Raw genomic sequence first — 112489 nt, 5'->3', positions numbered from 1 at the left:
GGTGGGGCGGCCGCGGCAGGCCGTCGAGGGCGTCGACGAACCGCTGGTCGAGCTGGCGCTGCCGAGTGCGGCCGAGGTCTCCGGCCGCCTGGAGGGGCTCGCCGACCTGATCATCAAGGGCAGCTCGGCGCCCGCTCTGGTGACGGCGGCCGTCGTTCACGGGGAGCTGCTCGCGCTGCGGCCGTTCACCTCCCACAACGGCCTGGTCGCGCGTACGGCCGAGCGGATCGTCCTGATCGGCAGCGGTCTGGATCCCAAGGCGATCTGTCCGGCCGAGGTGGGCCATGCCGAGCTGGGCCGGGCTTCCTATCTGGCGGCCCTCGACGGGTACGTCTCCGGCACGCCCGACGGCATGGCGGCGTGGATCGCTCACTGCGGCCGGGCGGTGGAGCTGGGCGCCCGCGAGTCGACGGCCGTGTGCGAGGCGCTGCAGCGCGGGGCGGCGTAACCGCAGAGGGGGCGCACCCGACAGGGGTGCCGAAAAGGGTTGCGGCGGTACGAGGAACTCGTACCGCCGCTGGCATGTTCACCCAGTTACCATGCGTCCTCGATATATGCCCATCAGGTCGGGAACTTCGCCCGTCACCTGGTGCGGCTGGCCCGTAATCGACGGGTCGACGTCGCGTGGGTGCCCGGTGTTCATGCTCGGTCCGTGGGGCCAAAATGCGTCGTAAAGGTGATCCTCGCGGATGTCCTTTGGTCTCGCGGGCCGTTAAGTCCTTTTTACTCCAGACCGGGAGCAAGCGAAAGCCCTGCCTACACTTCTTTACTTTTGATCTCAAACAGTATGTAAACGGACGCCTCGGGCTCGAATGGCGGGCGGTGCAGGTCAGGCCACGCCCGGGCGACGGCGGCTCGCGTACCAGACGAGGCCTGCCGTGGCCGCCGCGGCGCCTATGGCTGCGGCCACCACCAATGCCGGCCGCGGCGGGACCGAGAGCCCCGGAATGCGCTGCTTGAGGCGCACCGGCCGGTGGAAGTCGAGGACCGGCCACCCGCGCGCGAGTGCCTCGCGGCGCAGGGCGCGGTCGGGGTTGACGGCGTGGGGATGGCCGACGGCCTCCAGCATCGGCAGGTCGGTCGCCGAGTCGCTGTAGGCGTAGCAGCGGGTCAGGTCGTACCCCTCGGACGCGGCGAGCTCCCTGACGGCCTCCGCCTTCGTCGGGCCGTAGGCGTAGTACTCCACCTCGCCGGTGAAACAGCCGTCGTCGCCCACGACCATGCGGGTGGCGACCACGCGGTCCGCGCCGAGCAACTCCCCGATCGGCTCGACGACCTCGGCGCCGGAGGTGGAGACGATCACGACGTCGCGGCCCGCGGTGTGGTGCTGCTCGATGAGGGAGGCGGCCTCGTCGTAGATGATCGGGTCGATCAGCTCGTGCAGGGTCTCGGCCACGAGCTCCTTGACCTGCCGCACGTTCCAGCCGCGGCACAGCGCGGAGAGGTACGCGCGCATCCGCTCCATCTGGTCGTGGTCGGCGCCGCCGGCCAGGAACACGAACTGGGCATATGCGGTCCGCAAGACGGCGCGGCGGTTGATCAGTCCGCCCTGGTAGAACGACTTGCTGAAGGTGAGCGTGCTCGACTTCGCAATGACCGTCTTGTCCAGGTCAAAGAAGGCCGCTGTGCGGGGCAAGGAGTGGTTTTCCACGCCCCAGAGCATAGGGGCAGCCCATTCGGCGTAAGGTGGGGCGTGTGGGTTTGCCTGAGAGGCCTCTCGGGTACACCATGGAAGTCACGGATCGTTCGCGACCGTGCTAACCCGGTCCGACTCCTCCCCCCCCGAGTCGGCCGTGGAGACGACCCCCGCTCTCCCCCCCGGCGGGGGTCGTCGCATGTCCGGGTGGGTTTCTCCCTTTTCTGCATTTCTGCATGGCTGTCCTGTGTCGGCAGGGAGACGGATGAGCTTGAGCGGTCATGTCCATGACTAATTACTGTGGGTAGCACCAGTGCTGCGCTGTGGAAAGTCGCACACGCACCGGACAACGGTCACCGGTATGGGTGACGGCGATATTCACAAGCCCTGAGCCGTCCACAGTTATCCATCAAGATCCACACGATTTCCGACTTCACTGCACCGTGATTCCAACGCGTCCCGCTCACGGCGAGTTCGTGGCCGGTTCCCATTGGCGGGCGCGTATGGCCGGTTTCCGTCGGCCGTTCATATGGAGGCCGCTTGCCGGCTCTTCACACGTTCGGGAATCGCGCGGCCCGGAGGCCACGCGCCATGCAGCGAAGGGGATGGAAACCGTGGCCGGAACCGTCACACACGACCCGCCGCCCGCCACCTCGGGACGCCAGGGCCGACCGCTCATCGTCACCGAGGACGCCGAGCTCCTCGACGACCTGCTGCGCCTGTGCGCGGCCGCGGGCGCCACACCGGAGGTGCACCACTCGGTGCCCGAACCGCGCGGCAGCTGGGAGGCGGCCCCGCTCGTCCTGGTCGGCGACGACGCCGCCGGACGGGTGCGCGGCACCACCCGCCGTCGCGGCGTGGTCCTCGTCGGGCGGGACCAGGACGACTCGGGGGTGTGGAAACGAGCCGTAGAAATCGGCGCCGACCACGTCCTGATGCTGCCCGACGGCGAACAGTGGCTGGTCGACCGCATCGCGGATGTGGCCGAGGGCGTCGGCCGACCCGCCCTCACCGTCGGCGTCATCGGCGGGCGCGGCGGCGCGGGAGCCTCCACGCTCGCGTGCGCGCTCGCCGTCACCTCCGCGCGTGAAGGCCTGCGCACCCTGCTCGTCGACGCCGACCCACTGGGCGGCGGCCTCGACGTCCTCCTCGGTGGCGAGAGCGCCGAAGGACTGCGCTGGCCTGCGTTCGCCGCCTCGCGCGGCCGGGTCGGCGGCGGCGCCCTGGAGGAGTCACTGCCTCAACTGCACGCGTTGCGCGTGCTCAGCTGGGACCGCGGCGACTGCGTCGCCGTGCCCCCACAGGCCGTACGCGCGGTGCTCGCCGCCGCCCGCCGCCGGGGCGGCACCGTCGTCGTCGACCTGCCGCGCCGCCTCGACGACGGCGTCGCCGAGGTGCTCGCCCAGCTCGACATCGGCCTGCTCGTCGTCCCCGCCGAGTTGCGGGCCGTCGCCGCCGCCGGGCGGGTGGCGTCCGCCGTCGGCATGGTCCTGAAGGACCTGCGGGTCGCCGTGCGCGGCCCCTACGCACCCGGCCTCGACGACCGCGAGGTGGCGCGGCTGCTCCAACTGCCCCTCGCCGGTGAAGTGCCCCTGGAATCGGCCCTGCTGCGCCCAGGAGAGGGCAAGGCGCCGCCGGGCGCGGCGGCACGCGGGCCGCTGGCCCGGTTCTGCACCCACTTCTGGGAGCGCGCCCTGATCGAGGCGGGTGCCGCATGAACGCCCTCGACGCGACGACCGGAGCGGAACTGCTGGACGGCGTACGCCGCCGACTGGCCGCCAGCGGCGCCGAGCCCACCCCCGCGCGCGTGGCGCAGGCGCTGCGCGAACAGGGCCGGGTCCTCGGCGACGCGGAAGTCCTCGGCGCGGCCGAGCGGCTGCGCTCGGAACTGGTCGGTGCCGGGCCGCTGGAGCCGCTGCTGGCCGACCCGACCGTGAGCGACGTGCTGGTCTCGGCGCCGGACCGGGTCTGGGTGGACCGCGGCGCCGGCCTGGAGCTGACCGGCGTCACCTTCCCCGACCCGGCCGCCGTACGACGCCTCGCGCAGCGCCTCGCCGCCGTGGCCGGGCGGCGCCTGGACGACGCGCGTCCCTGGGCGGACGCCCGGCTGCCCGACGGCACCCGGCTGCACGCGGTGCTGCCCCCGGTCGCCGTCGGCTGCACCTGCCTGTCACTGCGGGTCGTACGGCCGCGCGCCTTCACCCTCGGCGAGCTCGTCGCGGCGGGCACCGTGCCGCCGGGCGGGGACCGGGTGCTGCGCGCCCTGCTGGCGGCCCGGCTGTCCTTCCTGATCAGCGGCGGCACCGGCAGCGGCAAGACGACCCTGCTGAGCGCGCTGCTCGGCCTCGTCGGGCCGGACGAGCGCATCGTCCTCGCCGAGGATTCCGCCGAACTGCGCCCCGACCACCCGCACGTCGTACGCCTGGAGGCCAGACCCGCCAACCAGGAGGGCGCCGGCCTGGTGACCCTCGAGGACCTGGTGCGGCAGGCCCTGCGGATGCGGCCCGACCGGCTCGTCGTCGGCGAGGTGCGCGGGGCGGAGGTCGTGCACCTGCTGGCGGCGCTCAACACCGGCCACGAAGGAGGCTCGGGCACCGTCCACGCCAACGCGGCCGCGGACGTCCCGGCCCGCCTGGAGGCGCTCGGTACGGCGGCCGGGCTCGACCGGGCCGCGCTGCACAGCCAGGTGGCGGCCGCCCTGTCGGTCGTCCTGCACCTGGTACGCGACCGTGCGGGCCGTCGCCGTATCGCCGAGGTGCATGTGCTGGAGCGGGACCCGTCCGGCCTGGTGCGGACCGTGCCGGCCCTGCGCTGGGGCCGGGAGGCGTTCGTGCGCGAGGAGGGCTGGGAGCGGCTGAGGGAGCTGCTCGGGAGCCATGGGGACGGATGTGACGAGGGCCCGGGCGTGACCGGTACCCGGGGAGGTGACGGGGATGGGTGACACGCCGTGGGGTGTGGTGCAGGCGTCATGGGCTGCCGCCGCGGCCTGTCTGGGGATGGCGGCCTGGCTGGTCGGCGGCGACCACTTCAGGGCGCGGCGGGCACGGCTGGTGCTTGCGGGCGGGGGAGCGGTGGCTGCCGGGGGACTGGCGACGGCTGGGGGCGTGGTGACCGCCGGGGGAATGGCGGCTGCCGCGCCGCCTGCCTGGCCCGATCTCGCCCAGGAGCTACGGCGGTTGCGCGCGCGGTGGCGCCCCGAGTGGTGGGCCGCGTTCGCCGGAGCACTGCTGGGCTTGCTGGGCGGCTCGCTGCTACCGGTCGTCGCGGGGGCGGCCGGGGTGCCGCTGCTGCGCCGGACGCGACTGGCCGGAGCCGCGCAGCGCACGCGGGAACGGCAGGGGGACGCCGTCATCGCGCTGTGCGCGGCGCTCGCCTCAGAGGTGCGCGCTGGCCGGCAGCCGAGTCACGCGCTGCTGAGCGCGGCGCGCGAGTCCGGTGGCCTCGGGGACGGCCGGGCCGCCGTCCTGGCGGCGGCCCGCTTCGGCGGGGACGTCCCGGCCGCGCTGGCGACCGCGGCCCGGCAGCCGGGCGCAGACGGGCTGCTGGGGCTCGCCGCCTGCTGGCGGGTGGCCCTGGATCAGGGTGCGGGCCTCGCGGCCGGACTCGACCGGCTCCAGGCGGCCCTGCGGGCCGAGCGCGACCAGCGCGCCGATCTGCGCGCGCAGTTGGCGGGCGCCCGCTCCACCGCGGTGCTGCTCGCCGGCCTGCCGGGCCTCGGCCTGGCCCTCGGCAGCGCGCTCGGCGCCGATCCGCTGCGGGTGCTGCTGCACACCGGCGCCGGCCTTGGCTGCCTGCTCGTCGGCGGGCTGCTCGAGGCGGCGGGCGTGTGGTGGGCGCTGCGGATCGTCCGGGCGGCGGAGCCGGTGTGAGAAGTCCGTGTGAGGAGTCCGCGTGAGGCGCGGGAGACGACCGGAGACCGAGAGGAGTGAGGCGTGGTGAGCGCGGAGGTTGTCCACAGGCTGGGGACGGTGATGGCTCTGGTGCTGGGCCTGGCGTGGGCGGCGCGGTGGCTGGAGCGGGTGCGGCGTGAGCGGCGGGTACGCAAACGGCTGACCGGGTTGCTGGGCCGCGAGGCCGGATCAACGGGCCGCAGGATACGGCTGGGCCGCGCAGGGGGGCGCCTGCTGCCCTCGATGGCCGTGGTGGGCGCGGGATGGGCCGTCGTCGGCGGGATCACCGGCGCCGTCGTCGGCGTGGCCGCCGCTGCCGGGCTGGCGTACTGGCGCCGTCGGCAGTCGGCGGACATTGCCGGCGCAGGACTCACAGCGGTGGAAATACGGGAAGCGGAGCGCCAACTTCCCCTCGCCGCCGATCTGCTGGCCGCCTGCATCACCGCGGGCGCCGGGCCGGTGGACGCGGCCCATGCCGTCGGAGAGGCCCTGGGCGGCCCGCTCGGACAGGCGCTGGCGCGCGGAGCGGCGGAAGTACGGCTCGGCGGCGAACCTGCCGGAGCCTGGCGCAGGTTGGCGGCGCTGCCCGGGGCCGGGGCGCTGGCACGGCTGCTGGAACGGGCCGACGTGAGCGGGTTGCCGGCGGCGGAGCCGGTCGCGCGTATCGCCGCGGACGCCCGCGCCGACTGGACACGCACGGCGACGGAACGGGCCAGACGGGCGGCGGTGATGGTGACCGCGCCGGTAGGGCTGTGCTTCCTGCCCGCGTTCATCGTGATCGGCGTCCTGCCCGTGGTGATCGGACTCGCGGGCGGCGTGCTGGAAGGAGGTGGGTGAGGGCGGAGCGGACTGCTGTGAACGGACGGCGCGGGACTGACTGACGAACGGAAAGAGACCTTACGGGGGTTGAGATGTACAAGGCAGTGAAGGCACGGCTGCGGGTACTGCTGCACAAGGCACGCACGGGGGCGCGGAGGGACGCCGGAATGGTCACCTCCGAGTACGCGGTCGGCGTGGTCGCGGCGGTGGCTTTCGCGACGGTGCTCTACAAACTGGCGACGAGCGAGGCGGTCTCCGCGCAGCTGCAGGCCCTGATGAATCGGGCGCTCGGTGCGGCGGTGTGAACGATGTGGAGAGCGGTGCGGGGCGCGGCGCGGCGACGGCGGGTTCGTGACGGCGGAGACGGCTGTGGCACTGCCGGTGCTGGTCCTCTTCGCCACCGCGCTGGTGTGGGGGCTGCTCCTGGTCGCGGCGCAGGTCCAGTGCGTGGACGCGGCGCGGACCGGAGCGCGAGCGGCTGCCCGTCAGGACCCGGTCGAGGAGGTGATCCGGCTCGCGCGGGACACGGCTCCGCGCGGCGCCCGGGTCACCGTCGGCCGGGAGGGCGACCAGGTCCGGGTGGTCGTCGAGGCGAGGCCCGCCCTGTTGCACGGGCTGTCCTTCGAACTGCGCGAGGAGGCCGTGGCGTTGGCGGAGGAGACGGTGGGGGCGGAGCGGTGAGCCGGCGGGGAACGGTCGGGCGGGGAGCGGTCGGGCGGGGAGGGCTGGGGCGGGGAACGAGACAGGTATGTGGCCGGTACGCGTTCGGCAGGTATGCATCCGGCCGGTACGCATCCGGCCCGGACCGCGGCTCGGCGACCGTGTGGAGCGTCGGTGTGATCGCCGTGCTGTGCGTGGTGTTCGCGGCCGTGCTGGCGCTCGGGCACGCTGTCGTGGTCCGGCACCGCGCGGCCGGCGGCGCGGACCTCGCGGCGCTCGCGGCGGCGGACCACTGGGCCGAGGGCACCACCGCGGCCTGCGCCCGGGCGGCCGGCGTCGCGCGGGCCCAGGGCGTACGGCTGGTGCGGTGCGCGATCGTCGGCGAGACCTCCGACGTGACGGCTGGGTCGGGCCGGGCGCCGTTCGCCGCGGAGGTCAGGGCGAGAGCGGGCCCTGCGGGGCGGACACCGACGGACCCTCTGCCGAGCCCGGAGGAACCCCCTCGCCCGGGTTCTCCACCGGGTGCTCCATCGGGCTCTCCTCCGGCGTCTCGCCCGGCTTCTCTTCCGCCGTCCCGCCCGGCGTCTCCTCCGGCATCGCGCCAGGCTTTTCCTCCGGCGCCCCCCGCAGCAGCACCGTGAGCAGGCGTACGGCGCCCCGTTTGTGCAGCGGGTCGTTGCCGTTGCCGCACTTGGGGGACTGGATGCAGGAAGGGCAGCCGGCCTCGCACTCGCAGGAGGCGATGGCCTCGCGGGTGGCGGCGAGCCAGGCGCGCGCGGTGTGGAAGGCGCGTTCCGCGAAGCCGGCGCCGCCGGGGTGGCCGTCGTAGACGAAGACCGTCGGCAGGAGCGTGTCGGGGTGCAGCGGCACCGAGACACCGCCGATGTCCCAGCGGTCGCAGGTCGCGAAGAGCGGCAGCATGCCGATGGACGCGTGTTCGGCGGCGTGCAGGGAGCCAGCGAGGATCTCCGGGGTGATCCGGGCGGCGTCCAGCTGGTCCTCGGTGACGGTCCACCACACCGCGCGCGTGCGCAGCGTCCGCGGAGGCAGGTCGAGTTTCGTCTCGCCGAGCACTTCGCCGGTGATCAGCCGCCGGCGCAGAAAGGAGACCACTTGGTTGGTGACTTCCACCGAGCCGTAGCACAGGCGGCCCTCGCCCCACGGGATCTCGACGTCCGTCTCCAGGACGGAGATCGCGGTGGTGTCGCGGGCGACGGTCGAATAGGGCGGGCTGGCCTGCTCCACGAGGGCGACGGAGTCCTCCAGGTCGAGGGAGCGCACGAGGTAGGTGCGGCCCTGGTGGAGGTGGACGGCGCCCTCGTGGACGGTGCCGTGCGCGGCCGCGGCGTCGACCGTGCCGAGGAGGCGGCCCGTGCCGGTCTCGACGACCTGGACCGGGCGGCCGCTCGTCCCGCGGATGTCGGTGAGGTCGGCGGCCCGCTCGCGGCGGGTCCAGTGCCAGGCCTTCGTCCGGCGGCGCAGCAGCTTGGCGGCCTCCAGCTGGGGGAGCACGTCCGCGCAGGACGGGCCGAACAGTTTCAGGTCGTCCTCGACCAGTGGCAGTTCGGCTGCGGCGGCACACAGGTGCGGGGCGAGCACGTAGGGGTTGTCGGGGTCGAGGACCGTCGACTCCACCGGTCGGTCGAACAGGGCTTCGGGGTGGTGGACGAGGAAGGTGTCCAGCGGATCGTCGCGGGCGATCAGTACCGCGAGGGCGCCCTGGCCGGAGCGGCCCGCCCGTCCGGCCTGCTGCCACAGGGACGCGCGCGTGCCCGGGTAGCCGGCGATGAGGACGGCGTCCAGGCCGGAGACGTCCACGCCGAGCTCCAGGGCGGTCGTCGCGGCGAGACCGAGCAGTTCGCCGGAGTGCAGGGCGCGCTCCAGGGCGCGGCGTTCCTCGGGCAGGTAACCGCCGCGGTAGGCCGCGACACGCCGGGCGAGCGAGCGATCCACTTCGGCGAGCCGCTCCTGGGTGATCACCGAGATCAGCTCGGCGCCACGCCGGGAGCGGACGAAGGCGACGGTGCGTACGCCCTGCACGGCGAGGTCGGTGAGCAGATCGGCCGTCTCGGCGGTGGCGGTACGCCGAACGGGTGCACCTTTCTCCCCTTGCATCTCGGTGAGCGGGGGCTCCCAGAGGGCGAACACCAGTTCACCGCGCGGGGAGGCGTCGTCGGCCACCTCGACGACCGGCAGCCCCGTCAGACGCTGGGCGGCCACGGCGGGCTCGGCGGCGGTCGCGGAGGCCATCAGGAACACCGGGGAGGACCCGTAGCGGGCGCACAGCCGACGCAGTCGGCGCAGCACCTGGGCGACGTGCGAGCCGAAGACGCCGCGGTAGGTGTGGCACTCGTCGATGACGACGTACCGCAGGGACTTCAGGAAGGAGGCCCAGCGCGGGTGGGAGGGCAGGATCCCGCGGTGCAGCATGTCGGGGTTGGTCAGCACGTAGGTGCCGTACTGGCGGATCCACTCGCGTTCCTCGAACGGAGTGTCGCCGTCGTACACGGCGGGCCTCACGGCATGCCCGAGCGGCTGTGAAAGTTCCTTCACCGACCGGCACTGGTCCGCCGCAAGCGCCTTGGTCGGGGCCAGGTACAGGGCGGTGGCGCCGCGGCCGTTCGGGGCCTCGGAGCCGTCCAGCAGGGCCGAGAGGACCGGGACCAGATAGGCCAGGGACTTGCCGGAGGCGGTGCCCGTGGCGACCACCACCGAGTCGCCGTCCAGGGCGTGCTCGGCGGCCTCGGCCTGGTGGGCCCACGGATGCTCGATCCCGCAGGCCCGCACGGCAGCGATCACTTCCGGGCGGATCCGGTCCGGCCAGACGGCATGGCGGCCCGCGCGCGGGGGCAAGTGCTCCGTATGAGTGATGCGCGACGCCCGGTTCGGGCCCGAGGCGAGCCTGCCCAGGACAGCACCCGGCTCCGGGCGGGACACGGGTTCCGGGGCGGGTCGATCGGAGCGGTGATTCTTGGCCATCGGCACCGAGTGTGTCACTGGCGTGACGGACAATGGAGTCAAGGCGTCGTGCACGCCTGCCGGTAAGTGATTGAATGCCATCGCGGCTGGCGAACCGTCCTTGGGGCTGTAAGCCGATGTGTCCCGAGGGACGACCGCTCGATAGCAAGGTGCTGGAGGATCCGTGGACCTGTCCCTGTCGACCCGTACCGTCGGCGATCGTACGGTCGTCGAGGTCGGTGGCGAAATCGACGTATATACCGCGCCCAAGCTGCGCGAGCAGCTGGTCGAGCTGGTGAACGACGGGAATTTCCACCTCGTCGTCGACATGGAGGGCGTGGACTTCCTCGACTCCACCGGGCTCGGCGTGCTGGTGGGCGGACTCAAGCGGGTGCGCGCCCACGAGGGCTCGCTGCGCTTGGTCTGCAACCAGGAGCGCATTCTGAAGATCTTCCGTATCACCGGTCTGACCAAGGTGTTCCCGATCCACACCTCGGTCGACGAAGCGGTGGCGGCCACCGACTGAGCCCGCCGCCCCGGCATGCCCGGGACGGCCGAGTTGAACACCAGGGGGACCGGGCCCGTGCGGCCCGGCCCCTCGACAGCACGCCCGTAGTTGCGAGGGGGATGCATGGCCACCGTTGAACTCCGCTTCAGTGCGCTGCCCGAGCACGTCAGGACCGCCCGACTGGTGGCGGCAGCGGTGGCGCGCAGGGCCGGAGTGGACGAGGCCGTCCTCGACGAGGTCAGGCTCGCGGTCGGCGAGGCCTGCACGCGTGCTGTCGGACTGCACCGGAGCAGCGGCATCAGTGCCCCCGTGAAAGTGCTGCTGATCGAGGAGGAGAAACAGTTCTCCATCGAGGTCGGCGACGAGGCGCGGCACGCCACCCCAGGCGGGGGAGCGGCCGGTGCCGAGGGCGGTGACGCCGATGCGGAGGTCGAGGAGGACGAGATGGGCCTGGCGGTCATCTCCGGCCTCGTCGACGACGTGGAGGTCACCGCCGGGGAGCACGGCGGGCAGATCCGGATGACGTGGCCGGCCACACCGCCGGCCACGGCGCTCACCTGACCGCCGCGCGATCACCCGCGACCACCGAAGGGCCCCCTCGTGGGGCCCTTCGTCTTGTGCGGATGTCAGTGGGCGCACCTACAGTGGTTCACGCAGCGCATCGCCTCCGACGTGACGCGTAAGGGGCGAAGCATTTCGTGAAGTAATTCACGATCTAGGTGTCACCGGAGAGGTGTCGGTTAAAACCGCCCCGGGAATGCTTTCAGGGCATTACCGTGCGACGGCGAATTCCGTTTCCCGTGCCCTGTTTACATCGGGAGCGGGTACCTACAATCCGTCCACATCGTGAGCTCAGCCCAAGCGTCAAGGAGGACGAATGGCGGAGCTTTCCATCTCACATCGATTGGGCCACCCCTCGACTCTCGCAGCCGCGGTACTGACCGACGACAACCGGATCCTGGTCGTGGTCATCGGCGCCGTCGCCCTGGCCGCACTGGTGGTCGCGGGCGTGCTGCTACGCCAGGTGCTCGCGGCGGGCGAGGGCACCGACAGCATGAAGGAGATCGCGGCCGCCGTCCAGGAAGGCGCTAACGCCTATCTGGCCCGGCAGCTTCGCACGCTCTGCGTATTCGCCGTCGTCGTGTTCTTCCTGCTCATGTTGTTGCCCGCGGACGACTGGAATCAGCGGGCCGGGCGGTCGATCTTCTTCCTGATCGGCGCGGCCTTCTCGGCAGCCACCGGCTATATCGGCATGTGGCTCGCCGTGCGCAGCAATGTGCGGGTCGCCGCGGCGGCCCGGGAGGCGACTCCGGCACCCGGTGAGCCGGAAAAGGATCTCACCGCTGTTTCACACAAAGCGATGAAGATCGCTTTCCGTACGGGTGGCGTCGTCGGCATGTTCACGGTGGGGCTCGGCCTGCTGGGCGCGTCCTGCGTGGTGCTGGTGTACGCGGCGAACGCGCCGAAGGTGCTGGAGGGCTTCGGCCTCGGCGCGGCACTGATCGCGATGTTCATGAGGGTGGGCGGCGGCATCTTCACCAAGGCCGCCGACGTCGGCGCCGACCTGGTCGGCAAGGTCGAGAAGGGCATTCCGGAGGACGATCCGCGCAATGCCGCGACCATTGCCGACAACGTGGGCGACAACGTCGGCGACTGCGCCGGCATGGCCGCCGACCTGTTCGAGTCCTACGCGGTCACCCTGGTGGCCGCGCTGATCCTCGGCAAGGCGGCCTTCGGCGACGCCGGTCTCGCCTTCCCGCTGCTCGTTCCCGCCATCGGGGTGCTCACGGCGATGATCGGCATCTTCGCGGTCGCGCCGCGCCGCGCCGACCGAAGCGGCATGAGCGCGATCAACCGCGGCTTCTTCATCTCCGCGGTGATCTCGCTGGCGCTGGTCGCGGTCGCCGTCTTCGTCTACCTCCCGGGGAAGTACTCCGACCTCGACGGAGTCACCGATCTGGCGATCCGCGGCAAGGACGGCGACCCGCGCGTGCTCGCCCTGGTCGCGGTGGCGATCGGCATCCTGCTGGCCGCCGTCATCCAGCAGCTGACCGGCTACTTCACCGAGACCACCCGCCGCCCGGTCAGGGACATCGGCAAGACGTCCCTCACCGGCCCCGCCACGGTCGTCCTCGCCGGAATTTCCGTCGGGCTCGAATCGGCCGTGTACACCGCCTTGTTGATCGGCCTGGGCGTGTACGGCGCCTTCCTGCTCGGCGGTACGTCGATCATGCTCGCGCTGTTCGCGGTCGCGCTGGCCGGCACCGGCCTGCTCACCACGGTCGGCGTGATCGTGGCGATGGACACCTTCGGGCCGGTCTCCGACAACGCCCAGGGCATCGCCGAGATGTCCGGCGACGTCGAGGGCGCGGGCGCGCAGGTGCTCACCAACCTCGACGCGGTCGGCAACACCACCAAGGCCATCACCAAGGGCATCGCCATCGCCACGGCCGTGCTCGCGGCGTCGGCGCTGTTCGGGTCGTATCGCGACGCGATCACCACGAACGTCCGCGACGTGGGCGAGAAGCTCACCGGTGCGGGCGCTCCGCTGACCCTGTCCATGGACATCTCCCAGCCCAACAACCTCGTCGGCCTCATCGCGGGCGCGGCGGTCGTCTTCCTCTTCTCGGGGCTGGCGATCAACGCGGTGTCGCGGTCGGCGGGTTCGGTGGTGTTCGAGGTGCGCCGGCAGTTCCGTGAGAAGCCCGGGATCATGGACTACACGGAGAAACCGGAGTACGGCAAGGTCGTCGACATCTGCACCAAGGACGCGCTGCGCGAGCTCGCCACGCCCGGGCTGCTCGCCGTCATGGCGCCGATCTTCATCGGGTTCACGCTCGGTGTCGGTGCGCTCGGCGCGTATCTGGCGGGCGCGATCGGCGCGGGCACGCTGATGGCGGTATTCCTCGCCAACTCCGGCGGAGCCTGGGACAACGCCAAGAAGCTCGTCGAGGACGGCCACCACGGCGGCAAGGGCAGCGAGGCGCACGCGGCGACGGTCATCGGCGACACGATCGGCGACCCGTTCAAGGACACCGCGGGTCCCGCCATCAACCCGCTGCTGAAGGTCATGAACCTGGTGTCGCTGCTCATCGCGCCCGCGGTGATCAAGTTCTCCTACGGCGCGGACAAGAGCATCGGGGTGCGGGTGCTGGTCGCGGTGCTCGCGTTCCTGGTGATCCTCGTGGCGGTGTACGTCTCCAAGCGGCGCGGTATCACTGTGGGCGACGAGGACGATGACGCCGAGCCGTCGTCCAAGTCGGCTGATCCGGCGGTGGTTTCGTAGCCCGGCAGCGGTCCTGATCGGCGAGTGATCGAAGGGGGCTTTCCCAAAGAGCGGGCGGACTACGCGTGTTGGCGCGGTGGCCGCCCGCTCTGCTGTGTGCGGCGGGGTGCGTGGATCGGGTTCGTGAGCCTTCTCTCGCTTGGTGCGAATAGCTTCAAAAGGGGTCTAAGCGGGCATCCGGAGTGCGGGTGGCGCCTGGGTGGCGTGTATGTTCCGGGGCCGAGAGCCATGGAAGGGACCAATCCGGTGAACAAGAAGCTCGCGGCCGCACTGTCCGGCGGTGCGGTACTGGTACTGGCCGTGTCCGGATGCAGCAGCAGCGACAACGGCAACGAGAAGCTGGATGCCTGGGCCAAGCAGGTCTGTGACGCCGTTCAGCCGCAGGCGAAGAAGATCGAGGCCGCGAACGCCGCGATCCAGAAGGAGACCTCGGACAACAGCGCCCCCAAGGACGTCCAGGCGACCGACGCGCGGGCCTTCCAGGACATGTCCGACGCGTACAAGGCGATCGGGGCCGCGGTGCAGCGCGCCGGGGCGCCGAACGTGGACGGCGGCGAGAAGAAGCAGCGCGACGCGGTGACGGAGCTGAACGCGCTGTCCGCGAAGTACGCGGCGCTGAAGAAGCAGGTTGACGCGTTGAACACCTCGGACCAGGGCAAGTTCGCCGACGGGCTGAAGGGGATCGCCACCGACCTGGACAAGCTCAGCAAGAGCGGGAGCGATGCGCTCAAGAACCTCGAGGAGGGGGACGTCGGTAAGGCGATGAGCAAGCAGGAGAGCTGCAAGAGCGCGTCTGCGCCGGCGGCGCCTTCGGCTGCGCAGAGCTGACGCCTTCGTCTCTCGATCGGCCGCTGCGGTGTCGCTCGGCTTCGGCTGCGGCTGCGGCTGCGGCTGCGCTGTGGCTGTGGGTACGGCTGCGTCTCGGGATGCTGGTGTGTTCAGGTGCGGCTGCCTCCGCGGGTGCGGTCGCGGCTGCGACGGGCGCGGGGTTGCGGGACACAATGGGGGCGTGAGTAACGCCACCCTCTCTCCCTTGCCCTCCGTCGACCGTGACGTCGCCGGCCGGCTGCGCGATGCGCTGCTCGGTGCCTCCTTCACCGCTGACGGGCTGCTCGAACTGCTCGGTGCGCCCGCCTACGCGGCGCTGGCGCGCAGTGAGACCGTGCCCGCACTGCGGGCGACCCGTGGTGACACGCCGCTGGAGGCGCTCGTACGGCTGTTCCTGCTGCAGCAGCCGGTGCCGCTCGCGCGGGTCGCGGGTGTGCTGCCGGTGGACGCGTGCCTGGAGAGCGGGTGGCTCGTCGCGGTCGGTGGCGACGAGGTCGCCGCCGCCGTGGACGTGCGCCCGTACGGCGGGGCCGATGGGAAGGACTGGTTCATCGTCTCCGACCTGGGGTGCGCGGTCGGGGGCGCCGGCGGCATCGGCAGCCGGAACGAGGAGGTCGTGCTCGGGGTCGGCGGGGCCTCCACGACCTTGGCGGGGATCACCGTCCGTACGCCGGTCGCTGCCGCGCTGGACCTCGGCACCGGGTCGGGCATCCAGGCGCTGCACGCCGCTCAGCACGCCACGCGGGTGACCGCGACCGACCTCAATCCGCGGGCGCTGCACATGGCCGCGCTCACGCTGGCGCTGTCCGGGGCGCCCGAGGCGGATCTGCGCCAGGGGTCGCTGTTCGAGCCGCTGCGGGGGGACGAGACCTTCGATCTGATCGTGTCCAACCCGCCGTTCGTGATCTCGCCCGGTGCCCGGCTGACCTACCGGGACGGCGGGATGGGCGGGGACGATCTGTGCCGCTCGCTCGTTCAGGGGGCAGGGGAACGGCTGAACGCGGGCGGGTTCGCGCAGTTTCTCGCCAACTGGCAGCACGTCGAGGGGGAGGACTGGCAGGACAGGCTCAGGTCATGGGTGGCCCGCGGCTGCGACGCGTGGATCGTGCAGCGCGAGGTGCAGGACGTCACGCAGTACGCCGAGCTGTGGCTGAGGGACGCCGGTGACCACCGTGCGGACCCGGCCGAGTATCAGGCACGGTACGACGCCTGGCTGGAGGAGTTCGAGGCGCGCAAGGTGAAGGCCGTGGGCTTCGGCTGGATCACCCTGCGCCGTACGGACTCCGACGAGCCGTCGATCACCGTCGAGGAGTGGCCGCACCCGGTCGAGCAGCCGCTCGGCGACACCATCCGGGCGCACTTCCGGCGGCTGGACCACTTGCGCGCGCATGACGACGCGGCGCTGCTCGCGGCCACCTACCGGCTGACCGCCGAGGTGGTCCAGGAGCAGGTCGGGCTGCCCGGCGCCGAGGACCCGGAGCATGTCGTGCTGCGGCAGAACCGCGGCATGCGCCGGGCCACCAAGGTCGACACCGTCGGCGCGGGCTTCGCCGGCGTCTGCGACGGCACGCTGAGCGCGGGCCGCATCCTGGACGCGATCGCCCAGCTGATGGGCGAGGACCCGGTGCTGCTGCGCGACCGCACCCCCGCACAGATCCGGCTGCTGGTGGAGCAGGGGTTCCTCGAGCCCGCGGAGTGAGGGCCTGCGGAGGGAGGGCCGGGCCCGCGGAGGGAGGGCCCGCGGAGTGAGGGCCCGCGGAAGGAGGGGCTCGCCCCGATGGGGCGCGCACCCCGCACCCGCCGTTTGAGCGCCCGCAGAGTGAGGGGCTCGCCTGATGAGGTGTCCACCCGGCCCACCGTTCGAGGACAGCCGTCCAGCCGGCGCCGGCCGCATGCGGGCACCCGCCGTATGCGGCCGACGCTGGATGCCGCCGCTCGCCGTATGAGGGCGGACGCCCTCCGAATCAGCGGGCGGGCGGGAAAAAAGTCACGGCGCGAAAAATAGGCGGAAACGTTGTCCCGGCGAGTGGGCCGAGATCGCTTCGGGGTGATCGGCGGCGTGCCGTTCACCCGCGGTTCGCCTGCCCGCCGTCCGCGCGTGTCACCCTCCCGGCACCGGGCACTCGCGGACGGGAGAACAGGGGCACGCCAGCCATGGAGAGCGGACCGGCGATCTTCGCAGGAGCGGTGTTCGCCCTGTTCGGAGGCGCACTGACGGTGTGGACCGCGGTCCGGGTCCGCAACGGCGAGCCGGTCGCCCACGGTGTGAGGCCGGTCGCATCGACGGCCCTCGCGGCGCTCGCGGCGATGGCCGCCCTGGGTGCCGGCCTGTGGTGCTTCACCCAGGTCTGAGGCCGCCCGGCGGGCTCGACCCCGGGTAATTGGAATGTCACGCTCCGGACAGGGCCGAAACGGCGGCCGGGCACTCCGGGCGGCAGGATCGGCGTTTCTCGGGTTACCGTTCGAGTGGCCGTTGCGGGCTTTTCCCGTTTGACACGGGGGCGGGATGTACCGTCACACTCCGCAGCGTCACCAGCGAGCGCGCCGACGGGACCGGCGGTAGAGCCCACGGCGAGCGCGCCCCGAAGTGAAGACCCGACCCCGGGAACAAGGCCTGGGGAGGCCCAGCCTCGACCGGAGAGAAGAGCGAAGTTGTCCCCGACCAGCGAGACCGCACAGGGCGGCCGCCGACTCGTCATCGTCGAGTCGCCTGCCAAGGCGAAGACGATCAAGGGCTATCTCGGCCCCGGCTACGTCGTCGAAGCGAGCGTCGGGCACATCCGCGACCTTCCCAACGGCGCCGCGGAGGTGCCGGAGAAGTACACAGGCGAGGTCCGCCGTCTCGGCGTGGACGTCGAGCACGACTTCCAGCCGATCTATGTCGTCAATGCCGACAAGAAAGCCCAGGTCAAGAAGCTCAAGGACCTGCTGAAGGACTCCGACGAGCTCTACCTCGCCACCGATGAGGACCGGGAGGGCGAGGCGATCGCCTGGCACCTCCAGGAGGTGCTCAAGCCCAAGGTCCCGGTCAAGCGGATGGTCTTCCACGAGATCACCAAGTCCGCGATCCAGGCCGCCGTGGCCAACCCGCGCGAGCTCAACCAGAAGCTGGTCGACGCCCAGGAGACCCGCCGTATCCTCGACCGCCTCTACGGCTACGAGGTCTCCCCGGTGCTGTGGAAGAAGGTCATGCCGCGGCTGTCGGCCGGGCGTGTCCAGTCCGTCGCGACCCGTCTCGTGGTGGAGCGGGAACGCGAGCGCATCGCGTTTCGTTCCGCTGAGTACTGGGACCTGACGGGCACCTTCGCGACCGGCCGCGCGGGGGACTCCTCGGACCCGTCGTCGCTGGTCGCGCGCCTGCAGACCGTCGACGGCCGGCGGGTCGCGCAGGGCCGCGACTTCGACTCCCTGGGACAGATCAAGAGCGCGAACACCCTCCACCTCGACGAGGCGAACGCCCGCGCCCTGGCCGCCGCCCTGGAGAACACGCAGTTCTCCGTGCGGTCCGTCGAGTCCAAGCCGTACCGCCGCTCGCCGTACGCCCCGTTCCGTACGACGACGCTGCAGCAGGAGGCCAGCCGCAAGCTCGGCTTCGGCGCGAAGGCGACGATGCAGATCGCGCAGAAGCTGTACGAGAACGGCTACATCACGTACATGCGTACGGACTCCACGACGCTGAGCGACACCGCGATCGCGGCCGCCCGCGCCCAGGTCACGCAGCTGTACGGGGCCGACTACCTGCCGCCGCAGCCGCGGACCTACGCCGCCAAGGTGAAGAACGCGCAGGAGGCGCACGAGGCGATCCGTCCCTCGGGCGACCGTTTCCGCACGCCGGCGGAGACCGGTCTGACCGGTGACCAGTTCAGGCTGTACGAGCTGATCTGGAAGCGGACCGTCGCCTCCCAGATGAAGGACGCGACGGGTAACTCCGTCACCGTGAAGATCGGCGGCACGGCCACCGACGGGCGGGACGTCGAGTTCAGCGCGTCCGGCAAGACGATCACCTTCCACGGGTTCCTCAAGGCCTACGTCGAGGGCGCCGACGACCCGAACGCCGAGCTGGACGACCGCGAGCGCCGGCTGCCGCAGGTCGGCGAGGGCGACGCGCTGTCCGCCGAGGAGATCACGGTCGACGGGCACGCCACCAAGCCCCCGGCCCGCTACACCGAGGCCTCGCTGGTCAAGGAGCTGGAAGAGCGCGAGATCGGCCGGCCGTCGACGTATGCGTCGATCATCGGCACGATCCTCGACCGCGGCTATGTGTTCAAGAAGGGCACGGCCCTCGTGCCGTCCTTCCTGTCCTTCGCCGTGGTCAACCTGCTGGAGAAGCACTTCGGCCGGCTCGTCGACTACGACTTCACCGCCAAGATGGAGGACGACCTCGACCGCATCGCCCGCGGCGAGGCGCAGGCCGTACCGTGGCTGAAGCGCTTCTACTTCGGTGAGGGCAACGCTGAGGGCGCCGCGGCCGACGCCGGCAACGGCGACGGCGACCACCTCGGCGGCCTCAAGGAACTGGTGACCGACCTGGGCGCGATCGACGCCCGTGAGGTGTCCTCGTTCCCCGTCGGCAACGACATCGTGCTCCGCGTCGGCCGCTACGGGCCGTACATCGAGCGCGGCGAGAAGGACACCGAGCAGCACCAGCGGGCCGACATCCCGGACGACCTGGCGCCGGACGAGCTGACCGTCGAGCTCGCCGAGGAACTGCTCGCCAAGCCGAGCGGCGACTACGAGCTGGGCACCGACCCGGCGACCGGCCACACGATCGTCGCCAAGGACGGCCGCTACGGCCCGTACGTCACGGAGATCCTCCCCGAGGGCACGCCGAAGACGGGCAAGAACGCGGTCAAGCCGCGCACGGCGTCGCTGTTCAAGTCGATGTCGCCGGACACGGTGACCCTCGAGGACGCGCTGCGGCTGATGTCGCTGCCGCGCGTCGTCGGCACCGACGCCGAGGGCCAGGAGATCACCGCGCAGAACGGCCGCTACGGACCGTACCTGAAGAAGGGCACGGACTCGCGGTCGCTGCAGTCCGAGGAGCAGCTCTTCACGATCACGCTCCAAGAGGCGCTGGAGATCTACGCGCAGCCCAAGCAGCGCGGTCGGGCGGCAGCCAAGCCGCCGCTGAAGGAGCTGGGCGACGACCCGGTCAGCGGCAAGCCGGTCGTGGTCAAGGACGGCCGCTTCGGGCCGTACGTCACGGACGGGGAGACCAACGCGACCCTGCGCTCAGGCGACAGCGTCGAGACGATCACCCCCGAGCGCGGCTTCGAGCTGCTCGCCGAGAAGCGCGCGAAGAGCCCCGCGAAGAAGACGGCGAAGAAGGCGCCCGCCAAGAAGACGGCGGCGAAGAAGGCCACCACGGCCAAGAAGACCACGACCGCCAAGAAGACCGCGGCGAAGAAGACGACCACGGCGAAGACCGCGGCCAAGAAGACGACCGCGAAGAAGACCGCGGCGTCCAAGGCGGCGGCCGAGGACTGACGGCCCGTCGGCTGACGTACGGTCCGGCCGCGGCCGGCACCCGGCGCGTCCGGCATTCGCGAAAAGGCACGCCCCGGCACCCATAGCGGTGTCGGGGCGCGCGTCTGTTCGGACGGTCGCCGGTGACTGTCGGTGGCGCCCGATAGTCTGAATGCATGACGCGAGCCGACCAGCCAACGGCCCCCCACCCGGATCCGGACGACGCCCTGGTAGCGGACTCCCGCGAGCGCGCCGTCCGTGCGCTGCTGCGCCATCCGCAGCTCAGGCGGTTGTGGAGCGCGCAGTTGGTGGGGGGTGTCGGAGACGTCCTTGCCCTGCTGGTCCTGGTCCTCCTCGCCCTGCAGGCGGCGATCGGCCAGGGCTCCTTCGGCGGCGGCTACCGAGGCGTGGCGTTCGCAGTGGCGACCGTCTTCGCGGTGCGCATACTGGCCACCCTGCTCTGCGGCGCGATCCTCCTCGGCCCGCTGACCAGCCTGACCTCGCCGGACGGTCCGCTCGACCGCCGCTGGACCATGGTCGGCGCGGACGGCGTGCGCGCGGCGCTGCTCATCGTGGCGCCCCTGTGGATCGACTGGACGCCGAGGAACGCGCTCGCCCTCCTGCTGGTCACCGCTTTCCTCACGTCGGTCGCCGAGCGCCTGTGGGCGGTGTGCCGGGAGAGCGCGGCCCCCGCGCTGCTGCCCGCCCCGCCGCCCGAGGGCGCCACGGTACGGCCGCTCCCCGACCACCTGGACACGCTGCGCCGTCTGTCCCTGCGGACCGGTTTCGTCTCGATCCCGCTCGGTGCGGCAGCCCTGGTCCTCGCCGCGCTGCTGAACAACCTGCTGGGCACCGGCATCGACTGGTTCGACCAGCACACGGCGGCCCTCGCCTCGTACCTGGCGGCCGGCCTGTTCGCCGCCTCCCTGTCCGTGCTGACCCTCCTCGAGCTGCCCGCCACACGCACCCCGCGCGCCCGGTCGCCCCTGGAGGGCCTGCGCCGCCCGAAGACCGGCACCGGCGCCGACAAGGGCCGCACCGGCGCGATCCCGCTGCTGGTGTTCGCCTGCGCGGCCGTCGCTGGGGCGATCTCCGCCGCCGTCGCCGTGTGCGTGCTGCACGCCAAGGACCTGGGCGGTGGCCCGGTCCTGTACGGCCTGCTCGTCGCCGCGCTGACCGGCGGCGTCGTGGTCGGCATCCGTACGGCGCCGAAGGTGCTGGTGTCGCTGTCGCGGCGCCGGCTGCTGTCGCTGTCCATCGCCTTCACCGGCATCGCCCTGCTCGCCGCCGGGCTCGTCCCCGACGTCACCAGCGTCCTGCTGCTCGTCGCCCTGGCCGGTGTTGGCGCGGGCGTGGCCGCCAATACCGGGCACACCCTGCTCGACCAGGAGGCCGAGGACCACCGCCGGTCCCGCATCACCGAGCACCTTCATGCCGTGGTCCGGGTCCTGGTCGCCCTCGCCGCCGTGGTGGCACCCCTGGTCGCCGCCGGGATCGGGCCGCACCGCCTGGAGAACGGCAAGTTCGTCTTCGCGCACGGCGGCGCCGCGTTCACGCTGATGCTCGTCGGCGCGCTGCTGCTGCCGGTGGCCGTGCTGGTCCTCGCCAAGGTCGACGACCGCGCGGGCGTCCCCCTGCGGCACGACCTGCGGGACGCGCTGCTCGGTGACGACCCGGTGCAGTCGCCCGCCGCCGGCGGCTTCTTCATCGCCCTGGAGGGCGGCGACGGGGCCGGCAAGTCCACACAGGCCGAGGCGCTCGCCGAGTGGATCCGGGGCAAGGGCCACGAGGTCGTCGTCACGCGCGAGCCGGGCGCCACGCCGGTCGGCAAGCGGCTGCGCTCGATCCTGCTGGACGTGTCGTCGGCCGGTCTGTCGCACCGCGCGGAGGCGCTGCTGTACGCCGCCGACCGCGCCGAGCACGTCGACACGGTCGTGCGGCCCGCCCTGGAGCGCGGGGCGGTCGTCATCTCCGACCGGTACATCGACTCCTCCGTGGCCTACCAGGGCGCGGGCCGCGACCTTTCCCCGACGGAGATCGCCCGGATCAACCGCTGGGCGACCAACGGCCTCGTACCGCATCTGACCGTGCTGCTGGACGTGGCGCCGGAGACCGCGCGCGAGCGGTTCACGGAGGCGCCGGACCGGCTGGAGTCGGAGCCGGCGGAGTTCCACGCGCGCGTGCGCTCCGGCTTCCTGACGCTGGCCGCGGCCGACCCCGGGCGCTACCTGGTGGTCGACGCCGGTCAGGAGCCCGAGGCGGTCACGACCGTCATCAGGCACCGGCTCGACCAGGTGCTGCCGCTGTCCGACGCCGAGATCAAGGCGCAGGAGGAGGCCCGGCGCAAGGCCGAGGAAGAGGCGCGCCGCAAGGCCGAGGAGGAGGCCGCCCGCAAGGCCGAGGAGGAGCGCCTGGAGCGCGAGCGCCAGGAGGAGCTCGCCCGGCTGCGCGCCGAGGAGGAGGAGCGCAAGCGGCGCGAGCTGGAGGAGGCCCAGCGGCGCGAGGCCGAGCGGCAGGCCGAGGAGGCCCGGCAGCGGGCCGAGGAAGCGCGTCGCCGTGCCGAGGAGGAGCGGGCCCGGCTGCTGGCCGAGGAGAAGGCCCGCGCCGAGGAGGAGGCCCGCCGCAAGGCCGAGGAGGAGCAGCGGCGCAAGCAGGCCGAGGAGGAGGCCCGGCTGCGCGCCGAGGCCGAACGGCAGCGCCTGGAGAAGCAGCGCAAGGCCGAGGAGGCCCTGCTGCGCGCCGAGGAGGCCCGCCGGGCGGCGGAACAGGCCGCGGCGACCGCCCAGGCCGGCCCCAGGCCGACGCCGCCGGCGGTGACGCCGGACGCGGCGACCGTGCCGACGCCGGTGGTCACGCCCACCAACGCGACGGGCGGGCCCCTGGAGGAGACGGCGGTCCTGCGTCCGGTGCGTGAGGAGCGGCCCGACGACTCAGCGGCCCGCGAAGCCGCCGGTGACCGCGCCGGGAAGCCCGCTCAGGCCTCCGACGCCGAGGTGACGGCGGAGCTGCCGCAGCCGCCGCTGCCGCCGGGTGCGGCGGACGAGACGGCGGTGCTGCCGCAGTTCCCGCCGGGTGCGGCCGACGAGACGGCCGTCCTGCCGCCCGTGCGGGACGAGGGCCCTGCGCACCGGGTGCCGCCGGGATACTTCCGCGACGAGCCGGCTGCTCCACGCCCGGACGGCTTCGACGACCGCACGCGTGAGCTCCCGCAACTCGACGCGGACGGTACGCCCACGTCTCGTCCCCGCTCCGACTGGGCCGAGGAGACCCCGCTGGACGACCTGCCGACCCTGGCCGACGAACTGCTGGGCCCGCGCTACGACGACGAGGACCACGGCGAGGACCGCCGCCGGCGTGGCCGGGGCCGGGGGCGCTGAAACCAGCCGTGGGCCGCGCGGGCCCCGGACGGTATCGGTGAACCGGCGCCACGGGGTCCATCGGGGGCCGGTCCCGCCGGGGACGCCGCCCCCGGCGGGACCGGCGTCGGTTGTCAGTGGGGCCCCGCACAATGGATCCCGCAAGTGACGCAGGACGAAAGGGCGGGGTGACCCATGGCCGTGTGGGACGACCTGGTCGGGCAGGAGCGGGTGAGCGAGCAGCTCGCCGCCGCCGCCCGGGACGCCGATGCCCTGGTGACCGCGATCGCGACCGGCCGGCCGGCGCCCCAGGCGTCGAAGATGACGCACGCCTGGCTGTTCACGGGACCGCCCGGCGCCGGGCACATCCAGGCGGCGCGGTCCTTCGCCGCCGCGCTGCAGTGCGTCAGCCCCGACCGCGCGCTGGGCGGCGTCCCCGGCTGCGGCTTCTGCGACGGCTGCCACACCGCGCTCATCGGCACGCACGCCGACGTCACGACCGTCGCCGCCGTCGGCACGCAGATCCTCGCCGAGGACATGCGGGACACGGTCCGCAAGTCGTTCACCTCACCGGCGAACGGCCGCTGGCAGGTCATCCTCGTCGAGGACGCCGAGCGGCTGAACGAGAAGTCGGCCAACGCCGTCCTCAAGGCAGTGGAGGAGCCCGCCCCGCGCACGGTGTGGCTGCTGTGCGCCCCCTCGATCGAGGACGTCCTGCCCACGATCCGCTCCCGCTGCCGCCACCTGAACCTGAGCACGCCGTCGGTCGCCGCCGTCGCCGACATGCTGGTCCGGCGGGAGGGCGTCGAGCCGGACGTCGCGGCCGCCGCCGCCTCCGCCACGCAGGGGCACGTCGACCGGGCACGCCGTCTGGCCACCGACCCGGCCGCGCGGGAGCGCCGGGCCGCCGTGCTGAAGCTGCCGCTGCGCGTCGAGGACGTCGGCAGTGCCCTCAGGGCGGCCCAGGAGCTCGTCGACGCCGCCGCCGAGGACGCCAAGGCGCTCGCCGAGGAGCTCGACGCCAAGGAGACCGAGGAGCTGAAGGCGGCGCTCGGCGCGTCGCAGGGCGGTCGGATGCCGCGCGGCACGGCGGGCGTGATGAAGGACCTGGAGGACAAGCAGAAACGGCGCCGCACCCGGACCCAGCGCGACAGCCTGGACCTCGCCCTGACCGACCTCACCGGCTTCTACCGTGACGTCCTCGCCCTCCAGCTCGGCTCGCGCGTGGCCATCGCCAACGCCGACGCAGAGGACGCCCTTGAGCGCCTCGCCCGCGCGGGCACGCCCGAGTCCACCCTGCGCCGCCTGGAGGCCATCGCCGCGTGCCGAGAGGCCCTCGACCGCAATGTGGCGCCGCTGCTGGCGGTGGAGGCGATGACGATGGCCCTCAGAGCGGGCTGAGTCGATGCCGAGCGGCACGGCGCGGCGACCCGCGCCGGGCTCCGGAGCGCCGTAACTCGTACGGGGCACGTGGAGTACGCAGCGCGCTCGGCCGGTCGCGCAGCGTTACGCTCGCCGAATGCACACAAGGCGCGCCTTCCGCAGGTCCCGCGCCGCCGCCGGCCTTCTGGCCGCTGCGGCGGTGCTCGTCTCCGGCTGCTCCGACGGTGGTTCGACGGCCACCCGCAGTGCGACGGCGGCCCAGGCGGCCCAGGTGGCTCTGGCCCCGCTGCCGCATGCCACGCCGTCGGCTCTGGCCTCGTACTACGGCCAGAAACCCAGCTGGCGCTCCTGCGGTGTCCCCGGCTTCCAGTGCGCCACGCTGAAGGCCCCGCTCGACTACGCCCGGCCGGGCGCCGGGGACGTACGGCTCGCGGTGGCCCGCAAGAAGGCCACCGGGCCGGGCAAGCCGCTCGGGTCGCTGCTGGTCAACCCCGGTGGCCCCGGCGGCTCGGCGGTCGGCTACCTCCAGGAGTACGCCGGCGTCGGCTACCCGGCCGAGGTCCGCGCCCGCTACGACATGGTCGCCGTCGACCCGCGCGGCGTGGCCCGCAGCGAGCCCGTCACCTGCCTCGACGGGCGCCAGATGGACGCGTACACACAGACCGACGTCACCCCCGACGACCAGGAGGAGACCGACGACCTGGTCGATGCCTACAAGAAGTTCGCCGAGGGCTGCGGCGCGCGCTCGGCGAAGCTGCTGCGGCACGTCTCCACGGTGGAGGCGGCGCGGGACATGGACATCGTGCGGGCGGCGCTGGGCGACCGGAAGCTGAACTACGTGGGGGCGTCGTACGGGACGTTCCTGGGGGCGACGTACGCCGGGCTGTTCCCGGACCGGGTGGGGCGGCTGGTGCTGGACGGCGCGATGGACCCCTCCCTGCCCGCGCGCCGGATGAACCTGGACCAGACGGCGGGCTTCGAGACGGCGTTCCAGTCCTTCGCGAAGGACTGCGTGAAGCACGCCGACTGCCCGCTCGGCGGTCCGCGCACCACGCCGCAGCACGTCGGCGACAACCTGAAGGCCTTCTTCCGCAAGCTCGACGCGCATCCCATCCCGGCCGGTGACGCCGACGGCCGCAAGCTCGGCGAGGCGCTCGCCACGACCGGCGTGATCGCGGCGATGTACGACGAGGCGGCCTGGGAGCAACTGCGGGAGGCGCTCACCTCGGCGATGAAGCAGAACGACGGCGCCGGACTGCTGTCCCTCGCCGACAGCTACTACGAGCGCGACTCCGGTGGCCGCTACGCGAACCTGATGTTCGCCAACGCCGCCGTGAACTGCCTGGACCTGCCGCCCGCCTTCGACGGCCCGCAGGAGGTGGCCAAGGCCCTGCCCGCCTTCGAGAAGGCGTCTCCGGTCTTCGGCGCGGGCCTCGCCTGGTCGTCCCTGAACTGCGCGTACTGGCCTGTGAAGGCAACGGGCGAACCGCAGCGCATCGAGGCCAGGGGCGCCGCCCCGATCGTGGTCGTCGGCACCACCCGCGACCCGGCGACCCCCTACCGCTGGGCCCGGTCCCTGGCCGGCCAGCTGTCCTCGGCCCGCCTGCTCACCTACGTCGGCGACGGCCACACCGCCTACGGCCGCGGCAACTCCTGCATCGACTCCGCGATCGACGCCTACCTGCTGCGCGACACCCCGCCGGCCGCCGGAAAACGCTGCTCGTAGCCCGTGTCACCGGCCCCGGGGACCCTGCTCCGGGGCCGGTACGAAGCACCCTCGGAAACTGTGTAGACTTACCGTCGTTGCCGATCGCACCATGGTGCGGGCAGCGCGCCGCTTTAGCTCAGATGGCCAGAGCAACGCACTCGTAATGCGTAGGTCTCGGGTTCGAATCCCGAAAGCGGCTCCACTGAAACCCCGGGTCAGATCTTCGCTGACCTGGGGTTTCGTTGTTCTGTGTGCGGTGTCCCGCTGAGCGTCACCGTCGGGGCGCCCGGGGTGGCGGGGTGATCGCCGGGGGTCGGTGAGAGTGCGGTGAGCGTCCCGCGCGCGGTGGGCGGGGGCGTGATCGTCCTTGTTAGCGTGGACACTTCAGGCCGTGCGGTCGATTGACGGGGGATGGCATGTCACGATGAGGATCGCAAAACTCGGCGGAGGCCTGTGCCTCGCTCTGCTGCTGGCCGGGTGCGGCGGTGCGGCAAGCGGCGCGAAGGGGTCCGACACCGCCGGACCCTCGCCGTCGGCGTCTTCGTCTGCCCAGCCCCCGTCCGCGCCGGTCGCGGAGAAGGGGCCCGAGTGCGAGGGCGGCAAGGGCGTCCCGGGGCTGCATCTGCTGAAGGGCGGCGCGACCCTGCTGCCGGGAGGCGGCACGGTGATCTACTCGGAGGCAGGAGCCGACGGGAAGCACCGCAGCGCCGTGCTCGGCGTCGGCGGGACGAAGCAGACCGTGGCCGTGGGGCAGAAGGTCAGCTTGAAGGGGCGGTCCTTCGCGGTCGCTCAGATCTGTACCTACCGCGTGGTCCTCACGACGGCGGACCACAAGGGCGCGAACAAGGGGGCAGCCATGGACAAGTGGCCGACGACGCACGACGGGCACTGGCGGCTGCGCTGGCACGTGCCCGACAACGGACCGGGCATGGGCGCGGTGGTCACCGACATCGAGGCCGGTCCTGCCCGGGCGTCGATCAGCGTGACCGCGGTCGGCAAGGGGCAGCTCGCCTTCTACGACGATGTGCGCGAGGGCGGCACCGTCGAGATCGCGGGCAGGCTCTGGAAGGTGGAGACCGTCGACGCCGGCCGCATGGACGTCGAGATGAACTCGCCGGACTTCCGGGCGGGACACGTCGACCTGAGGGAACTCGGGGTCGCCTGACCGCCGTCCGGCGGCGGTGTCTTCCGGCCCTGTCCCCCCGGCCCTGTCCGGCGGGCGTTCGGCCGCCGTGAGGAAAACGGCGTAAAGAGGGCGCAAAGTGCATCGGTTGCCGGACAACCCCCGGCTCTGAGGCAACATCTTGGTGAACGACGGCCCGCGCGGCGAGGAGCGCGGTCGACGGCCGGATGGGGTGAGGGGCGTTGGTGGAGCCGAGGATCGCGGTCTCCGTGGTGACCATGGGGAACCGGCCCGCCGAGGTCGACGCCCTGCTGGAGTCCGTGGCCAAGCAGGATCTCGCGCCCGCTCGCGTCGTGATCGTCGGCAACGGCTGCCGGTTGCCGGAGTTCGCCCGCCGGCTGTCGCTGCCCGGCGAAGTCACCGTCGTCGAGACGGAGGAGAACCTCGGCTGCCCCGGCGGCCGCAACGTCGCCCTGGCCCGGCTGCGTGAGTTCGGTGACGTCGATGTCGTCGTCGAGCTCGACGACGACGGACTGCTCGTCGACGCGGACGTGCTGCGCCGCGTGGCGGAGCTGTTCGCCGATGACGCGCGGCTCGGCATCGTCGGGTTCCGAATCGCCGACGAGAACGGGGAGACCCAGCGCCGGCACGTGCCGCGGGCGGGCAACGCCGATCCGCTGCGGGGCGGGTACGTCACCGGGTTCCTGGGCGGCGGGCACGCCTTCCGGATGGCCATGCTGGACCGGATCGGCGACTGGCCCGCGGAGTTCTTCTTCGCGCACGAGGAGACCGACCTGGCCTGGCGGGCCGCCGACGCCGGCTGGAAGATCCTCTACGCGCCCGAGCTGCTGCTCCGGCACCCGAAGACCTCGCCCGCCCGGCACGCCATCTACCACCGCGTCACCGCCCGCAACCGCGTATGGCTCGTACGGCGCCGGCTGCCGCTGCCGCTCATCCCCGTCCACCTCGGGGTGTGGATCGCCGTCACCCTGCTGCGTACGCGGTCGCCAGCCGGACTGCGGGCCTGGTTCGGAGGGTTCGCCGAGGGCCTGCGCGAACCGGCCGGTGAGCGGCGCCCGATGCGCTGGCGCACGGTGTGGTGGCTGACCCGGCTGGGGCGGCCCCCCGTGATCTGAGCCGCCGGCCGAAGAGCCCCGGTGATCGGCGGCGAGGAGGGGCGGAGCGTGGGGACGGGGACCCAGGTCGTTCACCTCTGACGGCCAGGGTCCCCGTGTGTCCCCGGATCCGGCCGCGGCGGCGGCACTCCCCCGAGCAGCGCGTGCACGATGTGCACCACGCGCACCGTCGGGCCGGAATCGAATGTCATGATCACATAAAAACCGGCCGATCGACAGCCGGTGCTTTTCGGCCGGGTGAGCGGCGCCCGCTGCCGGCCGGACGGTCGGCGGTCACTTCGCGTCGGCGTAGCACTCCACCACCGCCGTCGTGAACGGGAACCGCACCGGCGTCTCACCGAACGTCAGCCGGCCCGCCAGATCGGCCGCCTCCCGGATCGCCGTGACGACCGCCGCGGCCTCCTGCTCGGGGCAGTGCACGATCACCTCGTCGTGCTGGAAGAAGACCAGCTCGGCCGCCATGTCCGCGCACCGCTGCCGCAGGCCGGCGAGCAACAGCAGGGCCCAGTCGGCGGCGCTGCCCTGGACCACGAAGTTGCGCGCGAAGCGGCCTCGGGCGCGGGCGTCGGTCGACGCGTACCCCGGCACCCAGGTCCGCTCCCCGGAGTCGTCCTCCGCGGCCGGGATGCCCTCGCCCGCGTCGTCGGCCGCGCCGGCCGCCGGCGGGCAGGTGCGGCCCAGCCAGGTGCGCACCAGGCGGCCCTCCTCGCCGGCCCGGGCGGCCTCGTCCACGTACGCCACCGCCTTCGGGAAGCGGCGGCGCAGGGCGGCCAGATTCTTCAGGCCGTCGCCGGAGGTCTGGCCGTACACCGCGCCGAGCACGGCGAGCTTGGCCTGGGCGCGGTCACCGGCGAAGGCGCGGTCGGACACCTCCTGGTACAGGTCGCTCTCCCGGCCGGCCACCTCCATCAGCCCGGGGTCGCGGGAGATCGCCGCCAGCACCCGCGGCTCCATCTGGTCGGCGTCCGCGACGACGAGCCGCCAGCCGGGGTCGGCGACCACCGCCCGCCGGATCACGCGGGGGATCTGCAGCGCGCCCCCGCCGTTGGTGACCCAGCGTCCGGTGACCGTGCCGCCCGCGAGGAACTCCGGCCGGAACCGGCCTTCGCGCACCCAGTCCTGCAGCCAGGACCAGCCGTGGGCGACCCAGATGCGGTACAGCTTCTTGTACTCCAGCAGGGGCTTCACCGCCGGGTGGTCCACGGACTCGATCTCCCAGCGGCGGGTCGATTTGACCTTGATCCCGGCCTGCGCGAACGCCTTGACCACATCGGCGGGCAGGTCGGGGCGGACCCGGCGCCCGAAGGCCGCGGAGACCTCGTCCGCGAGCTCGGCCAGGCGGCGCGGCTCGCCCCCGCCCGCGTACCGCTCGCCGAGCAGGTCCTGCAGCATCGCGCGGTGCACGTCCGCCCGCCAGGGCAGACCTGCGTGGTTCATCTCGGCGGCCACGAGCATCCCCGCCGACTCTGCGGCCGTCAGCAGCCGCATCCGGTCGGGGTGTTCGGCGCGCGCGTGCCGGCGCTGCTGCTCGGCGTAGACCTCGAGGAGGTCGCACAGCGGCAGGCGGGTGCCCTGTGGTTCGAAGAGCGGGGACTGGGCGCCCGGCTCCGCGGACCGCTGGGGTGGGTCCGGCGGTACGGGGCCGCCGCGCAGACGGGCCAGCGCGGCGGCCGCCGAACGGGGTTCGCCGGAGCGCCCCTCGTGGCCCAGCAGCAGGGTCTCGGCGTCCTCGACGTCGTAGCACCGCTCGACTCGCACCCCCGTGGCGAGCAGACGCGGATAGACCTCGGCGGTGGACCGCCACACCCAGCGCGTGACGTGCGGCCTGCTGTGCACGGCTCGCGCCGGGTCCTCCTCCCGCTGGACGGGACCGGCGGGCAGCCCGTCCGGGCCGAGGGGGGCGACGTCCACGCCACCGTCCTCGGCCGGAGCGAGTGCCCAGCGGTCGGCCATGTCGCGAGTCTTGCAGAGGGGTCTGACAAAGGGCTCTGAGCTGGGCGGACGCCCGGCGCGGAGGCTTCGCGGCGGGAGTGCGGTCAGTCCTGCCGGTCCGTCTGCGCGGAGGAGAGGAACTCCGCGACGTGCCGTTCGGTGGCGGCCTTGCCGAGGCCCAGTCCGCTGAGGACGCCCTCGCCGTTCTCGTGCTCCAGCAGGGCCAGCAGGATGTGTTCGGTGCCGACGTAGTTGTGGCCGAGGCGCAGCGCCTCACGGAACGTCAGCTCCAGGACCTTCTTCGCCGAGGAGCTGTACGGCACCAGGTCGGGCGCGTCCTCCACGGCCGGCGGAAGCGCCGCCCGCGCGGCCTCGCGGACCGCGTCGAGGGTGACGCCCTGGGCGGTGATCGCCTTCGCGGCGAGCCCTTCCGGTTCGGCGAGCAGGCCGAGGACCAGGTGCTCGGGGACGCTCTCGGCGCTGTGTGCCGCCTTGGCCTCGTTGTGGGAGGCCACGACGACGTTGCGGGCGCGCGGGGTGTAGCGGCTGAAGCCCTGGCTGGGGTCGATGTCGGCCGACTCCTTGGGCACGAACCGCTTCTGGGCCGCCTGCCGGGTGACGCCCATGCTCTTGCCGATGTCGGTCCAGGAGGCGCCCGAGCGGCGGGCCTGGTCGACGAAGTGGCCGATCAAGTGGTCGGCCACCTCGTCGAGGTGCTCCGCCGCGATCACCGCGTCCTGGAGTTGTTCGAGGGGTTCTTCGTGGACCTTCTTGATGGCCGCGATGAGGTCGTCGAGGCGTACGGCTGTCGTGAGCGCGGGATTCTTCGACATGTGTCAACCGTAGGTTGACGGATGATGGGCGTCAACCCTTGGTTGACGCATGGCGGTGGGGGGCGGGCGGGGCTCGGGCACGGATGGAAACCGGTCCTCGCGTTGTCAGCGCCCCGTGTCACGATCGTCGGGTGAGCACTGCCGACCGTGCCTTCGAGGCCGCCCTGTACGACACCGGTGTGACCGCCCTGGACACCGGTGCCTCCCTGCTGGCCGCCGACCCGACGGCCGACGCCGACGTCGAGCGGCGCGGGCGGGAGTTCGTCGCGGTGCTCTGGCGGCGTGGCTGGCAGCCCGCCGACCTGGTGCGGATCGTGCGGCGCGAACTGGACGACGTGCACGTGCGGCTGGCCGCCGATCTCGTACGGGCTCAGGCGCCCGACGACCGGCCCCGCAGCGCGCGCTGGCGGGCGCAGATCGAGGAGCTGCCGGGTACGGCGCAGGTGCGCGCGGACCGGTTCACCCACGCCACCGCCGTCCTCGAGCTGTACCAGCTGCTGGTCCGCCTGCCCGCGCTGGATCCCCTGGAGGAACCGCGCCGGCCGCGCGGCTCCGACTCCCGGATGCTGGGCCGGATCCGCGCGCTGCTCGCCAAGGCGGAGGCGACCGGCTACCCGGAGGAGGCCGAAGCGCTCACGGCCAAGGCGCAGGAGCTGATGGCCCGGCACAGCGTCGACGAGGCGCTGCTCGACGCGCAGGCGCCCGCCCCCGACGCGCCCGGTGCCTGCCGGATCGGTGTCGAGCCGCCGTACGAGCAGGCCAAGGCGGTCCTGCTCGACGCGGTCGCCACCGCCAACCACTGCCGCGCGGTGTGGAACGAGGCGCTGAGCTTCTCCACCGTCGTCGGTTTCGAGGCCGATCTGGAGGCCGTCGAGCTGCTCTACACCTCGCTGCTGGTGCAGGCGCAGTCCGCGCTGGCCACGGCGGAGGCCGCGCAGCGCAAGGGCGGGCGCAAGCGGACGAAGAGCTTCCGGCAGTCGTTCCTCGCCGCGTACGCGCATCGGATAGGCGGGCGGCTCGCGGCTGCCGCGGAGACGCAGGTGAGCGACGACCTGCTGCCGGTGCTCGCCTCCCGCGAGGTCGCCGTCGGCGCCGCGGCCGACCGGATGTTCCCCGAGACCGTTTCCACCCGGCTGCGCGGGGTGAGTGACGCGGCGGGCTGGACCGAGGGCTCCCGTGCGGCGGATCGGGCGCGGGTGGGGGAGCGGCCTCGGTTGCCGTGACGCTCCGCGGCGCGGTGTCGTCGCTCTGCGGTGCGGTGCGGTGCGGTGCGGTGTGGCCTTGCGGGCGGCGGGGTGGCGGCGTCGCGAGGCCAGTGGCCGATGGGTCGCCGGCGCCGTGACACCGCGGGGTGGCGCCGGCGTCAGTCGCCCGTCTGCTCGAAGCCGCTCACCGTGGCGTCCGGGGTCCTGCCCTTGAGGGCGACCTCGCCGTACGACCACGGGAAGTCGTGCGTGTCCTGCGTGCCGGGCAGGGCGAACGTCGCCGTCTTCACGGCCAGGCTCTGCGTGCCGGCCGCTGCCGCCGCGCGCGTGTAGGTGATCGTGAAGGACGTCGTCGCGTCCTTGGCCAGCGAGAGCTTCTGGCTCTGCGCCGCCTGGTCCGCGGGGACGTCCGCCTTCGTGTCCCCGGCCTGCAGGACGACCTTCGGGAAGCCCTCGAGGGTGCAGTCGGAACCCGTGTTGGTCAGCGTGACGGTGACGGTGCCGGTGTCTCCGGCGGCCGGCGCGGCACTGACGGGGCCGACCTCGGCGCCCACGCCGTCGAGGCGGCAGGCGGTGCTCTTCGCGGCCTTGGCGTCGCCGCTGCCCGCCTTGGCGTTGCTGTCGGTGCCGCTGTCGCAGGCGGTGAGGAGGAGGGCTGCCGCGAGGGCGGTGACGGTGATCGGCATGGCGCGCATGTGTGGAATCCCCTGAGAACGAGACAGTGCCTCAGGATCATCGCGCATGCGGGGGCTCGGTCCTACGAGCCGAGGCCCGCCGTCGGGAAGCGGGAGGGCATTCCGCCGTTCTCGGAGCGGGTGTACGTCTCCGTGCCGACGTCACCCACCCAGGTGACCTTCAATGTGGTCTTGTCCACGGAATCGATGTGGCCCGTGGTGTGGCCGGTGGCGGTGCCCTTGCAGTTGAGCCGGATCGTGCGGTCTTGGATCGGGCCGCTGCACACGCTGCCGCCGGTGGTGAAGAGGGCGGCCTGCTTGTCGGTGAGGACCAGGACGACTGCCTTGCCGTTGGTGGTGGTCAGCCAGTTGCCCTGCAAGGTGCCGGTGGGCTGCGAGGTGCCTGCACCCGTGCTCGCCGAGGGCTGTGGGGTGCTCGCGGGCGGTGTGTTCTTCCCGTTGTCGTCGCTGGCACCGCCGCCGCTGCACGCGGCGAGGGTCAGGGCGGCGGTGAGGGCTGCGGCCGCGATCGTGAGGCGTCGGCGGCCTGCGGGGGTCGGGGAAGTCACCGGGGCACGCTACCAACGGGTACGGAAGGCTTGCCAGACCTGGGGGCCGACGTTCGGGTGCGGATTGCGTGGTGGTCGCTCAGGCAGCGCCTGCGGTGCGACGCAAAGGGGAGGCCAGACGAGATGCGTAGGAAGAATCCTACGGTTGACGCGTAGGGGAATGCCTACGTATCGTCCTGGGTATGAGCATCACTCACGCCTCCTTCGTCACTCTCCCCGTCGCCGATCAGGACCGGGCCCTGCGGTTCTACCGGGATGTGCTCGGCTTCGAGGTCGTCGCCGATCTGGGGATGCCCGCGGGACGCTGGCTGCAGGTCGCGCCGGTGGGGGCGCAGACCGCTTTCACGTTGGCGGGGCCGGGGATGGGTGATTTCGAGGCCGGGTCGGCGCGGGGGATCATGTTCGTCACGACCGATGTCGACGCCGACTGCGCCCGGCTCGCCGGGGCGGGTGTCGCGGTGCGGGGGCCGGAGGAGCAGCCATGGGGCCGTATGGCCTCCTTCGCCGATCCCGACGGCAACGGTCTGATGCTGCTGACGGAGAAGGAAGGCTTCTGAAGCCGTTATGACCACCGGGACCCGCTCCACCGCGGCCGAGGACCGTGTCTTCGCCGCGCTCGCCAACGCAACGCGCCGTGAGGTGCTGCGGTTGCTGCGCGAGGGCGGGCCGCAGCCCGTGCAGGCCCTCGCCGATCACTTCGACATGCGCCGGCCGAGTCTGTCGGAGCATCTGAAGGTGCTGCGGGACGCCGGACTCGTCGCCGAGCAGCGATCCGGAAGGCAGCGCGTCTACCGGCTGCGGGCGGTGCCGCTCGCCGAGGTGCAGGAGTGGCTCCATCCGTACGAGCGGTTCTGGCGCGAACACCTGAAGGGCCTCGGGGATCTGCTCGACCGCATGCCCGACGATGACCCTTCATGAGCACCGATGACGATCTCACCACTGTCCGCGTCGACCAGTTCTTTCCGCATCCGCCCGCCAAGGTCTGGCGTGCGCTGACCGAGCCGGCGCTGGTCGCGCAGTGGCAGATGCCCGGCTCCGGGGACTTCCGGCTCGCGGTCGGTCACCGGTACCGGATGACCTCCGTACCGCGGCCGAACACCGGGTTCTCCGGTGCCGTCGACGTGGAGGTCCTGGCCTTCGAGGTCGAGCGGATGCTGGCCGTGCGGTGGCAGGACGCCGATCCCGCCAACCCCGCCGACTGGACGATCACCTGGCGGCTGGAACAGGAGGGCCGCGGAACGCGTCTCTTTCTGGTGCACGAGGGCTTCGATCCGGACGACCCGGCGCAGTTGATGGCCCGGCGCATCATGAGTGGGGGCTGGGCCGCGCATGTTCTGCCTGCTCTGGGGCAGGCGCTGGAACGGTTCTCGTAAAGCGCTCGTCAAAAGCTGTAACCGGGGGAACACCCGGCGTGCACGTGCATCTGCTCACGCATCTGCACGTGAACGGGGTTATGATCCGGATCAGTTGACCACTGCATCAATTGCCCTATCAGCCAGTGCACCACCGGGGAGCGACTGTGGACCACGACGTGTACGACGCTGAGAACGCGTCCGGCGTGTACAACGGCATCGCCGCCACGCGCCTGCACGGGGTGTCCTGGCAGAAGAGCCGGCACAGCAACTCCCAGGGGTCGTGCGTGGAGTTCGCGCGGCTGCCCGGCGGGGACGTGGCCGTGCGCAATTCTCGGTTCCCCGACGGGCCCGCGCTCGTCTACACGCGAGCGGAGATCGAGGCCATGCTGCTCGGCGTCAAGGACGGGGAGTTCGACCATCTCGTCGGCAGATGATCACGGATATGCGCATGCTCTGTATGACAGCGCTTGCTTGACGCGCGTAGAAACCCGGCGTCGAAGAACGCCGGGTGGTGTCACGAGGCGGGCAGCCGGAACAGGGCCCAGACGACCTTGCCGCCCAGGGCGCCCGTCAGCGGGTGCCAGCCCCAGCTGTCGCTGAACGACTCGACGAGGAACAGCCCGCGGCCGGACTCCGCGGCGAAGTCGTCGGCCTCGCGCGCCACCGGGCCGTCCTTGCTCGCGTCCCGCACCGCGCACACCAGCCGCTCACTCCAGCGCATCAGGTGCAGTCGCACGGACGGCGGCGGATCGCCGGCCGGCCCGCCGCCGTCCGGGGTGGCGTGCCGCAGCGCGTTGGTGACGAGTTCGGAGACGACCAGGCACACGTCGTCGAAGCGGTCGCCCAGCTCCCACTGGTCCAGCGTGTGGCGGGTGAACCGGCGCGCCTCGCGGACGGCTTCGTAACGGGCGGGCAGGGAACAGGAGGCGGCGTTGGAGACGGCTGCGGGATCCAGCGGCGGAAGGCCCTGCCGTAACGGCTGGAGCATGGTCGATCCATTCGTCCCCATGCGAGGCACTCCCGGGAGTTCGCGGTCGTTGCGATGCAGCGGTGGCGCGGGACCATGGTTTCGGATGCGCAGACCAGATGCAAGGGCAGATGCACGTGCACGTGACCGAAATGGATGCCCACGTGCCGCTTGTTGGCCATTTTTTCTGCCTTCTTCCCCCCAACTTCCGCATGTTCCTTACCCCTTGATGGCCAGAAGTCGCACGAGTGCGGCAGGAGCCATTTCCGTCTGTGTAATCGGACGAGTACTGCTCGAAGTGTTTTAGTGGCAGACTGCGGCCCCGGGAGAGGGTAGGGAGGCAGCGGACATGAGTGCGGGAGAGCCTGGATCAGTGGTGCGGCGCATGCTGCTCGGCTCACAACTCAGGCGGCTGCGCGAGGCACGCGGGATCACGCGCGAGCAGGCGGGGTACTCGATCCGTGCCTCCGAGTCGAAGATCAGCCGGATGGAACTGGGCCGGGTGAGCTTCAAGACGAGGGACGTGGAGGACTTGCTGACGCTCTACGGCATCACGGACGAAGCGGAGCGCACGGCCCTGGTCAACCTGGCCCGCGAGGCCAACGTGGCGGGCTGGTGGCACAGTTACTCCGACGTCCTGCCGAGCTGGTTCCCCACCTACGTCGGCCTCGAGGGCGCCGCGTCCCTGATCCGCACGTACGAGGTGCAGTTCGTGCACGGCCTGCTGCAGACCGAGGCGTACGCGCGTGCCGTGGTGCGGCGCGGGATGAAGGGTGCGAGCGAGGCCGACGTCGAAAAGCGGGTGGAACTGCGGCTGGAGCGGCAGAAGTACCTCGTCGCGGAGAACGCCCCCGAGTTCCACGTCATCCTCGACGAGGCCGCCCTGCGCCGGCCGTACGGCGACCGCGCGGTGATGCGCGAGCAGCTGCAGCACCTGATCGACATGTCCGAGCGGCCCAACATCCGGCTGCAGGTCATGCCGTTCAGCTTCGGCGGGCACTCCGGCGAGTCCGGCGCCTTCACCGTCCTCAGGTTCCCGGAGTCCGACCTGTCGGACGTGGTGTTCATCGAGCAGCTCACCAGCGCGCTGTACCTGGACAAGCCGGAGGACGTCGCCCAGTACGAGCAGGCGCTCAAGGAGTTGCAGCAGGACAGCCCCGGGCCGTCCGAGACCCGTGACCTTTTGCGGGGCCTCCTTCAACTCTCTTGACACACAAGTACGATGACGTGCCATCAGACCGCGAGGTGAGCGAGGCCGACTCGCCTGCCCCGGCAGGCAGGGATTCAGGGGGATCGCATGTCGCCGTACTTCTCCGACCTGGCGCAGCAGTACATCGACGGTGACTGGCGCCCGGGCACCGGCTCCTGGGACATCATCGACTTCAATCCGTACGACAACGACAAGCTGGCCTCGATCACGATCGCCACGGTCGATGAGGTCGACGCGGCCTACCGCGCCGCCGAGCGTGCCCAGAAGCAGTGGGCGGCCACCAACCCCTTCGTCCGGCGGACGGTGTTCGAGAAGGTGCTGCGTCTCGTCGAGGAGCGCGAGGCCGAGATCACCGAGGCGATGATCGCTGAGCTGGGCAGCACCCGGGGCAAGGCGGCCTTCGAGCTGCACCTGGCCAAGGAGTTCCTGCGCGAGGCGGCTCATGTGGCGCTCAGCCCCGAGGGGCGGATCGTTCCGTCACCGGTCGACGGCAAGGAGAACCGCGTCTACCGGGTGCCGGTCGGGGTGGTGGGCGTCATCAGCCCCTTCAACGTGCCCTTCCTGCTGTCGCTGAAGTCGGTCGCCCCGGCGCTGGCGCTGGGCAACGCCGTCGTGCTCAAGCCGCACCAGAACACACCCGTGGTCGGCGGCACCCTGATAGCCAAGCTGTTCGAGGACGCCGGGCTGCCCGCCGGGGTGCTCAACGTCGTCGTCACCGACATAGCGGAGATCGGTGACGCGTTCCTGGAGCACCCGGTGCCGAAGGTCATCTCCTTCACGGGCTCCGACCAGGTCGGCCGGCACGTGGCCACCGTCTGCGCCTCCCGCTTCAAGCGCGTGGTGCTCGAACTGGGCGGCAACAGCGCGCTGGTGGTCCTGGACGACGCCGACGTCGACTACGCCGTCGACGCGGCCGTCTTCAGCCGGTTCGTGCACCAGGGGCAGGTCTGCATGGCCGCCAACCGGCTGCTCGTCGACCGGTCCGTGGCGGAGGAGTTCTCCGCGAAGTTCGCCGAGCGGGTCGCCGGGCTCAAGGCCGGTGACCCGAGCGATCCGGCGACCGTCATCGGGCCGCTGATCGACTCCCGGCAGGCGGAGGACGTCTCCGGGGTGATCGAGCAGGCCCTCGCCGAGGGCGCGACCGCGCTGGTGCGCGGCGCCACGACGGACACGCTGGTCGAGCCTGCCGTGCTGACCGGGGTCCCCGCCGACTCGCCGCTGCTGCGGCAGGAGGTCTTCGGCCCGGTCGCCTTCGTCATCCCCTTCGACGGCGAGGAGGAGGCGGTACGGCTCGTCAACGACACCCCGTACGGGCTGAGCGGCGCCGTCTTCACCGCCGACGTCGAGCGGGGCGTGCGTTTCGCGCGGCAGATCGACACCGGGATGTTCCATGTGAACGACGGCACCGTGCACGACGAGCCGATCGTCCCCTTCGGCGGCGAGAAGCACTCCGGGGTCGGGCGGCTGAACGGCGAGTCGACGCTGGAGGCGTTCACGACGCTGAAGTGGATCTCGGTGCAGCACGGGCGCAGCCGGTTCCCCTTCTGACGCCGGCCCCGTGCGAGTCGTCGGACCCTTGCGGACAGAGGTTGACCGCAAGGGTCCGTAACGTCTTCGGTGTCGGGCAGGGAGCCCGGCGGACGACGGACGAAAGGCGGCCGGTCATGGTCACTCACGTGCGAGCCGAAGCGCTGGGCGACGAGCGGGGGGCGCTGCTGTCCTTCATCGAGGAGCAGCGGGGCGGCATCCGCCGCGCCGTGCTCGGTCTCACCGAGGAACAGGCCGCGAGCCGGCCGAGCGCGAGCGAGCTGTCACTGTCCGGCCTGGTCAAGCATGTCGTCGAGGTTGAGCAGACCTGGGTGGCCCGGGCCAAGGGCGAGCCGCCGGCGGTCAAGCGCGACGAGTCGAACTGGCACGAGTGCTTCCGGCTCACCGAGAACGAGACGCTCGCGCAGCAGCTGGCGCACTGGGAGAAGGTCGCCGCCGAGACGGAGGCATACATCCGCTCGGCGCCCAGCCTGGACGACACCTTCCCGCTGCCGAACGACCCGTGGTTCCCGCCGGACGAGCGCGTGTCGCTGCGCTGGCTGTGCCTGCACCTGATCCGCGAGACGGCCCGCCACGCCGGCCACGCGGACATCATCCGCGAGTCCCTGGACGGCAAGACCGCCTTCGAGCTGGTGGCGCTGGACCAGGCGGGTCAGGGCAGCGCCGGGTAGGGGAAGGGACCGGGTGAGCGGGGTCCGGGGCGGGCCGGGAGAGGTTCGGCCATAACCTGGACCCCATGTCAACCATCCGGCTGCTCGTGCTGGGCGCCGTCCGGCAGCACGGGCGGGCCCACGGGTACCAGGTGCGCGGCGACCTGGAGTACTGGGGCGCGCACGAGTGGTCCCACGCCAAGCCGGGGTCGATCTACCACGCGCTGAAGCAGATGGCGAAGCAGGGACTGCTGCACGCGCACGAGACGGCGCCGTCCACGGCCGGCGGTCCGCCGCGCACGGAGTACGAGATCACCGAGCGGGGCACGCGGGAGTACTTCACGCTGCTGAGGGAGGCGCTCGTCGCCCGGGACCGCGGCGTCGACCTGCTCTCCGCGGCGATCGGATTCATGGTCGACCTGGAGCGCGCGGAGGTGGTGGCGCTGCTGCGCGAGCGCCTGCGGCGGCTGGACGCGTGGCGGGACACCGTCACCGAGCACTACATCCCCGAGGACGGACCACAGCAGTTCGGCCACATCGGCGAGATCATGAACATGTGGGTGCACACGGCGGACGGCGAGGCGGCCTGGACGCGGGGTCTGATCGAACGCATCGAGGCCGGCGCCTACACCTTCGCCGGTGAGGGCGAACCCTTCGTCGGCGTCCTCGCCGAGGGCCAGGAGAACCCGTACGCGACGGGGGAGCGGCACCCGGGGGACGTGCACTAGGGGCAATTTTTCCGGGCGGGGGCTCAGTGGTGGAAGCCGGTCGCCGCGTCCCTGTCCCGGGTCATCGGATGCGACTGGCGGCGCAGTTCGGGCAGCAGACGGGTGAGGTCCTGGACGAACAGCTCGGCGAGGTCCGAGGAGAAGCCGTTGCGGCACACCACCCGCAGCACCGACAGGTCCTCCCGCTTCGGCGGGAAGGAGTACGCCGGCACCAGCCAGCCCCGCTCGCGCAGCCGCCGGGAGACGTCGAAGACGTCGTACGCCGTGACGTCCTCGGCCGTGGTGCACGCGAACACCGGCAGCTGGTCGCCCCGGGTCAGCATCCGGAAGTCGCCGAGCGCCTCCATCCGTTCCGCGAGCGTGCGCGCCACGTCCCGGGAGGCCTGCTGCACCGCCCGGTAGCCGTCCCGGCCCAGCCGCAGGAAGGTGTAGTACTGCGCCACGACCTGCGCGCCGGGCCGGGAGAAGTTCAGCGCGAAGGTCGGCATGTCGCCGCCGAGGTAGTTGACCCGGAACACCAGCTCCTCCGGCAGCGCCGTCGCGTCCCGCCACAGCGCCCAGCCGACCCCCGGGTACACCAGCCCGTACTTGTGCCCGGAGGTGTTGATCGACACCACCCGCGGCAGCCGGAAGTCCCACTCCAGATCCGGGTCGAGGAACGGCGCGACCATCGCGCCGGACGCCCCGTCGACGTGCACCGGGATGTCCAGGCCGGTGCGTTCCTGGAGCGCGTCCAGGGCGGCGCACAGGTCGGCGATCGGCTCGTAGGAGCCGTCGAAGGTGGAGCCGAGGACGCCGACGACGCCGATCGTGTTCTCGTCGCACAGTTCCGCCGCGGCCTGCGGGTCGAGATGGAAGCGCTCGCCCTCCATGGGCACCTGCCGCGCCTCCACCTCCCAGAAGGAGCAGAACTTGTCCCAGCAGACCTGCACGTTGACGCCCATGACGAGGTTGGGCCGCGCCCCGGGGTACCTGTCGCCGTTGCGCCGCATCCAGCGCCGCTTGAGCGCCATCCCGGCCAGCATGCACGCCTCGCTGGAACCGGTCGTGGAGCAGCCCACGGCCGCCGACGCGTCCGGCGCGTTCCACAGGTCGGCCAGCATCGCCACACAGCGCCGTTCCAGCTCGGCGGTGCGCGGATACTCGTCCTTGTCGATCATGTTCTTGTCGCGGCACTCCGCCATCAGCACGCCGGCCTCCGGCTCCATCCAGGTGGTCACGAAGGTGGCCAGGTTCAGCCGGGAGTTGCCGTCCAGCATCAGCTCGTCGTGCACGAGCTGGTACGCCGTGGTCGGCGGCATCGGGGTGTCGGGGAGGCGGTGTGTGGGCGGGGCCTGTGTCATATCGCCGACCGGATTGGCCTGGCCGTAGAACGGGTTGACGGCCAGTGGACGGTCGGCGGGCTGCTGGGCGCCTTGGTGCAGGGGCATGCATCCGACGCTAAGTCCGCTCCGCCGGGCTCGCACGCGGGCTTGCTCCTCACGCGACGTGAGGAGCCGGGGTTGAGTGCGCAAGGGAGAAGGGAGCGGAAGTGAGCTATTCCGTGGGACAGGTCGCCGGCTTCGCCGGGGTCACGGTGCGCACCCTGCACCACTACGACGACATCGGTCTGCTCGTCCCGAGCGAGCGCAGCCACGCGGGCCACCGGCGCTACAGCGACGCCGACCTCGACCGGCTGCAGCAGATCCTGTTCTACCGGGAGCTCGGCTTCCCGCTCGAGGAGGTCGCGGCCCTGCTCGACGACCCGGACGTGGAGCCGCGGAAGCATCTGCGGCGCCAGCACGAACTGCTGACCGCCCGGATCGAGAAGCTGCAGAAGATGGCCGAGGCCGTGGAGCACGCCATGGAGGCACGCACGATGGGAATCCAGCTCACGCCCGAGGAGAAGTTCGAGGTGTTCGGGGACCACGATCCAGACCAGTACGCCGACGAGGTCCAGCGGCGATGGGGCGACACCGAGCAGTACCGGGAGTCGCAGCGCCGGACCGCCTCCTACACCAAGGAGGACTGGAAGCGGATCACCGGGGAGATGGACGCCGTCCACGGCCGGATGGCCGACCTGCTCGGCCAGGGTGTCCCGGCCGACTCCGTGGCGGCGATGGACGTCGCCGAGGAGCACCGCCGCTTCATCTGCTCCAGCTACTACGACTGCTCGCACGAGCTGCACGCGTGTCTGGGCCAGATGTACGTCGACGACCCGCGGTTCACCGCGACGTACGAGAACATCCGCACCGGACTGGCCGTGTACATGCGTGACGCCATCAAGGCGAACACGGCCCGGCACAGCGCCTGACGGCCGTCGCCCGGGACCGGAGGGCCCGTGTCCCGGGCGGGCCTGCTCTCGCGGCCCGGGGTCTACTCCCGGGCCACGACCACCGCCGTGCCGTACGCGCACACCTCCGTGCCCACGTCCGCCGCCTCCGTCACGTCGAAGCGGAACGCCAGCACGGCGTTGGCGCCACGCGCGCGTGCCTGCTCCACCAGCCGTTCCATCGCCTGGTTGCGGGTCTCCACAAGGGTCTTGGTCAGCCCTCGCAGCTCGCCGCCGACCAGCGACTTCAGCCCGGCGCCGATCTGGCTGCCGATGTGCCGGGAGCGCACGGTCAGCCCGAACACCTCACCGATGACCTGCTGCACGCGGTGACCCGGTACGTCGTTCGTGGTGACGACCAGCACATCCGACTGGGGTGTCTGGCCGCCGCCGTAATCGTCGATGCCCATGGTCCACAGCTTCGTACGGGGTGGCGCCGTGTGCATCCTGAGAGAACCCGGGGAACCCGGACCGTTCACCGGGCGTTGATAGCTTTGGGCGCGCGGTACCTGCCGCCGTACTTTCCCCACCCTCTCAGGAGCCCGGAACCGTGACGACGCTTGCCCTCGGCCCGAGCTGGCTCGACCCGAACTATCTCCTCGACACGTTCGGCATCTGGGGCCTGCTCCTGATCGTCTTCGCGGAGTCGGGACTGCTGATCGGCTTCTTCCTGCCGGGTGACTCGCTGCTGTTCACCTGCGGCCTGCTGATCACCTCGCACCAGCTGAACTTCCCTCTGTGGGGAGCGATCGCCCTGATCTGCGCCGCCGCGATCCTCGGCGACCAGGCGGGTTACATGTTCGGCAAGAAGGTCGGGCCGTCCCTGTTCAACCGCCCCGACTCGCGCCTGTTCAAGCAGGAGAACGTCATCAAGGCGCACGAGTTCTTCGAGAAGTACGGCCCGAAGTCCCTGGTGCTGGCCCGTTTCGTGCCCATCGTGCGCACGTTCACGCCGATCATCGCCGGCGTCAGCGGCATGCGGTACCGCTCGTTCCTGCTGTTCAACGTCATCGGCGGCCTCCTGTGGGGCGCGGGCGTGACCCTGCTGGGCTCCTGGCTGGGCAACATCGACTTCGTCAAGAACAACATCGAGGCGATCCTGATCCTGATCGTCCTCGTCTCGGTGGTCCCCATCGCCATCGAGTTCCTGCGCGCCCGCAGCAAGAACAAGAAGGCCCAGCAGCGGCCCGCCCAGGCCCCGTCCCCGGTGCCCCCGGCGATGGACGACGCGACGACCCAGCTGCGCCGCATCGACCCGACGCCGGACTACGAGCACCAGCACCAGCACCAGCACCAGCCCCAGCAGCCGTACGGCGATCAGCACGGCGACCAGTACGGCGACCAGTACTACGGCGAGCAGTACCAGCAGCAGTACCCGGAGCAGTCGTACCCGCAGGAGCCGTACCCGCAGGACTACGGCCGGCAGCAGCCGTACAACGGCCAGTACCCGTACAACCAGGGCTGACGGAGCCGGCCCGAAGGGGCGCGGGGAACTGCGCGATCAAGCCGCACGGACCCGCACCCGCCGGCGTGGAGCACACCCGCCGAGCCGGCAGGAGCCGCGCGTCAAAAGCCGCGCGTGCGCTTGGCGGCGCGGCGCTTGTCGGCGGAGCCGACCCTGAGGAACAGCCGGGAGATCTCCGACCCCAGGTTCACCCCGATCGCGATGGCCATCGCCAGCGCTGCCGCCTTCGTCAGGGACACCAGCCCCTTGTCGACGTTGTTCTGCGCGATCGACAGCAGCCCGAAGTACGTCGCGGAACCCGGCAGCAGCGGCCCGATCGCCGCCGTCGTGTACGGCAGCGCCGACACGAACCGGTAGCGCGACAGCAGCTGCCCGAACAGCCCCACGAGCCCCGCCGCCACGGCCGTGGACGCCACCGGCGAGAAACCCCCGGTGTGCATCGCGCCGTACACGACCCACGCCACGCCCCCGTTGAGGGTCACCGCGAGGACCGTGGACCGCTCCTGCTGGAGCAGCACCGCGAAGGTCGCCGACAGCAGCATCGACGCGGCGATCTGGATCAGCGGCCGTTCCTGGAGCCGCAGCGCCGCGTCGGGGTTGAGGCGGGCGCCCAGCTGCACGCCGACGTAGAGCATCACCAGCACGCCGATGACGATGCCGACGAAGAAGTACAGCACCTCCAGCAGCCGCGCCGAGGCGGTGATGTAGAAGCCGGTCAGGCCGTCCTGTACGCCCGCCACCAGCGCCCGCCCCGGCAGCAGCGCGAACAGCCCACCGGTGATGACCGCGGAGGCGTTCACGTCCGCGTGCGCCAGGGTCAGCGTGATGCCGATCGCGGCCGGCGGCATCGCGGCCACCGTGAACTGGTAGAACTCCGGCAGCCCGCGTCCGGCGCACAGCCACGCCAGCCGGTCGCCGAGCATCGCGCCCACCATGGCCGCAGCGAACACCTGCACACCACCGCCGACCAGCAGGGAGGCCGCGCCCGCGAGCAACCCGCTCGCCAGGGTCAGCACCCAGGTCGGGAAGGGGTGCCGGTTGCGGCGGATCTCCGCCAGGCGCCGGTAGGCCTCCTCCAGGGAGATGTGGGTGTCCGGGTCGCTCAGGTCGTCCACGAGCCGGAACACGGCCGCGAGGCGCGTGTAGTCGGTGCCCCGGCGCCGTACGGTCCGGGACGCGGTGACCGGGTCCTCCACGAGGGAGGGCTGGTAGGAGACCGCCAGCAGGGTGAAGGTGACGTTCGGCTCGCAGCGGTCCAGACCGTAGGAGCGGCACACCGCGAACATCGCCGCCTCCACGTCCTCGGCTCCCTCACCGCCGGCCAGCAGCAGCTCGCCGATACGCAGGGTCAGGTCCAGCACGCGCGGGACGGCCGGGCCGCCCTCCTCCGGCTTGTGCGCCTTCTCCGGGGCCGGCCGCTCGGTCACCGACATGCGCAGCATCGTGCGCATCCGGTCCTGCCACGGCACGTCCTTGGTGAGGCTGACGGCCGGTGTGCCGCCGGGCGGCGTGAAGGCCGGCGGGGCGCTCTTGGCGCTGTAGGTGCGCGGCGGGCTGAACGCCGACCCCTCCGGCTCGGCCCCGGCCGGCTGCGGCGCCTCCAGGCCGTCCGGCAGCGCGAACTCGGAGGTCGTCTCCGACTCCCCGCCCACCTTGGGCACGGCGAGCCCGTCGGGAATGGCGAACTCGGACGTGATCTCGGGGTCGTAGGCGCTCCTCGCCTCGTCCGACTGCGGCTTGCGATCTTCCGCCTCGGTCACTTGCAGCAGCACTCCCTGTACGACACTCCCCAGCCCTCAGTATGCGCACAGACGCCGGACGGGCCGCACGCGTGCGCGTGCGGCCCGTCACCGGTCAGCGGGCTTACGGGGCCTCAGTGGCCGCCGTGCTCGCCGGCGCGCTTGATGGAGCGCTCGATCTCGGCCTCGGCGTCGGTGCGGCCGACCCAGTTGGCGCCTTCGACGCTCTTGCCCGGCTCCAGGTCCTTGTAGACCTCGAAGAAGTGCTGGATCTCCAGGCGGTCGAACTCCGAGACGTGGTGGATGTCGCGCAGGTGCTCCATCCGCGGGTCGGAGGCGGGCACGCACAGCACCTTGTCGTCGCCGCCGGCCTCGTCGCGCATGCGGAACATGCCGATGGCGCGGCACTTCACCAGCACGCCGGGGAAGGTGGGCTCGTCCAGGATGACCAGCGCGTCCAGCGGGTCGCCGTCCTCGCCGAGGGTGCCCTCGATGTAGCCGTAGTCGGCCGGGTAGACCGTCGAGGTGAAGAGGTGCCGGTCCAGGCGGATCCGACCCGTCTCGTGGTCCACTTCGTACTTGTTCCGCGAACCCTTCGGGATCTCGATCGTGACGTCGAACTCCACCGGTGGCTCCTCCATGATCAACACATACTTCGGGTGATTAAGTGTCCCTCACGCCAGTGTGTGATCGCGAAAGGGGCTGGTGGTCGTGCCGGAACTGAGGCCCTGGCGGGCCGCGAGAGGGCACATGGCGCGGATCGCGGACAGCGTACGGCCGCGGCTGCGAAGCGCCGCCACCGTCGCCGGCCGGCTGCGCGGCACGCGTGCCACCCGGCCGCAGCCCGTCAGAACCTGGCAGTACACAGCCGGTGCCGCCACTGTCGGTCTCGCACTGGCCGCCGGCGTCGTCACCGCCGCCGGCCCCTGGGACTCGGGTCAGCGTACGGCCGAACGGGAGTGGGCAGCCGCCCAGGAAGGCACGGGTGGCGCAGATCACGGCCGTACGTCCGATTCATCCGGATCCTCCGGGGTGGCGGGCGGGGTGCCCCGGCCCGCACCGAGCGCGGCAGCGGTCCTCACCGGCCTCGGCGGGGCCGCGACCTCGGTGCGGTCCGCGCCCGGCGGACCGGCCCTGGCCGGCCTCCTCGACCCGCTGATGACGGACCCCGCCCTCGGCGGCCGGCGCGCGGCCGTCGTCGTCGACCTGGCCACCGGCAGGCGTCTGTACGGCGTCGGCGCCGACGACCCGCTCACCCCCGCGTCCACGACGAAGATCGCCACGGCGGTCGCCGCGCTCTCGGCCCTGGGCGCCGACCACCGCCTCGCCACGCGCGCGGTGCTGGAGCCCGACACCCGCGAGCTGATCCTGGTCGGCGGCGGCGACCCGACCCTCACCGCCCGCGCGGACGCCGGGGGCTGGGCGAGCCTGCGCACCCTCGCAGCGTCCACGGCCACCGCCCTGAAGAAGCGCGGCGTGAACGAGGTGACGCTCTCGTACGACACGAGCCTGTACACCGGTCCCGAACTTCACCCCATCGGGGTCAACGAGAACCTCGCCCCCGTCACCGCCCTCATGGTGGACGAGGCCCGCACCGACGACTCTTCGTCCGGGCCGGCACCCCGCACCACCGAACCCGCGGCCGACGCCACCCGCCGCTTCGCCGACCTCCTGAACGCGCAGGGCATCCGCACCAAGTCCCCCGGCCCCTCCAAGGCCACCGCGCGCGCCCTGCCGCTCGCGACGGTCACGTCCCCGCCGCTGGCCGACCTGGTCGAGCGGATGCTCACCAACAGCGACAACGACATCGCCGAGCACCTGGCCCGCCAGACCGCCCTCGCCACGGGCGTCCGCCCCGACTTCACGGGCGGCGGCGAGGCGATCCAGCGGCAGCTCGCCAGGCTCGGTCTGCCGCCGGCGGGGGCCGCCTTCAGGGACGGCAGCGGCCTCGACCGCTCCGACCGCCTCACGGCGCACCTCCTGACGGCCCTCCTCGTCACCGCCGGCGACCCGGCCCGACCCGACCTGCGCCCCGTCCTCACCGGCCTCCCCGTCGCCGGCTTCACCGGCACCCTGACCACCCGCTACGCCGGCGGCGCGGCCGGCATCGTCCGCGCCAAGACCGGCACCCTGACGGGCGTCAACACCCTCGCCGGCACGGTCGTCGACCACCAGGGCCACGTCCTGGCCTTCGCCTTCCTGGCCTCCGGCACGACAGACCCGGAAGCAGCCCAACGCGCCCTGGACCGGGCGGCGACGGCACTGGCGGGCTGAACCACGCCACCGGCCGTGCGGTCGCAGTGCCGGGTGCCCGGCAAACGGCGGGTCCGCTCGCGACGCGACCACCTCGGCACCCCCGGTGACACCCCGGGTGTTGCCCCACCCCACGGCCTGCCCCGAGCGGTGACGCTCACGTACGGTTGACACATGACGAGCATCGGTGGTGCCGCATCTGCTGGGATGATCGACTGGAATCTCGCGGTCGCGACCGCGACCCGGCTCGTACGGCCGGGCCCCGAGGTCAGCCGCGAGGAGGCCCGTGACGTCGTCGCGGAACTGCGCCGTCACGCCAAGACCTCGGAGGAACACGTCCGGGGCTTCACCCGGATGGGGACCGGCGAGATGCACGACACCCCCGTCCTCGTCGTCGACCGCCCCGGCTGGGTGAAGGCCAACGTCGCCGGCTTCCGCGAGATCCTCAAGCCGCTGCTGCAGAAGATGCAGGAGCGCCGCGGCAGCACCCCCGGCGGTCAGGTGCTCGGAGCCGTCGGCGGCAAGGTCACCGGCGTCGAACTGGGCATGCTGCTGTCCTTCCTCGCCTCCCGCGTCCTCGGCCAGTACGAGACCTTCGCCCCCGCCACCCGTGAGCTCCCGGCCGGCGAGCACGGCGGCGGCCGCCTCCTGCTCGTCGCCCCCAACATCGTCCACGTCGAGCGCGAACTCGACGTCCAGCCGCACGACTTCCGCCTCTGGGTGTGCCTGCACGAGGAGACGCACCGCACCCAGTTCAGCGCCGTGCCGTGGCTGCGCGACCATCTGGAGGGCGAGATCCAGTCGTTCCTCGCCGAGACCGACGTCGACCCCATGACCATCCTGGAGCGCGTCCGGGAGGCCGCCCAGTCGCTGGCCGGCGGCCGTCCCGAGGGCGAGGAGGACGACGGCGGCCGCTCCCTCGTGGAGATCGTGCAGACCCCCGCCCAGCGGGAGATCCTCGGCCGCCTCACCGCCGTGATGAGCCTGCTCGAAGGCCACGCCGACTTCGTGATGGACGGCGTCGGCCCGTCCGTCGTCCCCTCCGTCGCCGAGATCCGCGAGAAGTTCCAGCAGCGCCGCGCCAAGGGCGCCTCCCGTCTGGACCTCGCCCTGCGCAAACTGCTCGGCCTGGACGCCAAGCTGCGGCAGTACCGGGACGGCGAGCGCTTCGTGCGCGCGGTCGTCGACGAGGTCGGCATGGACGGCTTCAACCGTGTGTGGACTTCCCCGAACACACTCCCTACCAAGGCGGAGATCTCCAAACCGGCGGACTGGGTCGCGCGGGTGCACCGCAGGCCGGAGGGGTGAACGGCGGACCACGGTGGTGGACACGATCCGGCCGACGGCAGGCGAACGCCCCTGCAATCACCCGTCCGAGGGACCGTGAGCCGTGGACAGGCGTGCAATGCTCGGGTCACCGCCCGTTTCTGTCACCATCTACACACTCTGAGTGACTGGCACGGGTTCACCCCCGACGAGCTTCCTGAAGGGAACCGGACATGGGTCCCCATCCTGCGGTCGCGGCGATACGCCTGGCGGTCCGCCGCGTCCTCCACGACATCCTCACCGAACAGCACGCCTCCCCGGCTGCCGCCTCCGCCGGGACCGCCCTGCTCGAGCGCCCTCCCGCGCCGCTCGTGCTCGTGGCCTGCTCCGGCGGCGCCGACTCCATGGCGCTCGCCTCCGCCCTCGCCTTCGAGGCCCCCCGCCTCGGGATCCGCGCCGGCGGTGTCACCGTCGACCACGGCCTGCAGCCCGGCTCCGACCTGCGCGCCGCCGAAGTCGTCCTGCGCCTGACCGACCTCGGCCTCGCGCCCGTGGAGTCCACCGCCGTCACCGTCGGCCGCGAGGGAGGCCCCGAGGCCGCCGCCCGCGACGCCCGCTACGCCGCCCTGGACGACGCGGCCGAACGCCACGGCGCCGCCGCGGTCCTGCTCGGCCACACCCGCGACGACCAGGCCGAGACCGTCCTGCTCGGTCTCGCCCGCGGTTCCGGCATCCGCTCCCTGTCCGGCATGGCCGCGGTCTCGGGGGCCGGCGGCCGTTACCGGCGCCCCTTCCTCCAGCTCGACCGGCAGACCGCGCGCAAGGCCTGCATGGTCCAGTCCCTGCCCGTCTGGGACGACCCGCACAACGCCGACCCCGCCTACACCCGCTCCCGGCTGCGCCACGAGGGCCTGCCCGCCCTGGAGAAGGCCCTCGGCAAGGGCGTCGTCGAGGCCCTCGCCCGTACGGCCCAGCTCTCCCGCGACGACGCCGACGCGCTCGACGCCTGGGCCAGCCAGGCCGAGGCCGGGGTGCGCGACGCGGCCGGCCGGCTGGAGTGCGCCAAGCTCTACGCCCTCCCGCCCGCCGTACGCCGCCGGATCCTGCGCCGCGCCGCCATCGAGGCCGGCGCCCCGGCCGGTTCCCTCTTCGCCCGGCACATCGAGGAGATGGACCGGCTGATCACCGGCTGGCGTGGTCAGGGGGCCATCAATCTGCCCGGCAAAGTCGTCGCCCGGCGCCAGGGTGGCAGACTGGTGATTCGGCAAGGCTGAGTCCCGACCCCTTTCGCACCTGCGGCGGGGGCGGACCGGCCGGTGGGACGACCGACCGAAAGTGATGCGGGTGGACGCGAAAGACATGGGTGCCGACCTTCAGCAGGTGCTCATCACCAAAGAAGAGATCGACGCGAAGCTGGCCGAGCTGGCCGCGAAGATCGACGCGGAGTACGCGGGCAAGGACCTGCTGATCGTCGGTGTCCTCAAGGGCGCCGTGATGGTCATGGCCGATCTGGCCCGGGCGCTGTCCACCCCCGTCACCATGGACTGGATGGCCGTCTCCTCCTACGGCGCGGGCACCCAGTCCTCCGGTGTGGTGCGGATCCTCAAGGACCTCGACACCGACATCAAGGGCAAGCACGTCCTGATCGTCGAGGACATCATCGACTCCGGCCTGACCCTGTCCTGGCTGATCAACAACCTCGGCTCGCGCGAGCCCGCCTCGCTGAAGGTGTGCACGCTGCTGCGCAAGCCGGACGCCGCGAAGGTCGCCATCGACGTGGAGTGGGTCGGCTTCGACATCCCCAACGAGTTCGTCGTCGGCTACGGCCTCGACTACGCCGAGAAGTACCGCAACCTGCCGTTCGTCGGTACGCTCGCGCCCCACGTCTACGGCGGCTAGCCCACCCGGGCACGGTCCCCGCGGCGATCGGGAACCCCGGAGGGGCTCCCGCCGTTGGAGCATGCAGACGGGTTCGTCAGCCGTCCTGTGCGGCTTCGGACGCCAAGGCTGGGGTACCGTCAGAAGAACTGTCTTATCAAACTCACTATGGCAGGAGGGACGGGGCGGCACCGCTCCGTGTGGATGGACGTGAAGCGATACTTCCGTGGGCCGGTCATGTGGATCGTGCTGGCCGTCCTTGCCGTGGTCGTGTTGATGCAGGTCGTCGGCTCGTCCGGCGGCTACAAGACGGTGGACACCTCCCAGGTCGTCCAGGCCATCAACGACAACAAGGTCGAGCAGGCCAAGCTGACCACCGGCGACGAGCAGACCATCAAGGTCGAGCTCAAGGACGGCGTCAAGGTTCAGGGCAGCTCGAAGATCCAGGCCAGTTACATCGGCGACCAGGGCGTGACCATCGCCGGCACGCTGCAGACCAAGTACCAGGACAAGCAGATCCCGAAGGGCTACACGGTCTCGCCCTCGAAGCAGAACCCGTTCCTCGGGATCCTGCTGTCCCTGCTGCCCTTCGTCCTCATCGTCGTCGTGTTCCTGTTCCTGATGAATCAGATGCAGGGCGGCGGCAGCCGTGTGATGAACTTCGGCAAGTCCAAGGCCAAGCTCATCACCAAGGACACCCCCAAGACGACGTTCACCGATGTCGCCGGCTGCGACGAGGCCGTCGAGGAGCTCCAGGAGATCAAGGAGTTCCTCCAGGAACCGGCCAAGTTCCAGGCCGTCGGCGCCAAGATCCCCAAGGGTGTGCTGCTGTACGGCCGCCCGGGTACCGGCAAGACCCTGCTCGCGCGCGCCGTGGCCGGCGAGGCGGGCGTCCCGTTCTACTCGATCTCCGGTTCCGACTTCGTCGAGATGTTCGTCGGTGTCGGTGCCTCCCGGGTCCGTGACCTGTTCGAACAGGCCAAGGCGAACGCCCCGGCGATCGTCTTCGTCGACGAGATCGACGCGGTCGGCCGCCACCGCGGCGCCGGCCTCGGCGGCGGTCACGACGAGCGCGAGCAGACCCTGAACCAGCTGCTCGTCGAGATGGACGGCTTCGACGTGAAGGGCGGCGTCATCCTGATCGCCGCCACCAACCGGCCCGACATCCTGGACCCGGCGCTGCTGCGCCCCGGACGCTTCGACCGGCAGATCGCCGTCGACCCGCCGGACCTGCAGGGCCGTCTGGAGATCCTCAAGGTCCACCAGAAGGGCAAGCCGGTCGCCCCGGACGTCGACCTGTCGGCCGTCGCCCGGCGCACCCCCGGCATGACCGGTGCCGACCTCGCCAACGTGCTGAACGAGGCCGCGCTGCTCACGGCCCGCTCGAACCAGAAGCTGGTCGACAACAAGATGCTCGACGAGGCGATCGACCGCGTCGTGGCCGGCCCGCAGAAGCGGACCCGCATCATGTCGGACAAGGAAAAGAAGATCACCGCGTACCACGAGGGCGGCCACGCCCTGGTCGCGGCGGCCTCACCGAACTCCGACCCGGTCCACAAGATCACCATCCTGTCCCGCGGCCGTGCCCTGGGCTACACGATGGTGCTGCCGGACGAGGACAAGTACTCCACCACCCGCAACGAGATGCTCGACCAGCTCGCCTACATGCTGGGCGGTCGCGCGGCCGAGGAACTGGTCTTCCACGACCCGACCACGGGCGCCGCGAACGACATCGAGAAGGCCACCAACCTGGCCCGCGCGATGGTCACCCAGTACGGCATGACCGAGCGTCTCGGCGCGATCAAGTTCGGCGGCGACAACAGCGAGCCGTTCCTGGGCCGTGAGATGGCCCACCAGCGCGACTACTCCGAGGAGGTCGCCGCGCTGGTGGACGAGGAAGTCAAGAAGCTCATCGAGACCGCGCACAACGAGGCCTGGGAAATCCTGGTCGAGAACCGCGACGTGCTCGACAACCTCGTCCTGCAGCTGCTGGAGAAGGAGACGCTGGGCAAGGAGGAGATCGCCGAGATCTTCGCCACCATCGTCAAGCGCCCGCCGCGGCCCGCCTGGACCGGTTCCTCCCGGCGTACGCCGTCCACCCGTCCGCCGGTGCTCTCCCCGAAGGAGCTCGCCCTGACGAACGGTGCCAACGGCGCCACGGCCGCGATCAGCACGGTGAAGTCGACGGCGGCGGACCCCGCCTCCACGACCGAGCCGTCGCGTGAGGACCGCCCCGAGAGCTGAGCCGTTCCGGCCACCGGGCCGGAATGGATGCCGCGCCCCCCGGGTTCTAGCCTGGGGGGCGCGGTTTTTCGTATACCGCGGTTCGAAACGCGTGGGCGCCCCACGTGTGACAGGTACAGGAACGAGGATCCAGATGACCGACCCCGTGACGCTGGACGGCGACGGCCCCATCGGCGAGTTCGACGAGAAGCGTGCCGAGAACGCCGTACGCGAACTCCTCATCGCGGTCGGCGAAGACCCGGACCGCGAGGGCCTCAGGGAGACGCCCGGCCGCGTGGCGCGGGCGTACAAGGAGATATTCGCGGGCCTGTGGCAGCAGCCCGAGGACGTCCTGACGACGACGTTCGACCTGGGGCACGACGAGATGGTGCTGGTGAAGGACATCGAGGTGTTCAGCACCTGTGAACACCATCTGGTGCCGTTCCGCGGCGTCGCCCATGTCGGTTACATCCCGTCCACCAGCGGGAAGATCACCGGGCTGTCCAAGCTGGCACGGCTCGTGGACGTCTACGCCCGCCGCCCGCAGGTGCAGGAACGTCTCACCACGCAGGTCGCGGACGCCCTGATGGAGATCCTGGAGCCGCGCGGGGTCATCGTGGTCATCCAGTGCGAGCACATGTGCATGTCGATGCGCGGCATCCGCAAGCCCGGCGCGAAGACCATCACCTCGGCGGTGCGCGGTCAGCTGCGGGACGCGGCGACCCGCAACGAGGCGATGAGCCTGATCATGTCCGGCTGAAGCCGGGAAGCCTGAGCCGGAAGGCTCCCGCGGGGCGGTGTCACGCCGGGTGCGCCGCCCCTTGGTTGTTGTCGTCCTCGTCCTCCGGGAGCTTGCAGACGCGCTCCAGGAAGATCGCCGCCGCTATCACGCCGATGCCCGCGACGACCGAGAAGCCGGCGTAGATGGCCTGGTCGCGGCGGGCCGGGATGTCGAGGAGTTCCAGCAGGAAGACGCCCGTGCCGCCGTACATGCCGGCGACGAGGGCGGCGACCAGCGCGCTGGCCTGGCCGAAGACGACTGCCCGGGCCGCCATCAGCGGGTCCACGCCCTTGGCGTCGGGGACGCGGTCGCGCTGGGCCTTGAGGCGGGCGCGCAGCGACAGCGCGGTGGCCAGCAGGACCACCGCGATCAGCGCGAGGACGATGGGGGCGGCCAGGGGGACGCCGGGCAGGGTCCCCACCGAGTTCCACAGGCGGGCGCCCGCCCAGGACAGGATGCCGGCGACGACGAACACACCGGCCAGCACCCTGATGCGCAGCTCTCTCACGGTGACCCTTCAGCTCCCCCGGACCGGGTGACGGGCGGCTCCCGTCCTGTGCGGCCGCACACGCGGCCCGCCTCGACCTTAACGACTACTCGGGCAGGTGGAGTTCCAGGTCCTTGCGGGGCGCGACACCCTCTCGGGTGACGCTGTCCAGGAGCTGCCCGATCATGCCGCGGCCGGGCAGCTCGGCGCCGGGCTCGACGTCGTACCAGGGAGCGAGGACGAAGGCGCGCTCGTGGGCGCGCGGGTGGGGGAGCGTGAGGTGCGGGTCGTCGGAGACCACACCGGCGTAGGCGACGATGTCGACGTCGAGGGTGCGCGCGCCCCAGCGCTCGGTGCGCACCCGGTGGAAGGCCTCCTCCACCGCGTGCGCCCGCTCCAGCAGGGAGGACGGGGGCAGGGTGGTCTTCACCAGAACGACGGCGTTGAAGTACGACGGCTGGCTGCCGGGGTCCACGCCCCACGGCTCGGTCTCGTAGACCGGGGAGACGGCTTTGACGCGCACGCCCGGCGTGTCCTCCAGGGCGTCGATGGCGCCCTGGAGGGTCTCCAGCCGGTTGCCGAGGTTGGAGCCGAGGGCGATCACGGCCCGTTTCGGGTTCTGCAGCGTGGTGTCGGCGGCGTCGACCTGTTCGACGACGGAGGCGGGTACCGGCTGGACGGTCGGGTCGCTGTGACCTTTGGTGAAGGGTGCGGTCATACTCGGCTCCGGGTGATCGTGACGGTCACGTCGTCGAAGGGGACGGTGATCGGCGCGTCCGGCTTGTGGACGGTCACCTCGACCTCCTTGGCCCCCTCGTGCTTCAGACACACCTGGGCGATGCGCTCGGCGAGGGTCTCGATGAGGTCCACGGGCTCGCCCTGGACGACGGCCACGACCTCCTCGGCCACGATGCCGTAGTGCACGGTCTTCGCCAGGTCGTCGTCCGCCGCGGCCGGCCGGGTGTCCAGGCCGATGACGAGGTCCACGATGAAGGTCTGGCCCTCTTCGCGTTCCTTGGGGAACACACCGTGGTGCCCGCGGGCCTTGAGGCCGCGCAGCGCGACACGATCCACGCGAATCACTCCTGCAATCGTCGGGTGCGGCCGGTCCGTACCGCGTGCGGGCGGTGCGTCGGCCTCGGTCGAATCTACCTGCGGGCACTGACAGCGCAGGGCCACGGGGCGGCGGGCCGGCGCGGTTCCGGAAGGTTCACCGCGTGTTTCCCCTGGGAAACCCGCTGGCTCACGGGCTGGTGGCCGTCCCCGGCCCGGGCGCCCGTGATTCCGACCACTTCCTCGTCCCTGCGGGCGGACCCATAGATCGCCTACCCACTCAGGAGGGTGACTCCTCGCCCTCCTCCTCGTCGTTTTCGGCCAGAACGGGCGAGGCGTGGTGCGACCAGAGCTTCCACCCCGCCGGCGTGCGCCGGAACACGTTCGTGGCGACCACGAGCTGGCCCACGAGCGGCCCCAGCTCCTCGCCCTCGGTGGGGGCGGGGCCGCCGCTGAGGATGTTCTCGGTGCAGGTGACCACGGCCGTGTCCCCGGTGACCGAGACATGCACGTCGGTGAGGAAGAACTGGATGTAGTCGGTGTTCGCCATGATCAGCGCGTAGGAGCGCAGGACCTCGCCACGGCCGGTGAGCACGGGCCAGCCGGGGTGCACACAGGAGACCACGCCGGCGTCGGCCGGATCGTGGTAGGTCTCGTCGACGCCCAGGTCGGCCGGGGTGAGCCAGGTCGAGGCGACCTCCTCGAAGTCGCCCCGTTCGAGTGCTTCGTAGAAGGCCGTGTTGGCGGCCTCCACCTGTTCGACGTCGGTGTGCGGGGCGCTCACCGGGCTCCTTCGGGCCCGTGGGCGCCGGGCGCGGGCGATGCGGGGGGCGCTTCGGGCGCCGTACGCGCCCCTTCCACGGCGCGTGCGACCCGTACCGCGTCCGCCGTGGCGCGGACCTCGTGGACGCGGACCGCCCAGGCGCCGGCGTGCGCGGCGAGCGCGGAGACGGCGGCCGTGGCGGCGTCGCGTTCGCGGGCGGGCGGGGGCGCGCCGTCGGGGCCGGCGAGGATGCGGCCGAGGAACCGCTTGCGGGAGGCGGCGATGAGCAGCGGGTGGCCGAGCGCGTGGAGCCGGTGGGCGTGGGCGAGGAGGGCGAGGTCGTGCTCGGCGTCCTTGGAGAAGCCGAGGCCGGGGTCGACGATGACGCGGTCGGGGGCGATGCCGCCGTCCAGGGCGGCCTGCACGCGTGCGTGGAGCTCGTCGACGACCTCGGTGACGACGTCGGCGTAGTGGCCCGGGACGTTGCCGCCCTGGAGGAAGCCGCGCCAGTGCATGACGACGAAGGGAGCGCCGGCGTCGGCGACGGCGGGGATCATCGCGGGGTCGGCCATGCCGCCGCTGACGTCGTTGACGAGGGCGGCGCCGGCCGCGAGGGACTGGGCGGCGACCCGGGCGCGCATGGTGTCCACGGAGACGACGACGCCCTCGGAGGCCAGGCCCCGCACGACGGGGATGACCCGGCGCAGTTCCTCCTCCTCGTCGACGCGGGTGGCGCCGGGGCGGGTGGACTCGCCGCCGACGTCGACCAGGTCGGCGCCCCGGGCGAAGAGGTCGAGGCCGTGCTTGACGGCGGCGGTCGTGTCGAACCAGCGGCCGCCGTCGGAGAAGGAGTCGGGGGTGACGTTCACGACACCCATGACCGCGCAGCGGCCCCAGTCCGGAAGGCCCGCGACGCGTCGGCGTCCGCTGTGGTTGCTCATATGTTCAGCGTAGGCCCCTCACCGGGGCCGTAACGCCGTTCGGCCCGGGCGCGGGCCCCGGTGCTTCGGGGACCCGCGCCCGGGCCGGTCGTGTCCGTCGCAGGGGTGGGTCAGGCCGCGCGCACGTCGCGTTCGGCCACGCCGTGGGCGCACGGGCGCCGGCTGGCGGCGCGGCGGCGCAGGAAGCGCGGCAACGGCGGGGCGAGGTTCACGAAGCCCTCGGCCTGCATGTAGGCGAAGCCGATGCGGGGCAGGTCGGCGGAGGCGCGGTAGACGATGAAGCGCGGCTCCCAGCGCGGCTGGAACTTGGCGTTGAACTTGTACAGCGACTCGATCTGGAACCAGCGCGAGAGGAAGATCAGCAGTCCGCGCCAGACGCGCAGCACCGGGCCGGCGCCGAGCTTCTCGCCACGCGCCAGCGCCGAGCGGAAGACGGCGAAGTTCAGCGAGACGCGCTCGATGCCGAGCTTCGGGGCTGCCTGGAGGGCGGCCACGATCAGCAGCTCGTTCATGCCGGGGTCGGCGCTGCGGTCACGCCGCATGAGGTCCAGCGAGACGCCGTCGGTGCCCCAGGGCACGAAGTGCAGGATCGCCTTGAGGTCGCCGTACGCGCCGGGCTCGTCGTCGGCCTTGTGGGCGGTGGCGAGGAGGCAGTCGGCGTCGGCGGGGTCGCCGAGGCGGCCCAGCGCCATGGAGAAGCCGCGCTCGGTGTCGGTGCCGCGCCAGTCGTCGGCGGCGCGCCGGATGCGCTCGAGTTCGGCCTCGCCGAGGTCACCGATACGCCGCACCCGCGTCTCGTAACCGGCCCGCTCGATGCGCTTGACCATCTGGCGCACGTTGCGCATCGCACGCCCGGAGAGGGAGAAATCCTTCACGTCCACCACCGCCTCGTCGCCCAGTTCGAGGGCGTCGAGGCCGGTCTCGCGGGTCCACACCTCGCCGCCGGTCTCGGAGCAGCCGACCACTGCGGGCGTCCAGGAGTGGGCCTTGGCCTCGTCCATGAACCGCTCGATGGCGCCCGGCCAGGCCTCGACGTCGCCGATGGGGTCGCCGCTGGCGAGCATCACGCCGGAGACGACGCGGTAGGTGACGGCGGCCTTGCCGCTGGGGGAGAAGACGACGGCCTTGTCGCGGCGCAGCGCGAAGTGGCCGAGGGAGTCGCGTCCGCCGTGCTTGGCGAGCAGGTCGCGCAGCCGCTCCTCGTCGTGCTCGGTGAGGCGGGCGGCCGGGTGCTCGGGGCGGAAGGCGAGGTAGATGGTGGTGACGGCGGTCAGCCAGCCGAGCGCGCCGAGGGAGAAGGCGACGGTCCAGGAGGTGTTGCCCTGGTAGTCGACCGGGCCCTCGAAGCCGAACAGGCCGTAGATCACGTGCGTGATCCGATCGGCCAGGCTCGGGTCGCCGACCATCCGGTTCGGATGGACGCTGACGATGATCAGGCCCAGCACGAGGGAACCGGCGCTCATGAGGACGAAGTTGGCCAGGGCCCGCCAGCGGCTGCGCGGGTCGGGCAGAGCCGTGAACTGCTCGCGGTGGATGATCAGCGGCGCGAGCAGCGCGACGGAGATCAGCACCCCGATGACCGAGTGCCGATACACGAACTGGGCCACCGCGCCGGCCGGCAGCAGGACGACGGCGGCGCGCCAGGCGCGGCGCTTGCCGCGCTTGAGGCCGTGGGCGAGCAGCAGCAGCAGAACGCCGGCGCTCAGTGAGAGCGCCGCCGCGAACGGCCCGAACGATCCGGGCAGCACCTCGGCGAGGGCGTGCATACGGCTGTGCCTGAACCGCGGGAAGACCCCTGCGGCGATGTCCAGGACACCCACGAGTGCGCACGCTCTGCCGACGAGGACCGGACTGGCCTCGGGGCGCGGGCCGCGCACGACGCGCCGTACCCGGCTTGATCGGCTCGGAACCCCGTCCGACATTTCCCCATCTTCCCTGACAGACATCGCATCCCGTAGTTCTGCGAGAGACCTTGAACCCGGTGCCGTATCGGGCATCCGGCGACATTGCGTCCTCTAGGACGGTGTCTCGGGGGGAGAGGTTCACTCGCCCCGTCAAAGCCGGTTCAAAGGCCGAGGAAAGTTCGGGGCAAGCCCTCGCGGAGAAAGCGGGGATGCGCCCGGTGCCCGGATGGAAAGCGCAGGCAGGAACACCCCATGGGTCTCACGAGCAAGAAAGTGCTGTTGCTGGCGATCGTGGTCGCCGCGGTCCTGTTCGTCGGCACGGTGTGGCTGTGGCCGCGTCTGTCGCGCCGCAACTGGCGTGCGGTCGCCGGACGGATCGGGCTGCTGTTCGTGACACAGGTGACGCTGTTCGCGGGCGTGGGGCTCGCGGCGAACCGTTCCTTCGGCTTCTACGCCAGCTGGGCCGACCTCTTCGGGCAGGAGAACGGCCAGGGCGTGGTCGTCGACCACAACGCGAACGGCCCCGACGGCGGCCCGCTCCAGGTGCTCGACACCCGCAAGGTGAGCAAGTCGGGCGGGGGCCGGCCGGAGATCGGCGGGCAGATCCAGAAGGTCGCCATCACCGGACCAGCGACTCACATAGCCACGCCCGCGTACGTCTATCTGCCGCCTGAGTACTTCCAGGCGCAGTACCGCACGCGCACGTTCCCCGCGGCCGTCGTGCTGACCGGGTACCCGGGCACGGCCGAGGCGCTGGTGGACAAGCTGCACTATCCGCGCACCGCGCGCGATCTTGCCAAGCAGGGCCGGATGCAGCCGATGATCCTGGTGATGATGCGCCCGACGGTCGCGCCCCCGCGCGACACCGAGTGCGTGGACGTGCCGGGCGGCCCGCAGACGGAGACGTTCTTCGCCAAGGACCTGCCGCAGGCGGTGTCGGCCCACTACCGGGTGGGGCGCGGTCCCGGCTCCTGGGGCGTCGTGGGCGACTCCACCGGCGGCTACTGCGCGCTGAAGTTCGCCATGCACCACCCGAGCGTGTACGCCGCGGCCGTGGGCCTGTCCCCCTACTACAAGGCGCCGGTCGACCCCACGACGGGCGACCTCTTCCACGGCGACAAGCAGCTGCGCAACCGCGCCGACCTGATGTGGTGCCTCAAGCACATGCCGGCACCCGACACCTCACTGCTCGTCACCAGCAGCAAGGTGGGGGAGAACAACTACAAGAGCACGACGAAGTTCATCGGCGCGGTGAAGGCGACCGGCACGACCCGCATCTCGTCCATCATCCTCGACAGCGGCGGGCACAACTTCAACACGTGGCGGCGTGAGATCCCCGAGTCGCTGGCGTGGCTCAGCGGGCGGCTGACGGCGGGCTGACACGGGCTGACCGCAGCCCCTGCGCCCCCTGGCTTTCGCTGATGCCCCGTGAACCCTTGCCGATGGCTTTGTTTTTACGGCCCGGGGCTTCACGAACCGCCTACGCGCGGTAAGTTTCTGGCCATGCCACGTGGACGTCACCGCCATTCCCCGCCCTTGCACAGGGTGCTGCCGCCGTCGGCGATCGCAGGCGTCTCGGTCGTCTGTGCCCTAGGCCCCTGGGTGTCCACGGACGCCCTGGTGCTGCGGGTCCTGGCCGGGGCGGGCGCGGTGACGGCCGTCCTCGGCGCGTTCGTCATGCGGCGCTGGGACATCCAGGCGGGCAAGCAGGTGGCCGACCTCACGCGCGCGCGTGCCAGCGACGAGTGGCGGTACGAGGAGCGGGTCGCCGAACTGGAGACCGACCTGGAGGAGTCGCGCGAACTGCGCGCCAAGCTCGAGCAGCGGCTGCGGGCCAAGCGCACGGAACTGGCGGGCCTGCGCAACGAGCACGCGGCCCTGCTGCGCCGCTACGCCACGGCGGAGACGGAGCGGGCCAGCGCCCTGGAGGGCCGCCGCCTGCTCGAACTCGAGGCCCCGGTACGCGCACTGCCGCCGGCGCCCCCGAAGAAGGACGCGACGACGGCCGGGGACCAGCCGGCCGGCCCGGCCCCGGCGGTCTTCTCCCGCGAGGGCGCGCGGCTGTACCAGGCGGCGAACGCGGCACTGATGCGCCTCGCCACCGGCGCCGAGCGGGAGGACGAGGCGGAGGGGAAGCCCCGGGCGGCCGACGCGCAGGAGCACGCGGCCGCCACCGGCGAGACGCCGGAGACCCAGCCCGGCGGCCACTTCGCCGTGCCGACCGCCGTGGCCGTCGTACCGCCCGCCCCGCCGGTACGGCGTCCCGTGGCCAACGGCGAGTTCGACTTCTTCGGCACGAAGGCGACCCCGACGCCGGCGGCCCTGGAGGCCGTCCAGAACGAGGACCTCGCCGACGTCGTCGGCCAGGAGGCCCTCGCGCTGCACAAGGCGGAGACGGAGGCCGACTTCAAGCCGGCCGACGACGCGGCACCCCGCGCGGGCCAGGTCATCGACCTGACGGCCCACGACGAAACAGAACAGATAGACGTCCAGAGCCTGCGCAGCGCAGCGTCCTGACTCCGTCGGCCGACCCGGCCGAGGTGGGCTGCGCGCCCGGCGTTTGGTGTTGCCCGGCGCCGGTGCAGGGCCGCGGGTGGGTGCGCTCGCCGGCGCCGGCGGGGTGCCTCCCCCAAGCTCTTCGAGCAGGGGGGACACTCAGCCCACCCGTGCCGCCCCAGGGGCACGACTGCCCGCAGCTCAGCCGGCTGAAGGCGCGCGCCACGGCGTTGGTGCAGTCGCCGACTCACCCGCCGGCACAGCGGGCGACACCAGCCACCCACGCACCGCAACGGGCCGCCGCAGGTACAAGAAGGGGCGCGGGGCTGTATTCGCCATGCGGCTCCGCCGCGTGGGCGCGACCAGCCACGACGAAACCCGCAGACGAAGAACCGTCAAAGCCTCACGCCATCCACCGATCAGCCCGCGCAGCCCTCCGCCCCGTCCGAGACCGCTCCGCCTGCCCCCGCAGCAACTCCGCCGCCTCCCCGGCCCCCCTCAACCGCGCCGTGACCGTCTTGTCGGCCCCCGAGTCCACATGCACATCGGCCAGCCCCCACAACCGCTCCCACGGCCCCTGAGTGACCCGCACGCTCTGCACCTTGGCGTGCGGCACGAGCGCGAGGTGCCGCCGCAGCAACCCGCGCCGCGCGGCGAACACGTCGCCGTCGACGGCCAGCCCGTACCCCCGCCACCACACCGGCACGCACCACCCGGCCCGCCGCCCCGGCCGCGACAAGGACGACATCGCCGGCACGACCACCCCCGGCAGCACGCGCGCGACGACCGCCTCGGCGACCTCCCGCGGAGCGACCGGCACGAGCACGGAGTTCGACGACCCGGCCACGTCCAGCTCCACCCGGACCCACCCCCGCCGACGCCACAGCAGCGGCTGCACGATCCGCACCGTCTGCACCCGCCCCGGCGGCACCGTCTCGTGGCTGCGGTCCAGCAGCCCCCGGTCGATGCGCAGCCCGTCCGGCGACTCGCCGACCGTCCAGTCGTACTCCGCGACGAACCGTCCCACGCTGCTCGCCCCCGCCGTGCCGAGCAGCGGTGCCGCGGCCGCGAGGACCGTCCACAGGCTGTGGGTGGCCAGCCACAGCACCGGCGGGACGACGAGCGCGGCGATCAGCGAACCCCAGGTGGCGCCCGTCAGCACCAGGGAGAGCGCGAGCGCCCGCGGCGGTACGCGCAGCACCTCGCGCGCCGGCGCCTCCCCGACCTCGTGCGCCGTCTCGGGCGCGAACCCGGCGGCACGCGCCAGCAGCTCCGCGCGCAGCGTACGTGCCTCGCGCTCGCCGAGGAACGCCAGCTCGTCCTTCTTCTCCGCGCCGACCACGTCGAGCCGCAGCTTCGCCACGCCCGCGATCCGCGCGAGCAGCGGCTGTGTGACGTCGACCGCCTGGATCCGCTCCAGCCGGATGTGCGCGGTACGCCGGAACAGCAGCCCGGTGCGGATGCGCAACTCCGTGCCGGTCACCGAGAAGTGCGTGAACCACCACGTCAGAAAGCCGTACAACGCGGCCGTCGGGACGATCACGGCGAACGCGAGCAGCAGCGTCGTGGTCGTCAGCCGGGTCAGCTGCCGCTGCGCCTGGTCCGGGTCGTGCACCGCCCAGCCGACGATCACCGCGATCGGCGCCCACGCCCGCCGCAGCGGCGTCACCGGGTGCAGCCGCCGCTCGCCCGGGGCCCGCTCCTCGGGTACGCCCTGGGCGGCGTCCGGCGCCGTCACAGCCCCGCCGATCGGGCCTCGCCCAGCTCGGTGAGCCGGTCGCGCAGTCGTTCCGCCTCGGCCGGGTCCAGTCCGGGGATGGTCGCGTCGGTCGCGGCGGCCGCCGTGTGCAACTGCACGCTGGCCAGCCCGAAATACCGCTCGACGGGACCGGAGGTGACCTCCACCAGCTGCATCCGCCCGTACGGCACGACGGTCTCCTCACGCCACAGCACACCCCGGCTGATCAGCAGGTCGTCGGCGCGCTCGGCGTACCGCCAGGACCGCCAGTTGCGGCCGAGCAGTACCCAGCCCCATGCGGCGAGCGCCAGGGGCAGCAGCGCGAACGCCGCCCAGGCCGGTCCGACGAGCAGCCCGGGCAGCAGCCCGGCGGCCAGGGCGATGAGCCCCAGCCACACCACCAGCAGCAGCCGCCGCATCCGCAGCAGTCCCGGCGGCAGCCCGGTCCACACCGGCTCCGCCACCCGTTCCGTCGTCCCTGTGTCCGCCGCATCCCGCCGGTCGTGCGGGCTCCCCGTCTCCATGCGGCCAGCGTACGTAGGAGAGACTGTGTCCATGACTCCTACGACGGAGACCATGGTCGGGATCGGCGGCGCCGCGGAAAGCACCGACATGGTGCTCAACATCGGCCCTCAGCATCCGTCGACGCACGGCGTGCTGCGGCTCAAGCTCGTGCTGGACGGCGAGCGCATCATGCGCGCGGAGCCGGTGATCGGCTATATGCACCGCGGCGCGGAGAAGCTCTTCGAAGCGCGCGACTACCGCCAGATCATCGTGCTCGCCAACCGCCACGACTGGCTGTCGGCGTTCTCCAACGAGCTGGGCGTGGTCCTCGCCGTCGAGCGGATGCTCGGCATGGAGGTGCCCGAGCGTGCGGTGTGGACGCGCACGCTGCTGGCGGAGCTGAACAGGGTGCTCAACCACCTGATGTTCCTCGGCTCCTACCCGCTGGAGCTGGGCGGCATCACGCCGGTCTTCTACGCGTTCCGCGAGCGCGAGGTGCTGCAGAACGTCATGGAGGAGGTCTCCGGCGGGCGTATGCACTACATGTTCAACCGCGTCGGCGGCCTCAAGGAGGACCTGCCGGCCGGCTGGAGCGCACGCGCGCGTGCCGCCGTGGCCGCCGTGCGTTCCCGTATGGACGTCTTCGACGACCTGGTCCTCGGCAACGAGATCTTCCGCGGGCGCACCCGGGACGTGGGCACGCTCGCGCCCGAGACGGTGCACGCCTACGGCGTGAGCGGCCCCATCGCGCGTGCCTCCGGTGTCGACTTCGACCTGCGCCGCGACGAGCCTTATCTCGCCTATCCGGAGCTGCAGGACACGCTGAAGGTGGTCACCCGGACCGAGGGCGACTGCCTGGCCCGCTTCGAGTGCCTGCTGGAGCAGACGCACAACGCGCTCGACCTGGCCGACGCCTGCCTCGACCGGCTGGCCGAGCTGCCGCCGGGACCGATCAACCAGCGGCTGCCGAAGGTCCTGAAGGCGCCCGAGGGGCACACGTACGCGTGGACCGAGAACCCGCTCGGGATCAACGGGTACTACCTGGTCAGCAAGGGTGAGAAGACCCCGTACCGGCTGAAGCTGCGCTCGGCGTCGTACAACAACATCCAGGCGCTGACCGAGCTGCTGCCGGGGACGCTGGTCGCGGACATGGTGGCGATCCTGGGGTCGATGTTCTTCGTGGTCGGGGACATCGACAAGTAGGGCACGCGGAGGTCGTCGGCCGGCCGTCCCCGCGGACACGGCCGGCAGGTCACCCGGCTGCGAGCGGGTCGGGTACGTTTATCGGCTGGAGCAGCCAGCCGAAGTCGCCGAGGCCGCCCGGCGCGGTCAGCTCGGCGGCCTCGCCGGCGCTCGCGAGGGCGCGCACATAGGCGGCGGGGTCCGTGGAGGCGAGCGTGAGCGGGGGGCGTGCGCCGGTGATGCCCAGGGCGCGCAGCGCGTCGCGCTGGGGGAGTGTCCGCCCGCCCGGCAGGGCGCACGCGTCCATGGCCACATGCGCCGTGATGTCGCACGACCCGTCCGGTAGGGGCGCCGTCTCGCGCCCTTTGCTGAAGCCCGTCAGCGTGCCGAACGGCGGGCGCGTCGCCACCGTGTGCGCGTAGTCCACGGCCACCGCGAGCCCCCGCGCGACGCCGCCCACCGCGGCCGCCCACGCCTCGTCCCGAGGCCGTCCGATCTCCGCGCGCAGCCCCGGCTCCCCGGTCAGCGGCCACCAGCGCGCCAGCCAGGCGGCGTCCGCGCCCGACACGGGCCCGCCGAGCCGCTCGGTGCCGTCACGCCGGACGAGCACCAGCCGGGCGGTGCCCGCCGCGTCCACCTCGGCGACCTCGACGGGTACGTTGTCCAGCCACTCGTTGGCGAAGAGCAGCCCGGTCATCCCTCGCGGCGGCTCGGGAAGCCACTCGATCCGGTGATCGAGCCCGGCGGGGCGGGCGGCGAGCTCGACGGCCCGCACGCGCGTGCGGGCGGCCACCTCGGCGGGCAGCGCGGCCAGCACCCCGGCGGCCAGCTCCCCGCGCCCGGCGGCCATGTCCACGAAGTCCAGCACGGCGGGCCTGCCCAGGGCCTCGTCCACCCGGCCCAGCAGCGCCGCCACGGCCCGTGCGAACAGCGGGGAGGCGTGCACGGACGTACGGAAGTGCCCGGCCGGCCCCTCCGGCCGCCGGTAGAAACCGTGCGCGCCGTACAGCGCGTTCTCGGCCGCGGCCCGCCAGCCCCGCCAGCCGTCCGCGCCGCCCGCGCGGTCCGCAGTCTCCTCGCCCACGCGCACAGACTAGGCGCACAGGTGATCGCGGCCTCCACCTTGGGGAGTACGCTCGCCGGGCGGGGATCGGCCCTCCGGTTGACCCCTGCACCTATCTCACTTGCCTACGCTGGGTTACGTGCAGCGCCTCTACGACTTCCTCCGCAGACACCCGATCGGCGTCGACGCCTTCTGGGCCGTCGTCCTGTTCGGGCTCTCGCTGATGTCCGCGGGGGCCGGTCGGACGAACCGGGGCACCGATGCCCTGGCGCTGATCGTCCCGGTGGCGCTGCTGCTGAGTCTGGTGGTCGCGCTGCGGCGGCGCATGCCGGAGCAGATGCTGCTGCTGGCCGTCGCGCTAGGCCTGGCGCAGCTGGCGCTGGACGTCGAGTCGATGGCCGCGGACTTCGCGATGCTGGTGATCGTTTACACGGTCGCCGCGACCGGGGCCCGCTGGGCGTCCCGGCTGGCGCTGGGCGTGGGCCTGAGCGCGGCCACCGTGGCGCAGATGCGCTGGCCCAACGAGGACACCGGCGTGGCGGGCAACGTCGCCGTGGTGGTGTTCCAGACCGTTCCGTTCGCCCTGGCCTGGGTGCTGGGCGACTCGATACGCACCCGCCGCGCCTACTACGCCCAGCTGGAGGAGCGCGCCGCCCGCCTGGAGAAGGAGCGCGAGGCGCAGGCGAAGGTCGCGGTGGCCGCCGAGCGCGCCCGGATCGCGCGCGAGTTGCACGACGTGGTCGCGCACAACGTGTCCGTGATGGTGGTGCAGGCCGACGGCGCCGCGTACGTGCTGGACGCTGCTCCCGACCAGGCGAAGAAGGCCCTGGAGACGATCTCCTCCACCGGCCGGCAGGCCCTCGCCGAGATGCGCCGCCTGCTCGGCGTGCTGCGCACCGGCGAGCACCAGGAGGGCGGCGAGTACGTCCCGCAGCCCGATGTGGAGCAGATCGAGGACCTGGTCGAGCAGTGCCGGGGCTCCGGCCTGCCCGTCGACTTCCGGGTCGAGGGCACGCCGCGCCCGCTGCCCAGCGGCGTCGAGCTGACGGCGTACCGGATCGTGCAGGAAGCGCTCACCAACACGCGCAAGCACGGCGGGCCCAACGCGGGCGCCAGCGTGCGCCTGGTGTACTTCGACGACGGGCTCGGCCTGCTGATCGAGGACGACGGCAAGGGCGCCCCGCACGAGCTGTACGAGGAGGGCGGCATCGACGGCCGGGGCCACGGACTGATCGGCATGCGCGAGCGGGTCGGCATGGTCGGCGGCACCCTGGACGCCGGGCCGCGCCCGGGCGGAGGATTCCGCATCAGCGCCCTCCTGCCGCTCAAGCCGGCGCACTGACCGACCCTGTGACCCAAGAACGGAAGAGGCCCGATGACGATCCGCGTGATGCTCGTCGACGACCAGGTGCTGCTGCGCACCGGGTTCCGGATGGTGCTTGCCGCGCAGCCGGACATGGAGGTCGTCGCGGAGGCGGGTGACGGTGTCGAGGCCCTTCAGGTGCTGCGTTCGACGGCTGTCGACGTCGTCCTGATGGATGTGCGCATGCCGAAGCTGGACGGCGTGGAGACCACCCGCCGTGTCTGCTCCGAGCCCGACCCGCCCAAGGTGCTCATCCTGACCACCTTCGACCTGGACGAGTACGCCTTCTCCGGGCTGAAGGCGGGCGCCTCCGGTTTCATGCTCAAGGACGTGCCGCCCGGCGACCTGCTTGCCGCGATCCGGGCCGTGCACAGCGGTGACGCGGTCGTCGCGCCGTCCACCACGCGCCGGCTGCTGGACCGGTTCGCGCCGATGCTGCCGTCCGCCGGCGGGGAGCCGCAGGTCAAGGAGGTGGAGCGGCTCACCGAGCGGGAGCGCGAGGTGATGGTGCTGGTCGCCCAGGGCCTGTCCAACGGGGAGATCGCCGCCCACCTGGTGCTGTCCGAGGCGACCGTGAAGACGCACGTGGGCCGCATCCTGACCAAACTGGGGCTGCGCGACCGCGTGCAGGTGGTGGTCCTGGCGTACGAGACGGGTCTGGTGCGGGCCGGCGGACACGGCTGACCGGCCGGTGCGGCGCCGGTAGGGTGTCGGGCCATGCTCCTGTGGATCAACGGCCCCTTCGGCGGCGGCAAGACACAGACGGCTCATGAGATACGGCGGCGGCTGCCCGGCAGTGTCATCTGCGACCCCGAGCACGCCGGCTTCGGTCTGCGCCGCATGCTGCCGCCCGAACTGCGCGGTGACTTCCAGGACTTGGTCTCCTGGCGGCAGGGCGTCGTCGAGGTACTCGACCTCGCGCTCACCCGGCACGACGGCGTGGTGATCGTCCCCATGACGGTCACGGACTCCGGGTACTTCGCGGAAACGGTCGGCCGGCTGCGCGCACTGGGCCATGACGTGCGGCACTTCGCGCTGCTCGCCGAGCGGGAGACCGTACTGAAGCGGCTGCGTGAGCGCGGCTTCGGTCACCTCGCGGCGTTCGTCGGCGGCAAGAAGGCCGGACTGCGCCGCGAGAGCTGGGCCGTGCAGCAGCTCGATCACTGCCTGGAGCGGCTGCAGGAACCGGAGTTCGCGGAGCACCTGTGGACCGACCACACCACGGTGCCGAAGACAGCCGACCGCATCGCGGTCCTGGCCGGTCTGCGGCTGACCCCGAACACCGAGGGCCGGCTGCGGACGCGGCTGCGCCAGACGGCGGTGGGCCTGCGCCACATCCGCTTCGACTGATACGGCCCGACGGGGGCGGCCCGTCGTCGGCGGCCGGCGCTCGGCTGACCCCGGGCCACCCGGGCGGGCTACCGGAGGATCCCCTCCAGGAAGTCGCTGCCCAGCCGGGCCACCACCGTCACGTCCAGCTGGTGCAGTACATACCGTCCGCGGCGGCGCGTGGTGATCAGGCCCGCCTTCTTCAGCACGCCGAGGTGCCGGGATATCTCGGGCGGCGTCATGTCGTGGACGCGGGCCAGCTCGCCCGTGGTGTACGCGCTGCGGGCCAGATGGCGGCAGATGCGCATGCGCACCGGGTGGGACAGGGCGGTCATCCGCAGGGTGAGTTCCTCGACCGACGTGGGCGCGGTCAGATCTGGGGAGCCGACGGGGTAGTGCAGCAGGGGCTGCCAGCCCGCTCGGTGCAGCACGTTCAGATGCGGCCAGCCGAGGCTGGTCGGGACGAGCAGGAGACCGCCGCCCGCGGTGATCGTGAGCGCCTGGGCCAGCTTGTCCACCACGATGTGCCCGCTCTCCTCGTCGAGGCTCGTCGCGGGGGAGACCGCGGTGAGGGCCTCCGCCAGGCCCTTGCGCCGCAGCAGGTCCGTCTTGTGCCGGGCGTCGGCGGCCAGTTGGTGGCGCAGCCGGGCCCAGACGTCGGCGAAGAAGGCCTCCTCGCAGTCCTCCAGAAAGCGACGCAGCCAGGCCCGGACGCTGGGCGGGTCGTCCAGCAGCCGCCGGGTGAAGCGCACCTGCCGCGGCCCCCGGGAGGCGGCCACCTCCAGCGCCCGGCAGCGCACCGCCGGATCGTCGAGGATTCCTTCCTGGGGCGCGGCGGACGCGGGCGTGCAGGTGAACTCAAGGGCCGCGTCGACGAACTGCGCGTCCGTCAGCTTGTCGACCAGGTCGAGGTCCTCGGCGAGCGTGGCCCCGGGCAGGGTGCTGCGGCCGGGGATGCCGGCGAAGGGCATGAACAGGTCGGAGAACGTCGTCCGCCACAGGAAGTCCGCCTCGCACATCCGGTCGGCCAGATGCGGATCGAGCCGGGCCGTCACCCCGGTCACCCAGCCCTGCAGGCCCGGGTGGTGTCCTGGTTCGCACAGGGCGTGCAGCGCCATGCCGAGTTCGGCCAGGGCGGAGGGCACGACGGCCACCTGCTCCGGCCGCAGCCCCGTGATGTCGATCCGCACGCTCATGACCCCATGGTGCACCCCACCACCGACAGCGCCCCCGCCGATTGACGGCAGCCGTCAATCGGCGGGACTTGTGCGGCGGGCCGGGCGCAGGCTCCAGGTCACCGGGGCAGCCGCGGAGCCTTCCGGTCCTTCCTGCACCGCACGTCCCTGCACGCCACATCCCTGGATGTCACGTCCCGAAGAGGCGATCCGCCATGAGCATCACCCAGCAGTACCTCCTCGACGCCCACCGCGCCCGGCAGCACGGCGAGGCGGCCCCGCCGGCGCCGGGCACCGGCGAGTGGCAGCTGGTGCGCGAGCTGTGGTGCCACGGCCGGTTCCGCGCGGTGCTCGCCGGGCGCCTGGTCCGCCGGTTCCCTAGCCGGCGAGGCCACGCACGCGCGTGACGAAGTCGGCCACCGCGGCGCGTACGTCGGCCTCGCTCCACTCCAGGCCGGCGGCGCGCACCGTGACCTCGGTGTGGGACAGACCAGGCCCGGCCTGGGCCCACGGGCTCTGGAAGAGCAGCGTCTTCGTCTCCTCGCCCTGGCGTACCGCCGCTTCGGACAGCAGCTGCGGGCCGTAAGGCAGCCAGACCTGGAACTGGTGGGTGTGCGGCACCTCGGGGTGTACGCGCGCCCAGGGCAGGCCTGCCTCGGCGAACCCCTCGCGCAGTGCGGCGGCCACCACGCGCGCGTGCGCCACGTACTCCGGCAGCCGGGGCAGCTCCCACTCGAGACCGGCGAGCGCCGACAGCACGGTCGGGAACTGCTGCAGGACCATGCCGCCGTAGCGGTGCCGCCACGTCTTCGCATCCTCCACCAGCGTCGCGGGGCCGGCGAGGGCCGCGCCGCCGAAGCCGTCGAGGGATTTGTAGAACGACACGTACACGCTGTCCGCCAGGCCGGCGATCTCATCGAGCGGGCGGCCGAAGTGAGGCGTGGTCTCCCACAGGCGCGCACCGTCGATGTGCACCACCGCGTCGCGCTCGCGTGCCGCCTCCACGACCTCGGTGAGCTCCTCCCACGACGGCAGCAGGAAACCGGCGTCGCGCAGGGGCAGCTCCAGCATCAGCGCCCCGAACGGCTCCGGGAAGGCGCGCACCTCTTCGGCCGTCGGCATCCGTGGCTCGCTCGTCAGGGGGACCGTGCGCAACCCGCTGACGGCGGTGAACGCCCCGCCCTCGTGCACCTGGGGGTGGGCCAGCGCGTGCAGGGCGACGGTGGTGTCGCCGGTGCGGGCCGCCCAGCAGCGCAGGGCGACCTGCTGCGTCATGGTGCCAGTCGGGAAGAACGCGGCCGCCTCGGTGCCGAGCAGCTCCGCGGTCCTGGCCTCGAGCGTCTCGACGATGCCGTCGCCGTACTGGTCGGGGCGGTCGTCGAGGTCGTGCAGCCGTGCCGCGCGCTCCAGGAACGCCAGGCGCTCCCGCAGCGTTGCCAGATAACCGGGGCGCGAGAGCACCCGTTGTGCGCCCCTGTGTGCGACAAGGCGCCGATCGCGCATCTGCTCGCGCCACCCGCCGGCCGCCGGCCCGTCCGACTGCCGCGCCGGATGACCCGTCTCGTCCGCCCGCTGTCCGTCCTGCTCCGCCGCATCGCTCATGCGCGCGATCATGCCGTGCGCCGGACACGACGGGCATCCGCATTTCTCCTCCGTGGCCCCTCCCCGGCGCGGCCGGGGCCCGGCTCCGCGCCGCCCCTGCGCGGCGTGGCGTAACCCACAGCCTGTGGACGAACGGACGCCTCGCGACCCGATAGCGTTAACATGACGAGAAATCGTCCGGTACCCCGAGCGGACTGGAACGGAAGGCCGCCGTCGCGTGAGTACAAGCCAACAGCCAGATCCCAGGGACCGCCCCGCGCGGCTCACCGTCGGCGTCGTCGGCGCCGGACGCGTGGGCCCCGCGCTCGCCGCCTCCCTCCAGCTCGCCGGGCACCGTCCGGTCGCCGTCTCCGCCGTCTCCGACGCCTCCCGGCGGCGCGCCGCGCAGCTCCTCCCCGACGTCCCCCTCGTGCCGCCCGCCGAGGTCCTGGCGCGCGCCGACCTGGTGCTGCTCACCGTCCCCGACGACACCCTGCCCGGCCTCGTCGCGGGCCTCGCCGAGACCGGCGCCGTCCGGCCCGGCCAGCTCCTCGTGCACACCTCCGGGCGGTACGGCGTGAAGGTGCTCGACCCGGCGCTGCGCGCGGGCGCGCTGCCGCTGGCCCTGCACCCGGCCATGACGTTCACCGGCGCTCCGGTGGACGTGCAGCGGTTGGCCGGCTGCTCGTTCGGTGTCACCGCGCCCGAGGAACTGCGGCTGGCCGCCGAGGCCCTGGTGATCGAGATGGGCGGCGAACCGGAGTGGATCGCCGAGGAGCGGCGCCCGCTGTATCACGCGGCGCTCGCCCTGGGGGCCAACCACCTGGTCACCCTGGTCGCCCAGTCGATGGAGCTGCTGCGCGAGGCCGGCGTCGAGGCCCCCGACCGCATGCTCGGCCCGCTGCTGGGCGCCGCCCTCGACAACGCCCTGCGCTCCGGTGACGCCGCCCTGACCGGCCCCGTCGCGCGCGGCGACGCCGGCACGGTCGCCGCGCACGTCGAAGAGCTGCGCAAGCACGCGCCGCAGACCGTCGCCGGATACCTGGCGATGGCCCGCGCCACCGCCGACCGGGCGCTCGCCCACGGACTGCTCAAGCCGGAACTCGCGGAGGACCTCCTCGGGGTACTCGCCACCGGGACCGACGGGATCGACGGCACCGAAGGGGACGCCCGATGACCACCACCCTGCTGCGCACCGCCGACGAACTCCACGCACGCACGCGTGCCGGCCGCCGCGCCGTCGTGATGACCATGGGCGCCCTGCACGAGGGCCACGCCACACTCATCCGCACCGCGCGCGGGATCGCCGGCGCCGACGGTGAGGTCGTCGTCACCGTCTTCGTCAACCCGCTGCAGTTCGGCAAGGGCGAGGACCTCGACCGCTACCCGCGCACCCTGGACGCCGACCTCAAGATCGCCGAGCAGGCCGGCGCGGACGCCGTCTTCGCGCCGTCCGTCGAGGAGGTCTACCCGGGCGGCGAGCCCCAGGTCCGCGTCAGCGCCGGCCCCATGGGGGAGCGGCTGGAGGGCTCCTCGCGCCCCGGCCACTTCGACGGCATGCTCACCGTCGTCGCCAAACTACTGCACCTCACCCGCCCCGACGTCGCCCTGTACGGCCAGAAGGACGCCCAGCAGCTCGCGCTGATCCGGCGCATGGTCCGTGACCTGAACTTCGGCGTGGAGATCGTCGGCGTGCCCACCGTCCGCGAGGACGACGGGCTGGCCCTGTCCAGCCGCAACCGCTATCTGTCCCCGCCGGAGCGGCGCACCGCGCTCGCGCTCTCCCGCGCGCTGTTCGCCGGCCGCGACCGGCACGCCGCCCAGGAGGCGCTGCGCGCACGCGCGCGTGAGGTGCCCGCCACGCACGCGCGTGCCGAGGCCCTCAGCGCCCTGGGCGAGTCCCGCGCCGCCGCCGACGCGCACGCCGTGGCCACCGTCGCCCCCGGCGGGCCGGCCGCCGTACGCGCCGCCGCGCGGGCCGTCCTCGACGAGGCCGCCCGTCTGGACCCGCCACTCGAACTGGACTACCTCGCACTCGTCGACCCGTCCGACTTCACCGAGATCGGGGACGACTTCACCGGCGAGGCCGTCCTCGCCGTCGCCGCCCGGGTCGGCTCGACCCGGTTGATCGACAACCTTCCTCTCACCTTCGGAGCCGCCTCGTGAACAGCACAGGCATACGACTGCACGCGCCCGCCCCCGGGTGGTCCATCGCCGCGGACGTGGTGGTCGTCGGCTCCGGCGTCGCCGGCCTGACCGCGGCCCTGCGCTGCGAGGCCGCCGGCCTGAACACGGTCGTCGTGACCAAGGCCCGCCTCGACGACGGCTCCACCCGCTGGGCGCAGGGCGGCATCGCCGCCGCCCTCGGCGAGGGCGACACTCCCGAGCAGCACCTCGAGGACACTCTCGTGGCCGGCGCCGGGCTGTGCGACGAGGAGGCCGTGCGCGTCCTGGTCACCGAGGGCCCCGACGCCGTACGGCGGCTCATCGCGACCGGCGCCCACTTCGACGAGTCCGCCGAGGGCGGCCTCCAGCTCACCCGCGAGGGCGGCCACCACCGGCGCCGTATCGCCCACGCCGGCGGCGACGCGACCGGCGCCGAGGTGTCCCGGGCGCTCGTCGAGGCGGTACGCGCGCGTGGCGTGCGCGCCATCGAGAACGCGCTCGTGCTCGACCTGCTCACCGACGCCGACGGCCGCACCGCGGGCGTCACCCTGCACGTGATGGGCGAGGGCCAGCACGACGGCGTCGGCGCCGTGCACGCGCCCGCGGTCGTCCTCGCCACCGGCGGCATGGGCCAGGTGTTCTCCGCGACCACCAACCCGTCCGTGTCCACGGGCGACGGTGTGGCGCTCGCCCTGCGCGCGGGCGCGGAGGTCTCCGACCTGGAGTTCATGCAGTTCCACCCGACCGTGCTCTTCCTCGGCCCCGAGGCGGAGGGCCAACAGCCGCTGGTCTCCGAGGCGGTGCGCGGCGAGGGCGCCCACCTGGTCGACGCCGACGGCGTGCGCTTCATGGTCGGCCAGCACGAACTGGCCGAGCTGGCACCGCGCGACATCGTCGCCAAGGGCATCATGCGCCGCATGCTGGAGCAGGACGCCGAGCACATGTTCCTCGACGCCCGGCACTTCGGCGCCGACATGTGGGAACAGCGCTTCCCGACCATCCTCGCCGCCTGCCGCGCCCACGGCATCGACCCGGTCCACGAGCCCATCCCGATCGCCCCGGCCGCCCACTACGCCTCCGGCGGCGTACGCACCGACCTGCACGGGCGTACCACCGTCCCGGGCCTGTACGCGTGCGGCGAGGTCGCCTGCACCGGCGTGCACGGCGCGAACCGGCTCGCCTCCAACTCCCTGCTGGAGGGCCTGGTCTACGCCGAGCGCATCGCCGCCGACATCGCCGACAGCCACGCCGGGAGCGACCTGCACGCGCGTGTGCCCGAGCCGGTGCCGTACCCGGACAAGCCCGCGCACCCGCTGCTCAGCCCCGAGACCCGGTTCGCCATCCAGCGGATCATGTCCGAGGGCGCGGGCGTGCTGCGCTCCGCCGAGTCCCTCGGCCGGGCCGCCGACCAGCTTCAGCGCCTGCACGCCGAGGCCCGTGACGCGCTGGAGGAGAACGGCAAGACCGCCGAGCCCGGCGTCGACACGTGGGAGGCCACCAACCTCCTGTGCGTGGCCCGCGTGCTGGTCGCGGCCGCCCAGCAGCGCGAGGAGACCCGCGGCTGCCACTGGCGGGAGGACCGCACCGAGCGCGACGACGCCACCTGGCGTCGCCACATCGTCGTACGGCTGAACCCGGGCAGGTCGCTCGCCGTGCACACCACCGACACCGCCGACTTCCCCCCGACCCGCCCCGAGGCCCACGCGCCCCGGCGTCCCCAGGAGCAGTGACCCAAGTGACCGATCAGGACCTTCCCCTCGCCTCGAACGGCGGCTGCGGCGACGGCTGCGCCTGCGGCGCGGAAACCGACGAGGAGTACGTGGAGTGCGGCCTCGACCCCGCGCTCGCCGGCCTCCTCGCCGACGCCGGACTCGACCCGGTCGAGGTCGAGGACATCGCCAACGTCGCCATCCAGGAGGACCTGGACGGTGGCGTGGACGTGACGACCGTCGCGACGATCCCCGAGGACGCCGTCGCCACGGCCGACTTCACCGCGCGCGAGGCGGGCGTCGTCGCCGGCCTGCGGGTCGCCGAGGCGGTGCTCTCGGTCGTGTGCACCGACGAGTTCGAGGTCGAGCGGCACGTCGAGGACGGTGACCGCGTCGAGGCCGGGCAGAAGCTGCTGTCGGTCACCACGCGCACGCGTGACCTGCTCACCGCCGAGCGCAGCGCCCTGAACATCCTGTGCCGTCTGTCCGGCATCGCCACCGTCACGCGCGCGTGGGCGGACGTGCTGCAGGGCACGAAGGCACGCGTGCGGGACACCCGCAAGACGACGCCGGGCCTGCGCTCGCTGGAGAAGTTCGCGGTGCGTTGCGGCGGCGGCGTCAACCACCGCATGTCGCTGTCCGACGCGGCCCTCGTCAAGGACAACCACGTCGTCGCCGCGGGCGGCGTCGCCCAGGCCTTCAAGGCCGTACGGGAGGCCTTCCCCGAGGTGCCGATCGAGGTCGAGGTCGACACGCTGCACCAGCTGCGCGAGGTCGTGGAGGCCGGCGCCGACCTGATCCTGCTGGACAACTTCACGCCGACCGAGTGCGCCGAGGCCGCCGGGATCGTCGGCGGACGGGCACTGCTGGAGGCGTCGGGCCGGCTGACGCTCGACACCGCGCGCGCGTACGCGGAGACCGGCGTGGACTTCCTCGCCGTGGGCGCGCTCACCCACTCCTCGCCGATCCTCGACATCGGCCTGGACCTGCGCGAGGCGGAGTAGGGACCGGCCATGCTGCTGACGATCGACGTAGGCAACACGCACACCGTCCTCGGGCTGTTCGACGGGGAGGAGATCGTCGAGCACTGGCGCATCTCCACCGACGCCCGCCGTACCGCCGACGAACTGGCGGTCCTCCTCCAGGGCCTGATGGGCATGCACCCGCTGCTCGGTGACGGCCTGGGCGCCGGCATCGACGGCATCGCCATCTGCGCGACCGTGCCCTCGGTGCTGCACGAGCTGCGCGAGGTGACGCGCCGCTACTACGGCGACGTGCCGGCCGTGCTGGTCGAGCCGGGCGTGAAGACGGGCGTGCCGATCCTCTTCGACAACCCCAAGGAGGTCGGCGCCGACCGCATCATCAACGCGGTCGCGGCGAACGAGCTGTACGGCGGCCCGGCGATCGTCGTCGACTTCGGTACGGCGACCACGTTCGACGCCGTCTCCGCGCGCGGGGAGTACGTCGGCGGGGTCATCGCGCCCGGCATCGAGATCTCCGTCGAGGCGCTCGGCGTGCGGGCCGCGATGTTGCGCAAGATCGAGGTCGCCCGCCCCCGCAGCGTCATCGGCAAGAACACCGTCGAGGCCATGCAGGCCGGCATCGTGTACGGCTTCGCCGGTCAGGTCGACGGCGTCGTCAGCCGCATGGCCCGCGAACTCGCCGACGACCCCGAGGAGGTCACGGTCATCGCGACGGGCGGCCTGGCACCGATGGTCCTCGGCGAGTCCTCGGTCATCGACGAACACGAACCGTGGCTGACGCTGATCGGCCTGCGGATGGTCTACGAGCGGAACGTGTCGCGCATGTGAGACGCGAGCCGGCGGCTCCGGTGCGGTGGCGGGGACGGGCGCCCCTTTCCCCCCGCCGCGCCGGACGGTGGATGCCGTGTCCGGGAAGCCGCCGGCCCGAAGCCCGCGGGCTCAGGGCCGGCGCCCGCATGGCGCCGGCCGTGTGGTTCTCGCCGCGCCCACCTGGGTGGCTCGTTGCGCCACGCGCTGGCGATGTGTCTGGTTTGTCTGATTAGCGCGTATGGTCGCCGCATGCCCACGCCATACGGATCCCGCGGCGGCATGGCGTTCGGTGTGGAGGAGCTGCGTGTGCTCCGCCGCGCTCTCGCCCTCGCCCTGAACCCCGCCCCCGCCTCGGCCGAGGACGTCCAGGACTGCCTCCGCCTCGCCGAGTCCCTAGACGAGGCGACGCGCGAGGGCGCCCGGCTGAGGGCCTTCCTCGTGGCCGACCTCGGCCGCTACCGCGCCGCGCTCCCGGGCACCGCCGCCGGCTACCTCGCCCTGCTCGACGAGGCACTGGGCGCCGGATACCGGCCGGACCCGGACGACCTGGCCGCCCTGCGCGCCCTGCGCGGCAACCCCGTCGCGGCCGCCCTGCTCGACCGCTGCCGGACCATGGCCGAGCAGGACGTTCGGGCCCGCCTGGCGCGGGGCACGGCGGTTCGCGGGGCCACCGGCACGGCCGTACCGACCGTGCCCGCCTCCCGCACCCGTCTGCTCGCGCTGCCGGGCGGCCGCACGGCAGCGGACGAAGGCCCCGCGGCCGGTGACGGCGACAAGCCGGAGAAGCAGCCCGCGCAGAAGCCGGCGCCCGCCACGCCGCCGTCCCCGTCGGATCCCGCACCGGACCGCCGCCCCGTCCCGACCCCCGGCGAGGTCTTCCCCCGCCGCAAGCCCGCACCCTCGCCCGCCAAGCCGCCCCAGCAGCTGGCGGTCGGCTGAGCCTCCCGCGTTCACCCACCCGGGCGGGGCCGGCCGAATCGTCCGACCCCGCCCGAAATCCGCACGCGCGCGTGGCTACTCTGGAGCCATGGACTACGTCTCCGCGCTCCTGCCCCCGGTCGTCATGGCCGTGTTCTTCGTCGGCGTGATCCGGGTGATCGTCAAGACCCAGGGCGGCGCCAACAAGGCCAAGGAGGACGCGGCCGTCGACGCCGCCCTCGCGCGCGCGGAGGGCGCCCGTCAGGTATCCGCAGGCGGCGACGCCTGACGGCACCGGTCCACCACCGCGTCAGCCGCCCACCCCCGCACCGGCCGTCCGCCACCGCGTCGCGGCGCCCTCCCCGGCGTACGACTCCCGTGCAGCCTCCGCTGCCGAGTCGTACGCCCTTTTTGTTCGCGTTCGCCGCCGAAGTGCACGTCCGGCACGCAAATGGCGGGATGTCCCACTATTGTGTCGAGTTGTGCCTCGCCCATTGGGAGAACTCGAAGACGCGGTCATGACGCGGGTGTGGAAGTGGAACCGCCCCGTCACGGTTCGAGAAGTCCTGGAAGATCTGCAACAGGAACGGTCGATCGCCTACACGACGGTCATGACCGTTTTGGACAATCTCCATCAGAAGGGCTGGGTGCGCCGTGAAGCGGAAGGCCGGGCCTATCGATATGAGGCGGTCTCCACCAGAGCCGCCTACGCCGCCGCCCTGATGAACGACGCCTGGACCCAGAGCGACAACCCCGCCGCCGCTCTCGTCGCCTTCTTCGGCATGATGAGCGACGAACAACGGCAGGCCTTGCGCGACGCCCTGCGCATCATCCGCGACGGCGGCGAGGAACCCGTCGCGGAAACAGCGACGGCTCCCGAAGACGCGGAAGGGGCCGGCCCGAACCCCGCCGATGCACAGGAGAACCCCGGCTCGGCGACGAGGGGCGGCGGGCGATAGCGTCCCGTCATGTCCGCACGAAGCCCGGAACCCACCGCTAAAGCCATCACCGTCCGGCGGGCGCGCACCAGCGATGTCCCCGCCGTGCGCCGACTCCTCGACGCCTACGCCCGTGACGGCATCCTGCTCGACAAAGCGATGGTGACGCTTTACGAGGACATCCAGGAGTTCTGGGTCGCGGAACGCGACGACAACGCCGAGGTGGTCGGCTGCGGCGCGCTGCACGTGATGTGGGAAGACCTCGCGGAAGTGCGCACTCTCGCCGTGAAACCCGGCCTGAAGGGCGCGGGTGTTGGCCACCGGGTCCTGGAGAAGTTGCTGCAGACCGCCCGCTGGCTGGGTGTTCGCCGCGTATTCTGCCTGACCTTCGAAGTCGACTTCTTCGGCAAGCACGGCTTCGTGGAGATCGGTGAGACACCGGTGGACCGCGATGTCTACGCGGAGCTCCTGCGTTCCTATGACGAGGGTGTGGCGGAGTTCCTCGGTCTCGAACGAGTGAAACCGAACACCCTGGGCAACAGCCGGATGCTTCTCCATCTGTGATCGCCGGGCAACGGGCAAGCCGGTCAACGCCTATTCGGCGCGACGACAGCCTGCCCTGGTTCCCTATGTCCGAAACGCGCATGTTTCCGTCCCGGGGCGGGTGGAGCGGTCTCTGCCAGGGGTTTGTGTTTTTCCGGCAAAAGCGGTTTGCTTTCCGACGTACTGCTGCACTGCATATAACAGGGGCGGTGGCGAAACGGGCGGACGCCACGCTCCCCGACCCTCAGCGTTTTCGATGAAAGGAAATCCGGTGGCACAGAAGGTTCAGGTCCTTCTTGTCGACGACCTCGACGGCGGCGAGGCAGACGAGACCGTGACGTTCGCGCTGGACGGGAAGACGTACGAGATCGATCTCACGACCGCCAATGCGGACAAGCTGCGCGGGCTTCTCGAGCCGTACGTGAAGAATGGGCGTCGTACCGGAGGCCGTGCGTCCGGCGGTCGCGGAAAGGCGCGTGCCGCTTCCGGCGGTACGCAGGACACCGCCGCGATCCGCGCCTGGGCCAAGGAGAACGGCTACGAGGTCAATGACCGCGGCCGGGTTCCCGCGTCCATTCGCGAGGCCTACGAGAAGGCCAACGGCTGAGCGCACGCGCGCCTCAGGCGGATCCGGTGGCACTGCGTGGCCACCGTGTCCACCACCCGTACGAGATCGGGGGTGCCCGCACGGCCCCCCAGCGCCGACATCGTCGGCAGTGAGGACTCGGCCTCGCTCCCCGGCACGGGGGGCCGCAGCCATACGGCGGCCCCCTGCGAAGCGGCGGAGCGGCCGATGCCGGCCGCCCACGCGCCGACCGCCCCGGCGCCGGCCGACGTCCTCACGACGGCCGGCCCCTCAGGCCGGCCTCCGGCCGGCGCCCGCCCTCCCGCGACGGCCGGTCCCCTCGGCCCGGTCACGGCCGGCTCTCCCGGCCTGTCCGCGGCCCCTTCCCCGGCCGGCCGGGCGGACCCCGCCGGCGGCGTCGGCGCATCCGCCCATGAGTCCCGCGGCTCCCCGGGGAGCGGCACCGGCAGGGGGGCCTCCAGCGCGCTGCCCGGGCCCAGCGCCCTCAGGTCCAGGAACGCGGCGAGCGGGCCCCACTCCAGCCACTCCAGCAGGCCCGGGAGCTCCTCCGCACTGCCCGGGGCCAGCAGGAACCACATTCGCCCGCCCTGCAGGGCCACAGGCGAGGCGGGGGCCAGATGGCGCAGCGCCGCCCGCCCCGCCTCGGCGGGGACGTCCAGCACGTCGAAGCGGGGGCCCACGGAAAGTCGTACCGGCTCCCCGGGCACCACCGGCCACCCCAGTTCGTTCTCGTACCAGTGCCGGAGCGGATCGACCCGCTCGGGCGACCGCCGGGGGAAGGGAACCGTGGGCCATGGGGGGACTGCGCCAGCCATGCCAAGTGCAACAGTCAAAAACCCGTGCGGGTTACGCTGGGTGCCCCGATGTGTGCGCACAGTTCCGGCCCCGGGGGTGCGCGGGGGCGCCAGGAGGCGCAAGGTTGTTCGCCCGTAGCGGAGGGAAGCCGTGCACGCGGCATGGACTGTCCGTCGCAGCGGGTAAGACATCCCTAGTGGGAGGGGGCGACACGCAGCCCGGGACGTCTCCCGTTCGCCATCGGCGTACTGGCGACTGGGGTAACTGCCTGGCCTGCGGGAACATCGTCTCGCACCATCGGGTTGGAGCAGATGTCGGCGTTCGGGGTCAGGAGGCCATCGACGGTGTCGGCAGTTGGAATGAGCGGTCCCCGCTTGCGGGACTAAGCTGCGGAAGGACAGGGAGGGGAAGTTCCCCCCACTGCCTGACCGCTCTGAGGAGCGATTAACGATGTTCGAGAGGTTCACCGACCGCGCGCGGCGGGTTGTCGTCCTGGCTCAGGAAGAAGCCCGGATGCTCAACCACAACTACATCGGCACCGAGCACATCCTCCTGGGCCTGATCCACGAGGGTGAGGGTGTCGCCGCCAAGGCCCTTGAGAGCCTCGGGATTTCGCTCGAGGCGGTCCGCCAGCAGGTGGAGGAGATCATCGGGCAGGGCCAGCAGGCGCCGTCCGGCCACATCCCCTTCACCCCCCGTGCCAAGAAGGTGCTGGAGCTCTCGCTGCGCGAAGCGCTGCAGCTGGGCCACAACTACATCGGCACGGAGCACATCCTGCTCGGCCTGATCCGTGAGGGCGAGGGCGTCGCCGCCCAGGTCCTGGTCAAGCTGGGCGCAGATCTCAACCGCGTGCGGCAGCAGGTGATCCAGCTGCTCTCCGGTTACCAGGGCAAGGAGACCGCCGCTGCGGGCGGCCCTGCCGAGGGCACCCCCTCGACGTCCCTGGTCCTCGACCAGTTCGGCCGGAACCTCACCCAGGCCGCTCGTGAGTCCAAGCTCGACCCGGTCATCGGGCGCGAGAAGGAGATCGAGCGGGTCATGCAGGTGCTGTCCCGCCGTACCAAGAACAACCCGGTCCTGATCGGTGAGCCCGGCGTCGGCAAGACCGCCGTCGTCGAGGGCCTCGCCCAGGCCATCGTCAAGGGCGAGGTGCCCGAGACCCTCAAGGACAAGCACCTCTACACCCTCGACCTCGGCGCGCTGGTCGCCGGCTCCCGCTACCGCGGTGACTTCGAGGAGCGCCTGAAGAAGGTGCTCAAGGAGATCCGCACCCGCGGCGACATCATCCTGTTCATCGACGAGCTGCACACGCTGGTCGGTGCGGGTGCCGCCGAGGGCGCCATCGACGCCGCTTCGATCCTGAAGCCGATGCTGGCCCGCGGTGAGCTGCAGACCATCGGTGCGACGACGCTGGACGAGTACCGCAAGCACCTGGAGAAGGACGCGGCCCTGGAGCGCCGCTTCCAGCCCATCCAGGTCGCCGAGCCGTCCCTGCCGCACACGATCGAGATCCTCAAGGGCCTGCGCGACCGGTACGAGGCGCACCACCGCGTCTCCATCACCGACGAGGCGCTGGTCCAGGCCGCCACCCTGGCCGACCGGTACATCTCCGACCGCTTCCTGCCGGACAAGGCGATCGACCTGATCGACGAGGCCGGTTCGCGGATGCGCATCCGCCGGATGACCGCTCCGCCGGACCTGCGTGAGTTCGACGAGAAGATCGCGGGTGTCCGCCGCGACAAGGAGTCCGCGATCGACTCCCAGGACTTCGAGAAGGCGGCGTCTCTCCGTGACAAGGAGAAGCAGCTGCTGGCGGCGAAGGCCAAGCGGGAGAAGGAGTGGAAGGCCGGCGACATGGACGTCGTCGCGGAGGTCGACGGCGAGCTGATCGCCGAGGTCCTCGCCACGGCCACCGGTATCCCGGTCTTCAAGCTGACCGAGGAGGAGTCCAGCCGCCTGCTCCGTATGGAGGAGGAGCTGCACAAGCGGGTCATCGGCCAGAACGACGCCGTCAAGGCGCTGTCGAAGGCGATCCGCCGTACGCGTGCCGGTCTGAAGGACCCCAAGCGTCCGGGTGGCTCGTTCATCTTCGCCGGCCCGTCCGGTGTCGGTAAGACCGAGCTGTCCAAGGCTCTCGCCGAGTTCCTCTTCGGTGACGAGGACGCGCTGATCTCCCTCGACATGTCGGAGTTCAGCGAGAAGCACACGGTGTCGCGTCTCTTCGGTTCGCCCCCCGGTTACGTGGGCTACGAGGAGGGCGGCCAGCTGACGGAGAAGGTGCGCCGCAAGCCGTTCTCGGTCGTCCTCTTCGACGAGGTCGAGAAGGCCCACCCGGACATCTTCAACTCGCTGCTGCAGATCCTGGAGGACGGTCGCCTGACCGACTCCCAGGGCCGGGTCGTGGACTTCAAGAACACGGTCATCATCATGACGACCAACCTCGGCACCCGGGACATCTCCAAGGGCTTCAACCTGGGCTTCGCCGCCGCGGGTGACACGAAGACCAACTACGAGCGCATGAAGAACAAGGTGTCGGACGAGCTCAAGCAGCACTTCCGCCCCGAGTTCCTCAACCGCGTCGACGACGTGGTCGTCTTCCCGCAGCTGACCCAGGACGACATCCTGCGGATCGTCGACCTGATGATCGGCAAGGTGGACGAGCGCCTGAAGGACCGGGACATGGGCATCGAGCTGTCCCAGGCCGCCAAGGAGCTGCTGTCCAAGAAGGGTTACGACCCGGTGATGGGCGCGCGGCCGCTGCGCCGCACGATCCAGCGCGAGATCGAGGACTCGCTGTCGGAGAAGATCCTCTTCGGCGAGGTGCGTCCCGGTCAGATCGTGGTCGTGGACACCGAGGGCGAGGGCGACGAGAAGACCTTCACCTTCCGCGGTGAGGAGAAGTCGGCGCTGCCCGACGTCCCGCCGATCGAGCAGGCGGCCGGCGGTGCCGGGCCGAACCTGAGCAAGGACGCGTAAGCGTCAGGGGCCAGTGAAGGGGGCCGGTGCTTTCGAGCACCGGCCCCCTTCGGCATGTCCGGACGCCTAGGGCCTCTCGGTTGGATCATGCCGGGCTCGCGGGGTCTGGCACCGCGCCTCGCCGCGTTGTCGTCGGTTGCCATGGCTCCGCCATGGCGCCCTCCTCCGCCTTGCGATCCACGGCACCAGACCCCGCTCCCTGATCCGGCCTGATCCAAACGAAAGACCCTAGTCCGCCTGCGGAGGTCCTACGACAGCTGTCCGTCGTAGTCCGGCAGCTTGAACGTCTTCTCGGCGTGGCCGCCGGAGAGGTCGGTGGCGCTGTTGCCGATGTTCGCGATGATCGTGTAGCCCTGCTCCTCGATCTGGGCGCGCTGCGCGGTCTTGTAGGCGGCGATGTCCTTGAACAGGTCGAACAGGCCGCGTACACGCAGGCCGGCGACGTCGTAGCCGTCGTGCTCCAGATTGAACTCGGTGGGGGCGTAGAGGATGCCGGGGCGGGCGGTGACGAAGAAGAGCGAGACGCCGTGCTGCTGGGCGTACCGGGCCACCTGAAGGACCGGCTTGTTGGCCGGCTGGGGGAAGTGGAAGCCGAAGTCGGTCTCCAGGGTCGTGTTGTCGATGTCGAGGACGATCGCCTGGCGCTCGTCCGGCCGGGCGGCGGCGATCCGCTGCTGCAGGTACGGCAGCGCCTGGTCCATCACGCTCTGGCAGTCCCGCTGCCAGGTGGTGTAGTCGACGGCCCCGGCCGTCGTCGTGCTCACCGCGGCGGGTGCCGCGGGGGCCGCCGTCTCCGCCGCGTGCGCGGGGGCGGCCAGGGCCGTCAGGGCGGCCGCTGAGACGGCGGCCGTCGAGGTCCGGCGCAGCCAGGCGCGTCTGATCGTCATGTGGGGGTTCCTCTCCCGTCCGTACACACGGTGGTGTCGTGTGCATGCTCTTTGGTGAGGGTGGCGCGGGAGGAACCGTAGGGTTACCGACTGGTAAGTGGCTAGAGGTCTGCGCCACATTCACACAGGCGTCCGGGCGCCCCTCCGGTGACGTGCCGCACGCGACCTGCGTCACGTACGAGGCGGAATAGTGGCCGGGGGAGATCCGCAAAAAGGACTTTCGCTCCGGAACCGCCCTGCTGATGGGGCGTTCACGAGCGCTTTGTCCGGAATGTTAGTTGCGCCGGAAGTCGAAGGTTTTGCGGTGGACTACTAGAACTCGTCGTAGATCACACATTTGAGCTGATCTGCCCCGGGGGGTTACCAAGGATGAGCCCATCCGGCGAGATGCCTTGCGTCGGGTGGCCTTTCTCTGTCCCCCGGCTTCACGAGGTTCACATGTCCCAGCGCGTCACGTCCCGTCCGTCCCGCACGTCCGCCATCCGCACCCGTGCCGCTGTGCTGGCCGCCGGTCTGGGGGTCTCGGTCGCGCTGGGAGCCGGGGTCGCGGCCGCCGCCGACGTCACGTCCGCCTCCACCACCGCCACCGCGGTCGAGGCGCAGGCCGCCGCTCAGGCCAAGGCCGCGCAGGCCGCGAAGACCGCCGCGGCCGCCAAGGCCAAGGCCGCTGCCGCCGCCAAGCAGGCCGCCGCGAAGAAGGCTGCCGCCCAGAAGGCCGCCGCGAAGAAGAAGGCCGCCTCCTGGGTGCCGCCGGTGGCGCACTACACGCTGTCCGCGAGCTTCAACCAGGCCGGCGGCATGTGGTCGCACCGTCACTCCGGCCAGGACTTCGCGGTGCCGCTCGGCACCAACGTGGTCGCCGCCCACGGCGGCACGGTCGTCAAGGCCGGCGGCAACGGCGCCGGTGACGGCCCCGCCTACGGCAACGCCATCGTCATCCGGCACGGCAACGGGACGTACTCCCAGTACGCACACCTCTCCCGCATCGACGTGAAGATCGGCCAGGTCGTGGCCACCGGCCAGCACATCGCCAAGTCCGGCAACACCGGCAACTCCAGCGGTCCGCACCTGCACTTCGAGATCCGCAAGACGCCGAACTACGGCTCCGCGATCAACCCGGTCGCCTTCCTGCGGGCCAAGGGTCTGTCCGTCTGACCCGCCGCCGCCCCACTGGGGCGGACGCTCAGGCGCCCTTGTGTGCCTGAGCCACCAGATCGAACGCGACCTCGAGGGTGGCCCTGCGCTTCTCCTCGGGGTCGCCTTCGACGTCCTGCAGGACGAACATCCCGGCGTGCAGCGTGAACATCGCGCTGACGCAGCGGACCTTGTCGACCAGGTCGGCGTCCGGGTCGACCAGGATGTCCCGCAGTCCGAGCATGCGCTCCTTGAACATCTCGCCGATGCGCAGCTCCCGCACCGTCGCCTGGTTCTCCTGCATGAAGCGGAAGAGCGGGGTCGCGCCGGCGAGGGCGTCGCTGTAGCGGCGGACGATCTCCTGCTTGGTCTCGAGGGTGTGCGGCTGCTGCCGGCCCCACTCGATCAGGTCCTCGATCGGCCGGGACAGATCCTCGAAGATGCTGACGAGGATCTCTTCCTTGGTCTTGAAGTGGTAGTACAGCGCCGCCTTGGTGACGTCCAGGCCTTCGGCGATCTCCCGCAGGGAGGTCTTCTCGTAGCCCTGCTCGGCGAAGAGCGCGAGCGCGACGTCCTGGATGCGCTGGCGAGTGTTCCCGCGACGCTGCTGCTTGGTGCCGTCCATGGTGACGTCCATCTTCGTCCTCCTAGGGCTTCCCCGGAAACTTACCTGCCGCCCGGCTGGTAAAACTTACTTGACGACCGGCTAGTTACGGGGCTACCTTCCCAGTGTAGGGATAACTAGCCGGTCGGCAAGTAAGTAGCAGTTGCTGGGGGAAGTGGGGACGATGGCCGCCACAGAAACACTCGAGACAGACACGGGCAAACGCCCCAGGAGCGTGCGGGTCGTCCTGCTCGCGCTCATGATCACGATGATGCTCGCCATGCTGGACAACATGATCGTCGGCACCGCGATGCCGACCATCGTGGGTGACCTGGGCGGTCTCGAGCATCTCTCCTGGGTCGTCACCGCCTACACCCTCGCCACCGCCGCCTCCACCCCGCTGTGGGGCAAGATCGGTGACATGTACGGGCGCAAGGGCTCGTTCATGGCCTCGATCGTCATCTTCCTGATCGGCTCGGCGCTCAGCGGCATGGCGCAGGACATGGGTCAGCTGATCGGCTTCCGGGCCGTACAGGGCCTGGGGGCCGGTGGTCTGATGGTCGGCGTCATGGCGATCATCGGCGACCTGATCCCGCCGCGGGAGCGCGGCAAGTACCAGGGCATGATGGCCGGCGTCATGGCGCTGGCGATGATCGGCGGCCCGCTCGTCGGCGGCACGATCACCGACCACTGGGGCTGGCGCTGGGCCTTCTACATCAACCTGCCGCTCGGTGTGGTCTCGCTCGGCCTGATCAGCGTGGTGCTGCACCTGCCGAAGAAGCGGGCCCAGGCGCGCATCGACTACCTGGGCGCCGCGCTGCTGACCGTCGGCATCACCGCGATCGTGCTGGTCACCACCTGGGGCGGCACCGAGTACGCCTGGACCTCCGCCCGGATCATGGAGCTGATCGGCATCGGCGTCGTCGCGCTGATCGGGTTCGTGTTCTGGCAGACCAAGGCCGCCGAGCCGGTCGTGCCGCTGCACATCTTCCGCAGCCGCAACTTCACGCTGATGTCGATCATCGGCTTCATCACCGGTTTCGCGATGTTCGGCGCCACGCTGTTCCTGCCGCTGTACCAGCAGGCCGTGCAGGGGGCGTCCGCCACGAACTCCGGGCTGCTCCTGCTGCCGATGCTCGGCGCGATGCTCGTCACCTCGATGGTGGCCGGGCGGGTCACGACCAACAGCGGGCGGTACAAGGTCTTCCCGATCGTCGGCGGTGTGCTGATGGTCGTCGGGCTGTACCTGCTGTCGACGATGGACACGGGGACGTCGCGGTTCACCTCCGGCCTCTATATGGCCGTGCTCGGTCTCGGCATGGGCTGCCTGATGCAGATCACCATGCTGGTCGCGCAGAACAGCGTGGAGATGAAGGACATGGGCGTCGCGTCCTCCTCCACCACCCTGTTCCGGACGCTCGGCTCCTCGTTCGGTGTCGCGATCATGGGCGCGCTGTTCAACCACCGGGTGCAGGACCTCATGGCCGAGAAGGCCGGGTCGCTGGGGTCGAAGATCACGGAGAAGTCCGCGCAGCTGGATGCGGCGAGCCTGGCGAAGCTGCCGGCCGCGGCGCGGGAGGCGTACCAGCATGCGGTGTCCTCCGGGACGCATGCGGCGTTCCTGCTCGGTGCGGTGGTTGCCGTGGTCGTGCTGGTGTCGGCGCTGTTCGTCAAGGAGGTGCCGCTGCGGGGGGCCGGGCCTCAGGCGGGCGGTGCGGACGCGGCTGCGCAGGCGGCGGTCGTCGAGGCCGTGTGACGTGTAGCTGGTGATGCGGGGCGCCCGTCGATTTCGGCGGGCGCCTTGTTGTTTCCGGCGTCGGCTGTGCTGCCCACCGGTTACGGGACGGAGGGCGGGAGGATGGGGTAGCTGCCTGTGCTGGTGGGGGCGTGTTCCGGTAGCCACAGGACTGCTACCGCGCCCTCGGCCGGTATGTGGGGTGGGGCGCCGGCCGGGCGGATGTTGCGGAAGGTCAGGCGGGCGCCCAGGACGCGGGCCTGGCCGGCGGCGATGGTCAGGCCCAGTCCGTGGCCGTGGCCGGCGCGGTCGGTGCTGCCGGTGCGGAAGCGGCTCGGTCCCTCGGCGAGGATGTCCTCGGGGAAGCCGGGGCCGTGGTCGCGCACCCGGATGACGCGGCCCTCCACGGTGACCTCGATGGGCGGCTTGCCGTGCCGGGCGGCGTTGGCCAGCAGGTTGAACAGCACGCGCTCCAGCCGGCGGGGGTCGGTGGTGACTTCCGATTCGTGGACGACCCGGACCTCGATCTCCGGGTCCTTGACCGCGACCCGGCGGGCGACGAACTCACCCAGCAGGATGTCCTGCAGCTCCGCCCGCTCCGAGGCGCCGTCCAGGCGGGCCACCTCCAGGACGTCCTCCACCAGGGTGCGCATCGCCTTCGCCCGGTCCAGCACCAGCTCGGTCGGACGGCCGGGCGGCAGCAGCTCGGCCGCCGTGAGCAGCCCGGTCACCGGGGTGCGCAGCTCGTGCGCGATGTCGGCGGTCACCCGGCGTTCGGCCTCCAGCCGCTGCTGGAGCGCGTCCGCCATGGCGTCCACCGCGCTCGCCAGGTCGTCGGTCTCGTCCCGGACGATCCCGCCGATGGCGTCCCGCACCCGCACCTCCGTCTCCCCGCGGGCGACCTGGTTGGCGGCGGCCGCCGCCTTGCGCAGCCGGCGCGACAGCTGCCCGCCGATGAGCACGCCGAGCGCGCTGCCGCCCAGTACGACGGCGATGGAACCGATGACCAGGGCCTGGTCGAGGTCGCGCAGGATGTCCGTGCTGCGGTCGGTGAAGTGGGTGTGCAGCGAGAGGATGCGCCCGTCCTTGGCCGGGGTGGCGGCCCAGATGTCCGGCGGGTGGCCCCGGTGGTCGGAGACATAGGTCGCCACTCGGTTGGCCAGGACCCGCTCACGCAGCGGTGTGGGCAGACCGGCGTCGTTGATAGCGACGCCGGGGAAGTTCGCCCGGTGGGTGAGGTCGTAGTTCCGCTGGGCGATCTCGATGCGCTCCACGGCCAGATCGCGGGCGTTGTCCAGCATCGACACCCGTGCCGCGTTGTGCACGACCAGGCTGAGCACGATCGCCACCAGCGCGCCGACCAGCGCGATGGCAGCGCTGAGCTTCCATCTCAGCCCCGTCCGGATACCCGCCCGCTCCAGACGCTCAGGAAGCAGACGTCGCACGATCCCCCGCATGCCGGGCCCCGCTCAGGCCTTCAACTTGTAGCCGAAGCCGCGGACCGTCTCGATGCGGTCCTGGCCGATCTTGGTTCGCAGCCGCTGCACATGGACGTCGACGACGCGGGTGTCCCCACCCCAGCCGTAGTCCCAGACGCGCTCGAGGAGCTTGTCCCGCGACAGGACCGTGCCCGGCGCGGAGGAGAACTCCAGCAGCAGGCGCATCTCGGTCGGGGTCAGCGCCACGGGGCGGCCGGCCCGGCGCACCTCCATGCCGTCCGTGTCGACCTCCAGGTCGCCGAAGGTCAGCACACCACCGTCGTCCGCCGAGGCCGCGCCGTCCGCCTGCCGGTCACCGCCGGCGTGCCCGAAGCGGCGCAGTACCGCGCGGATGCGGGCGACCAGCACGGCCCCGTCGAACGGCTTGGTCACGTAGTCGTCGGCGCCCGCCTCCAGGCCCAGGACCACGTCGATCGAGTCGGCGCGCGCCGACAGCATGATCACCGGGACGGTGGACTCGTCGCGGATGCGCCGGCACAGGCTGACGCCGTCCAGGCCCGGGACCATGACGTCCAGCAGGGCTATGTCGGGGCGGTTCGCCCGGAACGCCTCCAGACCCGACAGGCCGTCGGGCATGGCGGTGACCACGAAGCCGTCCCGCTCCAGGGCGAGCTGGGTGGCCTCGCGGATGACGTCGTCGTCCTCGACGAACAGGACGTGGGTCTGGTCTGCCATCCCGGTGCTCTCAGTCCTTGTGTGTTTCTCGGTCGTACGGCTCTCTGCATGGACGCGTGGATCTCGCGGTGCGTTCACTCCTCCATCGGAACGAGCGGTCCGATCGGTTCACGCTCGCCGCGATGTCCGCGTCAGTTGTCCGCCGGCGCCGGTGCGGGCGCCTTTGTCGGATCGGTGTCCACCGTGGTGCCGTAGTCGGTGTGGTGGAAGCTGTCCTGCACGAACCGGCCCGCTTTCCAGACGTACGTGATCACGTTCTCGCCGGACGGGTTCGCCACCGGGTCGCCATTCTTGTACACCTGCTTGGTCACCATCAGAGCGCCGCGGTCTATCTCGGCGTAGACCGGGGATTCCTCGGACTGGAACACATTCTGGTACCGGTCGCCGTCCGCGCGATACACGTACGAGCCGACCCCCACCGCGTCACCGCACGTCAGCACGTTGATGACGACGTCGTCGACCGAGCCGTCGGTCAGGTCGCCGTACGAGACGTCGACGGGGTAGTCGTCCCCCACGCACGGCCGCAGGCTCTTCTTGACCGCGTCCGAGACCAGCGGGTCCTCCTTGACGAGCCGGACCGGGTCCACCGTCTGCATGGTGCGCACGGGGCTGGGGGAGGGCGAGGCGGCCGCGCCCGCGACCGAGTCGGCGCGGGCGGGACCCTCGTCACGGGTTCCGGTGCCGCCGGTGGCGCACGCGGAAACCAAAAGGGCGAGGGCGGCGAGCACGGCCGCCGCCGTGATCACCGCCTGAAGACTCCCCCGGGACGGGGAGTCGTCCCCGTCCGTCAGGCCGCGCACCGCTCCCGCTCCTCACGCTCCAGCGCGCGTGCGTCCAGATCGCGGGCCTCCAGCTCCTCGCGGAGCCGGGCGAGCGCCCGGTGCAGCGTGCTCTTGACCGTTCCGGCCGACATGCCGAGGGCGGCGGCCGTCTCCTCCGTGGACATCTGCTCCCAGTGTCGCAGCACGACCACGCTGCGCTGCTTCGGGGCGAGCACCTTCATGATGTCCATCAGCAGGGCGCGGTCGGCGTGCTGCTCGGTGGAGTCGTCCACGGAGGCGTCCGGGAGCTGCTCGGTGGGAACTTCCTCCAGCTTGCGGGCACGCCACCACTCGGTACGCGTGTTGATCATGACGCGTCGCAGATAGGCGTCCGCCAGCCGCTTGTCGGCGATGCCGTCCCAGCGGCCGTAGGTACGGGCCAGAGCGGTCTGGAGCAGGTCCTGGGCGTCCACCGGGTCCGGAACCAGCCGGCGGGCGCTGCGCAGCAACGCGTCCTGCCGGGTGCGGACGTACTCCTCGAACTCGAGCACCTCGCCCTGCGCCATGATCAACCGCCTCCGAAACATCCCCGTGGTGCCGGCTGCCTGCTGCCGGTGTCCTGCCTGTGGTCGTCGTGTCCCTGACGGGCACGACAACGAAGGTACGGAGGCGTTGTCACGGCGCTGTGCGGAGCAGCCTGCGGCCAGCGCTCGGCTGTACGTCGGTTGTGTAACGGAAGCCGATTGTGGGTAAGGGGGCTGGGCGATTTGGCGAAGTATGACCCGATTAGGGGTCTGTGATGGACCGTAACACGCGGCCGGACGCTGTGAAGTGTCTGTACGTCAGCCCGGAGCGGCCCGTGTGCGAAGCGGCCACGTGTTCGGCTGGGCCAGTGCGTCAGCTCAGCGGCAGCCGGTACAGCCCGTCCGGCAGCGGCTCCACCAGACCGTCCGCGACGAGACCGTCCAGCGCCCGGGCGCGCTGCACCGGCTCGTGCCACACCCGGTCCAACGCGGCCTGCGGCACGGGCGCGTGCGCCTCCCTCAGGACGGCGAGCAGCTTGCCGCGCACCTGCCGGTCGGTGCCGGCGTACGTCTGGCCGCGCCGCGGCGGCCCGTCGTGCTCCGGCTTGCCCGCCAGCCGCCACGCGCACTGCGCGGCGAGCGGGCAGCGGTGACAGTCCTCGTTCTTCGCCGTGCACACCAGGGCGCCCAGCTCCATCGAGGCCGCGGCCCAGCGCGCGGCGGTCCGCTCGTCCTCCGGCAGCAGCATGCGGGCCAGCCGCCGCTCGGCGGCCGTGGTGGCGTTCGGCGGGTACTGGACACCGCTCACCGCGCGCGCGAAGACCCGGCGCACATTGGTGTCCAGCACCGCGTGCCGCTGCCCGTACGCGAACGACGCCACCGCCGCGGCCGTGTACTCGCCGATGCCGGGCAGCGCGAGCAGCTGGGCGTGGTCGGCGGGTACGTCGCCGCCGTGCCGCTCCGCTATCGCCACCGCCGCCCCGTGCAGACGCAGCGCGCGGCGCGGGTAGCCGAGCCGGCCCCAGGCGCGCACCGCCTCGCCGGGTGCCTCCTCGGCCAGGTCGGCGGGGCGGGGCCAGCGGGCCAGCCACTGCTCGTAGACGGGCAGCACCCGGCTGACCGGCGTCTGCTGGAGCATGAACTCGCTGACCATCACACCCCAGGCACCCGCCTCCGGGCGCCGCCAGGGCAGATCACGCGCGTGCGCTTCGAACCAGGCGATGACAGGGGTGTGCAGTTCCTCCCCGGCCGGCGCGGCCGGCGGGACGGGGCTGCTGTGCAAAAGCTTCGTGGGCGCAGTCATGGCGCTACCGATCCTGCCATGCGCCACCACGCGCGCGTGTGCACCGACGGGGGCGGGTCGGAGCGCGAAGGCGCTGAGGTGGCGGAGTGGGGAGTGGGGGAGTGGACGCGGAGTGGCGAGTGCCGGGCAGGGGAGACGGGACCCGTGTGATCGTTGATACGGGACGGACGGAGCCCGGAGCCCCGGGCCCGGCGGGCTCGTGCCCCGCCCCTTCGATCACGAGCGGCACGCGCCCGGCTCCCTCGAACACGCGGGCACGCGCGCGAGAGCAGCGAACGCCTCGTCCGCGTGGATCAATTGAAACGCCGCACACCACAGCCATGACCACAGGCGCAAGGGCCGCGATCGTGAACGCGCCCGTCGGCTGAGGGACGTTCGAAGGCTGGTCTCCGGAATGATGATCCGGAAAAGTTGCGTCGCGGGCGGCGGGTGGCGCAAGCGAACGCAGCGATCTCTCGTACAGTTTGCGCCGTGGGATCTCTGCGCAATCCGGTCGGGCCGCTTCCCTCCTCCATCTATTGGCGACGGAGGGCTGTACTGCTGTCTGTGGTCGCGCTGTTGGCGCTGTTGATCACATGGGTCGTCACCTCGGGTGACGGCGGCGGCAACAACGACGCCGGCGGGTCCAACGGCAAGAACCCCGCGTCCTCGATCACTCCTGGACCGTCCGGTTCCGGTCCGGCGATCAGCCAACACCCGGGCGGGCGCGACGAGTCGGGCGGTGGGGACTCCAGCGGCTCCGGTGCCGGGTCCGGTGCGGGCGCCGGCGCCGGCTCGGGCGGCAGCGACGGCTCCGGCGGTGCCGGGGGATCCGGCGGTGGTGCGGGCTCGGCCGGTGGGCCGGACGACGGAATCAATGGCAGCGCGGGCGGCGGCACCGGTGCGGGCGCGGCGTTGCCCGCCGGCTCCCCGCTTCCCAACTGCACGCCGAGCACGGTCACGTTGACACTGCGCAGCGTTCGCAACAGCTACACGCCGGACCAGACGCCGACGTTCCAGATCGTCGCGCGCAACACCTCCGCCCACGACTGCAAGGTCGATCTCGGGCCGAAGAGCGCAGTCGTGACGATCAGCCAGGAAGGCGAACACTTCTGGTCCTCCGCCGACTGCCCCAAGGGCGGCGGGAGTCTGCTGTACCGGGTGCCGGCGAGCAGCAGCATCACGTACGTCGTGACGTGGGACCGCCGGGCGAGCGCGCCGCAGTGCGCGACGCCTCCGGCCCGGACGGCCACGCCGGGAACGTATCTGGTGGAGGCGAAGGCGCCCGGGTTCGAGAAGGCGCAGACGTCGTTCGTACTCGCGGCGGACTGACCGCGACACTGCGACATGTCAGTGGTGCGCGAACCGCCGGAGGCCGGATCGCCGACGGCTAGACGTACCGCTCCAGGATCGACGACTCCGCCAGCCGGGACAGGCCCTCGCGGACGCTGCGGGCGCGGGCCTCGCCGACGCCGTCGACGGTCTGGAGGTCGTCGACGCTGGCGGCGAGCAGCTTCTGCAGGCTGCCGAAGTGCTCCACCAGGCGGTCGATGATGGCACCGGGCAGCCGCGGGACCTTCGCCAGCAGCCGGAAGCCGCGCGGCGAGACCGCGGAGTCGAGGGCCTCGGGGGAGCCGGTGTAGCCCAGGGCGCGGGCCACCGTGGACAGCTCCAGCAGCTCGGCGTGGCTGAGCTTGTCCAGCTCGGCCAGCGCCTCCTCGACCGTGCGGGAACGCTTCGCGGTCGGCTCGGGGACGTAGTCCCGTACGACCAGCTCGCGCTCGGGCTCGACCCCGGCGATCAACTCGTCGAGCTGGAGGGCGAGCAGCCGCCCGTCGGTGCCCAGTTCGACCACGTATTCGGCGATTTCGGTGGCGATGCGGCGCACCATCTCCAGCCGCTGGGCCACCGCGGAGACGTCCCGGACCGTCACCAGGTCCTCGATCTCCAGCGCCGACAGCGTGCCCGCGACCTCGTCCAGGCGCAGCTTGTAGCGCTCCAGGGTGGCCAGCGCCTGGTTGGCGCGGGACAGGATCGCCGCCGAGTCCTCCAGGACGCGGCGCTGCCCGTCGACGTACAGGGCGATCAGCCGCATGGACTGCGAGACGGAGACCACCGGGAAGCCGACCTGCTTGGAGACCCGGTCCGCCGTGCGGTGCCGGGTGCCGGTCTCCTCCGTCGGGATCGTCGCGTCGGGGACGAACTGGACACCCGCCCGAAGGATCTTCGACAGGTCCGAGGAGAGCACGATGCCGCCGTCCAGCTTGCACAGCTCGCGCAGCCGGGTCGCGGTGAACTCCACGTCCAGGACGAAGCCGCCCGTGCACATCGTCTCGACCGTCTTGTCGAAGCCGAGCACGATCAGTCCGCCGGTGTTGCCGCGCAGTACCCGTTCAAGACCGTCCCGCAGGGGCGTGCCCGGTGCCACAGCGCTCAGCGAGGCGCGCATCAGGCCATCGGAACCGGCACTCCCACCGGACTTTCCGGGAGCTGCTGCCCGGTCGTTGGCTGCCACTGCACTCCTCCGGTCGCAGGTTCTGTGGGCGCTCCCGTTGCGCACTCGGTTCGTACGGACGGGCGAGACCAGGGCAAAGTCTACCGGCGGTCCTCCGGCTCCCGTGGGGCCTCTCGGCGACGGGAGCGCGGCAGGACCCGCAGCGCGTCCCCTATGTCGGCGACTTCCAGGACCTTCATGCCGGGCGGGATCTTCCCCGGGTCGCCCGGCACGAGCGCGTGCGTGAAGCCCAGCCGGTGCGCCTCGGAGAGGCGTCGCTGCACGCCCGTGACCCGTCTGACCTCGCCCGCCAGACCCACCTCGCCGATCGCGACCAGGTTCTTCGGCAGGGGAGTGTCGCTGGCGGCGGAGGCCAGGGCGAGCGCGATCGCCAGGTCCGCGGCCGGCTCCGACAGCTTCACGCCGCCGACCGTAGCGGAGTAGATGTCCCTTTTGCCCAGGGCGCTGATCCGGCCGCGCTGCTCCAGCACCGCCAGCATCATCGACACCCGGGAGGTCTCCAGACCGGACGTCGTACGGCGCGGGGAGGGGATCTGCGAGTCCACGGTGAGCGCCTGGACCTCGGCCACCAGCGGGCGGCGGCCCTCCAGGGTGACCGTCAGACAGGTGCCCGGGACCGGTTCGTCACGACGGGTCAGGAAAAGTCCGCTCGGGTCGGCGAGGCCCGTGATGCCCTCGTCGTGCAGTTCGAAGCAGCCGACCTCGTCCGTGGTGCCGTAGCGGTTCTTCACGCCGCGCACCAGGCGCAGACGCGCGTGCCGGTCGCCCTCAAAGTGGAGCACCACGTCCACGAGGTGCTCCAGCAGGCGGGGGCCGGCGATCGCGCCGTCCTTGGTGACGTGGCCCACCAGCAGCGTGGACATGCCGCGCTCCTTGGAGGCGCGGATCAGGGCGCCGGCCACCTCGCGGACCTGGGCCATGCCGCCGGGCGCTCCGTCGATCTCGGGCGAGGCCACGGTCTGCACCGAGTCCATGACCAGCAGGGACGGCTTGACCGCGTCCAGATGGCCGAGCACGGCCGAGAGGTCGGTCTCGGCGGCGAGGTAGAGGTGGTCGTCGATGGCGTTGATCCGGTCGGCGCGCAGTCGGACCTGGCTCGCGGACTCCTCGCCGGTGACATAGAGAGTGGGGTGCTCCTCGCTGGCCGACTTGGCGGCGACGTCGAGGAGGAGGGTGGACTTGCCGACGCCGGGCTCGCCGGCGACGAGCACGACCGCGCCCGGGACCAGGCCGCCGCCGAGGACGCGGTCCAGCTCGGGCACGCCGGTGGGGCGGGCGGTGGCCTGCCGGCCGTCGACCTGGCCGATGGGCAGCGCGGACGTGGTGACACGGCCCGGCGCGGTGGTGCGGACCGCCGGCGCGCCGTACTCCTCGACCGTGCCCCAGGCCTGGCACTCGGCGCAGCGGCCGAGCCACTTCGCCGTCTGCCAGCCGCATTCCGTGCAGCGGTAGGAGGGACGGTCCTTGGTGGTCTTGGTACGGGCAGCCATGGACCACACCGTAGCCGCCGGGTCTGACAGCGGGCCCCCGCCGGCGGTACGGCGGTGCAGGCGGGGGAGCGGGGAAGCCTGTGCCCCTCGACGGGAACCGGCCACCGCAACCCGGAACCGGCCACGGGCCGAAGGGCTGCTGTCCCCTATTGAGGGATCGTTTCACCCGTACGGATTAAAAGTGCTCAAGGCGCCCGAGAAGGCCTGCTCATGCCGCCTACGGTCGCACGGGTGACGAGCAGCACTCCGGAGACCTCGACCCGCACCACCGGCGCACACCGGGCGCACCGGGAGGCGCGCGACCGCGCCGCGGCGCGCACGCTGGCGCAGCGCCCGCCCGCGCGCTACGAGCCGTATCTCGACGGGCTGTTCACCTACTGCCTGTCCGTCCTGTGCGACCACGACTCGGCCACCGCCGCCCTCGCCGACGCGCTCACCCTCGCCGAGCGGCGCGGCACGCGCGTGCCGGAGGCCGCCGGCGACCGCAGGGCCTGGCTGTACGCGTTGGCCCGCTGGGCGTGCCTGCGCAAGCTCGCCGAGGCCAAGCAGAAACGTCAGGCCACCCACGCCGCGGGCCGCGCGGGCACCGGCAAGGAGCCCGAGGCCGCCGTGCCGGTCGCCCCTCAGGTGCAGGAGCGGCGGCGCCGCGAACTGGGCCTGCTCGCCTGGCCGGAGGCCGCCGGCACCACACCTGAGCAGCGCGAGGCCCTGGAACTCGCCGTGCGCCACCACCTGGCCGCCCACGAGGTCGCCGCCGTGCTCGGCATGGATCTCGACGCCGCCCGCGACCTGCTCGCCGCCGCGGCCTGCGAGGTGGAGCGCACCCGCGCGGCGCTGGCCGTCGTGGAGACCGGCACCTGCTCGAGCGTCGCCCGCCTCACCGGCGACGGCCGGTTCGTGCTGAGCAGCACCCTGCGCCGCGAACTGGTCCGGCACGTCGACGACTGCCCCCGCTGCCGTCGCACCGCCGAACGCGCGGTCCCCGGCCGCTGGCCCGGCGCCAGCGTCACCCCCGCCGAGCTGCCCGTACTGGAGGCGCCCCGCGCGGCCCTGCACGTCGCCCTGGCCCACCACCCACGCGCACGTGGCCTCGCCGTGCCGCGCTTCGACCGGCGCGGTTTCCCCCTGGACCCCAAAGACCGCGCGGCCCGCCGTGACCGGCTGCGCGCGCGTGCCGTGACCACGACCGTCGTCGCCACCGTGGTCGCCGCCCCCGTGCTCGCCCTGTGGGCCGCCTACCGCGGCGCACCCGTCGGCGAGGACCCCGCCGGCGGCCCGGCCACCGCCCGCCAGGACCACAACGCGGGCATGCTCGACGGCGAGACGGCGAGCGGCGCCTACGAGAACGCGGGCAACGCCAGCACCCGGCCCGGCGCCCGGTTCGGCCGGGGCGACGACGGCGACGTCTCCGTCGAGGTCGTCAGCGTCGCCGGAACCGGCGCCCGGAGCGGGGACCTGGAGGTCACCGCCGGAAGCCGGGGCGACACCACGCTGATCACCCTCACCGCGACCGGCTCGGGCCCCGTGCGCTGGTCGGCCACCACCATGGCCCCCTGGCTCTACTTCAGCCAGTCCTCGGGAACCCTCCAGCCCGGCGAGTCGTTCACGATCCAGGTGCACGTCGACCCCCTGCGCGAGCCGTCCGGCCACTGGAGCGCGCGGGTGGCGATCGCGCCCGCCGGCACCGTCGTCTCCATCGACGGCTATGGCAGCGCGCCCAGCCCCTCCGACCCGGGCACGGGCAGCCCCACGGACCCGCCGCCGTCCGGCCCCGACCCGACGCCCACCACCTCGGCCCCCTCGGACCCCGGCGGCTCACCCACCCCGAGCAGCCCGCCGTCGTCGCCCGACCCCACGCCCACCGAGACCACCCCGTCCGACCCGGGCGGCTCCACCGGCCCCGGGAGCTCGACCCCGCCGCCCGGCGACAACGGCGACCCGACCCCGTCGACGTAGTGACACCGGACGCGATACGGCGCCGTACGCCTTGCGCATACGGCGCCGAAACCCACCCGTGGGCCGGGTCAGCCGGCCGGGTCCGCCGGGTGCGGGGCGAGCAGCGGCAGCCGGGATGCCAGCCGCTCCTCGCACAGCTCGACCAGCCGGTCGTAGCCGGCCTTGCCCATCAGCTCGGTCAGCTCCGCCCGGTAGGAGACGTACACCGGGTCGCCCGCGCCGTGCGCCGAGGTCGCCGACGTGCACCACCAGTGCAGGTCATGGCCGCCCGGACCCCAGCCCCGGCGGTCGTACTCCCCGATCGACACCTGCAGCACGCGCGTGTCGTCGGGCCGCTCGATCCAGTCGAAGGTCCGCCGGATCGGCAGCTGCCAGCACACGTCCGGCTTGGTCTCCAGCGGCTCGCGTCCCTCGCGCAGGGCCAGGATGTGCAGCGAGCAGCCCGCGCCTCCGGCGAAGCCGGGCCGGTTCTGGAAGATGCAGGAGCCCTGGAAGGGCCGGGTCTGCCGCTCGCCGTCCTCGTCCTCGGACACCCAGCCGTTCTTCGTGCCCTCGGCATGGTGCTGCCAGATCTCCGGCGTGAGACGCGCCACATGCCCGGCGACCCGTTGCTCGTCGTCCTCGTCGGAGAAGTGCGCGCCCAGCGAGCAGCACCCGTCGTCCGCGCGGCCCGCCTGGATGCCCTGGCAGCCGCTGCCGAAGATGCAGTTCCAGCGGGAGGTCAGCCATGTCAGATCGCACCGGAAGACCTGCTCGTCGTCCGCCGGATCCGGGAACTCCACCCACGCGCGCGGGAAGTCGAGTCCCTTCTCGTCGGCCACCGGCGCCTGAGGCCCCGGCAGGGCCTTCTTGGGCTTCTTCGCAGCCTTCACCACCTTCGCCTGCGAAGGAACCTTGGAGGCTTTGGTCGACTTTTCGGCCTTCGCCGTTTTGGTCGGTTTTTCGTCCTTCGCCTTTTTCGTCTTTGGCACCCGTCCAGGGTAAGTCGCCGGGCGCCCGTCCCGGCACCGCACGGGGGGCCGAACACGGTGCCGCTGGCAGTAGCGTTCCCTACATGAGACTCGGTGTCCTCGATGTGGGATCGAACACGGTGCATCTGCTGGTGGTGGACGCGCACCCCGGCGCACGCCCACTGCCCGCGCATTCGCACAAGGCGGAGCTGCGGCTCGCCCAACTCCTGGACGACGAGGGCTGCATAGACTCCCAGGGCATAGACAAACTGGTCACCGTCGTCAAGGACGCCCTCCAGGCCGCCGAGGACAAGGGTGTGGAGGACCTGGTGCCATTCGCCACGTCCGCCGTCCGCGAGGCCGGCAACGCCGACGACGTCCTCGCGCGCGTGCGGGAGGAGACCGGCGTCGAGCTGCAGGTGCTCAGCGGTGAGGAGGAGGCCCGCCTCACCTTCCTCGCCGTCCGTCGCTGGTTCGGCTGGTCCGCCGGGAAGCTGCTGGTCCTCGACATCGGCGGCGGCTCACTGGAGATCGCCTACGGCATGGACGAGGAACCGGACACGGCCGTGTCGCTGCCGCTGGGCGCCGGCCGCCTCACCGCCGGCTGGCTGCCCGGCGACCCGCCCGACCCGGAGGACGTCCGCGCCCTGCGCCGCCACGTCCGCGCGCAGATCGCCCGCACGGTCGGCGAATTCAGCCGCTTCGGCGCCCCGGACCACGTGGTCGCCACCTCCAAGACCTTCAAGCAGCTGGCCCGCATCGCCGGCGCCGCCCGCTCCGCGGAGGGCCTGTACGCCCAGCGGGAGCTGAAGCGGGAGAGCCTGGAGGCGTGGGTCCCCAAGCTCGCCGACATGACCACCGCCCAGCGCGCCGAGCTCCCCGGCGTCTCCGAGGGCCGCGCGGGCCAGCTCCTCGCCGGCGCGCTGGTCGCCGAGGGCGCGATGGACCTCTTCGAGGTGGAGGCCCTGGAAATCTGCCCGTGGGCCCTGCGGGAGGGAGTGATCCTGCGCCGCCTGGACCACATGGGATCGGCGTAACCCACACCCATGCACGGGCGCGAGGCCGTGCCGACATACGGCTCCGCCGCGGGCGCCGTCAACCACAACGCCGCCCGCACACGCGCGTGGTCCTCACCACAAACGGCGAGCAGGCGCCCCCCGGCGGCGCTGCCCGCGGCCGGCACCCGCGCGTGGTCCTCACCACAACGGCGAACATGCGCCCCGGCCGCGCAGCCCGCAGCTCGCATGGTCCTCACCACCACCGCAACGGCGAACAGCCCCCGGCCGCCCACGCCCCCAGCCCGCAGCCGCGTATGGCGCTCGCCACAACGGCGATTACGCACCCCGCGTCCACAACGCCGCACCCCGTAACCTGTCCCCCATGGCAGAGCCAGTCGTACGGATCCCGGATGCGAAGGTCGCGCTGTCGACGGCCTCGGTGTATCCGGAGTCGACGGCCACGGCCTTCGAGATCGCCGCGCGCCTCGGCTACGACGGTGTCGAGGTCATGGTGTGGACCGACCCGGTCAGCCAGGACATCGAGGCGCTGCGCAGACTCAGCGACTACCACCGGATCCCGATCCTCGCCGTACACGCCCCCTGTCTGCTGATCACGCAGCGGGTGTGGTCCACCGACCCGTGGACCAAGCTGCAGCGCGCCCGGGTGGCGGCCGAGAAGCTCGGCGCGAGCACGGTCGTCGTCCACCCGCCCTTCCGCTGGCAGCGCCAGTACGCCCGGGACTTCGTGGACGGAATCTGGCGCATGGCGAACGAGACGGACGTGCGGTTCGCCGTCGAGAACATGTACCCGTGGCGCTACCGCGACCGCGAGATGCTCGCGTACGCCCCCGACTGGGACGTCACGAAGGACGACTACCGCCACTTCACGATCGATCTCAGTCACACCGCGACCGCCCGCACCGACGCGATCCAGATGATCGACCGCATGGCCGACCGCCTCGGCCACGTGCACCTCGCCGACGGCCGCGGCTCCGCCAAGGACGAGCACCTGGTGCCCGGCCGCGGCACGCAGCCCTGCGCGGAGGTGCTCGAGCGGCTCGCCGTGAACGGCTTCGACGGTCATGTGGTCATCGAGGTCAACACCCGCCGCGCCATGTCCAGCGCGGAGCGCGAGGCCGACCTCGCCGAGGCCCTGGCCTTCACCCGCCTCCACCTGGCGTCCTCGGTGAAGGTGCCCCGGCGATGACGAGCCGTGGCGACACCCCGGCGACGACGGCCACCCCCGCCGGTGGCCGCCGCCGGGGGCGGCCACCGAGCACGGAGTCGGCCGGCACCCGTGACCGCATCCTGACCGCGGCGCGCGAGGAGTTCTCCGAGCGCGGCTACGAGAAGACGTCCGTGCGCGGCATCGCCAAGGCCGCCGGTGTCGACTCGGCGCTCGTCCACCACTACTTCGGCACCAAGGAACAGATCTTCGAAGCGGCCATCGAGGTCGCGTTCGCACCGGCCCTGACGATGCGCGACGCGGCCCTGGCCGGTCCCCTCGCCGATGTCGGCGAGCGCATGACCCGCCTGCTCTTCGGCCTCTGGGAGAACCCCGCCACTCGGACATCGCTGCTCGCGATCATCCGCTCGGCGGTGAACAACGAGACCGCCGCGGCCGCCCTGCGCCGGCTCGTCTCCACGCAGCTGCTGCGCCGGGTCGCGGGAGAGCTGCGGACCGCGGACGCCGAGCTGCGCGCCGAACTGGCGGCCGCCCAGCTGGTCGGCACGGTGATGCTGCGGTACGTGATCAAGGTGGAGCCGCTGGCGTCGGTGGACGTCGAACAGATCATCGCCCGCCTCGCCCCGGTCGTACAGACGCACCTGACGGGCGGCTGAGAGACGCGGAACGGCGAGACACCCGTCCCGCATTCCGGACACCCTGTCCCGGTCCCTGGATGACCGGCGTACGCTCGACTGCAGTCAGAATTCTCTGACCGAAGGTCTTAGAAGGAGCGAGCGACGATGCCCGAGCTGAGGTCCCGCACAGTCACCCACGGCCGCAACATGGCGGGCGCCCGCGCCCTGATGCGCGCCTCCGGTGTACCCGGTGCGGACATCGGCCGGAAGCCCGTCATCGCGGTCGCCAACAGTTTCACCGAGTTCGTCCCCGGCCACACCCACCTGGCCCCGGTCGGCCGGATCGTCAGCGAGGCGATCAAGGAGGCGGGAGGCATCCCGCGCGAGTTCAACACGATCGCCGTCGACGACGGCATCGCGATGGGCCACGGCGGCATGCTCTACTCCCTGCCCTCCCGCGACCTGATCGCGGACAGCGTGGAGTACATGGTCGAGGCGCACTGCGCCGACGCCCTGGTCTGCATCTCCAACTGCGACAAGATCACCCCGGGCATGCTGAACGCGGCCCTGCGGCTGAACATCCCGACGGTCTTCGTCTCCGGCGGCCCGATGGAGTCCGGCCGCGCCACCCTCGTCGACGGCACGGTCCGCACGCTCGACCTGGTCGACGCGATGTCCGACGCGGTGAACGACAAGATCTCCGACGAGGACATGCTCCGTATCGAGGAGAACGCCTGTCCGACCTGCGGCTCCTGTTCCGGCATGTTCACCGCCAACTCGATGAACTGCCTGACCGAGGCGATCGGCCTCTCCCTGCCCGGCAACGGCTCGGTCCTGGCCACCCACACCGCGCGCAAGCAGCTGTACGTCGACGCCGCGCACACCGTGATGGACCTGGTCCGCCGCTACTACGAGCAGGACGACGACTCGGTCCTGCCGCGCAGCATCGCCACCATCCAGGCGTTCGAGAACGCCATGGCCCTCGACATCGCGATGGGCGGCTCCACCAACACGATCCTGCACCTGCTGGCCGCCGCCCAGGAGGCGGAGGTGCCCTTCGGCCTGGAGCAGATCGACGCCGTCTCCCGCCGGGTGCCGTGCCTGGCGAAGGTGGCCCCCAACGTCGCCAAGGACCGCACGTACTACATGGAGGACGTGCACCGCGCCGGCGGCATCCCCGCCCTCCTCGGCGAGCTGCACCGCGCCGGTCTGCTCAACGAGGACGTGCACTCCGTGCACAGCCCGTCCCTGGCCGACTGGCTCAAGACCTGGGACGTGCGCGGCGGCTCCCCGTCCCCCGAGGCCGTCGAGCTGTGGCACGCGGCGCCGGGGTGCGTGAGGTCCGCCGAGGCCTTCTCCCAGTCCGAGCGCTGGGAGGCACTGGACACCGACGCCGAGGGCGGCTGCATCCGCTCGGCCGAGCACGCCTACTCCAAGGACGGCGGCCTCGCGGTCCTCAAGGGCAACCTCGCCGTCGACGGCTGCGTGGTGAAGACGGCCGGCGTCGACGAGTCGATCTGGACCTTCGAGGGTCCGGCGGTGGTCTGCGAGTCGCAGGAGGAGGCCGTCCAGAAGATCCTCACCCAGCAGGTCAAGGAGGGCGACGTCGTCGTCATCCGCTACGAGGGCCCCAAGGGCGGCCCCGGCATGCAGGAGATGCTCTACCCGACCTCGTACCTGAAGGGCCGGGGCCTGGGCAAGGCGTGCGCCCTGGTCACCGACGGCCGCTTCTCCGGCGGCACGTCCGGCCTGTCGATCGGCCACGCGTCCCCCGAGGCGGCCTCCGGCGGCACCATCGCCCTCGTCGAGGACGGCGACCGCATCCGCATCGACATCCCGAACCGCACGATCGAGCTGCTGGTCGACGACGCCGAGCTGGCCCGCCGCGAGCAGGCCCTGAACGGCGCCTACCGCCCGAAGAACCGCGAACGCAAGGTCTCGGCCGCCCTGCGCGCCTACGCCGCGATGGCCACCAGCGCCGACAAGGGCGCGGTGCGGGACGTGTCCAAGCTGGCCTGACCCTCTCCCGGCCGCCCCGGCCAGGTCGTACGACGATGAAGGGCCGCTCCCTCGCGGGGCGGCCCCTCGCCTGTCTCCCCCCGGGCGGCCCTCGCCTGTCTCTTTCTCTCTCCCCTCAAGCGGCCCGTCGCCTGTCTGCCCCCGCGGCCTACCACCCGCCCGGCGCCCCCGCGGGCACCGCGAACACCGTGCCGTCGGGCGCCGATGCGTACACGCGGCCGCCGGCGACCACCGGCGTGGGCAGGCTCGCGGCGATGCGGTCGCCGCCGGTGCCCAGCCGGGCGCGGGTCTGTCCGACGAGGCCGCCCGTGCGGGCGTCGACGCCGAGCAGCCGTCCGTCGGCCGCCGTGACGTACACATGGTCACCGTCTGCGGCCGGCGCCGAGGCGCGGCTCACGGACGTCTCCAGCGACCACAGCCGCTTGCGCGCGCCCATGTCGACAGCGTCCAGCGACCCTCCGACCCCCATGAGGTAGACGACGTCCCCCCGCACGGCGGCCTGCGCCCCCTGCCGGGCGACGGGCAGCGCGACCCGGCGCGTCGCCCCGGTCGCAGGGGAGTGGCGCACGACGGCGGTCGCCTCGCCGTACGTCCGGTCCAGGGCGAGCAGATACACCGATCCGCCCTGCGCACCGAAGAGGTCCAGCATCCCGTCCAGCCGGGTCTGCCAGCGCACGTCACCGGTGCGCGGGTCCACGGCGGTGACGCGGGTGTGCTTCCCGTCGCCGGACACGCTCGCCGCGAACGCCAGGGTGTCCCCGGCGAACGACTCGAAGGACGGCATGGCCTGCCCCGCGATCCGGTGGCTCCACACCGTGGCGCCCGTCGCCGCGTCGACGCCCGTCACCACGCCGTGCGCACCGGTGAGCAGCAGCATGTCGCCGACGGCCCGGAACCCGGCGTACGCGGGCACGTCCTGCCGCCTGCGCACCTGGCCGGAGGCCGGGTCGAGCGCCTCCAGCCGCCGCCCCTGGTCCGCCGGGGCGTACACGAACCCGCCCGCCACGGCCGGCGGGCCGGCGGAGCGCCCCTGCGCGGCAGGGTGCTGCCACAGCAGCCGCCCGTCCTCGGGGTCGAGCGCGAAGACCACACCGGGCCGGGCACACAGCAACCGGCCGGCGCCCGGGGCGCACTCGGCGGCACCATCTGCCGCCACAGGCTCGGCCTCCCACCCGGCGAAGCCGTCCCGCGCGGACCGCGCGGCCGTACCGCCCGCCGCGACGCCGCCGTCGATCAGCGGCACGACGGCGAACGCGCCGCCCGCGACCAGCGCCACCGCCCCCACGGCGACGGCGATCCGCGCGCGTCGACGCCTGCGCGCACGGTCACCCGCACCCGCTGCTCCCGCCTCGTCCTCCTGTGCCCCTGCGCCACCTCCCGCCTCTTCACTTTCGGGGCCGTCCTTCGGCGCGGACGGCGGTGGGCCGTCCCCCGTCAGCCGGGCCCCCGTCCGCTGAGCCGGTATGAACGCCTGCGTGTCGTACGAGGCCGCCACCGAGCGCAGCTCCCGCATCAGCTCGTCCGGTGTCGGCCGCTCTTCCGGCTCCTTGGCCAGACAACGCCCCACCAGCGGCGCCAGGTTCCCGGGCACGCCCGTCAGATCCGGTTCGTCGTGGACGACCGAGTAGGCGACGACATACGGACTGTCGGAGTCGAACGGACCCCGTCCGGTCGCCGCGTGCACCATCACGGAACCGAGCGCGAAGATGTCGGCCGCGGGCCCCACCTGCCGGGGCCGCCGGAACTGCTCGGGCGCCATGAACGGCGGTGTGCCGATCAACTTGCCGGTCTCGGTGCGCAGTTCGCTGTCCTTGGGCCGGGAGATGCCGAAGTCGATGACCTTCGGACCGTCTTCGGCGAGCAGCACGTTGCTCGGCTTCAGATCCCGGTGCACCACCCCGACCCGGTGGATGTCGCGCAGCGCCTCCGCGAGCCCCGCCATCAGCCGGCGCAACTCCGCCGTGGCCATCGGGCCGTTGTCCTTGACGTGCTCGGACAGCGTCGGACCGGGGATGAACAGCGTGGCCATCCAGGGCCGGTCGGCGTCCGGATCGGCGTCCACGACGGGCGCGGTGAAGGCGCCGCTCACCCGGCGCGCGGCCACGATCTCCTGCCGGAAACGGCCCCGGAACTCGGGGTCCCTGGCGAACTCGGCGTGCACGACCTTCACCGCGAGCCGCATGCCCGACGCACTGCGGGCCAGGTGCACGACGCCCATGCCGCCCGAGCCCAGACGGGACTCCAGCAGATAGTGACCGGCGTATTCCGGAAGTTCCGCTTCCGCGCCCGCCCCGGTGTTCCTCTGTGGCGCCATGGAACCCCCCGTGCTCTTCGTCCGCGCGCGCGACGCACGGAGCCTAGTCGATGACTCGAACAGGACAGAGGCGGCTTGCTAGCGTTGCGTGCGAGTCGCGCACAGGTGTTTCGCCGCGCGACGCAAGGGAATCAACGGGACCCCACGTCTGTCGTGGGGTGCAACGGGGGAGGTCATCATGTCGGTCGACCATGTCGACGAAACCGCAGGTGAGGCACTGCAGGCCCAGACCGCGACGGCGCTGCGCTCCTACGACGTGGCGCCCGGCGTCCGTCTGAACGTGCGCAGCGGCCCCGGCACCGGCTACCCGATCGTCAAGATCCTGCCGGAGGGCATCAAGGTGCCGGTCTACTGCCAGTCCCCGGGCACCTCGGTGTCCGGCTACTACGGCACGACCAACATCTGGGACAACATCGGCAACGGCGAGTTCGTCTCCGACGCGTACGTGCACACGGGCAGCGACGGTTACGTGGCCCCACGCTGCGCCTGAGCGAAGCCGCCCCGGCCCGTGGCGCCGGCGAGGAGCCGCGGCCCGGGGGCGGTGGGCGCACAGCGCCATAATCGAGGGCGTGAGCGACGACAACGGCACCCGGAACACCCCCACCGGCCCCCGGCCGGAACCCCTGCGATTCTTCGGCACCACCTGGGTCGACCACTCGCGCGGCTACACCGCCCGGCGCTTCGGTGTCGCCGTCGGCTCCCTCGTCGCCGCGGCGGCCGCCTGCCTGGTGCTGCGCTTCGCCTACGAGGGACTGGCGATCGCGGACACCGGCAGCTTCGTCACCGTCCTCGTCATCGCGATGTTCGCGATCTGCAGCGCGCTCGCCTTCCGGCACACCTGGGACTCCTTCGGCACGCGCCCCGACCCGGAACGGCAGGCCAACCTGCGCGGCCTGCTCGCCATCGGCTTCGTCGGCTCGCTCCTCGCCTACTTCTTCCGCTCCCTGACCGAGGCCCCGGGCGAGAAGCTCCACCGCGCCGACTACGAGGAAGCCCTCGACCAGCACCGACGCCGCACCGTGAAGCGCTCGGGCAACCCCACCAAGAAGAAGCGGCGTTCCTAGGAGCCGTCGTGGGGATGAGCGCGGTGAGCGAAAACCGTCTGCTCCCGGCGACCGTCCCGGCCACCATGGCCCCATGGCAGCCACGTCAGAACCCAGCCGCGTCCCGACCCCGGAGCACCGCGACCTCGCTCACCTTCACGCGGCCCGCGCCCACTCCTTCAACGCCGCCGCGGCCCGGTACGCCGCCCACCGCCCGTCGTACCCCGACGCCCTGTTCGACGCCGTCGAAGAGCTCGCCGGCCGTTCCCTCACCGGCGCGCGCGTCGCCGACGTGGGCGCGGGCACCGGTATCGCGACCGACCTCCTGACCCGCCGCGGCGCCGACGTCCTCGCCGTGGAACCGGGCGCCGGCATGGCCGCGGAGCTGCACCGCGGCCTGCCCGAGGTGCCGCTCGTCCGCGGCGACGGCAACGCCCTGCCGCTCGCCGCGGCCTCCATGGACCTCCTCACCTATGCCCAGTCCTGGCACTGGACCGACCCGGCCCGCGCGGTCCCGGAGGCCCGGCGTGTGCTGCGTCCGGGCGGCGCGCTCGCGCTGTGGTGGAACACCAGCGCCCCCGACGTGCCGTGGATCGCCGACCAGTCGGTCCGGATCGCCCGCCATTTCGGCATCGACGACGCCCACGTGAAGAAGGGCGCCTTCGACCCGGCCGCCGCCGACCCCACCGGCCGCCTGTGCTTCGCACATCGCCGAGTGCGCTGGAGCCGCCGCGTCCCCGTCGACACCCACCTCGCCAACATCGGCAGCCACTCCGTCTTCCTCGTCCACGGCGAGAACAGCGCCCGGACGTTCCTCACCGCCGAGCGCGCCCACCTGCTGACCGTCTTCCCCGACGGCGTCGTGGAAGAGACGTACGACGTGGAGCTGCTCGTGGCCCGCACCGCATGACCCGGCACCCTCCCCGGCACAAGCCCCGCGCCCTCGAGCCCCGCGCCCTCGAGCCCCGCGCCCGCAGGGCCGCGAGCCCCGCGGACGCTTGACGCCGCCCCGCGCCGGGCGCAGTATTCATCACATGATGAATTACTCGTCCGGCGTACCGCCCACCGACAGCCCGGCCATCCACGCCACCGCTCTCACCGCCGTCCGCGGCCCCCGCACCGTCCTGCACGGGCTGGACTTCTCCGTCCCGCGCGGCCGTATCACCGGCCTGCTCGGCCCCTCCGGCTGCGGCAAGTCCACCCTCCTGCGCGCGATCGTCGGCACCCAGGCCAAGGTCACCGGCACCCTCGACGTCCTCGGCCTCCCCGCCGGCCACCCCGCCCTGCGCACCCGCATCGGCTACGTCACCCAGGCCGCGTCCGTCTACGACGACCTGTCGATCCGCCAGAACCTCGACTACTTCGCCGCAGTCCTCAACCCCGCACAGCCCACCTCCGACCGCCGCGCCGACGTCGACCGCGTCCTCACCGACGTCGACCTCACCCGGCACGCCGACACCCTCGCCGGCAACCTCTCCGGCGGACAGCGCAGCCGCGTCTCCCTCGCCGTCGCCCTGCTCGGCACGCCCGAGCTGCTCGTCCTCGACGAACCCACCGTCGGCCTCGACCCCGTCCTGCGCCGCGACCTGTGGAACCTCTTCCACACACTCACCGACCGCGGCGCCACCCTCCTCGTCTCCTCCCACGTCATGGACGAGGCCGAACGCTGCCACCGCCTGCTGCTCATGCGCGACGGCCGCATCCTCGCCGAGGACACCCCCGACGCCCTGCGCGACCGCACCGGCGCCGACACCGTCGAGGCCGCCTTCCTCCACCTGGTGGACCAGGCCAACGCCGCAGCCCGCGCCCAGGAGACCACCCGATGAGCACCCACCCGACCGCACCGGCCCCCACCCGCGCCCTGCACCCCGCCCGCACCGCCGCCACCGCCGCCCGGGTCCTGCGCCAGCTCACCCACGACCCGCGCACCATCGCGCTGATGCTCCTCATCCCCTGCGTGATGCTCTTCCTGCTGCGCTACGTCTTCGACGGCAGCCCGCACACCTTCGACAGCATCGGCGCGTCCCTGCTCGGGATCTTCCCGCTGATCACGATGTTCCTGGTGACCTCCATCGCCACCCTGCGCGAACGCACCTCGGGCACCCTCGAACGCCTCTTCGCCATGCCCCTCGGCAAGGGCGACCTGATCGCCGGATACGCCCTCGCCTTCGGCGCCGTCGCGATCGTCCAGTCCGCCCTCGCCACCGCCCTCGCGCTGTGGGTCCTCGGCCTGGACGTCACCGGCAGCCCCTGGCTGCTCCTCCTGGTCGCCCTGCTCGACGCCCTCCTCGGCACGGCCCTCGGTCTCTTCGTCTCGGCCTTCGCGGCCTCGGAATTCCAGGCGGTCCAGTTCATGCCGGCAGTGATCTTCCCCCAGCTCCTCCTGTGCGGCCTGTTCACGCCCAGGTCCGACATGCACCCCGCCCTCGAGGCGATCTCCGACGTCCTGCCCATGTCGTACGCCGTCGACGGCATGAACGAGGTCCTCCACCACACCGACATGACCGCCACCTTCGTCCGCGACGTCCTCATCGTGGCCGGCTGCGCGCTGCTCGTCCTCGCCCTCGGCGCGGCCACCCTCCGACGCCGTACGGCCTGACCCGCGGCCGACCGCCGAGGCGTCCCGCACACCCGTTCCGCCCACCGGACAACACGGGCCCGCCCCCGCCCCGGGTGCGAGGATGCCTCCAGGACGACGCACCCTTCGGAGGCACCCCCCGCCATGACGCAGAAAGTCGCAGTTCTCGGCACCGGCAAGATCGGCGAAGCCCTGCTCAGCGGAATGATCCGCAGCGGCTGGAACCCGGCCGACCTCCTCGTCACGGCCCGCCGCCAGGAACGCGCCGACGAACTCCGCACCCGCTACGGCGTCACCCCGGTCACCAACGCCGAGGCCGCCAAGACCGCGGACACCCTGATCCTCACGGTCAAGCCGCAGGACATGGGCACCCTCCTCGACGAACTCGCCCCCCACGTCCCCGCCGACCGCCTGGTCATCAGCGGCGCCGCGGGCATCACCACCGCGTTCCTCGAGGAGCGCCTCGCCGCCGGCACCCCGGTCGTCCGCGTCATGACGAACACCCCCGCCCTCGTCGACGAGGCCATGTCCGTCATCTCCGCCGGCAGCCACGCCACCGCGGCGCACCTGGCCCACACCGAGGAGATCTTCGGCGCCGTCGGCAAGACGCTCCGCGTCCCCGAGTCCCAGCAGGACGCCTGCACCGCCCTGTCCGGCTCCGGCCCGGCGTACTTCTTCTACCTGGTCGAAGCGATGACGGACGCCGGCATCCTGCTCGGCCTGCCCCGCGACAAGGCGCACGACCTGATCGTGCAGTCCGCGATCGGCGCCGCGACCATGCTCCGCGACAGCGGGGAGCACCCGGTCAAGCTGCGCGAGAACGTCACCTCTCCGGCCGGCACCACCATCAACGCCATCCGCGAGCTGGAGAACCACGGCGTACGGGCCGCCCTGATCGCCGCCCTGGAAGCCGCCCGTGACCGCAGCCGCGCGCTGGCCGCCGGCGCGAAGGACTGAGCCCGCCGACAGGCAGGGCCGCAGGTCCAGCAGGCGCGCCGGGGTGTGGTCCCGCCAGGAGTTGACACACCCCGGTGGCATCCGTAGGGTTCTTCGAGTTGTCCGACGTGAGAGCCGACTCCGGTCGGTCCCCGGACAGCCATTCCGCAAGCACCACCCACTTCTCGACGGCCAGTCGTTTCACTGCGCTGCTGTCGTGTTGTAGGCGCGCGCATTTGCGAAATGAGGAATCCACGTTCGAAAGGACGCAGGGCCCCGATTAGCTCGGGAGCCGGGAATCCGCTAAAGTCTCACTCGTCGGAACGGCCCAAGGGCCGGGAAGGCAAACCCCGCTGACTGGGGGTCAGACGCCGAAAGGATCTGATAGAGTCGGAAACGCCGGAAAGGGAAACGCGAGAGCGAGAACCTGGAAAGCACC

At 72.0% G+C, this 112489-nt stretch carries 102 protein-coding genes, 1 tRNA gene and 1 pseudogene (1 of these 104 cut by a window edge); 70 read left to right on the top strand and 34 right to left on the bottom strand.

The annotated features are described in order from the left end of the window. A protein-coding gene (locus ACF1GV_RS12655; RefSeq protein ID WP_391679806.1) for an oxidoreductase crosses the window boundary here: on the top strand, positions 1–448 show its 3' portion. The gene continues 377 nt to the left of window position 1, outside the view; 448 of the gene's 825 nt are visible here — the last part of the coding sequence; the start codon falls outside the window, past its left edge; its stop codon occupies positions 446–448. A gap of 381 nt (positions 449–829) precedes the next feature. Here ACF1GV_RS12655 and ACF1GV_RS12650 read toward each other — a convergent pair whose 3' ends face one another. Beyond that, positions 830–1663, bottom strand: coding sequence for an HAD family hydrolase (locus tag ACF1GV_RS12650; RefSeq protein ID WP_391679804.1), 834 nt, complete (start codon positions 1661–1663; stop codon positions 830–832). A gap of 578 nt (positions 1664–2241) precedes the next feature. On the opposite strand from ACF1GV_RS12650, the gene ssd reads away from it, so the two are divergent. From ssd to ACF1GV_RS12615, 7 genes and pseudogenes are all read left to right on the top strand, one after another. Further along, complete coding sequence (ssd, locus tag ACF1GV_RS12645; protein WP_391679802.1) at positions 2242–3354, top strand: septum site-determining protein Ssd; 1113 nt, start codon at positions 2242–2244, stop codon at positions 3352–3354. Continuing rightward, a complete protein-coding gene (locus tag ACF1GV_RS12640; RefSeq protein ID WP_391679800.1) occupies positions 3351–4577 on the top strand; it encodes a TadA family conjugal transfer-associated ATPase in 1227 nt (408 codons plus the stop codon). The genes ssd and ACF1GV_RS12640 overlap by 4 nt, the downstream gene beginning before the upstream one ends. Then, a complete protein-coding gene (locus ACF1GV_RS12635) occupies positions 4570–5505 on the top strand; it encodes a type II secretion system F family protein (RefSeq protein ID WP_391679798.1) in 936 nt (311 codons plus the stop codon). The genes ACF1GV_RS12640 and ACF1GV_RS12635 overlap by 8 nt, the downstream gene beginning before the upstream one ends. Before the next feature lie 66 nt (positions 5506–5571). Continuing rightward, positions 5572–6363 (top strand): type II secretion system F family protein, encoded by a 792-nt coding sequence (locus ACF1GV_RS12630; RefSeq protein ID WP_391679796.1) that lies wholly within the window; start codon positions 5572–5574, stop codon positions 6361–6363. 74 nt (positions 6364–6437) lie between these two features. Beyond that, positions 6438–6650, top strand: coding sequence for a DUF4244 domain-containing protein (locus ACF1GV_RS12625; protein ID WP_391679795.1), 213 nt, complete (start codon positions 6438–6440; stop codon positions 6648–6650). Then, on the top strand, positions 6637–7026 hold the full coding sequence (locus ACF1GV_RS12620; protein WP_391679794.1) for a TadE family type IV pilus minor pilin: 390 nt from the start codon (positions 6637–6639) through the stop codon (positions 7024–7026). Before ACF1GV_RS12625 ends, ACF1GV_RS12620 begins: the two co-directional genes overlap by 14 nt. A 140-nt stretch (positions 7027–7166) precedes the next feature. Further along, a pseudogene (locus tag ACF1GV_RS12615) lies at positions 7167–7475 on the top strand (Rv3654c family TadE-like protein); the annotation flags it as partial. Here the strand turns inward: ACF1GV_RS12615 and ACF1GV_RS12610 are convergent. Then, on the bottom strand, positions 7441–10065 hold the full coding sequence (locus tag ACF1GV_RS12610) for a DEAD/DEAH box helicase (RefSeq protein ID WP_391679792.1): 2625 nt from the start codon (positions 10063–10065) through the stop codon (positions 7441–7443). The pseudogene ACF1GV_RS12615 and the gene ACF1GV_RS12610 overlap by 35 nt on opposite strands. A gap of 82 nt (positions 10066–10147) precedes the next feature. Between ACF1GV_RS12610 and bldG the strand changes: the two genes are divergently transcribed. From bldG to ACF1GV_RS12545, 13 genes are all read left to right on the top strand, one after another. Continuing rightward, the gene (gene bldG / locus ACF1GV_RS12605; protein ID WP_009189842.1) at positions 10148–10489 is read left to right on the top strand and encodes an anti-sigma factor antagonist BldG; all 342 of its coding nucleotides are present in this window, start codon (positions 10148–10150) and stop codon (positions 10487–10489) included. Positions 10490–10594: 105 nt separating this feature from the next. Then, positions 10595–11032 (top strand): ATP-binding protein, encoded by a 438-nt coding sequence (locus tag ACF1GV_RS12600; protein ID WP_363266402.1) that lies wholly within the window; start codon positions 10595–10597, stop codon positions 11030–11032. Between the two features lie 316 nt (positions 11033–11348). Then, complete coding sequence (locus ACF1GV_RS12595; protein ID WP_391679790.1) at positions 11349–13757, top strand: sodium-translocating pyrophosphatase; 2409 nt, start codon at positions 11349–11351, stop codon at positions 13755–13757. 228 nt (positions 13758–13985) lie between these two features. Beyond that, positions 13986–14585, top strand: a complete 600-nt coding sequence (locus ACF1GV_RS12590; RefSeq protein ID WP_391679789.1) for a small secreted protein — start codon at positions 13986–13988, stop codon at positions 14583–14585. A gap of 181 nt (positions 14586–14766) precedes the next feature. Beyond that, positions 14767–16284 (top strand): methyltransferase, encoded by a 1518-nt coding sequence (locus ACF1GV_RS12585; RefSeq protein WP_391679787.1) that lies wholly within the window; start codon positions 14767–14769, stop codon positions 16282–16284. A 455-nt stretch (positions 16285–16739) separates the two neighbouring features. Next, positions 16740–16937 carry a hypothetical protein gene (locus tag ACF1GV_RS12580; RefSeq protein ID WP_391679785.1) on the top strand — a complete coding sequence of 66 codons (198 nt, stop codon included), beginning with the start codon at positions 16740–16742 and terminating at the stop codon, positions 16935–16937. Between the two features lie 300 nt (positions 16938–17237). Then, entirely contained in the window at positions 17238–20072 is a 2835-nt protein-coding gene (gene topA, locus ACF1GV_RS12575) for a type I DNA topoisomerase (protein ID WP_391679783.1), read from the top strand. A gap of 155 nt (positions 20073–20227) precedes the next feature. After that, the gene (gene tmk / locus ACF1GV_RS12570) at positions 20228–23428 is read left to right on the top strand and encodes a dTMP kinase (RefSeq protein ID WP_391679782.1); all 3201 of its coding nucleotides are present in this window, start codon (positions 20228–20230) and stop codon (positions 23426–23428) included. A gap of 174 nt (positions 23429–23602) precedes the next feature. Continuing rightward, a complete protein-coding gene (locus ACF1GV_RS12565) occupies positions 23603–24808 on the top strand; it encodes a DNA polymerase III subunit delta' (RefSeq protein WP_363266409.1) in 1206 nt (401 codons plus the stop codon). Between the two features lie 118 nt (positions 24809–24926). Further along, the gene (locus ACF1GV_RS12560) at positions 24927–26516 is read left to right on the top strand and encodes an alpha/beta hydrolase (RefSeq protein WP_391679780.1); all 1590 of its coding nucleotides are present in this window, start codon (positions 24927–24929) and stop codon (positions 26514–26516) included. 107 nt (positions 26517–26623) lie between these two features. Then, positions 26624–26700 (top strand) — tRNA-Thr (locus tag ACF1GV_RS12555). 222 nt (positions 26701–26922) lie between these two features. Then, positions 26923–27663 (top strand): hypothetical protein, encoded by a 741-nt coding sequence (locus ACF1GV_RS12550; RefSeq protein ID WP_391679779.1) that lies wholly within the window; start codon positions 26923–26925, stop codon positions 27661–27663. 200 nt (positions 27664–27863) lie between these two features. Beyond that, on the top strand, positions 27864–28757 hold the full coding sequence (locus tag ACF1GV_RS12545; protein ID WP_391679777.1) for a glycosyltransferase family 2 protein: 894 nt from the start codon (positions 27864–27866) through the stop codon (positions 28755–28757). A gap of 273 nt (positions 28758–29030) precedes the next feature. Here ACF1GV_RS12545 and ACF1GV_RS12540 read toward each other — a convergent pair whose 3' ends face one another. Together ACF1GV_RS12540 and ACF1GV_RS12535 are read right to left on the bottom strand one after the other, a co-directional pair. After that, positions 29031–30710, bottom strand: coding sequence for a bifunctional 3'-5' exonuclease/DNA polymerase (locus tag ACF1GV_RS12540; protein ID WP_391679776.1), 1680 nt, complete (start codon positions 30708–30710; stop codon positions 29031–29033). Positions 30711–30793: 83 nt separating this feature from the next. Next, positions 30794–31522, bottom strand: coding sequence for a Clp protease N-terminal domain-containing protein (locus ACF1GV_RS12535; protein WP_391679774.1), 729 nt, complete (start codon positions 31520–31522; stop codon positions 30794–30796). A gap of 83 nt (positions 31523–31605) precedes the next feature. Between ACF1GV_RS12535 and ACF1GV_RS12530 the strand changes: the two genes are divergently transcribed. Further along, positions 31606–32745, top strand: a complete 1140-nt coding sequence (locus ACF1GV_RS12530) for a DUF2786 domain-containing protein (RefSeq protein ID WP_391679773.1) — start codon at positions 31606–31608, stop codon at positions 32743–32745. A gap of 140 nt (positions 32746–32885) precedes the next feature. Here ACF1GV_RS12530 and ACF1GV_RS12525 read toward each other — a convergent pair whose 3' ends face one another. Beyond that, positions 32886–33422: a DUF4232 domain-containing protein gene (locus tag ACF1GV_RS12525; RefSeq protein ID WP_391679772.1), complete on the bottom strand. Its 537-nt coding sequence runs from the start codon at positions 33420–33422 to the stop codon at positions 32886–32888. Between the two features lie 62 nt (positions 33423–33484). After that, the gene (locus ACF1GV_RS12520) at positions 33485–33970 is read right to left on the bottom strand and encodes a hypothetical protein (RefSeq protein WP_391679770.1); all 486 of its coding nucleotides are present in this window, start codon (positions 33968–33970) and stop codon (positions 33485–33487) included. 182 nt (positions 33971–34152) lie between these two features. Here ACF1GV_RS12520 and ACF1GV_RS12515 point away from each other — a divergent pair, with 182 nt between their 5' ends. The 4 genes from ACF1GV_RS12515 (at position 34153) to ACF1GV_RS12500 (ending at position 35759) form a co-directional block, all read left to right on the top strand. Next, positions 34153–34527 carry a VOC family protein gene (locus ACF1GV_RS12515; protein ID WP_391679769.1) on the top strand — a complete coding sequence of 125 codons (375 nt, stop codon included), beginning with the start codon at positions 34153–34155 and terminating at the stop codon, positions 34525–34527. A 7-nt stretch (positions 34528–34534) separates the two neighbouring features. Then, the gene (locus tag ACF1GV_RS12510) at positions 34535–34888 is read left to right on the top strand and encodes an ArsR/SmtB family transcription factor (RefSeq protein ID WP_391679768.1); all 354 of its coding nucleotides are present in this window, start codon (positions 34535–34537) and stop codon (positions 34886–34888) included. Next, complete coding sequence (locus ACF1GV_RS12505; RefSeq protein ID WP_391679766.1) at positions 34885–35343, top strand: SRPBCC domain-containing protein; 459 nt, start codon at positions 34885–34887, stop codon at positions 35341–35343. Before ACF1GV_RS12510 ends, ACF1GV_RS12505 begins: the two co-directional genes overlap by 4 nt. A 146-nt stretch (positions 35344–35489) precedes the next feature. Next, a complete protein-coding gene (locus ACF1GV_RS12500) occupies positions 35490–35759 on the top strand; it encodes a DUF397 domain-containing protein (RefSeq protein WP_391679764.1) in 270 nt (89 codons plus the stop codon). Between the two features lie 80 nt (positions 35760–35839). Here ACF1GV_RS12500 and ACF1GV_RS12495 read toward each other — a convergent pair whose 3' ends face one another. Then, the gene (locus ACF1GV_RS12495) at positions 35840–36334 is read right to left on the bottom strand and encodes an ATP-binding protein (protein ID WP_391679762.1); all 495 of its coding nucleotides are present in this window, start codon (positions 36332–36334) and stop codon (positions 35840–35842) included. A gap of 307 nt (positions 36335–36641) precedes the next feature. Between ACF1GV_RS12495 and ACF1GV_RS12490 the strand changes: the two genes are divergently transcribed. From ACF1GV_RS12490 to ACF1GV_RS12475, 4 genes are all read left to right on the top strand, one after another. Next, a complete protein-coding gene (locus ACF1GV_RS12490; RefSeq protein WP_391679760.1) occupies positions 36642–37502 on the top strand; it encodes a helix-turn-helix domain-containing protein in 861 nt (286 codons plus the stop codon). Positions 37503–37589: 87 nt separating this feature from the next. Continuing rightward, positions 37590–39050: an aldehyde dehydrogenase family protein gene (locus ACF1GV_RS12485; protein ID WP_391679758.1), complete on the top strand. Its 1461-nt coding sequence runs from the start codon at positions 37590–37592 to the stop codon at positions 39048–39050. A gap of 116 nt (positions 39051–39166) precedes the next feature. Beyond that, positions 39167–39721 (top strand): DinB family protein, encoded by a 555-nt coding sequence (locus ACF1GV_RS12480; protein ID WP_391679756.1) that lies wholly within the window; start codon positions 39167–39169, stop codon positions 39719–39721. A gap of 65 nt (positions 39722–39786) precedes the next feature. Continuing rightward, positions 39787–40428 (top strand): PadR family transcriptional regulator, encoded by a 642-nt coding sequence (locus tag ACF1GV_RS12475; protein WP_391679754.1) that lies wholly within the window; start codon positions 39787–39789, stop codon positions 40426–40428. Between the two features lie 23 nt (positions 40429–40451). Here ACF1GV_RS12475 and ACF1GV_RS12470 read toward each other — a convergent pair whose 3' ends face one another. Next, positions 40452–41858 carry a glutamate decarboxylase gene (locus tag ACF1GV_RS12470; RefSeq protein ID WP_391679752.1) on the bottom strand — a complete coding sequence of 469 codons (1407 nt, stop codon included), beginning with the start codon at positions 41856–41858 and terminating at the stop codon, positions 40452–40454. A 101-nt stretch (positions 41859–41959) separates the two neighbouring features. Here ACF1GV_RS12470 and ACF1GV_RS12465 point away from each other — a divergent pair, with 101 nt between their 5' ends. Then, the gene (locus ACF1GV_RS12465) at positions 41960–42721 is read left to right on the top strand and encodes a MerR family transcriptional regulator (protein WP_391679751.1); all 762 of its coding nucleotides are present in this window, start codon (positions 41960–41962) and stop codon (positions 42719–42721) included. A gap of 62 nt (positions 42722–42783) precedes the next feature. Here the strand turns inward: ACF1GV_RS12465 and ACF1GV_RS12460 are convergent, their stop codons facing one another. Continuing rightward, positions 42784–43149, bottom strand: a complete 366-nt coding sequence (locus ACF1GV_RS12460) for a YbjQ family protein (RefSeq protein WP_363266430.1) — start codon at positions 43147–43149, stop codon at positions 42784–42786. A gap of 140 nt (positions 43150–43289) precedes the next feature. Between ACF1GV_RS12460 and ACF1GV_RS12455 the strand changes: the two genes are divergently transcribed. Beyond that, positions 43290–44204 carry a DedA family protein gene (locus tag ACF1GV_RS12455; RefSeq protein WP_391679749.1) on the top strand — a complete coding sequence of 305 codons (915 nt, stop codon included), beginning with the start codon at positions 43290–43292 and terminating at the stop codon, positions 44202–44204. A gap of 101 nt (positions 44205–44305) precedes the next feature. Here the strand turns inward: ACF1GV_RS12455 and ACF1GV_RS12450 are convergent, their stop codons facing one another. Next, a complete protein-coding gene (locus tag ACF1GV_RS12450) occupies positions 44306–45964 on the bottom strand; it encodes a threonine/serine exporter ThrE family protein (RefSeq protein WP_391679748.1) in 1659 nt (552 codons plus the stop codon). A gap of 113 nt (positions 45965–46077) precedes the next feature. Then, complete coding sequence (locus tag ACF1GV_RS12445; protein WP_391679746.1) at positions 46078–46569, bottom strand: inorganic diphosphatase; 492 nt, start codon at positions 46567–46569, stop codon at positions 46078–46080. Between the two features lie 79 nt (positions 46570–46648). Here ACF1GV_RS12445 and dacB point away from each other — a divergent pair, with 79 nt between their 5' ends. From dacB to folE, 6 genes are all read left to right on the top strand, one after another. Continuing rightward, complete coding sequence (dacB, locus tag ACF1GV_RS12440; RefSeq protein ID WP_391679744.1) at positions 46649–48217, top strand: D-alanyl-D-alanine carboxypeptidase/D-alanyl-D-alanine-endopeptidase; 1569 nt, start codon at positions 46649–46651, stop codon at positions 48215–48217. A 153-nt stretch (positions 48218–48370) separates the two neighbouring features. Continuing rightward, positions 48371–49504 carry a zinc-dependent metalloprotease gene (locus ACF1GV_RS12435; protein ID WP_391679742.1) on the top strand — a complete coding sequence of 378 codons (1134 nt, stop codon included), beginning with the start codon at positions 48371–48373 and terminating at the stop codon, positions 49502–49504. A gap of 191 nt (positions 49505–49695) precedes the next feature. After that, positions 49696–50736 carry a tRNA lysidine(34) synthetase TilS gene (tilS, locus tag ACF1GV_RS12430; protein ID WP_391679740.1) on the top strand — a complete coding sequence of 347 codons (1041 nt, stop codon included), beginning with the start codon at positions 49696–49698 and terminating at the stop codon, positions 50734–50736. Between the two features lie 64 nt (positions 50737–50800). Next, positions 50801–51361, top strand: a complete 561-nt coding sequence (gene hpt / locus ACF1GV_RS12425) for a hypoxanthine phosphoribosyltransferase (protein ID WP_031165039.1) — start codon at positions 50801–50803, stop codon at positions 51359–51361. Positions 51362–51544: 183 nt separating this feature from the next. Further along, positions 51545–53584 carry an ATP-dependent zinc metalloprotease FtsH gene (gene ftsH / locus ACF1GV_RS12420; RefSeq protein ID WP_391679739.1) on the top strand — a complete coding sequence of 680 codons (2040 nt, stop codon included), beginning with the start codon at positions 51545–51547 and terminating at the stop codon, positions 53582–53584. A gap of 133 nt (positions 53585–53717) precedes the next feature. Beyond that, positions 53718–54323: a GTP cyclohydrolase I FolE gene (folE, locus tag ACF1GV_RS12415; protein WP_363266436.1), complete on the top strand. Its 606-nt coding sequence runs from the start codon at positions 53718–53720 to the stop codon at positions 54321–54323. A 40-nt stretch (positions 54324–54363) separates the two neighbouring features. Here the strand turns inward: folE and ACF1GV_RS12410 are convergent, their stop codons facing one another. The 6 genes from ACF1GV_RS12410 to ACF1GV_RS12385 all read right to left on the bottom strand — a co-directional run bounded on the left by ACF1GV_RS12410 (position 54364) and on the right by ACF1GV_RS12385 (position 59510). Next, the gene (locus tag ACF1GV_RS12410; RefSeq protein ID WP_391679738.1) at positions 54364–54852 is read right to left on the bottom strand and encodes a DUF3180 domain-containing protein; all 489 of its coding nucleotides are present in this window, start codon (positions 54850–54852) and stop codon (positions 54364–54366) included. A gap of 85 nt (positions 54853–54937) precedes the next feature. Continuing rightward, complete coding sequence (gene folK / locus ACF1GV_RS12405; protein WP_363266438.1) at positions 54938–55549, bottom strand: 2-amino-4-hydroxy-6-hydroxymethyldihydropteridine diphosphokinase; 612 nt, start codon at positions 55547–55549, stop codon at positions 54938–54940. Then, positions 55546–55905: a dihydroneopterin aldolase gene (gene folB, locus ACF1GV_RS12400; protein WP_363266439.1), complete on the bottom strand. Its 360-nt coding sequence runs from the start codon at positions 55903–55905 to the stop codon at positions 55546–55548. Before folB ends, folK begins: the two co-directional genes overlap by 4 nt. A gap of 259 nt (positions 55906–56164) precedes the next feature. Next, a complete protein-coding gene (locus ACF1GV_RS12395) occupies positions 56165–56668 on the bottom strand; it encodes a nuclear transport factor 2 family protein (protein ID WP_391679736.1) in 504 nt (167 codons plus the stop codon). Further along, the gene (folP, locus tag ACF1GV_RS12390; RefSeq protein ID WP_391679735.1) at positions 56665–57588 is read right to left on the bottom strand and encodes a dihydropteroate synthase; all 924 of its coding nucleotides are present in this window, start codon (positions 57586–57588) and stop codon (positions 56665–56667) included. Before folP ends, ACF1GV_RS12395 begins: the two co-directional genes overlap by 4 nt. Positions 57589–57698: 110 nt before the next feature. Then, the gene (locus ACF1GV_RS12385; protein ID WP_391679733.1) at positions 57699–59510 is read right to left on the bottom strand and encodes a phosphatidylglycerol lysyltransferase domain-containing protein; all 1812 of its coding nucleotides are present in this window, start codon (positions 59508–59510) and stop codon (positions 57699–57701) included. Between the two features lie 234 nt (positions 59511–59744). On the opposite strand from ACF1GV_RS12385, the gene ACF1GV_RS12380 reads away from it, so the two are divergent. Together ACF1GV_RS12380 and ACF1GV_RS12375 are read left to right on the top strand one after the other, a co-directional pair. Beyond that, a complete protein-coding gene (locus tag ACF1GV_RS12380) occupies positions 59745–60872 on the top strand; it encodes an alpha/beta hydrolase (RefSeq protein ID WP_391679732.1) in 1128 nt (375 codons plus the stop codon). A 123-nt stretch (positions 60873–60995) separates the two neighbouring features. Beyond that, positions 60996–62009, top strand: coding sequence for a hypothetical protein (locus ACF1GV_RS12375; RefSeq protein WP_391679730.1), 1014 nt, complete (start codon positions 60996–60998; stop codon positions 62007–62009). A gap of 382 nt (positions 62010–62391) precedes the next feature. Here the strand turns inward: ACF1GV_RS12375 and ACF1GV_RS12370 are convergent, their stop codons facing one another. Beyond that, positions 62392–63726: a PH domain-containing protein gene (locus ACF1GV_RS12370; RefSeq protein WP_391679729.1), complete on the bottom strand. Its 1335-nt coding sequence runs from the start codon at positions 63724–63726 to the stop codon at positions 62392–62394. Continuing rightward, positions 63723–64250 (bottom strand): PH domain-containing protein, encoded by a 528-nt coding sequence (locus tag ACF1GV_RS12365; protein WP_391679727.1) that lies wholly within the window; start codon positions 64248–64250, stop codon positions 63723–63725. The genes ACF1GV_RS12370 and ACF1GV_RS12365 overlap by 4 nt, the downstream gene beginning before the upstream one ends. Positions 64251–64281: 31 nt before the next feature. Here ACF1GV_RS12365 and ACF1GV_RS12360 point away from each other — a divergent pair, with 31 nt between their 5' ends. Then, positions 64282–65433, top strand: a complete 1152-nt coding sequence (locus ACF1GV_RS12360) for an NADH-quinone oxidoreductase subunit D (protein ID WP_391679725.1) — start codon at positions 64282–64284, stop codon at positions 65431–65433. 49 nt (positions 65434–65482) lie between these two features. Here the strand turns inward: ACF1GV_RS12360 and ACF1GV_RS12355 are convergent, their stop codons facing one another. Then, positions 65483–66496, bottom strand: a complete 1014-nt coding sequence (locus tag ACF1GV_RS12355; RefSeq protein ID WP_391679724.1) for an SAM-dependent methyltransferase — start codon at positions 66494–66496, stop codon at positions 65483–65485. Between the two features lie 118 nt (positions 66497–66614). Between ACF1GV_RS12355 and ACF1GV_RS12350 the strand changes: the two genes are divergently transcribed. From ACF1GV_RS12350 to ACF1GV_RS12340, 3 genes are read left to right on the top strand one after another with little or no spacing between them, the layout of a single operon-like run. Continuing rightward, positions 66615–67817, top strand: coding sequence for a sensor histidine kinase (locus tag ACF1GV_RS12350; RefSeq protein ID WP_391679723.1), 1203 nt, complete (start codon positions 66615–66617; stop codon positions 67815–67817). Between the two features lie 33 nt (positions 67818–67850). Beyond that, the gene (locus ACF1GV_RS12345) at positions 67851–68522 is read left to right on the top strand and encodes a response regulator (RefSeq protein ID WP_391679722.1); all 672 of its coding nucleotides are present in this window, start codon (positions 67851–67853) and stop codon (positions 68520–68522) included. Between the two features lie 33 nt (positions 68523–68555). Then, a complete protein-coding gene (locus ACF1GV_RS12340) occupies positions 68556–69188 on the top strand; it encodes an AAA family ATPase (RefSeq protein WP_391679721.1) in 633 nt (210 codons plus the stop codon). A 68-nt stretch (positions 69189–69256) separates the two neighbouring features. On the opposite strand, the gene ACF1GV_RS12335 is transcribed toward ACF1GV_RS12340, so the two are convergent. Then, positions 69257–70363: a DUF5937 family protein gene (locus tag ACF1GV_RS12335; protein ID WP_391679719.1), complete on the bottom strand. Its 1107-nt coding sequence runs from the start codon at positions 70361–70363 to the stop codon at positions 69257–69259. A 194-nt stretch (positions 70364–70557) separates the two neighbouring features. Here ACF1GV_RS12335 and ACF1GV_RS12330 point away from each other — a divergent pair, with 194 nt between their 5' ends. Further along, positions 70558–70749: a hypothetical protein gene (locus ACF1GV_RS12330; protein ID WP_391679717.1), complete on the top strand. Its 192-nt coding sequence runs from the start codon at positions 70558–70560 to the stop codon at positions 70747–70749. Here the strand turns inward: ACF1GV_RS12330 and ACF1GV_RS12325 are convergent. Continuing rightward, on the bottom strand, positions 70721–71845 hold the full coding sequence (locus tag ACF1GV_RS12325) for a threonine aldolase family protein (protein ID WP_391680419.1): 1125 nt from the start codon (positions 71843–71845) through the stop codon (positions 70721–70723). The genes ACF1GV_RS12330 and ACF1GV_RS12325 overlap by 29 nt on opposite strands. 316 nt (positions 71846–72161) lie before the next feature. On the opposite strand from ACF1GV_RS12325, the gene ACF1GV_RS12320 reads away from it, so the two are divergent. The 10 genes from ACF1GV_RS12320 (at position 72162) to ACF1GV_RS12275 (ending at position 80597) form a co-directional block, all read left to right on the top strand. After that, complete coding sequence (locus ACF1GV_RS12320; RefSeq protein WP_391679716.1) at positions 72162–73100, top strand: Rossmann-like and DUF2520 domain-containing protein; 939 nt, start codon at positions 72162–72164, stop codon at positions 73098–73100. Continuing rightward, complete coding sequence (panC, locus tag ACF1GV_RS12315; RefSeq protein ID WP_391679714.1) at positions 73097–74089, top strand: pantoate--beta-alanine ligase; 993 nt, start codon at positions 73097–73099, stop codon at positions 74087–74089. The genes ACF1GV_RS12320 and panC overlap by 4 nt, the downstream gene beginning before the upstream one ends. Beyond that, positions 74086–75819: an L-aspartate oxidase gene (locus ACF1GV_RS12310; protein ID WP_391679712.1), complete on the top strand. Its 1734-nt coding sequence runs from the start codon at positions 74086–74088 to the stop codon at positions 75817–75819. The genes panC and ACF1GV_RS12310 overlap by 4 nt, the downstream gene beginning before the upstream one ends. Positions 75820–75824: 5 nt before the next feature. Then, positions 75825–76802 carry a carboxylating nicotinate-nucleotide diphosphorylase gene (gene nadC, locus ACF1GV_RS12305; protein WP_391679710.1) on the top strand — a complete coding sequence of 326 codons (978 nt, stop codon included), beginning with the start codon at positions 75825–75827 and terminating at the stop codon, positions 76800–76802. Positions 76803–76811: 9 nt separating this feature from the next. Further along, the gene (locus tag ACF1GV_RS12300; RefSeq protein WP_391679709.1) at positions 76812–77609 is read left to right on the top strand and encodes a type III pantothenate kinase; all 798 of its coding nucleotides are present in this window, start codon (positions 76812–76814) and stop codon (positions 77607–77609) included. Positions 77610–77870: 261 nt separating this feature from the next. Further along, complete coding sequence (locus ACF1GV_RS12295; protein WP_391680418.1) at positions 77871–78530, top strand: hypothetical protein; 660 nt, start codon at positions 77871–77873, stop codon at positions 78528–78530. Between the two features lie 88 nt (positions 78531–78618). Continuing rightward, positions 78619–78798: a hypothetical protein gene (locus tag ACF1GV_RS12290; protein WP_363266461.1), complete on the top strand. Its 180-nt coding sequence runs from the start codon at positions 78619–78621 to the stop codon at positions 78796–78798. Positions 78799–79027: 229 nt separating this feature from the next. Further along, positions 79028–79468, top strand: coding sequence for a BlaI/MecI/CopY family transcriptional regulator (locus tag ACF1GV_RS12285; protein WP_391680417.1), 441 nt, complete (start codon positions 79028–79030; stop codon positions 79466–79468). A 9-nt stretch (positions 79469–79477) separates the two neighbouring features. Next, a complete protein-coding gene (locus tag ACF1GV_RS12280; RefSeq protein ID WP_361633733.1) occupies positions 79478–80011 on the top strand; it encodes an amino-acid N-acetyltransferase in 534 nt (177 codons plus the stop codon). Between the two features lie 250 nt (positions 80012–80261). After that, positions 80262–80597 carry an Lsr2 family protein gene (locus ACF1GV_RS12275; RefSeq protein ID WP_363266463.1) on the top strand — a complete coding sequence of 112 codons (336 nt, stop codon included), beginning with the start codon at positions 80262–80264 and terminating at the stop codon, positions 80595–80597. Here the strand turns inward: ACF1GV_RS12275 and ACF1GV_RS12270 are convergent. Beyond that, positions 80576–81391, bottom strand: a complete 816-nt coding sequence (locus ACF1GV_RS12270) for an SCO3374 family protein (RefSeq protein ID WP_391679707.1) — start codon at positions 81389–81391, stop codon at positions 80576–80578. The genes ACF1GV_RS12275 and ACF1GV_RS12270 overlap by 22 nt on opposite strands. Before the next feature lie 430 nt (positions 81392–81821). Between ACF1GV_RS12270 and ACF1GV_RS12265 the strand changes: the two genes are divergently transcribed. Next, the gene (locus ACF1GV_RS12265) at positions 81822–84347 is read left to right on the top strand and encodes an ATP-dependent Clp protease ATP-binding subunit (RefSeq protein WP_361633724.1); all 2526 of its coding nucleotides are present in this window, start codon (positions 81822–81824) and stop codon (positions 84345–84347) included. 248 nt (positions 84348–84595) lie between these two features. On the opposite strand, the gene ACF1GV_RS12260 is transcribed toward ACF1GV_RS12265, so the two are convergent. Further along, a complete protein-coding gene (locus ACF1GV_RS12260) occupies positions 84596–85234 on the bottom strand; it encodes an HAD family acid phosphatase (protein WP_391679705.1) in 639 nt (212 codons plus the stop codon). A 438-nt stretch (positions 85235–85672) separates the two neighbouring features. Here ACF1GV_RS12260 and ACF1GV_RS12255 point away from each other — a divergent pair, with 438 nt between their 5' ends. Then, positions 85673–86389 (top strand): M23 family metallopeptidase, encoded by a 717-nt coding sequence (locus tag ACF1GV_RS12255; protein WP_391679703.1) that lies wholly within the window; start codon positions 85673–85675, stop codon positions 86387–86389. A gap of 28 nt (positions 86390–86417) precedes the next feature. Here the strand turns inward: ACF1GV_RS12255 and ACF1GV_RS12250 are convergent, their stop codons facing one another. After that, the gene (locus ACF1GV_RS12250; RefSeq protein ID WP_363266468.1) at positions 86418–87005 is read right to left on the bottom strand and encodes a TetR/AcrR family transcriptional regulator; all 588 of its coding nucleotides are present in this window, start codon (positions 87003–87005) and stop codon (positions 86418–86420) included. A gap of 151 nt (positions 87006–87156) precedes the next feature. On the opposite strand from ACF1GV_RS12250, the gene ACF1GV_RS12245 reads away from it, so the two are divergent. After that, entirely contained in the window at positions 87157–88728 is a 1572-nt protein-coding gene (locus ACF1GV_RS12245; RefSeq protein ID WP_391679701.1) for an MDR family MFS transporter, read from the top strand. An 80-nt stretch (positions 88729–88808) separates the two neighbouring features. Here ACF1GV_RS12245 and cseC read toward each other — a convergent pair whose 3' ends face one another. The 5 genes from cseC to ACF1GV_RS12220 all read right to left on the bottom strand — a co-directional run bounded on the left by cseC (position 88809) and on the right by ACF1GV_RS12220 (position 93469). Further along, positions 88809–90164: a two-component system sensor histidine kinase CseC gene (gene cseC, locus ACF1GV_RS12240; RefSeq protein WP_391679699.1), complete on the bottom strand. Its 1356-nt coding sequence runs from the start codon at positions 90162–90164 to the stop codon at positions 88809–88811. A 12-nt stretch (positions 90165–90176) separates the two neighbouring features. Next, positions 90177–90881 (bottom strand): two-component system response regulator CseB, encoded by a 705-nt coding sequence (gene cseB / locus ACF1GV_RS12235; RefSeq protein WP_391679697.1) that lies wholly within the window; start codon positions 90879–90881, stop codon positions 90177–90179. A gap of 131 nt (positions 90882–91012) precedes the next feature. Further along, entirely contained in the window at positions 91013–91681 is a 669-nt protein-coding gene (locus tag ACF1GV_RS12230; RefSeq protein WP_391679696.1) for a hypothetical protein, read from the bottom strand. Beyond that, positions 91669–92208 (bottom strand): SigE family RNA polymerase sigma factor, encoded by a 540-nt coding sequence (locus tag ACF1GV_RS12225; protein WP_363266474.1) that lies wholly within the window; start codon positions 92206–92208, stop codon positions 91669–91671. The genes ACF1GV_RS12230 and ACF1GV_RS12225 overlap by 13 nt, the downstream gene beginning before the upstream one ends. Before the next feature lie 331 nt (positions 92209–92539). Then, complete coding sequence (locus ACF1GV_RS12220; RefSeq protein ID WP_391679694.1) at positions 92540–93469, bottom strand: A/G-specific adenine glycosylase; 930 nt, start codon at positions 93467–93469, stop codon at positions 92540–92542. A gap of 471 nt (positions 93470–93940) precedes the next feature. Here ACF1GV_RS12220 and ACF1GV_RS12215 point away from each other — a divergent pair, with 471 nt between their 5' ends. Further along, positions 93941–94780 carry a hypothetical protein gene (locus ACF1GV_RS12215; RefSeq protein WP_391680415.1) on the top strand — a complete coding sequence of 280 codons (840 nt, stop codon included), beginning with the start codon at positions 93941–93943 and terminating at the stop codon, positions 94778–94780. A 58-nt stretch (positions 94781–94838) separates the two neighbouring features. Here the strand turns inward: ACF1GV_RS12215 and disA are convergent, their stop codons facing one another. Further along, positions 94839–95963: a DNA integrity scanning diadenylate cyclase DisA gene (gene disA / locus ACF1GV_RS12210; RefSeq protein WP_391679692.1), complete on the bottom strand. Its 1125-nt coding sequence runs from the start codon at positions 95961–95963 to the stop codon at positions 94839–94841. Positions 95964–96043: 80 nt separating this feature from the next. Next, positions 96044–97453: a DNA repair protein RadA gene (gene radA / locus ACF1GV_RS12205; RefSeq protein ID WP_391679691.1), complete on the bottom strand. Its 1410-nt coding sequence runs from the start codon at positions 97451–97453 to the stop codon at positions 96044–96046. Between the two features lie 231 nt (positions 97454–97684). Between radA and ACF1GV_RS12200 the strand changes: the two genes are divergently transcribed. After that, positions 97685–99409 (top strand): hypothetical protein, encoded by a 1725-nt coding sequence (locus ACF1GV_RS12200; RefSeq protein ID WP_391679689.1) that lies wholly within the window; start codon positions 97685–97687, stop codon positions 99407–99409. Between the two features lie 68 nt (positions 99410–99477). On the opposite strand, the gene ACF1GV_RS12195 is transcribed toward ACF1GV_RS12200, so the two are convergent. Further along, the gene (locus tag ACF1GV_RS12195; RefSeq protein ID WP_391679687.1) at positions 99478–100380 is read right to left on the bottom strand and encodes a hypothetical protein; all 903 of its coding nucleotides are present in this window, start codon (positions 100378–100380) and stop codon (positions 99478–99480) included. Positions 100381–100463: 83 nt separating this feature from the next. Here ACF1GV_RS12195 and ACF1GV_RS12190 point away from each other — a divergent pair, with 83 nt between their 5' ends. From ACF1GV_RS12190 to ilvD, 4 genes are all read left to right on the top strand, one after another. Next, positions 100464–101396, top strand: a complete 933-nt coding sequence (locus tag ACF1GV_RS12190) for a Ppx/GppA family phosphatase (RefSeq protein WP_391679686.1) — start codon at positions 100464–100466, stop codon at positions 101394–101396. Positions 101397–101739: 343 nt separating this feature from the next. After that, on the top strand, positions 101740–102564 hold the full coding sequence (locus ACF1GV_RS12185; RefSeq protein WP_391679685.1) for a sugar phosphate isomerase/epimerase family protein: 825 nt from the start codon (positions 101740–101742) through the stop codon (positions 102562–102564). After that, on the top strand, positions 102561–103199 hold the full coding sequence (locus ACF1GV_RS12180; RefSeq protein ID WP_391679683.1) for a TetR family transcriptional regulator: 639 nt from the start codon (positions 102561–102563) through the stop codon (positions 103197–103199). Before ACF1GV_RS12185 ends, ACF1GV_RS12180 begins: the two co-directional genes overlap by 4 nt. Before the next feature lie 126 nt (positions 103200–103325). Continuing rightward, on the top strand, positions 103326–105179 hold the full coding sequence (gene ilvD, locus ACF1GV_RS12175) for a dihydroxy-acid dehydratase (protein WP_391679681.1): 1854 nt from the start codon (positions 103326–103328) through the stop codon (positions 105177–105179). A 148-nt stretch (positions 105180–105327) separates the two neighbouring features. On the opposite strand, the gene ACF1GV_RS12170 is transcribed toward ilvD, so the two are convergent. Next, the gene (locus ACF1GV_RS12170) at positions 105328–107493 is read right to left on the bottom strand and encodes a PQQ-binding-like beta-propeller repeat protein (RefSeq protein WP_391679680.1); all 2166 of its coding nucleotides are present in this window, start codon (positions 107491–107493) and stop codon (positions 105328–105330) included. A 178-nt stretch (positions 107494–107671) separates the two neighbouring features. Between ACF1GV_RS12170 and ACF1GV_RS12165 the strand changes: the two genes are divergently transcribed. The 6 genes from ACF1GV_RS12165 to proC all read left to right on the top strand — a co-directional run bounded on the left by ACF1GV_RS12165 (position 107672) and on the right by proC (position 112071). Further along, positions 107672–107983 (top strand): SH3 domain-containing protein, encoded by a 312-nt coding sequence (locus tag ACF1GV_RS12165; protein ID WP_391679678.1) that lies wholly within the window; start codon positions 107672–107674, stop codon positions 107981–107983. 79 nt (positions 107984–108062) lie between these two features. Beyond that, positions 108063–108557, top strand: a complete 495-nt coding sequence (locus ACF1GV_RS12160; protein WP_391679676.1) for an EamA/RhaT family transporter — start codon at positions 108063–108065, stop codon at positions 108555–108557. Between the two features lie 73 nt (positions 108558–108630). Continuing rightward, positions 108631–109446 (top strand): class I SAM-dependent methyltransferase, encoded by an 816-nt coding sequence (locus ACF1GV_RS12155; RefSeq protein ID WP_391679674.1) that lies wholly within the window; start codon positions 108631–108633, stop codon positions 109444–109446. A 124-nt stretch (positions 109447–109570) separates the two neighbouring features. Then, entirely contained in the window at positions 109571–110362 is a 792-nt protein-coding gene (locus tag ACF1GV_RS12150) for an ABC transporter ATP-binding protein (RefSeq protein WP_391679672.1), read from the top strand. Further along, entirely contained in the window at positions 110359–111135 is a 777-nt protein-coding gene (locus ACF1GV_RS12145) for an ABC transporter permease (protein ID WP_391679670.1), read from the top strand. Before ACF1GV_RS12150 ends, ACF1GV_RS12145 begins: the two co-directional genes overlap by 4 nt. Positions 111136–111258: 123 nt before the next feature. Beyond that, complete coding sequence (gene proC / locus ACF1GV_RS12140; RefSeq protein ID WP_391679669.1) at positions 111259–112071, top strand: pyrroline-5-carboxylate reductase; 813 nt, start codon at positions 111259–111261, stop codon at positions 112069–112071. The last annotated feature ends 418 nt before the right edge of the window (positions 112072–112489 follow it).

Origin of the sequence: Streptomyces sp. NPDC014006, from assembly GCF_043088925.1 — a bacterium.
Taxonomy (GTDB): Bacteria; Actinomycetota; Actinomycetes; order Streptomycetales; family Streptomycetaceae; genus Streptomyces.
The sequence above is the reverse complement of the archived record's forward strand: the minus strand, read 5'-3'. Positions and strand labels throughout refer to the sequence as shown.

Excerpts from the sequence above, each read along its gene's own strand:
- ACF1GV_RS12190 (WP_391679686.1), top strand. The coding sequence starts at position 100,464 with ATGAGACTCGGTGTCCTCGATGTGGGATCGAACACGGTGCATCTGCTG.
- folE (WP_363266436.1), top strand. The coding sequence starts at position 53,718 with ATGACCGACCCCGTGACGCTGGACGGCGACGGCCCCATCGGCGAGTTC.
- tilS (WP_391679740.1), top strand. The coding sequence starts at position 49,696 with ATGGGTCCCCATCCTGCGGTCGCGGCGATACGCCTGGCGGTCCGCCGC.
- ssd (WP_391679802.1), top strand. The coding sequence starts at position 2,242 with ATGGAAACCGTGGCCGGAACCGTCACACACGACCCGCCGCCCGCCACC.
- radA (WP_391679691.1), bottom strand. The coding sequence starts at position 97,453 with ATGGCTGCCCGTACCAAGACCACCAAGGACCGTCCCTCCTACCGCTGC.
- ACF1GV_RS12495 (WP_391679762.1), bottom strand. The coding sequence starts at position 36,334 with ATGGGGACGAATGGATCGACCATGCTCCAGCCGTTACGGCAGGGCCTT.
- ACF1GV_RS12510 (WP_391679768.1), top strand. The coding sequence starts at position 34,535 with ATGACCACCGGGACCCGCTCCACCGCGGCCGAGGACCGTGTCTTCGCC.
- ACF1GV_RS12480 (WP_391679756.1), top strand. The coding sequence starts at position 39,167 with ATGGTCACTCACGTGCGAGCCGAAGCGCTGGGCGACGAGCGGGGGGCG.
- ACF1GV_RS12220 (WP_391679694.1), bottom strand. The coding sequence starts at position 93,469 with ATGACTGCGCCCACGAAGCTTTTGCACAGCAGCCCCGTCCCGCCGGCC.
- ACF1GV_RS12515 (WP_391679769.1), top strand. The coding sequence starts at position 34,153 with ATGAGCATCACTCACGCCTCCTTCGTCACTCTCCCCGTCGCCGATCAG.
- ACF1GV_RS12435 (WP_391679742.1), top strand. The coding sequence starts at position 48,371 with ATGACGAGCATCGGTGGTGCCGCATCTGCTGGGATGATCGACTGGAAT.
- ACF1GV_RS12635 (WP_391679798.1), top strand. The coding sequence starts at position 4,570 with ATGGGTGACACGCCGTGGGGTGTGGTGCAGGCGTCATGGGCTGCCGCC.
- tmk (WP_391679782.1), top strand. The coding sequence starts at position 20,228 with ATGACGCGAGCCGACCAGCCAACGGCCCCCCACCCGGATCCGGACGAC.
- ACF1GV_RS12255 (WP_391679703.1), top strand. The coding sequence starts at position 85,673 with ATGTCCCAGCGCGTCACGTCCCGTCCGTCCCGCACGTCCGCCATCCGC.
- panC (WP_391679714.1), top strand. The coding sequence starts at position 73,097 with ATGACCACCACCCTGCTGCGCACCGCCGACGAACTCCACGCACGCACG.
- ACF1GV_RS12385 (WP_391679733.1), bottom strand. The coding sequence starts at position 59,510 with ATGTCGGACGGGGTTCCGAGCCGATCAAGCCGGGTACGGCGCGTCGTG.
- ACF1GV_RS12490 (WP_391679760.1), top strand. The coding sequence starts at position 36,642 with ATGAGTGCGGGAGAGCCTGGATCAGTGGTGCGGCGCATGCTGCTCGGC.
- ACF1GV_RS12375 (WP_391679730.1), top strand. The coding sequence starts at position 60,996 with ATGCCACGTGGACGTCACCGCCATTCCCCGCCCTTGCACAGGGTGCTG.
- ACF1GV_RS12525 (WP_391679772.1), bottom strand. The coding sequence starts at position 33,422 with ATGCGCGCCATGCCGATCACCGTCACCGCCCTCGCGGCAGCCCTCCTC.
- ACF1GV_RS12485 (WP_391679758.1), top strand. The coding sequence starts at position 37,590 with ATGTCGCCGTACTTCTCCGACCTGGCGCAGCAGTACATCGACGGTGAC.
- ACF1GV_RS12170 (WP_391679680.1), bottom strand. The coding sequence starts at position 107,493 with ATGGCGCCACAGAGGAACACCGGGGCGGGCGCGGAAGCGGAACTTCCG.
- ACF1GV_RS12625 (WP_391679795.1), top strand. The coding sequence starts at position 6,438 with ATGTACAAGGCAGTGAAGGCACGGCTGCGGGTACTGCTGCACAAGGCA.
- ACF1GV_RS12550 (WP_391679779.1), top strand. The coding sequence starts at position 26,923 with ATGAGGATCGCAAAACTCGGCGGAGGCCTGTGCCTCGCTCTGCTGCTG.
- ACF1GV_RS12285 (WP_391680417.1), top strand. The coding sequence starts at position 79,028 with ATGACGCGGGTGTGGAAGTGGAACCGCCCCGTCACGGTTCGAGAAGTC.
- ACF1GV_RS12530 (WP_391679773.1), top strand. The coding sequence starts at position 31,606 with ATGGAAACCGGTCCTCGCGTTGTCAGCGCCCCGTGTCACGATCGTCGG.
- ACF1GV_RS12560 (WP_391679780.1), top strand. The coding sequence starts at position 24,927 with ATGCACACAAGGCGCGCCTTCCGCAGGTCCCGCGCCGCCGCCGGCCTT.
- ACF1GV_RS12610 (WP_391679792.1), bottom strand. The coding sequence starts at position 10,065 with ATGGCATTCAATCACTTACCGGCAGGCGTGCACGACGCCTTGACTCCA.
- cseC (WP_391679699.1), bottom strand. The coding sequence starts at position 90,164 with ATGCGGGGGATCGTGCGACGTCTGCTTCCTGAGCGTCTGGAGCGGGCG.
- folK (WP_363266438.1), bottom strand. The coding sequence starts at position 55,549 with ATGACCGCACCCTTCACCAAAGGTCACAGCGACCCGACCGTCCAGCCG.
- ACF1GV_RS12155 (WP_391679674.1), top strand. The coding sequence starts at position 108,631 with ATGGCAGCCACGTCAGAACCCAGCCGCGTCCCGACCCCGGAGCACCGC.
- ACF1GV_RS12340 (WP_391679721.1), top strand. The coding sequence starts at position 68,556 with ATGCTCCTGTGGATCAACGGCCCCTTCGGCGGCGGCAAGACACAGACG.
- cseB (WP_391679697.1), bottom strand. The coding sequence starts at position 90,881 with ATGGCAGACCAGACCCACGTCCTGTTCGTCGAGGACGACGACGTCATC.
- ACF1GV_RS12590 (WP_391679789.1), top strand. The coding sequence starts at position 13,986 with ATGGAAGGGACCAATCCGGTGAACAAGAAGCTCGCGGCCGCACTGTCC.
- ACF1GV_RS12295 (WP_391680418.1), top strand. The coding sequence starts at position 77,871 with ATGGCGTTCGGTGTGGAGGAGCTGCGTGTGCTCCGCCGCGCTCTCGCC.
- ftsH (WP_391679739.1), top strand. The coding sequence starts at position 51,545 with ATGGACGTGAAGCGATACTTCCGTGGGCCGGTCATGTGGATCGTGCTG.
- hpt (WP_031165039.1), top strand. The coding sequence starts at position 50,801 with ATGCGGGTGGACGCGAAAGACATGGGTGCCGACCTTCAGCAGGTGCTC.
- ACF1GV_RS12260 (WP_391679705.1), bottom strand. The coding sequence starts at position 85,234 with ATGACGATCAGACGCGCCTGGCTGCGCCGGACCTCGACGGCCGCCGTC.
- ACF1GV_RS12475 (WP_391679754.1), top strand. The coding sequence starts at position 39,787 with ATGTCAACCATCCGGCTGCTCGTGCTGGGCGCCGTCCGGCAGCACGGG.
- ACF1GV_RS12165 (WP_391679678.1), top strand. The coding sequence starts at position 107,672 with ATGTCGGTCGACCATGTCGACGAAACCGCAGGTGAGGCACTGCAGGCC.
- ACF1GV_RS12535 (WP_391679774.1), bottom strand. The coding sequence starts at position 31,522 with ATGTCGAAGAATCCCGCGCTCACGACAGCCGTACGCCTCGACGACCTC.
- ACF1GV_RS12300 (WP_391679709.1), top strand. The coding sequence starts at position 76,812 with ATGCTGCTGACGATCGACGTAGGCAACACGCACACCGTCCTCGGGCTG.
- ACF1GV_RS12270 (WP_391679707.1), bottom strand. The coding sequence starts at position 81,391 with ATGGCTGGCGCAGTCCCCCCATGGCCCACGGTTCCCTTCCCCCGGCGG.
- ACF1GV_RS12380 (WP_391679732.1), top strand. The coding sequence starts at position 59,745 with ATGGGTCTCACGAGCAAGAAAGTGCTGTTGCTGGCGATCGTGGTCGCC.
- ACF1GV_RS12600 (WP_363266402.1), top strand. The coding sequence starts at position 10,595 with ATGGCCACCGTTGAACTCCGCTTCAGTGCGCTGCCCGAGCACGTCAGG.
- ACF1GV_RS12640 (WP_391679800.1), top strand. The coding sequence starts at position 3,351 with ATGAACGCCCTCGACGCGACGACCGGAGCGGAACTGCTGGACGGCGTA.
- ilvD (WP_391679681.1), top strand. The coding sequence starts at position 103,326 with ATGCCCGAGCTGAGGTCCCGCACAGTCACCCACGGCCGCAACATGGCG.
- ACF1GV_RS12145 (WP_391679670.1), top strand. The coding sequence starts at position 110,359 with ATGAGCACCCACCCGACCGCACCGGCCCCCACCCGCGCCCTGCACCCC.
- ACF1GV_RS12580 (WP_391679785.1), top strand. The coding sequence starts at position 16,740 with ATGGAGAGCGGACCGGCGATCTTCGCAGGAGCGGTGTTCGCCCTGTTC.
- ACF1GV_RS12345 (WP_391679722.1), top strand. The coding sequence starts at position 67,851 with ATGACGATCCGCGTGATGCTCGTCGACGACCAGGTGCTGCTGCGCACC.
- ACF1GV_RS12505 (WP_391679766.1), top strand. The coding sequence starts at position 34,885 with ATGAGCACCGATGACGATCTCACCACTGTCCGCGTCGACCAGTTCTTT.
- ACF1GV_RS12180 (WP_391679683.1), top strand. The coding sequence starts at position 102,561 with ATGACGAGCCGTGGCGACACCCCGGCGACGACGGCCACCCCCGCCGGT.
- ACF1GV_RS12245 (WP_391679701.1), top strand. The coding sequence starts at position 87,157 with ATGGCCGCCACAGAAACACTCGAGACAGACACGGGCAAACGCCCCAGG.
- ACF1GV_RS12650 (WP_391679804.1), bottom strand. The coding sequence starts at position 1,663 with ATGCTCTGGGGCGTGGAAAACCACTCCTTGCCCCGCACAGCGGCCTTC.
- ACF1GV_RS12335 (WP_391679719.1), bottom strand. The coding sequence starts at position 70,363 with ATGAGCGTGCGGATCGACATCACGGGGCTGCGGCCGGAGCAGGTGGCC.
- ACF1GV_RS12365 (WP_391679727.1), bottom strand. The coding sequence starts at position 64,250 with ATGGAGACGGGGAGCCCGCACGACCGGCGGGATGCGGCGGACACAGGG.
- folP (WP_391679735.1), bottom strand. The coding sequence starts at position 57,588 with ATGAGCAACCACAGCGGACGCCGACGCGTCGCGGGCCTTCCGGACTGG.
- ACF1GV_RS12225 (WP_363266474.1), bottom strand. The coding sequence starts at position 92,208 with ATGGCGCAGGGCGAGGTGCTCGAGTTCGAGGAGTACGTCCGCACCCGG.
- ACF1GV_RS12540 (WP_391679776.1), bottom strand. The coding sequence starts at position 30,710 with ATGGCCGACCGCTGGGCACTCGCTCCGGCCGAGGACGGTGGCGTGGAC.
- ACF1GV_RS12565 (WP_363266409.1), top strand. The coding sequence starts at position 23,603 with ATGGCCGTGTGGGACGACCTGGTCGGGCAGGAGCGGGTGAGCGAGCAG.
- ACF1GV_RS12185 (WP_391679685.1), top strand. The coding sequence starts at position 101,740 with ATGGCAGAGCCAGTCGTACGGATCCCGGATGCGAAGGTCGCGCTGTCG.
- ACF1GV_RS12325 (WP_391680419.1), bottom strand. The coding sequence starts at position 71,845 with ATGCGCGATCGGCGCCTTGTCGCACACAGGGGCGCACAACGGGTGCTC.
- ACF1GV_RS12360 (WP_391679725.1), top strand. The coding sequence starts at position 64,282 with ATGACTCCTACGACGGAGACCATGGTCGGGATCGGCGGCGCCGCGGAA.
- ACF1GV_RS12330 (WP_391679717.1), top strand. The coding sequence starts at position 70,558 with ATGAGCATCACCCAGCAGTACCTCCTCGACGCCCACCGCGCCCGGCAG.
- ACF1GV_RS12150 (WP_391679672.1), top strand. The coding sequence starts at position 109,571 with ATGATGAATTACTCGTCCGGCGTACCGCCCACCGACAGCCCGGCCATC.
- ACF1GV_RS12470 (WP_391679752.1), bottom strand. The coding sequence starts at position 41,858 with ATGCCCCTGCACCAAGGCGCCCAGCAGCCCGCCGACCGTCCACTGGCC.
- ACF1GV_RS12460 (WP_363266430.1), bottom strand. The coding sequence starts at position 43,149 with ATGGGCATCGACGATTACGGCGGCGGCCAGACACCCCAGTCGGATGTG.
- proC (WP_391679669.1), top strand. The coding sequence starts at position 111,259 with ATGACGCAGAAAGTCGCAGTTCTCGGCACCGGCAAGATCGGCGAAGCC.
- ACF1GV_RS12280 (WP_361633733.1), top strand. The coding sequence starts at position 79,478 with ATGTCCGCACGAAGCCCGGAACCCACCGCTAAAGCCATCACCGTCCGG.
- ACF1GV_RS12250 (WP_363266468.1), bottom strand. The coding sequence starts at position 87,005 with ATGGACGTCACCATGGACGGCACCAAGCAGCAGCGTCGCGGGAACACT.
- ACF1GV_RS12595 (WP_391679790.1), top strand. The coding sequence starts at position 11,349 with ATGGCGGAGCTTTCCATCTCACATCGATTGGGCCACCCCTCGACTCTC.
- ACF1GV_RS12290 (WP_363266461.1), top strand. The coding sequence starts at position 78,619 with ATGGACTACGTCTCCGCGCTCCTGCCCCCGGTCGTCATGGCCGTGTTC.
- ACF1GV_RS12265 (WP_361633724.1), top strand. The coding sequence starts at position 81,822 with ATGTTCGAGAGGTTCACCGACCGCGCGCGGCGGGTTGTCGTCCTGGCT.